A 112040-nucleotide genomic window follows, 5' to 3' on the forward strand; every position below is an offset into this window, starting at 1 on the left:
CGTTCATGTGGATGTCCTCCAGCGCGCGCTGGAAGGTGAAATCGCCCGCTTCGATCTCTGACAGGATCGTGTCTAGACCCGCCGCGATCTTTTCGGCATCAGCCTTGTCGATGATCCCCTGGGCCGCCAGCATCGAGGCATGCGCCTTCGAACCCGCGATATCCTGCGCGTACAGGCGCTGGTCGAAACCGATGGAGGCGTTTATCTCCTCCATGATCGCGTCGGGTCCGGTCTCGAACCGGCCGCCCCACATCTTGTTGCTCATGCTCACTTTTCTCCGCGAGGACGGCCATGACCGAACGACCTGAGGACGCAGCCGCACCGGCGGGCGGGGTTCCGCCGCGCCGCACGGGCCGCTTCGCCCTCATGCTGGCGGCCGCGCTGGTGCTGGGCGCCATTGTCGGGCTGGCAGGCGTATACGGGATTGGGGGCGGGGCGCGCAACGCCGTTGCCACCGGGCCCGCCGCACCGGCGCCGATCGCGGTGGCCGATGAGGCCGGTGAGGTGGACAGTGAGTGCAGTGTGGCCAGTGCGGCCGGCAAAAGGCTGGCCACGTTTGCCACCGGCGAACTCGCCGCCTTCGCCCCGACGGAAAAGCCGACCCGCATCCCCGATCTCGCCTTCCTCGACCCCGAGGGCAAGCCGACCCGGCTGTCGCAGATCGGCGGCGACGGGTTGAAGCTCGTCAATATCTGGGCCACCTGGTGCGTGCCCTGCCGCAAGGAAATGCCGGCGCTCGACCAGCTGCAGGGCGAACTCGGCACCAAGGGCACGGACGGCAAGCCCGGCTTCGAGGTCATCACCGTGAACATCGACACCCGCGACGCCGCCAAGCCGAAGGCCTTCTTCGACGAGACGGGGCTGAAGCACCTCGCCCTCTATACCGATCCCAAGGCGCAGGCCTTCCAGGATCTGCGCGTGGTCGGCCGCGGCTTCGGCCTGCCCACCACCATGCTGATCGATGCTGAGGGCTGCGAACTCGGCCACATCGCCGGCCCGGCGGAATGGGCGAGCCCGGACGCGGTGGCGCTGGTGAAGGCGGCGCTGGCGGAGACGGCGAAGGCGCCAACGCCGTAAGGCCCGAACAGCGGGCCTAACGGCCGGCCATCTTCGCGTCGAAACCGGGTGGCGCGCGGTCCGGGGAAGCGCTAAAAGGCCGCATCCCCTTGCAGGAGCGTGCCATGTCCGCGTCGAGCCCCGTCCACCGCACCGGGCTCGCCACGGCCGTTGCCGGCCCGCTGCCGATGGCGCCTTCCGACTGGGCGGCGCTGGCGCTGCTCGGCGTCATCTGGGGCGGTTCCTTCTTCTTCGGCAAGGTGGCGATCGCCGAGATTCCCCCGCTGACCATGGTGCTGACGCGGGTGGCCATCGGCGCGCTGGCGCTGTGGGTGATCGCCCGGGCGCGCGGCATCCACATGCCGATGAACCGGCGGCTGGCGGGCGAGTTCCTGCTGCTGGCTGTCATCGCCAACATCATTCCCTTCGGGCTGATCGCCTGGTCGCAGCAGCATCTGCCGAGCGGGCTGTCCTCCATCCTCAACGCGGCGACGCCGCTGTTCACCGTGCTGGTGGCGCAGGCCTTCACCCATGACGAGAAGTTCACCGTCGGCAAGCTGATGGGGGTGAGCCTCGGCTTTGTCGGCGTCGCGGTCATGATGGGGCCGGCGCTGCTCGGCCAGCTTGGCGGGCACGAACTGCCGGCGCAGCTCGCCGCCATCGGTGCGACGGTGTCCTATGGTTTCGCGGCGGTGTATTCCCGGCGCTTCCGGCATCTGCCGCCGCTCGGCATCGCCATGGCGCAGCTGGCGACCTCCAGCCTGCTGCTGCTGCCGGCGGTGGCGCTGATCGACCAGCCGTGGAACCTGCCGGCGCCCTCAGCGCCTGTTATCGGCGCGCTGCTCGGCCTCGGCGTGCTCTCCACCGGCCTCGCCTATATCCTGTATTTCCGCATCGTCGGCCGCAATGGGGCGACCAATATCTCGCTGGTGACGTTCCTGGTGCCGGTGAGCGCCATATTGCTCGGCGCGCTGGTGCTGGGCGAGGCGCTGGAGCCGCGCGAATTCGCCGGCTTCGCCATCATCGCGCTGGGGCTGGCGGCCATTGACGGGCGCCCAGCGCGGTGGGTGCGGGGGCGATTCTAGCGTCGGCACCGAGTGGCCAAGGGCAGGAGAAGGCGGTGAGCGTCTTCAGTTTCAGCAAGACGGGCAAAGTCTGGGGGCCGAACAACGTCACCACCTACGGCATGATCACATGGTGGATCGGTCAGGTGGGCCCCAAGCCCTACCTGATCAAGCTCAAGCAGAGCTATGATCATGGGTATAATCATGGCGACCTGAGCGAGGTCGCTGATGCCGACAAGGCGGAATTGCGCAGTCTGGTGCGCCTGATGCTTGAAACCGGCTATGCCCGCCAATTCACTCAGGACGCGAAGAGCGCTGCGTACCTGCAGGGCAGCCTCGCCGAATTTGAGAGACTGCTCGACGATGATCTGGAAGGCACGGCCTTCCATCGACCGGCGGGAAGATAGGCGCCCCGCCCCCGTCACGGGCTTCCGTCAGCGTATCGGCGTGCCCCGCCTCTACCGTGTCGGCACCGGCTTTTCGCCGCGATAGTCGTAGAAGCCGCGCTGGGTCTTGCGGCCCAGCCAGCCGGCCTCGACATATTTCACCAGCAGCGGGCAGGGGCGGTATTTGGAATCGGCCAGCCCCTCATGCAGCACCTGCATGATGGAGAGGCACGTATCCAGCCCGATGAAATCGGCCAGCTGCAGCGGGCCCATCGGGTGGTTGGCGCCCAGCCGCATGGCGGTGTCGATGGCGTCCACCGAGCCGACGCCCTCATAGAGCGTGTAGATCGCCTCGTTGATCATCGGCAGCAGGATGCGGTTGACCATGAAGGCGGGGAAATCCTCCGCCACCGCATAGGTCTTGCCCAGCCGGGTGATGAAGGCCTTGGAGAGTTCGAAGGTCTCGTCCTCGGTGGCGATGCCGCGCACCAGCTCCACCAGCTGCATCAGCGGCACCGGATTCATGAAGTGAATGCCGATGAAGCGCTCCGGCCGGTCGGTGGAGGCGGCCAGCCGGGTGATGGAGATGGAGGAGGTGTTGGTGGCGAGGATCGCCTCCGGCTTCAGGAACGGGCAGATGGAGGAGAAGATGCGGCGCTTGATCTCTTCCTTCTCCACCGCCGCCTCGATGACGAGGTCGACCTCGGCGAGGTCGGCCGCCTGGTCGGTGCCGTGGATGCGGTTGAGTGCCGCCTTCTTCTCGTCCTCGCCATAGAGGCCCTTGGCCACCTGGCGCGACATGTTGCCATTGATGGTGGCGAGGCCGGACTTGATGCGGTCGGCCTCAAGGTCGTTCAGCACGACATCATAGCCGGCGAGCGCGCACACATGCGCGATGCCGTTGCCCATCTGGCCGGCGCCGATAATGCCGATACGCTTGATCTCGAAAGCCATTGCTGCGTCCGTTCTGCCCCTGCGGAGGCGGCAGTATAGTGTCCCGTCAGGCTTTTGCCTTAGCTATTTCGGCCTTGAGCTGCGGCACGATCTCGAACAGATCGCCCACCAGCCCGTAATCCGCCACCTGGAAGATCGGCGCGTCCTCGTCCTTGTTGACGGCGACGATGACCTTGGAATCCTTCATGCCGGCGAGATGCTGGATGGCGCCCGATATGCCGAGCGCGACATAGAGATCGGGCGCCACCACCTTGCCGGTCTGGCCGACCTGCCAGTCATTCGGGGCGTAGCCGGCATCCACCGCCGCGCGCGAGGCGCCGACCGCCGCGCCGAGCTCGTCGGCCAGCGGCTCGACAATGGCGTGGAACTGCTCGGCCGAACCGAGCGCGCGGCCGCCGGAGACGATGATGCGCGCGGCGGAAAGGTCCGGGCGGGCGCTGGCGGCGATTTCCTCGCCGAGGAAGCTGGAACCGGCGGCGCCTTCGACCGCCCCGAGGGTGCGGATCGGCGCGGCGTTGCCCTCGCCGGCCGCAGTGAAGGAGGCGGTGCGGATGGTGAGCACCTTGGTGGCGTCCGTGGCGCGCACGCGCTGGATGGCGTTGCCGGCGTAGATCGGCCGGTCGAACGTGTCGGGCGACACGACGGCGATCACGTCCGAGACCTGCATCACGTCGATCAGCGCGGCGACGCGCGGCAGCACGCTCTTGCCGAAGGCGGTGGAGGGGGCGACCAGCGCGCCATAGTCCTTGGCGAGGCTGACACCCAGCGCCGCCACCGGCTCGGCCAGGCGGTGGGCATAGGCGGCATCGTCCGCCAGCAGCACCTCGGCGACGCCGGCGAGTTTCGCGGCCGCCTCGGCGGCGGGGCGGGCATTGGCGCCGGCCACCAGCACATGCACCGGGGCGCCGAGCGCCAGCGCGGCGGTGAGCGCGCGCGCGGTGACGGGATTCAGGCTGGCATCGTCATGTTCGGCAAAGAGCAGGGTGGCCATGGTCAGAGTACTCCGGCCTGCTTGAGATGGCCGACCAGCTCGGCCGCAGAGGCCACCTTGATGCCGCCGGTGCGGCCGGCGGGCTCGGTGGTGGCGAGGATTTCCAGCCGGGGGGCGAGATCGACGCCAAGCTCGGCGGCACTCTTCTCCTCGATCGGCTTCTTCTTCGCCTTCATGATGTTGGGCAGCGAGGCGTAGCGCGGCTCGTTGAGGCGCAGATCGGTGGTCAGCACCGCCGGCAGAGCGAGGCGCAGCGTCTGCAGGCCGCCATCGATCTCGCGGGTGACATCGACCGTGCCGTCGCCAACGACGACCTTGGAGGCGAAGGTCGCCTGCGGCCAGCCGAGCAAGGCGGCGAGCATCTGGCCGGTCTGGTTGCAGTCGTCGTCGATGGCCTGCTTGCCGAGGATGACGAGGGACGGGCCCTCGCTCGCGACGATGGCTTTCAGCAGCTTGGCGACGGTGAGCGGCTCGATTCCGGCTTCCTCGGTCTTCACCCAGATGCCGCGATCCGCGCCCATGGCCAGCGCGGTGCGGATGGTCTCGTCGGTCTTCACCGGGCCGATAGAGACGGCGACCACCTCGGTCGCCTTGCCCGCCTCCTTGAGGCGCAGCGCCTCCTCGACGGCGATCTCGTCGAACGGGTTCATCGACATCTTGATATTGGTCAGTTCGACGCCGGAACCGTCGGCCTTGACGCGGATCTTGACGTTGTAGTCGACCACCCGCTTCACGGGCACGAGGATCTTCATCACCTGTCTCCCCCGGCAGGGCAGCGACCCCGCCTCTGGCAGCCATCGGCGCCGGCGGCGCCGCCTGCCAGGGCCGCGCGGAAAGCCGGAAGAGGGGGCTTGGGGGCGGGAATCTGGGGGAGCGGGAGCAGCCGGCGAAAAGCGCCGGCAAACTAGGATTCGGCCCCGGCACTGTCAACGCCGCGCGCGGTGTGCGCCGGCCGCGATTACACCGGCGGGCGCCCGTCCGGCGTGCCGTCGCGCGTCATCACCCAGAGCGGCACGCCCGGGCGGCGCAGGAAGACGATGAGCACCGCGCCGGCGACGAGCCCGGCAATATGCGCCCACCACGCGGTTTCCTCGTCGCCGGACTGGAACAGGCTCCACAGCTGGAAGACGATCCAGGCGCCGAGCGGCCAGATGGCCGGCACGCGAAGCGGCACGCGCAGGAACATCAGCACCCAGATCCGCACATTGGGGTGCAGCATGAGATAGGCGCCGACCAGCCCCGATATCCCCGCCGAGGCGCCGACCAGCGGCGAGGCCGAATCAGGCACGGCGAGGGAATGGGCGAGGCCGCCGGCGACGCCGCACAGCACATAGAACAGCAGGAAGCGGGCATGGCCGAGCGCGTCCTCGACATTGTCGCCGAACACCCAGAGGAAGGCCATGTTGCCGGCGAGATGCAGCCAGCCGCCATGCAGGAACATGTAGGTGACGAGGGTGAGCTCGGCGGGCAGGCGGACATATTCCTCCGGCAGCACCGCCGCATGTGTCACCACGGCGGGAATGGCGCCGAAGCCGAAGGCGGAAGCGATGTCGAGCTCGGCCCGGTAGCCATGCTGCACCAGCACGAACACCAGCACATTCACCGCGATCAGCGCCCAGGTGACATAAGCGTGGGTGATGCCTTCCAGCGGGTTGTCGTCGTTGAACGGGATGAGCATGGCGCGGGCACAGCGAATCGCGGAAAGCGGCGCGGGCGCGACGCGGCACAAGAATGCCGCTTCGCGGGTGAAAACGCCATCGGGCGCTCTCAGCCGGCGGAAAGGCCGAGCTGCTGCAGCGAGGGGCGCGCGCTCATGCGCGCCCACCACTGCGCAAGACCGGGATGGCCGGCGAGCAGCGCCGCGCCTTCGGGCGCCTGCCTGACATAGAAGACCATCGGCGCGAGATGGAGATCGGCAAGGCTTAGCCGGGGGCCGGTGAGAAACGGCGCGCCATTCATGAGGGCCGCAAGGGACGCGAGACAGACATCCGCCTCGGCGAGCGCGGCGGCAAGGCGGGCCTCATCGGTCGGCTCGCCCTGCGCGGGCTTTTCCACCCGCTCGACATAGATCCCCCAGACCAGCGGACGGTAGGCATAGGCATCGGCGAGGCTGATGATCTGGTTGGCGCGGGCCCGCGCCCTCACCTCGCTGGGCAGGAGGCCAGGGCCCTCGAAGGCCTCATTGACATAGCGGGTGATGGCGCCGGTCTCGAAGAGGCGGAACCCGTCATGCTCGAAGGCGGGAATCCGGCCGAAAGGGTGGCGCGCGCGATAGGAGGGCGGCACGCCTTCCGGCGCGAAGGGATCGACCGGCACCAGCTCGTGGTCGACGCCCTTCTCGATCAGCGTCAGGCGGACGATGCGGACATAGACGCTGTCCGCCGTGCCGAACACGCGGGGGAGCTCGGCCGGTGCGTCGTCCGGGCCGGTCACTCCCGCCCCGCCGCCGGCACCCAGAGCACGTCACCGGCCTCGCCTTCGCCGGCGGCTCGGGCATTGGCGAGGCGGCTCATGACGAAAAGCAGGTCGGATAGCCGGTTGAGATATTTCACCGCTTCCGGCCCGACGAACTCGCCGAGCGTGGCGGACAGCTCCACCGCCATGCGCTCCGCCCGGCGGCAGACGGTGCGGGCGACATGCAGATGCGCGGCCGCCGGGGTGCCGGCCGGCAGCACGAAGGAGCGCAGCGGCTTGAGGTTGGCATTCAGCGTGTCGATGTCGCGCTCCAGCTTGTCCACCTGCGCGGCGACGATGCGCAGCGGGGTATAGCCGAGGTCTTCGCCGGTTTCCGGCGTGGCGAGATCGGCGCCGAGGTCGAACAGGTCGTTCTGGATGCGGGCCAGCACCGCGTCGATGTCGGCCAGCGCCGGGTCCGCGCCGGTGTGCAGCCGGGCGACGCCGATCACCGCATTGGTCTCGTCCACCGTGCCATAGGCGGCGACGCGCAGATCATATTTCGGCCGCCGCTCGCCGGTGCCGAGCGCGGTGCTGCCATCGTCGCCGGTGCGGGTGTAGATGCGGTTGAGAACGACCATGAAAACCCTCTCAGCCCTGATGCATCAGGAGAATGGTGATGAGCACGAAGCACAGCGCCACCGCCTGCAAGAGCACGCGCCACTGCATGAGCTTCTGCGAGCGCTGCGGCGAGCCGCCACGCGCCATATTGGCGAGGCCGAGCAGCAGCACCACCGCCACCGCGCCGAGGGCGATGGGCAGGACGATGAATTTGGCGATGGTGACGAGATCCATCGAAAGTCTCCGCTAGCGCCCGCCGGCGGGGCGTTCAGTTCAGGGCCACGATGGCCGCGTTCAGCGTGGTGGCATAGGACACCCAGGCGAGATAGGGAACCAGCAGCGCGGCGGCGATGCGGTCGATCCGCAGGCAGGCCCAGATCGTCGCGACGATGGCGAGCCACAGCGCCACCACCACGATGAGCGCCGCCCCCGGCGCCTCCAGCCCGAAGAAGATCGGCGACCAGATGGCGTTGAGCGCCAGCTGCGCGAGCCATAGGCCGATGGCGCGGCGGCGCTCCGGGGAGGGTGCGTGCAGCTGCCACAGCCGCCACAGCGCCACCGCCATCAGCACATAGAGCGTCGTCCAGGCGATGGGGAAGGCCCAATCCGGCGGGGTCCAGGACGGCTTCACCAGCCCGGCATACCAGGTGGGGATTTTCGGCGTGGTGGTGAGCGAGCCGAGCGCGCCGACGCCGAGGCACAGGCCGACGGCGAGGACGAGGCGGAAGAAGGAGAGGGTTTTCATCGCGATTCCTGCAAGGCTCGGGCACGCCGCCGCCGGTGCGTGCGGAGGCACTACGGATGAGGCGGGCGCCGGGTTCACTTGGAGCCGTTCCGGCGAACTCACCGGAACGGCTCTAACTGTCCGATTAGACGCAATTCCTATCGCAAAACCGCTATGCACTTTTGCGGGAATGGCTCTAGCCGTGAGCCCCGGACGCAGAACCCCGCCGCCGGAGGCCGGCGACGGGGCAATGTTAATCCTCTTCGGGGCTTCGGCGAAACCGCCGGCCTCAGGCGGCCAGATGCTTCTCGATCTCGTAGACGGGAAGCTTCACCATGTCGCGGTCGACCTCGGCGGCAATGATGTCACTGACCGCCTTGGTGAGATGCGGGCGCAGCGCGCCAAGCGCGCGCGGAGCGGCGACGATGATGAGCGATTTCACCTCGCCCGCCGTCACCGCCGCATCGAGCCGGCCGGCGACCGCGCGCATGAAGGCGCGCTCGCCCTCTTCCTGCCAGTCGGTGGGCTCCACCGAGGAGCGGGCCGAGCCGACCGACTGGTGCACGCGGCCGGGCTGGTCGGTGCCCTGTTCGCGGGTCGGCGGGTTTTCCTGCTCATGCACCTCATGGGTGCGCAGATTGGGGAAGGTGGCGTCGCCCTTGTTGCACAGGATCAGCGCCTTGCGCCCGTCGCAGACGACGACCCACGCGCCTTGCTCGATCCTGATTTTGTCGTAGCTGGTGCTCATTCGAGCCTCCTTCCCTTCGCAACTCACCGCGCCATTGGGCACCCGGGCGGGGCCGGGAGCCTTGACCTTGGTCAAGCGGCGGGAGGGCAGGGAGGTTCCGCCGTTCGTGTTAGAGCACGCGCCGATCAGCCTGCATCGCAAGCTGATCGGATAACGCGTTCTCTATCTTAGAGTTAGAGGGCGATTTACCGATCAGATTGATTCAATCTGATCGGATCGCACTCTAGAGCCGGCCTTCGCGGGCGCGGCGGATGGCGGCGTTGAGTTCGCCGCCATACACGAAGATGGAGGCGGTGGTGTAGAGGAAGACCAGCGCGATCATGACCGAGGCGAGGCCGGCATAGGTGGTGACGTAATTGCCGGCGAATTCGGCGAGATAGCGCCCGAAGGCGGCACCGGCGGCGAGCCACAAGGCCAGCGTCACCAATATGCCCGGCAGCACCTGCGACAGGGTGCGCCGCCCCGCCGGCAGCCACATATGCGCCACGACCAGCGCCACGATCAGGATCACCGAGGTGGCGGCGTAGCGCAGGAAGGTGATGACCCAGCCGAAGGGTTCCAGCGCCGGCACATAGCGCACCGCCGCCAGCCACAGCACCGGGCCGAGCACCACGAGGAAGGACAGCGCCAGCAGCCCGGCGGCGCCAACCACGACATAGCCGATGGATTCGAGGCGCAGCCAGTACCAGGCGCGGGCCTCGCGCATGCCATAGGCACGGTTGAGCCCGATGCGCAGGCTCTCGATGCCGTTGGACGAGAAGTAGATCGCCAGCACCACACCGATGGTCAGCACGTCGGTGCGGACCTGGGTGAGCACGTTGCGGATCTCGCGGCCGATCGGGTCCGCCACCTGCGAAGGCCAGGCTTCCAGCATCAATTGCACCGTCTCGTCGGCGAGGTTCTTGAAATCGAAGAACGCCGCCAGCGCGGTGACGAAGATGAGGAACGGGAACAGCGACATCAGCGCCGACAGCGCGATGTGGCTGGCGATCGCCCAGCCATCATCCTCGACGAAGCGCCAGAAGGCGTCCCAGGCAATGTCGAAGGCGCGAAACAAGAGTGGCGGTCTCCTCGCGGATCGCCTCGAGGGGCGGGCTTTGTGCCGTGACATCGGATGCCGGCGCGCAAATGGCAAGCCTCGCGGGCCCGATATGGTAAAGAGCCGCGGCGATGGCCATTTGCTTTTGGCGCCCGGCCGCCGCTTCATGGTAGAGAGGGCGCCCGCTTTTAGCGCCCCTTGAACTCGAACGAGTGACATCATGACCGCCTCCTCCGCCCTGCGCCCCGCCACCGTCTCCGCGTCCGTTGCCGGCGCGCCGGCGCCGCGCGGGCCGGAGGGTGAGGATGTGCATGCGGTGATGGCCGGGATCGGCGCCCGCGCCCGCGCCGCCGCCCGCACGCTGGCGCTGGCCCCGGCGGCGGTGAAGGAGGCGGGGCTGCGCGCCGCCGCGCAGGCGATCCGCGACCGGGCGCCCGCCATTCTCGCCGCCAATGGCGAGGACCTCGCCGCCGCCCGCGCCGCGGGCATGAGCGCGGCGCTGCAGGACCGGCTGGTGCTGAACGAGGCACGCCTTGAGGCCATCGCCCGGGCGGTGGAGGAGATCGCCGCGCTGCCCGACCCGGTGGGGCAGGTGACCGAGAGCTGGGAGCGGCCGAACGGCCTGCGGCTGGAGCGCGTGCGCACCCCGCTCGGCGTCATCGGCGTGATCTATGAGAGCCGGCCCAATGTGACGGCGGATGCCGGCAGCCTGTGCCTGAAGGCCGGCAATGCGGTGATCCTGCGCGGCGGCTCGGACAGCTTCCATTCCTCCCGCGCCATTCATGAAGCGCTGGTGGAAGGGCTCACCAGCGCCGGCCTGCCGGCGGACGCGATCCAGCTGGTGCCGACCCGCGACCGCGCGGCGGTGGGCGAGATGCTGGCCGGGCTTGGCGGCAATCTCGACGTGATCGTGCCGCGCGGCGGCAAGAGCCTCGTCGCCCGCGTGCAGGCGGAGGCACGGGTGCCGGTGTTCGCCCATCTCGAAGGGCTGGTGCATGTCTATGTCGACAAGGCCGCCGATCTCGAAAAATCGCTCGCCATCGTGAAGAACGCCAAGCTGCGCCGCACCAGTGTGTGCGGGGCGGCGGAGACGCTGCTGGTCGACCGTGCGGATGCCTCCCGCCTGCTCGCCCCGCTCGTCACCATGCTGCTCGATGAGGGCTGCGCGGTGCGTGGCGACGAAGCCGCACGGGCGGTGGACCCGCGCGTGACCGAGGCCAGCGATGAGGACTGGCGCACGGAGTATCTCGACGCCGTCATCTCGGTGAAGCTGGTCGACGGGGTGGATGAGGCCATCGACCATATCGAGACCTATGGCTCGCATCACACCGACGCTATCCTCACCGAGGACGCCGCCACCGCCGAGCGCTTCCTCGGCGAGGTCGATTCCGCCATTGTGGTGCATAACGCCTCCACCCAGTTCGCCGATGGCGGCGAGTTCGGCTTCGGCGGCGAGATCGGCATCGCCACGGGGCGCATGCATGCGCGCGGGCCGGTGGGTGCCGAGCAACTGACCTCGTTCAAATACCGCGTGCGCGGCACCGGCCAGATCCGGCCGTGAGCGAGAGCGACGACGCTCCCCCTCTCCCCGTGGGGGAGAGGGTTGGGGTGAGGGGCCTTGACGCCGCCCCGCCGGCGCCCTTCGCCCGCATCCCCCCGCTCGCGCCGGGCATGCGGATCGGGCTCTATGGCGGCAGCTTCAACCCCGCGCATGAGGCGCACCGCGCCGCCAGCCTGCTGGCGCTGAAGCGGCTGCGGCTCGACCGCGTGTGGTGGCTGGTCACGCCCGGCAACCCCTTGAAGGACAACCGCGCGCTGCCCCCGCTCGACGCCCGGCTGGCGCAGGCGCGGGCGGTGGCGGATCATCCCGCGCTGCTGCCGACCGGGCTGGAGGCCGGGCTCGGCACCCGCTTCAGCTTCGACACGGTGGCGGCGCTGGTGCGGCGCTTTCCCGGCGTGCATTTCGTCTGGCTGATGGGGGCGGACAATCTCGCCGCCTTCCATCGCTGGCAGCACTGGCGGGAGATCGCGGCACTGGTGCCCATCGCCATCATCGACCGGCCCGGCTGCACCTTTGCCGCCATGGCGAGCCCGGCGGCGCAGGCGCTGGCGCGCTGGCGCGTGCCGGAGAGCGAGGCCGCCGTCCTGCCGCTGCTGCGCCCGCCGGCCTGGGTGTTCCTGCACGGGTTGAAATCGCCGCTGTCCTCGACCCAGTTGCGCGCGCAGGGGTAGGCCCGGGCGGGGCTCTGGCGAGGCACGGCGGGCCGTGCCAGACTGGTGCTTGGTTCCTCCCCCGGCAATGCCTCCCCCAACCATGCCTCTCGGTGCCTGATGGTGTTCTCCCCGAACCGGCTTCTCCAGGAGCCGGCGCCTCTCGCGTGGCTGGAGCGCCAGAGCTGGCATCGCTGGCTCATTGTCGGCCTCGTCTCCATCGGCGCCTTTGTCGGCCAGCTCGACGCCACCATCGTGCAACTGGCGCTGCCGGCGCTGGGGCGGGCCTTCAATGTGCCGCTGCAGCAGGTGAGCTGGGTGGCTTTGTCCTATCTCCTCGCCTTCGCCTCCTTCCTGCCGATTTTCGGCCGGCTGTGCGAAATCCATGGCCGCAAGACGCTTTATATTGCCGGCTATGCACTTTTCATCGCCGCCAGTGCGCTCTGCGCTCTGGCCGAGACCTTCGGCCAGCTCGTCGCCTTCCGCTTCCTGCAGGGCGTGGGCGGGGCGCTGCTCGGCGCCAACAGCATCGCGATTCTGGTGCAGGCGGTGCCGGAAGCGGCGCGCGGCCGGGCGCTCGGCTATTTCGCGGCGGCGCAGGCGGTGGGCATGAGCGCCGGCCCGGCGCTGGGCGGCTTCATCGTCGAGGCGCTGGGCTGGCGCTGGATCTTCGGCCTTACCGTGCCGTTTGGCGCTGTCGCCATTCTCGCGGGCTGGCTCGCTCTGCCGCGTGGGCCGGCGATTGGCCACAAGCCGGCCTTCGACTGGGGCGGGGCGCTGCTGATCGGACCGGCGCTGATCCTTCTGGTGGCGACGCTCAACCATGTGTCCAGCTGGCGGCTCGCCTCGCCGCTGACGCTGGCGAGCCTCCTCGTCGCCGCGCTGCTGCTGTGGGCCCTGCGCCGGCGCGAAGCGCGCACCGCCGCGCCGCTGATCGACCCGCGCCTGTTCACCGCGAGCGCCTTCCGCTGGGGGGCGCTGGCGGTGGTTCTGGGCTATGGGCTGCTCTATGGCGTGTTCTTCCTCATGTCCTTCGGCCTTGCCCATGGCTATGGCGAAAGCGCGGGGGCGGCGGGGCTGCGGCTGGCGCTGGTGCCGGTGGCGCTCGGCCTCACCGCGCCGCTCAGCCATGATCTGAGCCGCCTTCTCGGCGCCCGCTGGATCGGCCCCGCCGGCATGGGGAGCGTGCTGGCCGGGCTGGCCATTCTCGGCGCGACCTTCGGCCTCTCGCCCTATCACCATGTGCTGGACACGGTGTCCTTCGTGCTCATCGGCATCGGGCTCGGCCTGTTCGTGGCGCCTAACAGCCACGCCACCCTCGCCGCCGCGCCGGCCGGCCTCGCCGGGGCCGCGGGGTCGCTGCTCAATCTGATGCGGGTGCTCGGCACCAGCCTCGGCGTGGCCGCCGGGGCGAGCATGCTGGCCTGGCGGCTGAGGGTGGAAACGGGAAGCGGCGCCGGGACCGCCGATATGGCGGCCCTCGCCGCCGACGGCCCCGGCCTGCTCGCCGCCGTGCGCACCAGCCTGCCTCTGCTCGCCCTGATGGCGCTCGTCGCCGCCGTCGCCGCGCGAAAGGCGGCGGCGGGAGGGGGCGCTGAGGCGCGGAAGGGGTGAGTTGCGAAGGGGAGTTCTCCTCCCCCGCCCCTAGCCTTCCGCAGCGTCATGCCCTAAATACCCTCCTGGGTGTCGTCGGCTGCATCCCGCAGCTGGGGCAGGTATGCGCTGGTCGGGCCGCCGCGCGGGACCTGTTTGCATGGCCGGACGCCTTTACCGTCGCACCAGCGCGCGTGCGCGCCTCGCCACCGAGCGCGCTTTCCACGCCGCCGAACGTTTCCTGCATATCGAAGCCGTCAGCGGCCTGGTGCTGCTGGCCGCTGCCGCGATCGCGCTGATCTGGGCGAATTCGCCCTATGCGCAGAGCTATCACGACCTCTGGCACGCGCCGCTGAGCATCGGCATTGGCGGCTTCGTCGTGTCGCACTCGCTGCATTTCTGGGTCAATGACGCGCTCATGACCCTGTTCTTCCTCGTGGTGGGGATGGAGATAAGGCGGGAAATCCATGAAGGCGCGCTCTCCAAATTGCGCGCGGCGGTGCTGCCGATGGCGGCGGCGGCGGGCGGCGTCGCCCTTCCCGCGCTGATCTATGTCGCGCTGAACCCGGCGCCCGGCCAGATCGAGGGATGGGCGGTGCCGACGGCGACCGACATCGCCTTCGCGGTCGGCGTGCTGGCGCTGCTGGGGCGCTCCATCCCGCCCAATCTGCGGGTGTTCCTGCTGGCGCTGGCGATCATCGACGACATCGCGGCGATCCTCATCATCGCCCTGTTCTATTCCGGCGGCATCGACCCGGCGGGGCTGCTGGTCGGGCTCGCCGGCCTCGCTTTGGTGGTGGCGCTGCAAATGGCCGGCATCGGCTCGGCCTGGGCCTATGTACTGCCCGGCGCGGTGCTGTGGATCGGCCTGTTGCAGGCGGGCGCGCACCCCACCCTCGCCGGGGTGATGCTCGGCATGCTGACCCCGGTGCTGCCGGCGCGCGGGCGCGAGCCGGCGCTGAATGCGGCGATGCGGGCGCTGGACGAGATCCGCGCCAAGGCCGCCCGTTCGCCGGAGGCGGCCGCCAGCCTGCTGCCGCCGCTGCGCCGCCTCGCCCTCGCCCAGCGCGAGATGACCCCGCCGGTGACGCGGGTGCAGATGCTGCTGCACCCCTATGTCGCCTATGGCGTGATGCCGGTCTTCGCCCTCGCCAATGCCGGGGTGAGCCTCGACGGGGTCGATCTCGGCCGGGCGGATGCCTTCGCCGTGATGGCGGGCGTGGTGCTGGCGCTGGTGGTGGGCAAGCCGCTCGGCGTGTTCGCCGCCAGCTGGCTGGTGGTGCGCGCCGGCTGGGGCAGCCTGCCGCCGGGCGTCACCTGGGGCGGGGTGCTGCTGGTGGGGCTGCTGGCCGGCATCGGCTTCACCATGTCGATCTTCATCGCGACGCTCGCCTTCGCCGACCCGGCGCTGCTCGGTGCCGCCAAGCTCGGCGTACTCGTCGCCTCGCTCACCGCCGTCGGCCTCGGCCTCGGCTGGGGCCTGGTGCAGGCGCGGCGGGCGCGGGCGGTGGCGCCGGTTTCCGCCTCGGCCTGAGGCGGGGCAGGGGGCGGGCGGGCCGAAGGGGCGCTTTCCCCGTGGTGCCTGTCGTCTGGCGGATGGGGCGTACAACCTCGCCTGCCTCTACCGTTGGCAGCACTGGCGCGAGATTGCCGCGCTGGTGCCGATGACGATCATCGACCGCCCCGGATGCACCTTCCCCGCCATGGCCAGCCCGGCGGCGCAGGCGCTCGCCCGCGGGTGTCGGAGTTCGAGGCGGCGGCGCTGCCGCTGCTGCGCCCGCCGGCCTGGGTTTTCCTGCACGGGCTGAAATCGCTGGTGTCGTCGATGCGGATACGGGGGGAGGGGTGGGGGCGCGCCGTTGGTAAGGGGGTGGAACGGCTTTCCCTATTACGGCCGGGTGCGACCTCATTTTGGACATTCAAGTAGATTCATTTGGCTCGTTCGACAGAAACTGCATTTCTCGGATGTAGGTTCCAAAGTCACCGAACCCCAGTGGATGCTCTCTTTTCTCTAGGTCCCGCAACACTCGCTCGTAGTCATCTTTTACAAGCGCGCGCTCCTCTGGCCCCGCATCTTTGAAGGCGTACGTTTCAAGGATATCGAAGGGACCGGCTGTGATGATCCGCTTGCCTCCATCTATGACGTCCTGTAGCACTGTCCGGCGGATCAGATGTCCAAACGTCCACCCTGCTAGCTCCGAGAGGGAGTAGTGCAGAAACGAGGTGACGCCCGGCGCCAAAGGCGTGGTTGCATCGCATTGAAAGCGAACCAAGGGAGCGCAACCCTCTGACAGGTAGCCTAAGTCTGTGATGTGCGCGTTGATGTCTGCGAGGGAGAAAGAAAGGTCACGAATATTCCGGTCGTTGGCAATGGTCCGTATCGCCTCTGCCAAACTGTAGAGCTTCTCCCAATCCAGATTCTGGCCCGTTTGTCTATCGATAATGATTGACGAATCGATCTTGCGACTACCTAGCCATAGTTCGACCCGCAGCGGCCCTTTCATCGACCACAGCTTGAGCCGGGAATAGGTGTGCCAGTGATCAAGAGGCGCAGGTTCATTAAACCTCATGACCATATTCATGGCCACCTGCTGCGGACTGAACAGAATTTCTACCGGAGGTGCGGACACTCGAATGGGTGCCTCTGGCGCGAATGGCATCGCATACATCATTCCCGTCATATGGAAGGCGGCGTCCGTCAGCGAAGAGCGGAACCGAACGTCGCAAGTGCCTTGTGGCTGCGGAGTGATGTAAACTGTGCCGCCGGTCTCTGACACTTTTCGCGAATAGTCGGGGACAGAGAAGCGCTCCGGGACGTACTCGAAGCTCGATATTTTCAATCCGTTTCCGATACCGAGAAATTCTTTGAATATCTCGTCGTTTGTGTGCTCGGCGAAGAGGAGCTTTGCGGTGCCATACCCTTTCTCGTGTCCAATTTCGGTGTAGAGTCTACGCTTCTCAATGATGTAGTCACCCTGCGTATCAATGCATTCCTGCATCCACTTTATGAAATCTCCAGAGATAATGTCGCCCTCAGTGAACGATATCGACATGGATCTCTTGTTGATCTTGACGCCATTTACATCGGCTGCGCGGATCATTTTCAAGCTACGCGCTATAAGGTCCGTCCAGAAGTGCTTGATGTACAGTACAGGCTCGCCGTGTCGCTTCTTGATGAGTACGACAAACCAGGGGCTTGGGTCCTGGGCGGATTTGCGCAGATTGGAGAGCGTGATGGGAACGGATGTCTTGAGGCCCTCGATAGATTTCACCTGGACGAAAGCTCGCTGGCGAGGAGGCTGGCTGTCAGCAGGGCCATCGTAGTCCCGATGCGGCAGCTCAACGACATAATCCCAGCCGCCTTCGTCCTCATCGACCCGATGACATAGGCCGTCGAATTCAGACACTTTAGCGGCAAAGAAACGTTCCGCATATGCGGGGAGACGCGTCATTGAGAAGTTCGCCTTACACTTTAGAAGCCAATTGGGCGCGCCATTCAGGTTTTGACGGCTATATTATGATGATTATGTTCTCTCGCAAGTAGCTCATATAAGCCCGCACTCGCTTGATTCTATTTGTCTTTCCTAAGGGCAGAAACACTGCATGCGACACCAAAGTTGCATACCAACGACGCCCACTTTGTCCGAAGGCCAACTGAAAACGGGCAGCCCCACCTCCCCACCCCCCGGTTGAAGATCGGCCGCATCCGCATTATCCTAAGGGGGCAGGCACGGTGCGGAAGGGCCGTCCGTGGCTTGCGGTAAAGACGAGAGGATCAGGACCCCTGTCCATCATGGCGCTTGCAGCGGCCGACACCAGCCCGGCGACTGCACCTGTCTCCGACGCGCGCTTCGACGCCGAGGAGATTCTTGCCCTCGTTCTCGCCCGTCTAGATGATGACCAGGCCGAGGACGTCGTCTCCATCGAACTGCGCGGCAAGACGACCATTGCCGATTACATGGTCGTCGCCTCCGGCCGCAACCAGCGTCATGTCGGCGCCATTGCCGAGCACCTCGTCGAGGCGCTCAAGGGCCTTGGCGTCAAGGGCGTGCGCGTCGAGGGCCAGCCGGCCTGCGACTGGGTGCTGATCGATGCGAGCGACGTGATCGTCCACATCTTCCAGCCGGAAGTGCGCGGGTTCTACAATATCGAGAAGATGTGGTCGGCCGCCATTCCCGGCGGGCCGTCGACGCTGACGCGCGGCTGAGCGCGTCTTGCGGCTCATTATTCTCGCGGTCGGCCGGCTGAAGGCCGGGCCCGAAAGGGAGTTGTGCGCCCGCTATCTCGACCGCTCGGCCAAGGGCGGGCGGGCGCTCGGCCTGTCCGGCCCTGACGTGACCGAGATCGCGGAAAGCGCCGCGCGCCGCCCCGAAGACCGCATGGCCGAGGAGGGTGCCGCCCTTCTCGCCGCGCTGCCCGAGGCCGGGGCGGTGCTGGCGCTCGACCCGCGTGGGCTGGAGATGACCAGCGAGCAGATCGCCGCCGACCTCGCCGCCCTGCGCGACCGGGGTTCGCGCAGCCTCACCTTCGTCATTGGCGGAGCGGACGGGCTGAGCGAGGCGGTACGCGGGCGGGCGGACCGGCTGATCGCCTTCGGCCGCGCCACCTTTCCCCACCAGCTCGTCCGCGTCATGATGGCCGAACAGATCTACCGCGCGACGACGATCCTCGCAGGCCATCCCTACCATAAGGCCTGAGCGGGCGGCGGCGCTAACCCGTTCTTAACCACGCCGGCCCCTCCTATTCCGATGCCCGCGCGCCGCTCCTCTTCGCCCCCCGTAGCTCGCCCGCCCTTGCGCGCGGCGGTCGCAGGGGTGTGCGCGCTGGCGCTGCTGGCCGGGCCGTGGGCAAGGCCGGCCGCCGCGCAGGGCGACACCACGCAGGCAGGCGCCACGCCCGCTGCGGCTGCGCCCGCCACCGCGCCGCAGGACAAGCAGCAGGAACAGCAGCAGCGCATCGAGCGGCTCGATGCCGAGATGAAGGATTCCTCCGCCGTGCAGAAGCGGCTCGCCGCCGAGGTGGCGGCGCTGGAGGGCGACCGGGCCAAGCTGAACGAGGCGCTGCTCGACACCGCGATCCGGGTGCGCGAGACCGAGGGCAAGCTCGACGCCAGCGAACAGCGCCTGCTGCTGCTCAGCCGCGAAGCCGCCGACATCAAGGAATCGCTGGAGGCCCGCCGCGCCGTGCTGGCGGAAGTGCTGGGCGGGCTGGTGCGGCTCGGCCGCCGGCCGCCGCCGGCGCTGATGGTGCGCCCGGACGATGCGCTGGAATCGATCCGCTCCGCCATGATGCTCGGCGCCGTGCTGCCGGAACTCAAGGCGGAGACGGACCTGCTCGCCAGCGAACTCGCCGCGCAGGAGCGGGTGCGCCAGGATACCGCCCGCGAGCGCGACGCTCTCGCAGAATTGAAACGCTCCCTCGCCGATGAGCGCGCCCGAACCGCGGCGCTGATCGAGGAGAAGAAGAACTCGCTGCAGCAGGGCGAGGCGGCCCTCGCCGAGGAGAAGACCCGCGCCGCCGCGCTCGCCGCCGAGGCCGGCAATGTGCGCGAGCTGATGGAGCGCATGGAGACGGAGATTTCCGCCACCCGCAAGGCGGCGCAGGAAGCCGCGCAAAGCGAGGCGGCGCAAGGCGCGGGGGGCAGTGCGACGGACCGGCTGGCGGCGCTGCAGAACCCCGGCCGGCTGAGCCCCGGCGTGCCGTTCGAGGATGCCAAGGGCCTGCTGAAGCTGCCGGTCGGCGGCGCGGTGCTCAAGGCCTTCGGCGCCGATGACGGCTATGGCGGGCAGGAAAAGGGCATGTCGCTGGGCACGCGGATCGAGGCCCAGGTGGCCTCCCCCAGCGATGGCTGGGTGGTCTATGCCGGGCCTTTCCGCTCATATGGACAACTGTTAATTATCAATGCCGGCAATGGTTATCATATCCTGCTCGCCGGAATGGATAAGATCACGGTGGAGTTGGGCCAGTTCGTGCTGTCGGGCGAGCCGGTCGGGATCATGGGGCGCGGTCCCCAACTGGTCTCGTCGGCCGGCCTTGGAACTGCCCAACCCATTCTTTACGTCGAGTTCCGCAAGGATGGTAACTCGATCGATCCAACGCCATGGTGGGCGACGAGCGAAAGCGAGAAGGTACGCGGATGATGCGTAGGACGTCTGTATTTCTCTTCGGTGCGGCGGCCGGCGCCCTGATCGCGGTCGGTGCCACCCAGCCGCGGCTGCTGCTTGAGCCGACGGCGGCCATGGCGGCCGCCTCCGACACGTACCGCCAGCTGAACCTGTTCGGCGACGTGTTCGAGCGCGTGCGCGCCGACTATGTCGAGAAGCCGGAGGATTCGAAGCTGGTCGAGGCTGCCATCAACGGCATGCTGTCCTCGCTCGACCCGCACTCCACCTATATGGACGCGAAGGATTTCCGCGACATGCAGGTGCAGACCCGCGGCCAGTTCGGCGGTCTCGGCATCGAGGTGACGATGGAGGACGGCCTCGTCAAGGTCGTCGCCCCGATCGACGACACCCCGGCGGCCAAGGCCGGCGTGCAGGCCGGCGACCTGATCGCCAAGCTCGACGGCGAAGAGGTGAAGGGCATGACCCTGAACCAGGCGGTCGACAAGATGCGCGGCGCCGTCAACACGCCGATCAAGCTCACCATCATCCGCAAGGGCCAGGACAAGCCGATCGAGCTGTCGATCACCCGCGACATCATCAACATCAAGTCGGTGCGCGCCCGGGTCGAGCATGACGATATCGGCTATATCCGCATCACCTCCTTCAGCGAGCAGACCGGCGAGGGCCTGAAGAAGGCGGTGGCCGACCTGACCAAGCAGATCGGCGAGGACAAGCTCAAGGGCTTCATCATCGACCTGCGCAACAATCCGGGCGGTCTGCTCGACCAGGCGATCGACGTGTCCGACACCTTCCTCGACCGTGGCGAGATCGTCTCCACCCGCGGCCGCGACCCCGAGCAGACCGAGCGCCGCAACGCCCGGCCGGGCGACCTCGCCAAGGGCAAGCCGATCATCGTGCTCGTCAATGGCGGCTCGGCCTCGGCGTCGGAAATCGTCGCCGGCGCGCTGCAGGACCACAAGCGCGCCACGGTGCTGGGCTCGCTCTCCTTCGGCAAGGGCTCGGTGCAGACGGTGATCCCGGTCTCCGGCAATGCCGCGATCAAGCTGACCACGGCACGCTACTACACGCCGTCGGGCCGCTCGATCCAGGCCAAGGGCATCCAGCCCGACATCGAGCTGGTGCAGGACGTGCCGCAGGATGTGAAGGCGAAGGCCGAGGCGGCCGGCGTCGAGACCACGCGCGGCGAGGCCTCGCTCAAGGGCCATCTGAAGAATGGCGAGGACGAGCAGACCGGCTCCCCGGCCTATGTGCCGCCGGACCCGAAGGACGACACCCAGCTCAAGCTGGCGATCGACCTGATCGAGGGCGTGCAGAAGAACGCCGCCTATCCCGCCGATCCCAAGGCGGCCGTGCCGAACTGATCGCACATGAAATGGCGCCGCCGGCCCCGTGCCGGTGGCGACGTGAGATAAGCAAGGCCCGCTTCGCCAAGCGGGCCTTTCGCGTGACTGGGGGCTGGCGCTTTTTTGCGCTGCCGCGGCGAATGCCCGATTCTGCCCCGATCCTGCCTTGGTCGCGGGCGACAAAGACGGCATGAACAGCGCGACTCCCCTCCGCCTGCCGCCCCGCCCGCTGGACACGCTGCCCGCCGGCGACAGCCTGCCAGGCCGCGACGCCAGCCGCGACCATGCGCGGCACTATGCGGCGGTGGGCGTGTTCGGCCTCGCCGCCCTGTCGGTGATCAGCGTCGCGGTGGCGGCCTATGTGCTGCGGCCCGGAGTCGGCGCCGCGCCGCAGGGCCTGCCGCTGACGCTGGAGGAGAGCGGTTTCCCGACCATGGGCGTCGCCGCCGACATGCCGGCGCTGCGGCCGAGCCAGGGCGGCGATGAGGGCGCGAGCATCACCGTGTTCGACGGCGCGACCGGCCGCAGCGAAGTGCTGGCCGGGCCCGGGCCGCTCGCCGGCGGCGTTGGCGACACCACGTTAACCCCGTGACCATGCGGCACGGCGTGGCCTCTGGTGTCCCGCCGCCGCTTGCCTATGATCCCGGCCGGCGCGTGTTTCCAGCTTGTGCGGTGGCTCCATGATCCCTTTCGACCAGCTTCCCTATCGCCCCTGCGTCGGGGTCGTGCTCGTCAATCGCGACGGGCTCGTCTTTCTCGGCGAGCGCCGGGGCGGGCCCGAGCAGGTGGACGCGCAGCATTCCTGGCAGATGCCGCAGGGCGGCATTGACGAGGGCGAGAGCCCGGAAGAGGCGGCGCGGCGCGAGCTTTACGAGGAAACCAATGTCTCCTCCGTCGAGCCCCTCGCCGTCGCGCCGGACTGGTTCACCTACGACCTGCCGGAGCCGCTGGCCCGGCAGGCCTGGAAGGGCCGGTATCGCGGCCAGACGCAGAAATGGATCGCGCTGCGCTTCACCGGCACGGATGACGAGATCGACGTGCTCAATCCCGGCGGCGGGCACCATAAGCCGGAATTCGTCGCCTGGCGCTGGGAGAAGCTGGAGCGCACGCCGGGGCTGATCGTGCCGTTCAAGCGGCCGGTCTATGAGCAGGTGGTCAGCGCCTTCCAGCCGGTGGTGGCGGCGGGATAAGCCGTCGCCTGCATCCATTCTCGCCCGCGCCGCGTATTCCCGCCAAGGGCGCGGCTGGGCATTTCCCGGCGTTGCAAAATGCGAACGAACGTTCGTTCTTGACTCAGGGCATGGGCCTGTCTAAATGCGAATGAACGTTCGCTCCAACCCGGATCGGTGCATGAACACCCTTGCTTCCCGCGCGACCGCCGCCCCTGCGGCCCGTACGCCGGATGGAAAGTCGGCGGCCGCACGCCCGGAAAAGGAGCGGCGGGACCCGCGTCGCCGGGTGCTGGAGGCGGCCATCGCCTGTTTCGGCCGCTCCGGCTTCCACGGCACCTCGATGCAGCAGATCTGCGCCGAGGCCGGCATGAGCCCGGGCGCGCTCTACCGTTATTTCCCGTCCAAGGAATCGATCATCGTCGCCATTGTCGACGAGGAGCGGGCGCTGCGGATGAGCTGCGTCGACATGCTGGAGAGCGCCCCCAGCTTCGTCGAGGGCCTCGCCCGCATGGGCGCGGCGCTGTTCTCCGGAGAGACGCGCATGGTGTCGCTGGAACTCGGCCCGGAAATCTACGCCGAGGCGGCGCGCAACCCGGCGCTGAAACCGACCTTCGACGCCGCCGAGGATGAGATGAACGCCGCGATCCGCGCCTGCTTCGTCGACGCGCAGGCCCGCGGCGAGATCGATCCCGCCATCGACCCCGACCTTGCCATGGTGATGATCAACGCCATTGGCGACGGGCTGGTGCTGCGCCACGGCTTCGAGCCGAAGCTGCCGCTCGACAAGATGATGCCGGCCCTTTCCGGCCTCGTCGCCCGCATGCTGGCGCCCGCTCCGGCGCCGACCCTTTCACCGGACCGCACATCATGACCGTGAAGCCGCCATCCCTGCGCGGGCGTATCGCCCTTGCCCTCACCATGACCGCCGTGGTGGTGGGTGTCGCCGGCTACGCCTTCCGCGACCGCATCGCCACCGGGCTCGGCCTGTTCGAGCCGGCGCAGGCCGAGGTCGCCGCGCCGGAGCCGAACGAGGTGAAGGGCATCACCATTTCCGTCGTGCCGGCCAAGCGGCGCGAGGTGGTGGAGAAGCTGCCCGTCACCGGCACGCTGGTGGCGCGCGAGGAGGTGATGGTCGGGCCGGAGATCGACGGCTACCAGATCAACGAGATCCTGGTGGAGGAAGGCGACCGGGTGGAAATGGGCCAGGTCCTTGCCCGGCTGTCGCGCGACATGCTGGAGACGCTGCTCGCCCAGAACACCGCCAATGCCGCCAAGGCGCAAGCCGCCATCGCCCAGCAGCGGGCGCAGCTGGAGCAGGCGCAGGCGCAGCTGATCGAGGCCAATGCCGCCGTGGAGCGCGCCCGCACCCTGATCAAGACCGGCGCCACCTCGCAGGAAGTGCTGGACCAGCGCGAGCGTGCGGCCAAGGTCGCGGCGGCGCAGGTGACGGCGGCTGACGAGATGGTGACGGCGGCGCTGGCCGAGGCCGACCAGATCAAGGCCAATCGCGACGAAATCCAGGTGCGGCTCGCCCGCACCGAAATCAAGGCGCCGCTCGCCGGCATCGTCTCGTCGCGCTCCGCCCGTATCGGCGCCATCGTGCTTTCCGCCAATAGCGAGCCGCTGTTCCGCATCGTCAAGGACGGCGCCATCGACCTCGATGCCGAAGTGCCGGAATCCGCCCTGCCGCGGGTGACGCCCGGCCTGAAGGTGGCGGTGACGCCGGCCGGCTTCGACACGCCGCTGGAGGGAACCGTGCGGCTGGTCGGCGCCAAGGTCGATCCGGCCACCCGCCTCGCCCGCGTCGCGGTGGCGCTGCCGGACGATGCGCGCCTGCGCCCCGGCGCCTATGCGCGCGGCGTGATCGAGATCGCCCGCCATGACGGGGTCGCCTTGCCGCAATCGGCGGTGCAGTTCGCCCCGGAAGGCGCCTTCGTGCTGGTGGTGGAGGGCGACACGGTGCGCCGGCGCCCGGTGACGATCGGGCTCAAGGGCGACGGCTATATCGAAATCACCGACGGGGTGCGCGAGGGCGAGAGCGTCGTCGCCCGCGCCGCCGGCTTCCTGCGCGACGGCGACCGGGTGAGCCCGGTGCCGCTGGCCGATGCTCCCGCGAAGGGCGGTGTGTAATGGCTCTCAACGTTTCCGCCTGGGCAATCCGCAAGCCGGTGCCCTCCATCGTGCTGTTCGTGGTGCTGACCGCGATCGGCCTCTACACGTTCGACCGGCTGCCGATCACCCGCATGCCGAATATCGACGTGCCGATCGTCTCCGTCACCATCACCCAGCCCGGCGCTGCGCCCAGCGAACTGGAAACGCAGGTGACCAAGGTGGTCGAGACCTCGATCGCCGGCGTGCAGGGGGTGAAGCACATCTCCTCCACCATCACCGAGGGCACCTCACTCACCGTCGTCGAGTTCCAGCTGGAAACGCAGGTCGACCGTGCGGTGAACGATGTGCGCGACGCGGTGACCAAGGTACGCACGGAACTGCCGCAGGACATCGAGGAGCCGCTGGTTCAGCGCGTCGATGTCGAAGGCATGGCCATCGTCACCTATGCCGCCTCCGCCCCGGCGATGACGCCGGAGGAACTGTCCTGGTTCGTCGACGACACGCTGGTGCGCGCGCTGCAGGGCGTGCGCGGCGTGGCGCAGGTGAAGCGCGAGGGCGGCGTGGAGCGCGAAATCCGCATCTCGCTCGACCCCGACAAGCTGGCCGCGCTCGGCGTGACGGCGGCGGATGTGAACCGCGAGCTTGCCGCCACCAATGTCGACCTCGCCGGCGGGCGCGGCGAGATCGGCACGCAGGAGCAGTCCGTGCGCACACTGGGCGGCGCCAGCACGGTTGAGGATCTCGCCGAGACCCGCATTTCGCTGCCCGCCACCGGCGGCGGCGGCACGCGCTATGTGCGCCTCGCCGACCTCGCCACCGTGACCGACGGTGCCGCCGAACCGCGCATCTTCGCCCGGCTCGACGGCAAGCCGGTGGTCGCCTTCGGCATCTACCGGGCCAAGGGCTTCTCCGACGTGGTGGTGGCCGAGAGCGCGGAAAAGGCGCTGCAGGACCTCGAAAAGCGCCATCCGGAAGTCGACATCACCCTCATCGATTCCACGGTGAAATACACCGAGGCCGACTACACCTCGGCCATGCACACGCTGATGGAAGGCGCGGTGCTGGCGGTGATCGTGGTCATGGTGTTCCTGCGCGACTGGCGCGCCACCATCATCACCGCGACGGCGATCCCGCTCTCCATCCTGCCCACCTTCTGGGTGATGGACCTGCTCGGATTCTCGCTCAACGGCGTGAGCCTGCTCGCCGTCACGCTGGTGACCGGCATTCTCGTCGACGACGCCATCGTCGAGATCGAGAACATCGTGCGCCATATGCGCATGGGCAAATCCGCCTATCGCGCGGCGATCGACGCCGCCGACGAGATCGGCCTCGCCGTGGTGGCGACCACGCTCACCATCGTCGCGGTGTTCCTGCCCGTCAGCTTCATGGGCGGCATTGCCGGCCAGTATTTCCGCCAGTTCGGCATCACGGTGGCGGTGGCGGTGCTGTTCTCGCTCCTGGTGGCGCGCCTGCTCACCCCCATGCTCGCGGCCTATTTCATGCGCGACCACGGCCACCGGGAAACGCCGGACAGCTGGCTGATGCGCGCCTATGTCGGGCTGCTGCACCGCTCCATCCGCCACCGTTTCCTCACGGTGACGGCGGGCATCCTGCTGTTCATCGGCTCGATGTGGCTCTCCACCCTGCTGCCCTCGGGCTTCATCCCCAATTCCGACGTGTCCCGCTCCGTTCTGGCGCTGGAACTGCCGCCGGGCGCGACGCTGGAAGCGACGCGGCGCGTGGTGGACGAGGTGACCGACACGCTGAAGGCGCAGCCGGAAGTGGCGAGCGTGTTCGCCACCGCCGGCTCCGGCTCCACCGACGGGCCGGCCAGCGGCGGCGGCGAGGTGCGCAAGGCGACGATCATCGTCAATCTGGTGCCGCGCGCCGAACGCACGGCGACGCAGAAGCAGTTCGAGATGCGCCTGCGCGACGACATCGCCCGCATTCCCGACCTGCGCTTCAATTTCGGCGCCTCCGGCGGCGCCGGCCCTGGCGGGCGCGAATTCACCATCATCCTCTCCGGCTCGGACGGGGCCGAGGTGGAGGCGAAGGCGCTGGAGCTGGAACGCGAGATTCGCGAGAAGGTGAAGGGCCTGTCCAATGTGCAGACCTCGGCGGCGCTGGAGCGGCCGGAACTGCGCGTGGTGCCCAAGCTGGCCGAGGCGGCGGCGCTCGGCGTCTCGGTGTCGGACATCGCCCAGACCGTGCGCATTGCCACGCTGGGCGACGTGTCGCAGAACCTCGCCAAATTCTCCGCCGGCGACCGCCAGGTGCCGATCCGGGTGCAGCTCGACGAGCGGGCGCGCGGCGACCTCTCCACCTTCGAGACGCTGAAGGTGCGCACCGCCGCCGGCGCCTCGGTGCCGCTGCTCTCGGTCGCCGACATCTCCTTCGGCACCGGCCCGTCCAGCCTCGACCGGTATGACCGCGCGCGGCGCGTGGCGATCGAGGCCGACCTCGCCGGCAATACCCAGCTCGGCGAGGCGCTGGCGGAGGTCTATGCGCTGCCGGCGGCCAGGAACATGCCGTCCAGCATCGTGCTGAAGGAATCCGGTGACGCCGAGATCATGGGCGAAGTGTTCGGCGGCTTCGCCACCGCGATGATGGCGGGCGTGATGATGGTGCTGGCGGTGCTGGTGCTGCTGTTCGCCAATGTGCTGCAGCCGATCACCATCCTGATCGCGCTGCCGCTGTCGGTAGGCGGCGCCTTCATCGCCCTCCTGCTCACCAACAACGCGATGACGCTGCCGGTGGTGATCGGCTTCCTGATGCTGATGGGCATCGTTACCAAGAACGCGATCCTGCTGGTGGATTTCGCCATCGAATCCGTGCATGCGGGCGCCGACCGGACCACGGCGCTGATCGAGGCCGGGCGCAAGCGCGCGCAGCCCATCATCATGACCACCATCGCCATGGCGGCGGGCATGATGCCCTCGGCGCTCGGGCTGGGCGAGGGCGGCGATTTCCGCTCGCCCATGGCGATCGCGGTCATTGGCGGCCTGCTGGCCTCGACCCTGCTGTCGCTGATCTTCGTGCCGGCCGTGTTCACGCTGATGGACGATCTCGGCCACCTGATGGCGCGCATCTTCGGCCGCTTCATCGGCGCCCGCGACGAGCCGGACGAGCACGCCGGCGTGCCCGTGGTGCGCGCCGGGCTGCACGCCGTGGACGCCGGTCCGCACTCCACGCCCCGGCCGCCGCTGGCGGCGGAGTAGGGGGTGTCCGATTGTCCTGATCCCCGGGCTTGACCCGGGGAGCCAGCCGTATCTCTGCGGCCGCGCGTGAACGTCTGGGTGGCCGGGTCAAGCCCGGCCATGAGGTAACCGACGAGGGTGCGGGTACAGACGAGAGCGCGCGTGAGGAGAAGGCGCCCGCCGCTATTGCAGCGTGCCGTCGCCTTCGCCGCCGGTGCGGGCCATGGTCATCTGGGTGACGGCGATCAGCATCTCGGCGCGGGAGGCGAGGGTGGGGGCTTCCAGCAGCGCCTGTTTCTCGCGCGGGCCGAACGGGGCCATCATGGCGAGCGCATTGACCAGCGCCTCATTCGGCGCGTCCTTGATGCTCTTCCAGTCCGCTTCCAGCTGGTTGGCGTCGAGATAATCCGCCAGCGTGCGCAGCAGCGTGGCGCGGTCCACCGCCTCGGCCCCAGCATTGGGGGTGAAGTCGTCGCCATAGGGCGCATAATCGACCTTGGCCTGGCGGAACGGCGTGCCGGAATCGACCTCCGCCACCACCTTGAACCGGGCAATGCCGCTCAGATTCAGCAGGTAGCGGCCATCGCCGCTCTCGGCGATCTCGGTGATGCGGCCGACGCAGCCCACCCCGACAATATCCGGTGCGCCCGGCACGGTGAGGGCCGGCTGCTGCGGCGCGGTCTGGATGATGCCGATCAGCCGGTGGCTGGCCAGCGCCGAATCGATCATCGCGACATAGCGCGGTTCGAACACGTTGAGCGGCAGCTGGCAGCGCGGCAGCAGCAGCGCCCCTTCCAGCGGGAAGAGCGGGATGATGGGCGCCAGCTCGGAGGGGCCGGCATAGGGCTTGTTGATCGCCATGGCGTTCCTTGCGCGATGTGTCGGCCCGGTTCCGGTGCCGCGTGCCGGCCGCGACGGGGGACCGCCGCCGGCCGGTCTCAGGCGAAGAGCAGCGATGACAGGCGGCGGCGGCCGGCGAGCGTGTGCTCGTCCGTCGGCCCCCAGGCCTCGAAGAACTGCACCAGCTGCTTGCGGGCGCCGTCCTCGTTCCAGGCGCGGTCCTTGCGGACGATGGCGAGCAGATGGTCCACCGCCTCCTCGCGCCGGCCGCGCGCGCTCAGCGCCACGGCAAGGTCGAAGCGGGCCTGATGGTCCAGCGGGTTGGCGGCGACCTTCGCCTCCAGCTCCTTCACATCGCCCAGCGCGCTCGCGGCTTCTTCCAGCTCGATGGCGGCGCGCACGGCGGTGAGCGCGGCGTCGCTGGCGGCGCTGGCGGGCGCGAGGGCGAGCGTCGCCTTGGCCTGTTCGAGATTGCCGGCGGCAAGCTCGGTGCGGGCGAGGCCGGCGATGGCGGCGAGATTTTCCGGCTCCTCGCCCAGAATTGCGGCGAAGATTTCCGCCGCGCCGGCGAGATCGCCCTCGGTGAGCGCCGCCTCGCCGCTGGCGAGAATGTCGGCGATGTCGTTGCCGCCACCCGAGGCCGCGATCAGCTTGTCGACGATCGCCTTGATCTGCGCCTCGGGCTGCGCGCCCATGAAGCCGTCGACCGGCTGGCCGTTGACGAAGGCATAGACGGTGGGCAGCGACTGGATGCCGAGCTGCTGGGCGACGGCGGGGTGCTCGTCCGTGTTCATCTTGGCGAGGCGTACCTTGCCCTTGGCGGCGCGCACCACTTTCTCGATGATCGGGGTGAGCTGGCGGCAGGGGCCGCACCAAGGGGCCCAGAAATCCACCAGCACCGGGCGGCGGCGGGATTCCTCGACCACGTCCTTCATGAAGGTCTTGGTGGTGACGTCGATCACCACATCGTCGCCGGCCGGCGCGCCGCCCGGAGCGGCGGGAGAGGAGGGCTGGTTCAGCAACATGGGTCGTCCTCGCAATAGGGCAGGTGCCTGCGGATCTCGTGCTCGGCGTCTAAAATGGTCTGCCGCGCCGCGAATGCAACGGGGTGGTCAGCTCTCGGTGGTGGCGGGCTGCTCCGCCTCGCTGCGCCGGGGCACCGCCAGCACGCGCGGCTCATGGCCGGTGGCGCGCAGGAAGCGGACAAGGTCGGCGCTGGCGATGGTGGTGGTGGCGGTGTTCACCAGCGGGTGGCAATTCACCGTCTCATGCGCCATCAGCTCGGCGTCGAGCACCACGGCGACGCGGCCCTCGACATCGTTGACCGGGCCGAAGGCGGTGACGGCGCCGGGCTTCACCCCCAGCACCTCTTCCAGAAGCTCGGCGCTGCCGAAGGAGAGCTTGCTCGCCGCGCCGAGCGGAACGTGCAGGTTCTTGAGATCGACCCGCGTCTCCTCCTCCACCACGACGAGGAACAGGTTCCCCTTCTTGTCCTTGAGGAACAGGTTCTTGGTGTGGCCGCCGGGAATGTCGCCGCGGAGCGCCTGCGAATCCTCCACCGTGAACAGCGGCGGGTGTTCGACCGTGGTGGTGGGAATCCCGAGCTCGGCGAGCCGGGCGAGGAGATCGTCGCGGGAAAGGGGCATGGGGCGGATCCGGCGGAGAGAGACGGGGGCCTTTTAGGGCGGCGCGGGGCGGTGGAGCAAGGCGGAGGCAGGCGGAGAAGCAAGGCTTGGGCGGGGGCTCAGCCGCCGCCTTCCGGCAGGGGCGTCCGGCTCCAGTTCTTGCAGGTGAGGAAGCGCTCCGTCGGCGCGTAGATCAGGATGTCCGGCGTGAAGCGGTCGATGACGCCGCGGTCGAACTCGCAGGCGTTGTGGTGGATCCAGACCACCGCCGAGGCGCGGTAGGCCAGCGGGTTGGACCAGAAGCCCTGGGTGAAGGAATCGCCGATCACCATGACGCGCGGGCCGGCATGGCCGGTGGCGTAGGCGTTGAAGCCGTAATTCTCGGTTCCGGGCGGCGGCGGGCCGACGATGCCGGTGAGCGGCGTGGTGTCGTGCGGCCCGCCGACCGGCGGTTTCCACACATACTCCACATCCGCCGGCTCGCGGTCGGCGACGCCGGCGACCCGCAGGAGGTCGCCCCCCGCGCGCCGCCGCGTGCCGCTGAACGCCAGCGACGGTGCGATGGCAAGTTCCGGGCGGCCCGCCGCGTCCATGACCGCGTTGAAGGCCAGCAGCGCCGCCAGCGCGTTCCAATGCGTATCGTAGCGATAATAGAGCGGGCCGCTCGCCGCGCTTTCATCGACGATGGGGCGCAGATCGACGAAGGTGATGCCGTCGCGCTTCATCCGCGCGGCGACGAGGTCATATTCGTTCGGCTGGTGGCGCTGCGCGCGGATATATTCCGGCAGCTTGTCGAAGCGGGCGGTGGCGGCGTTGGGCGGCAGCGTCAGCACGAAGGTGCCGCCGCTGGCTGCCATTTTCTGCTGCAGTTCCTCGGCCAGGATGGCGAGCCTCTCCACTCCCTGCAGCCGCACCAGCTGGCCGATGGACTGTTCCAGCGCGTTCTCGTCGCGCAGGAACAGGCTGCCATCCGTGCCGTCGACCACCCGAATGCCGGGCGGGGAGCCGATGAAGCGCAGATAGCGGCGATGGGCGGTGAGCACCGGGCCGCGAAAGCCGAAAGCGTTGTTGATATAGGGGTCGAGCCGCGCCGAGGCGTGTTCCCACCAGCGCGCCTCCGGCGCCAGCACGGTGCGCATCGGGCCGGGCATGGCGGGGAACAGCAGGCCGATGGTCGGCAGCGACAGCAGCGCCACGAAGATCAGCGCCCACCAGCGGCGGAAGGCCATGAGCAAGGGCATGGTCGCGCTCCCCTCAGAACCGGAAATACAGGAAGGGCGAATAGGTCGCCGCCCCCACCGACAGGATGCACAGGACGAACAGCGCCGCCACCACGACGCTGTCGGCCAGTCCGTACAGGGCGCGGCGCAGATGCGGCGGCAGCCGCTTCGCGCCGGGCGGCGGCAGGCCGAACATGGCGAGCGGCCAGGCCAGCACCAGGATGACGATCGTCACCGGCTCCAGATCGGCCAGCAGATTGATCGACAGCGGGCCCACCCCGTTCAGCCCGGCGAGGCCGGCGAACAGCTCCATCGCCTGCGGCAGGCTCTCCGCCCGGAACCAGACCCAGCCGGTGAGCACGACGAGGAGCACATAGGCATGCCCGACCACGCGCGGCGCGGCGCGCAGGGCGGCGCCGAGGCGGGTGCGCTCCAGCACCAGGAAAGTGCCGTGATGCACGCCCCATATGACGAACGTCCAGCTCGCCCCGTGCCACAGGCCGCAGAGCAGGAACACGGTCCACAGATTCAGCGCCGTGTGCACATGGCCGTGCCGGTTGCCGCCGAGCGGGATATAGACATAGTCCCGGAACCAGCTCGACAGGCTCATATGCCAGCGGCGCCAGAAATCGGTGATCGACAGCGCGCCATAGGGTAGATTGAAATTGCGCGGGAATTTCAGCCCCATGGCCAGCGCGAGGCCGATCGCCATGTTGGAATAGCCGCCGAAGTCGAAATAGATCTGCAGCGCATAGGCGCAGACGCCGATCCACGCCTCGCCGAGATTGGGGGCGGTGGTGTTGTCGAACACCACGCTGACCAGCGGCGCCACCTCGTCGGCGATCAGCACTTTCCACGACAGGCCGATGACGAAGATGCGCAGCCCCGCCGACACCCGTCCGAGCGTGGTGCGCCGCGCCCTGATGCGGTGGGCGATGGTGGAGTAGCGCACGATCGGGCCAGCCACCAGCTGCGGGAACATGGTGATGTAGACCGCGATCTCCTCGAAGCGGCCATTGGCCCGCGCCTTCCCGCGATAGATGTCGACGAGATAGGAGATGGCGTGGAAGGTGAAGAAGGAGATGCCGAGCGGCAGCGGCGGATGCACCACCGGCAGCTGGGCGGCGTCGGGCAGCAGGTGGTTGAGGTTCTCGGCGAGGAAGCCGGCATATTTGAAGGCGATGAGGCCGGCGAGATTGAGCGCCACCGCCAGCCCCAGCATGCGCAGCCGCCACGGGCCCGTACGGGTGTCGATCAGCAGGGCGAGGCTGTAATTGGCGACGATGGACACCGCCAGCACCACCACATTGGCGAGCCCGCCCCAGGCGTAGAACACCAGCGAGAAGGCCAGCAGCACGAGATTGCGGGCGCGCAGCCCCGGCGTCGCGAAATAGCAGATCAGGAACGCCGGCAGGAAATAGAACAGAAAGGTGACGGACGAAAAAACCATGGGCTTCCGGCGGCGCCTGCGGACGAGAGGTGGCCCTTCATACACGAAGATCCTTCGCCGGAAACATTTGGGTACGGAGGGCGGCGCGGCGGCGGCGATCGGGCGCAAGCGGCAGGGTCGCGCGCCGTGCGGGGCGGGGCTGCACGCGCCCGCCGTTGACAGCCGCCGGGCGCGCGCGCCACATCAGCGGCAGAGAGCGCAGGAGATGTTATGCGTCCGGTTATCGGTGTGATCAGCGATGTGAAGGCCAGGGACGGGCATGTCGTCCATGGCGTCACCGAGAAGTATATTTACGCGGTGGCGCGCGGCGCCCAGGCGATGCCGGTGCTCATTCCCGGCACCATCTCGGCGGTGGATTCCGCCATGGCGCCGGAGCGGATCGTCGTCGACGAGATCCTCGCCGCCGTCGACGCGCTGTTCCTGCCCGGCAGCCCGTCCAATGTCGGCCCGCATCATTATGGCGACCTGCCGCACGACCCGCCGCTGCCGGCCGACCCGCACCGCGACGACATCTCGCTGCCGCTGATCCGCGCGGCGCTGGAACGCGGCGTGCCGCTGTTCGGCGTATGCCGCGGCTTCCAGGAAATGAACGTCGCGCTTGGCGGCACGCTGTTCCAGAAGCTCTATGAGCAGCCCGGCCGCTTCGACCATCGCGAGGATTCCGGCCTCGACATCGAGGGCCAGTACGCGACGGTGCACGACGTGGCGCTGGCGGCCGACGGGCTGCTGGCCAGCCTCGCCGGGGACACGACGTGGCGGGTGAACTCGCTGCACGGCCAGGGCGTGGCGATGCTGGCGCCGGGCGTGGCGGTGGAAGCGACGGCCGAGGACGGCACCATCGAGGCCTTCCGCGTGCCGGATTCGCCGGGCTTCAACATGGCGATCCAGTGGCACCCGGAATGGCGCTTCTGGGAGGACAAGCTCTCCAGCGGCATCTTCACCGCCTTCGGCGCCGCCGCACGCCTCGCCGCCGAGCGCCGGCGCGGCGGCGGCCGGATGAAGGCGGCGGGCTGAGCAGCGCCCGGGCGCTTGCTCTACCCCAGCTGCGCCAGCAGATGGCCGATTCCGTCGCGAATATCGGCCTCGATGGCGCGGCGCAGCGCCGCCTCGTCGCGGGCGCGCAGCGCGGCCAGCGCCTCGGCGTGGCGGTCCACGGGGTAATGGGTTTCGAGGTCCGCCAGCGCCATGCGCATGAACGGGCCGATCTGCAGCCACACCGATTCGATCAGCGGCAGCAGCACATTATCCGCCCGCCCGCCATAGAGCGCGCCGTGGAAGGCAAGATTGGTCTCGATCATCGCCTCGGTATCGGCGGCGGCCACCGCCGCGTCGGAATCGGCGTTGAGCGCGTCGAGCCGGGCGATGAAGGCGCTGTCCGCGACCGCGAGCGCGCGGGCCGCCGCCTCGGTCTCCAGCAGCGTGCGCGCCATCATCAGCTCCTCGAAGCGGCGCGCCGTCATTTCCGGCACGCGCACGCGGCGATTGTCGAGCAGCACCAGCGCGCGCTCGGCCACCAGCCGCCGCAGCGCCTCGCGCACCGGCATGGAGGAGACGCCGAGTTCGTCCGCCAGCCCGCGGATCGTCACCGCCTTGCCGGGCGGGAAGCGGCCGGCCATGACCGAGCGGCGCAGGCGGCGAAACACCCATTGCTGCAGCGTATCGCCGTCGAGACGGGGTTCCAGGGCGAGATCGAGCGGGGGAGATTCCATCGGTCCGTGGCACTTCGGGGAAGGTGGCGACGTGAGAATGTCAGCTTGCTGCGTTATATAGCCGGAATACGTTCGTGATCCTGCCGAAGATCGGGAGATTCCTGCCCATGGCCGCGCAATCCAACAATCCTGCCCCCGTTTCCCCGCGCGCGGGCTACGAGATCGACCCGAAGCTGCTGGAACTGCTGGTCTGCCCGGTCACCAAGGGGCCGCTGGACTATGACCGCGCGGCGCAGGAACTGGTGTCGCGCGCCGCGCGTCTCGCCTACCCGATTCGCGACGGCATCCCGATCCTGCTGGCCGACGAGGCGCGGCAGCTGACCGAGGAAGAGGCGGCGCGCTGATACCTGGATCACTTCACTGTTTCACGGCAACAGTGAAGTGATCTCATTCTTTGTTTTGTCGCGTTTTCTTCACGCGAACCGGTAGTCCCTTCGCTCGAAAACGCTCTACAGCGCTTCCCCGCGCAGCAGGCGCGGGGCGCGCCCGCCAATGCCGGCGGCGTCGCGGATGAAGAAGCCCTTCAGCGCCGGCAGGCGCTCCACCAGCCCGAGGCCGACATCGCGCGCGAGGCGCACCGCGTCCGAGCGCAGGCCGAACAGACGGTTCAGCCCGTCGGTCGCCACGCCCATGGCCAGCGTGTCGAAGCGCCGCCAGCGCTGGTAGCGCTCCAGAACGTCCGGCCCGCCGATGTCGAGGCCGAGCCGGGCGGCGTCGGTGGCGGCCTCCGCCAGCGCCGCCACATCGCGCAACCCCATATTGATGCCCTGCCCGGCAATGGGGTGGATGGTGTGGGCGGCATCGCCCACCAGAGCGAGGCGCTCGCCGATGAAGGAACGCGCCATCTGGAAGCCGAGCGGGAACGCCTTCGGCTCGTCGAGGATTTCGATCCCTCCCAGTTCCAGCCCGAAGCGCTGTTCCAGCTCGTCCAGCAGCAGCACGCGCGGCAGCTTCAGCAGGCGCGCGGCGGTGTCGGTCGCCTCGGTCCAGACGATGGAGCAGCGATTGCCGGTGAGGGGCAGCATGGCGAAGGGGCCGGCGGGCAGGAAATGCTCGATCGCCTTGCCCGCGTGCGGGCGCTCATGGCCGACCGTCATCACGATGGCGGACTGGTGATAGGACCAGCCGGTGACGCCGATGCCGGCCAGCGCCCGCAGCTTGGAGCGGCCGCCATCGCAGGCGGCGAGCACGGAACTGGTGGCCTCCGCGCCATCGCCGAGCCGCAGCGCAATGCGGGCCGGGCCGGGGGTGAAGCCGGCGATGCGGGTGGGCAGCAGCGCGACGCCGCGTTCGCGGGCGAGGTCCGTCATCGCGTCCTGCAGCACTGCATTGGGCAGCATATGGGCGAAAGGCTCGCCCGGCTCCACCTCGCCGTCGAAGGAGAGGAACACCGGCCGGGCGGCGTCGCCGAGCTTGGAATCGGTGATCTCCATGGCGAGAATCGGCTGGGCCTCCGCTTCCACCCGCTCCCACACGCCGAGCGCTTCGAACAGGCGGCGGGCGCCGGCGGCGATGGCGGAGGCGCGCAGATCCGTGCTGGCGGGCTGCGGCGCGGCGAAGGCCGGGTCGGCCACGGCGAGGCGGGCACTGTCTCCCAGCCCCTGCCGCAGCGCGAGCGCGAGGGTAAGCCCGGCGAGCCCGCCGCCGGCCATCACGGCATCATATCGCTGGTCCTGTTGCATGGCGCGCCGCCTCCGCTCTCGACCATCCGCGCATTGTGCGCCCTCCCTCCTATGCCTTAGCTAGGCACCCCGGACAATGCGCCGGGGTGCCGCCCCCGTCTTGACCCATTCCGTCTTGACCCATTCCGCCTTGCCTGCCGTTCCGTCGCGATGAGGAGAAGCCCGCCCATGACCCAAAGCGCCGCCGAACTCGTCGCCCTGCTCGATCTGGAGCGGCTGGAGGACAATCTCTTCCGTGGTCTCAACCCGCCGGAATCCTGGCCGTTCCGCACCCGCGTCTTCGGCGGGCAGGTGCTGGCGCAGGCGCTGGTGGCGGCGCAGCGCACGGTGGAAGGGCTTGCCGCCCATTCCATGCACGCCTATTTCCTGCTCGCCGGCGATCCGAAGGTGCCGATCATTTACGATGTCGAGCGGGTGCGCGACGGGCGCAGCTTCGCCACGCGCCGGGCGGTGGCGATCCAGCACGGGCGGCCGATTTTCATCATGTCGGTCTCGTTCCATCGCCAGGAGCCGGGGCTGGAACACCAGCTCGACCTCGACATGGCGGTGCCGCCGCCGGAGGAGGTGCCGGGCATCGGCGAACTGCCGGCCGAGGTGGTCGCCGCCCTGCCGGCGCCGGTGCTGGCCTATTGGCGCCGCCCGCGCCCGATCGAACTGAAGCCGGTGGGGCTCGGGGAAAAGCGCGTCGAGCCGCGCCGGGCGGTGTGGTTCCGCACCACGGGCCCGCTGCCCGACGCGGAAGGGCTGCACCAGGCCGTGCTCGCCTATGCTTCCGACATGACGCTCCTGGAAGCGACGACGACGCTGCACGGCACCAGCGTGCTCGGCGAGAACCTGCAGGTCGCCAGCCTCGATCACGCGCTGTGGCTGCACCGTCCCTTCCGCGCCGATGACTGGCTGCTCTATGCCCAGGACAGCCCGAGCGCCGCCGGCGCGCGCGGCCTGGCGCGCGGGCTGATCTATGACCGCGCCGGGCGGCTGGTCGCCTCGGTGGCGCAGGAAGGGCTGATCCGGCCGGTGCGGGCGCCTGCCGCACAGGCATCTGCCTAAAATTTAGACGACTGATGGCGAATGTGGGGCGGTGACTCGGGAAGGGTCAGCGGCCCGATCAAGAATTGAGCAATCCGGCGGCGTCGCGTGCGTGCAGGGCGGTGGCCGCCGACGGTGCATCGGCCCGCGCTTCCCTGCGGCATTTCCACCGGAAGCGTTGATCCGCAACGGTTGGCACGCGAATTGATTCTCTCTCCCCGGCTGGATCGGCAGGTTGCGTAAAACAACCTCGACGAGTCCGACATGAAACGCCCAGAACCCCGCCAGCGGTTCGGGGCCAAGCGGGGACAGAACCCATGAAGATCGTCATGGCTATCATCAAGCCCTTCAAGCTTGAGGAAGTCCGGGATGCGCTCACTGGCATTGGTGTGCACGGACTGACCGTTACGGAGGTCAAGGGATATGGCCGTCAAAAGGGCCACACCGAGATCTATCGCGGCGCGGAATACGCAGTGAGCTTCCTGCCCAAGCTCAAGATCGAGGTCGCCGTGGCTTCCGATCATGTTTCCAAGGTCATCGACGCGATTACCACCTCGGCCAAGACCGGCCAGATCGGCGACGGCAAGATCTTCGTCTACGCGATCGATCAGGCCGTGCGCATCCGCACCGGCGAAACCGACGCCGACGCCCTCTGAGCCTGCGTCACCGATCCCGATATTTTCCGATTGCGACGGAGCATTGAACCCATGACGACCAAGAATTGGATACGCGCGGGCCTGCCTGCGCTGGCGACGACGGCGCTGTTTGCGGCCGCCGCTTTCGCCCAGGACAACCCGGCCGCCGGCGCGGAAGCCACCGCCGAGGTCGCCGCCGCGGTCACCGTGGACAAGGGCGACATCACCTGGATGATGGTCTCCTCCATCCTCGTTCTGTTCATGACCGTGCCGGGCCTCGCCCTTTTCTATGGCGGCCTCGTGCGCGCCAAGAACATGCTCTCGGTCCTCATGCAGGTCACCGTCATCGCCGCCGTGATGATGCTGCTCTGGGTGTTCTACGGCTACTCGCTCGCCTTCACCTCCGGCAACGCCTTCATCGGCGGCTTCGAGAAGGCCTTCCTCGCCGGCGTGACCACGGAAAGCCTGGCCGACACCTTCTCCAAGGGCGTGAAGATTCCGGAATACATCTTCATCGTGTTCCAGATGACCTTCTCGGCCATCACCCCCGCGCTGATCATCGGCGCCTTCGCCGAGCGCATGAAGTTCTCGGCCATCGTGCTGTTCAGCATCCTGTGGGTGACGTTCGTCTACTACCCGATCGCCCACATGGTGTGGTTCTCGGAAGGCTACCTGTTCGCCATGGGCGCGCTCGACTTCGCCGGCGGCACCGTGGTGCACATCAATGCCGGTATTGCCGGCCTCGTCGGCTGCATCATCATCGGCAAGCGCACCGGCTACGGCAAGGAACTGATGCCTCCCCACTCGCTGCCCTTCGCCATGGTCGGCGCCAGCGTCCTGTGGGTGGGCTGGTTCGGCTTCAACGCCGGCTCCAACCTTGAAGCCAATGCCGGCACCACGCTCGCCGTCATGAACACCTTCGTCGCCACCGCCGGCGCGATCGTCGGCTGGACGCTCATCGAGTGGCTGGCCAAGGGCAAGCCCTCCATGCTCGGTGCCATCTCCGGCATGGTTGCGGGCCTCGTCGCCATCACCCCGGCCGCCGGCCTCTCCGGCCCGCTCGGCGCGATCGTGCTCGGCTTCATCGCCGCCATCATCTGCTTCTTCTTCTGCACCACGGTGAAGAACGCGCTCGGCTATGATGACAGCCTTGACGTGTTCGGCGTCCATGGCGTGGGCGGCATCGTCGGCGCCATCGGCACCGGCATCGTCGTCGCCCCGGCGCTCGGCGGCCCCGGCATCGCCGATTACGCGATGGGCCACCAGGTGTGGGTGCAGTTCCAGGCGGTGGCGGTGACCCTCGTGTGGGGCGGCATCGTCTCGGCGATCCTCTACTACGTGGTCAACGTCCTCATCGGGCTGCGTCCGTCGGTGGAGAAGGAGCGCGAGGGCCTCGACATCGTCGAGCATGGCGAGCGCGCCTATCACAGCTGATCGGAGCTACCGGCTCCGCCGGGCGGCGCGTTCCGCGCGCCGTTTCCCGGTCTCTTTGCTGCGCAAGGCCCCGGCACTGCCGGGGCCTTTTCTTTGCCGGCGGCCCGGCGCTTTGCGCGCGCATGGTTAAGAACGCCTTTACCGCAGCCGGGCTATTGTGCCGGCAGAGGCCGCATTCCGTGGCCGAGGCGAGACCGAACCCGTGCCTGATGCCCTTTCCCCCGCTGCCGCCGCGACACCGGCCACTGTCCCCGATCCGGGGCCGGCGGCGCGCTCGCCTTTCGTGCGGCTGACCGAGCTGCTCGCCGATCTCGCCCCGGGAAAGCCGGCGCTGAGCCTGGCGGTCGGGGAGCCGCGCCACGCCATGCCCGGTTTCGTCGGCGAGGTGCTGGCTGGTCATCTCGACGGCTTCGGCCGCTATCCCGCCGGCAAGGGGCTGCCCGAGTTCCGCCGCGCCGCCGGCGACTGGTTCGCCCGCCGCTACGCGCTGGCCCGCGCGCCCGATCCGGAGCGCGAAGTCTTGGTGCTCAACGGCTCGCGCGAGGGGCTGTTCTTCGCCGCGCTGATGGCGCGCCGGCTGCTCTCGCCGCAAAAGCGCGCCCGCATCGGCGCGGCCGAGCCCGCCGTGCTGCTGCCCAACCCGTTCTACGCCGCCTATGGCGCCGGAGCGGAAGCCGCCGGCTGCGCCAGCGTCGACCTGCCTTTGCCGGCGGCTGGCGGCTGGCTGCCGGACCTCGACGCTCTGACCCCGGAACTGCTCGACCGTTCGGTCGCGCTCTATTTCGCCTCCCCGGCCAATCCGCAGGGCACCATCGCGCCGCGCGCCTATCTTGAGCGGCTGGTGGCGCTGTGCCGGGCGCATGAGGTAATGATCTTCGCCGACGAGTGCTATTCCGAGATCTGGCTGGGCGAGGCACCGCCGACCGGCATTCTGGAGGTGGCGGGGCCGGATTTCGCCGGCGTCGTCGCCTTCAATTCGCTGTCGAAGCGCTCCAGCCTGCCGGGGCTGCGCTGCGGCTTCTGCGCCGGCGAGGCACGCTTCATCGAGGCCTTCGCCGATTTCCGCAATGTCGCCGCGCCGCAGGTGCCCGAGCCGCTGCAATGGGTCGGCATCGCGGCGCTGTCCGACGAGGCGCATGTGGCGGCGAGCCGCGACCTCTACAGGGCGAAGTTCGACATCGCCGACGAGGTGCTGACCGGGCATTTCGACTATCAGCGGCCGGATGGCGGCTTTTTCCTGTGGCTGAACGTCGCCGGGCTGCGCACCGGGCGGCACAGCGCCGGCGAGGAAGCGGCGCGGCGTCTGTGGCAGCGTGAGGGGCTGCGCACCGTGCCGGGCGGCTATCTTTGCCGCGGCGACGCGCAGGGGCGCAATCCCGGCGCCGACTATCTGCGTATCGCGCTGGTGCAGGACCTTGAGACGACGCGGGAGGCGCTGCCGCGCCTTCTGGCCGGTCTGTCCTGAGCGGGGCGAGGCGTTTGGCGAGGCGGGGCAAGGAGACGGGGCGGGACATGGGGACGCAGACGACGATGCGGACGCCTCGGCTGGAGGCCGCTCCGTCCCGTGCCGCCCGGCCGCGACCCCGGCCGGAGGGAACTGGCAAGGGCGGCGCTGGCCCACGGCCGCACCGGGCCGGGCAGAGCGCGCCGGGCGGCTTCCTGCCCGAGGAGGTGCGCGGCGCCCTTTCCCGCCGCACGGCAGAGCTGGTCGGCCTTGCCTGGCTGAGCCTGTGCGCGCTGATGCTGCTGGCGCTGGCGACCTGGTCGGCCGACGATCCCAGTCTCAGCCGTTCCAGCGCCGCCGCGCCGTCCAATCTGCTGAGCCTTCCCGGCGCGATCTTCGCCGATGTGATGATGCAGCTTTTCGGCGTCGCCGCCCTGGCGGTGGTGCTGCCCATGGGCATATGGGGCTGGCTGCTGCTGACCCATCGCCATCCCGGCCGGCTGCGGGCGCGGCTGATCGCCTTGGTGGCGGGCATCGTCTTCGCCTCCGGCTTCGCCGCCTGCCTGCCGCGTTTCGGCGGCTGGCCGCTGCCGAGCGGGCTCGGCGGCGTGCTGGGCGAATTCGTGCTTGCCGTGCCGGCGGCGTTGCGCGCAAGCTGGCTGACCAGCGCCGACTACGCCGTGGTCGGCATTGTCTGCCTCATCGGCGCCGCGCTCACCCTGCCGCTGGCGGTCGGGTTCGGGCTGCGAGCCGAGCCGGAGGAAGCGCTGGACGACCCGCGCCGCGCGCCCGCCAGCTTCGAGGATGACGAACCGGGCTGGCTCGCCTTCCTGCTCGGCATGATGACCCATGGCGTGCTGTCGCTGAAGGCGCGCTTCGCGCCCGGCGCCGCCCGCCGCCCGCGCCCCGCGCGCGGCCTCGCCGAACGACTGCGCGAAAGCGTCGGCTTCGGCGGCGCGGAGGAGGACGATCTCGCAGCCCTGCGCGCCGGCCGGCACGAGCCGAGCTTCGGCCGGCGCGAGACGTTCGACGAGGAGGAGGACGTCGCCGGCTTCGAGAGCGCCGATGACGACCTGCCCGACGCGCTGGACGAGGCCTTTGCCGCGCCCCCGCCGCCGCCGGTGCCGCGCGTCGCCAAGCGCCCGCCGCCGCTGCGCTCGATCCGGGGCGGGCGTGCCGCGCTGGAGGAGCAGCGCCGGCGCTACGCCATGCCGGGGCTCGACCTGCTGTCGCCGCCGCCGCCGCGCGGCGGCCCTGCCCTGTCACGCGAGGCGCTGGATCAGAACGCGCGCGATCTCGAAGGCGTGCTCGACGATTTCGGCGTGCGCGGCGCCATCGTCAATGCCCGTCCCGGCCCGGTGGTGACGCTGTACGAGCTGGAGCCGGCGCCGGGGATCAAATCGAGCCGCGTCATCGGCCTTGCTGACGACATTGCCCGCTCGATGAGCGCGATCTCCGCGCGTGTGGCGGTCATTCCCGGCAAGAACGCCATCGGCATCGAACTGCCCAACCCCAAGCGCGACAAGGTGCTGCTGCGCGAGATCCTCGTCGCCCGCGATTTCGGCGAGGCCGCGCACAAGCTCGCCATCGCGCTCGGCAAGACCATTGGCGGCGAGCCGGTCATCGTCGATCTCGCCCGCATGCCGCATCTCCTGGTGGCCGGCACCACCGGTTCGGGCAAGTCGGTGGCGATCAACACGATGATCCTCAGCCTGCTCTTCCGCATGCGGCCGGAGCAGTGCCGGCTGATCATGATCGACCCGAAGATGCTGGAGCTGTCGATCTATGACGGCATTCCCCATCTGCTGACCCCCGTGGTCACCGACCCGAAAAAGGCGGTGGTGGCGCTGAAATGGGCGGTGCGCGAGATGGAGGAGCGCTACCGCAAGATGTCGAAGGTCGGCGTGCGCAGCATTGACGGTTTCAATGCCCGCATCGCCGAGGCGCAGGCAAAGGGCGAGCAGATCGTGCGCACGGTGCAGACCGGCTTCGACAAGGAGACGGGCGAAGCCATCTATGAGCGCGAGGAGATGGACCTCTCGCCCATCCCCTATATCGTCGTCGTCGTCGACGAGATGGCCGATTTGATGATGGTGGCCGGCAAGGAGATCGAAGGCGCCATCCAGCGCCTCGCCCAGATGGCGCGCGCCGCCGGCATCCATCTCATCATGGCGACGCAGCGCCCCTCCGTGGATGTCATCACCGGCACCATCAAGGCCAATTTCCCGACCCGCATTTCCTTCCAGGTCACCTCGAAGATCGACTCACGCACCATTCTCGGCGAGATGGGCGCCGAACAGCTGCTCGGCCAGGGCGACATGCTCTACATGGCCGGCGGCGGGCGCATTTCCCGCGTCCACGGCCCCTTCGTCTCCGACCAGGAGGTGGAGCGCGTGGTCGAGCACCTGAAGGCGCAAGGCTCGCCCGACTATCTCGACGAGGTGACGATCGACCTCGATGGCGAGGGCGAGGACGGCGCCGTGTTCGACAAGAGCGGCATGGGCGCGGAGGAAGGGGGCGATCTCTATTCCCAGGCGGTGGCGGTGGTGATGCGCGACAAGAAGTGCTCCACCTCCTATATCCAGCGCCGGCTGCAGATCGGCTATAACCGCGCCGCCTCGCTGGTCGAGCGCATGGAGCGCGAGGGGCTGGTCGGCCCGGCCAACCATGCCGGCAAGCGCGAAATCCTCACCGAGGGCGGCGGAGAGGGCTATTGAGCCGATGACGGCCGCCGCTCCCGCACCTGTGTTTCCGCCCGTCGCTGACGCAGCGTCCGGGCCACAGGATCGCCACAGCGGCGCGCTACCCGCAGCCCCGACACCGACATGCGCACGAGGCCCGCGCGTCCCGTGCCGCGCCCGACGTGCTCCAGCGAGATGTGCCCCATGCGCTCCATGATCCGTATCTGCGCCGCCGCCCTGCTGCTCCTGCCGGCGGGCCTCGCCCTGGCGCAGGTGCCGCCGCCGCCCTTCGCGCCGGTGCCGCCGAAGAAGCCGGCGTCGATGCGCACCGCCCAGGCGGGTCCGGACGCGGCGGCGGGCGCAGATTCCGGCATCCAGGTCGCGGCGGTGGCCAACCAGCGCGCGGCGACGGAGACGGTCCAGCGCATCAACGACTATTTCAACAGTTTCAAGACGATGATCGGCGACTTCGTGCAGGTCGATCCCGACGGCACGCGTCAGCAGGGCCAGTTCTACATCCTCAAGCCCGGCCGGGTGCTGTTCGAATATGAGGCGCCGAGCCGGATCGAGCTGGTGGCGGACGGACGCTCGGTGGCGGTGCGCGACAAAAGGTTGAAGACGCAGGACATCACCCCGCTCTCGGCGACGCCGCTGCGCTTCCTGCTGTCGGAGAACTTCAACCTCGCCCGCAACGCCAATGTCACCGGCGTCTATCAGGACGACATCTTCGCCACGGTCGTGATCGAGGAAAAGCAGCCCATGGTCGGCACCTACCGGCTGATGATCATGTTCGACGCCAAGACCATGCAGCTCAAGCAGTGGACCGTCACCGACCCGCAGGGCTACGACACCACGGTCGCGGTGTCCAACCTCGACACCTCCCAGCGCCCGGACCCGATGATGTTCGTCATCAACCGGAATTGACGGGAGGCGAGGCAGGGAGGCGGGGATAGCCGCACGCGCCTCCCTCATGCCCGGGCTTGACCCGGGCACCCAGGTGACTGAAGGCCGGGGCATCTATTCGCGATCAACGGCGCGCGGCAAGGCTGGGTCCCCGGGTCAAGCCCGGGGATGAGGGGCGTGGAGGATGAGGAGGCGTGGGATAAGGGCGCGCGGCGGCGATGACGGTGCGGCGCCGTTCACCTTCGGCGGAACATGCTCTAGTGTCGCGCCGATTCCCGCCCCTCGACAGGTCTCCTCGCTTTGACGCTCTCCATCGCCACCTGGAACATCAATTCGGTGCGCCTGCGCATCGGGCTCGTCGCCAAGCTCGCCGAGGAACACCAGCCGGACGTCATCTGCCTGCAGGAGACCAAGACGCCGGATGACCGCTTCCCGCTGAAGGAGGCGGCAAAGTTCGGCTATCCCCACGCCGCCATCCATGGCCAGAAGGGCTATCATGGCGTCGCCATCCTCTCGAAGCGGCCCTTCGAAGATGTGAGCCGGCAAGGCTTCTGCGACATGGGCGATGCGCGGCATATTTCGGTGGTCCTCGGTCGCGAGGCCGGTCTTTCCGCGCCGCTGACCATCCATAATTTCTACATCCCCGCCGGCGGCGACATTCCCGACCCTGATGTGAACGAGAAGTTCCGCCACAAGCTCGCCTTCCTCGACGAGGCCACCGCCTGGGAGCACCTGCACCCGCAGGACCCCGCCGCGCGCTCGGTGCTGGTCGGCGATCTCAACATCGCGCCGCTGGAAGCGGATGTGTGGAGCCACAAGCAGCTCATCGACGTGGTCAGCCACACGCCGATCGAGGTGGAGAAGCTGGAAAGGCTGCAGGCGGCGGGAAACTGGGTGGATGTGATGCGCAACTTCATCCCGCCGCAGGAGAAGCTCTTCACCTGGTGGAGCTACCGCGCCGCCGACTGGGCGGCTTCCAATCGCGGCCGCCGGCTCGACCATGTGTGGGCGACCCCGGCGCTGGCGCCGACCGCCCGCGCGCTCACCGTGCTGCGCGAGGCGCGCGGCTGGGAGCGGCCTTCCGACCATGTGCCGGTGATCGCCACTTTTGACGCCTGACGGCGGCGACGAGCCTGCGCCGCGGGCCTCGCCTTTCCGCAAGCGGCGTTATAGGTTGCGCCTGAACCCGATCCGACCCAGCCGAGGAAGCCTCCTTGTCCCGCGCTCTCTCCCGCCTGTGCCGCACCTTCGCTCTTACGCTCGCGCTCGGTGGCGCGCTGGCGCTGGGCGGCTGCGGCGTGAAAGGCCCGCTGGAGCCGCCGCCCGGTTCGCCGCAGGCGCAGCCCGGCCCGGACGGCAAGGTGCCGAAAGATACCGGCCCGGTGAAGCCGAAACAGCCTTTCATCCTCGACGGCCTGCTCTGACCACCGAAGCGCCATGCACCATTTCGCCTATCGTGACGGCATCCTCCATGCGGAGGATGTGAGCCTTGTCGATATCGCCCGCGCGGTCGGCACGCCGTTCTATGCCTATTCCTCGGCGACGCTGGAACGGCACCACCGCGTGTTCACCGATGCCTTCGCCGATATGCGCACCACGCTGTGCTACGCGGTCAAGGCCAATTCCAACCAGGCGGTGATCCGCACCTTCGCCAAGCTCGGCGCGGGGGCGGACATCGTCTCGGGTGGTGAATTGAAGCGCGCGCTGGCGGCCGGGGTGGAGCCGCACAAGATCGTGTTCTCCGGCGTCGGCAAGACCCGCGAGGAAATGGCGGCGGCGCTCGATGCCGGGATCATGTGCTTCAATGTCGAGAGCGAGCCGGAACTGCTGACATTGTCCGAGGTGGCGGTGAGCCACGGGGTGGCGGCGCCGATCTCGATCCGCGTCAACCCGGATGTGGATGCCAAGACCCACCACAAGATCTCCACCGGCAAGTCCGACAACAAGTTCGGCATTCCGGTGTCGCGGGCGCGCGAGGTCTATCGCCATGCGGCCGCCCTGCCGGGGCTGCGCATCACCGGCGTCGACATGCATATCGGCAGCCAGATCACCGATCTCGGCCCGTTCGACAACGCCACCGCGCTCCTGGTGGAACTCGCCCGCGACCTGATGGCCGAGGGGCATCCGCTCACCCATCTCGATCTCGGCGGCGGGCTCGGCGTGCCCTATGTCGCCGGCGAGGCGGAGCCGCCGCTGCCGTCGGCCTATGCGGCGCTGGTGAAGCGGCACACACATAATCTCGGGCTCGGCCTCGTCTTCGAGGTCGGGCGCATGCTGGTGGCCAATGCCGGCATCCTCGTCGCCCGCGTGCTCTATGTGAAGGAAGGCGAGGGCAAGCACTTCGTCATCGTCGACGCGGCGATGAACGATCTCATCCGCCCGACGCTCTACGACGCCCATCACGAGATCTTGCCCGTGCGCGAGGCAAGGTCCGACGCGGGGCAGATGGTCGCGGATGTCGTGGGCCCCGTGTGCGAATCCGGCGATTTCCTGGCGCTGGGGCGGCACCTGCCGGGGCTGAAGGCGGGCGATCTCATCGCCGTCATGACCGCCGGCGCCTATGGCGCGGTGCAGGCCTCCACCTACAACACCCGCGCGCTGGTGCCGGAAGTGCTGGCGCGGGGCGGGGAATTCGCGATCGTGCGCCCGCGGGTCGAGGTGGACGAACTGATCGCGCTCGACCGGATTCCCGGCTGGCTGGCCTGAAGGCGGCGGGCCTCCCGTCCATCGTGCCGCCGCTCCCGCTCACAAGGTGATGATGGGCTGAGCCTGCCCGTTCCGGCGGCAGGACTGGCGCGCCCGCCTCGCCATGTTAAGGTGACGCTGGGGCTGGTGTGGACCTGAGAGCGTCGGAGGTCGGCCGCGTGACGGCAACACCGGATGGAACGGAAGGCGAGGGCCGCCCGGCGGCGGAGGTGAACCCGCGTGCCGACAGGGCGCGGGCGGACGCCCGGCTGCAGGAATTTCGCGGGACCGAGCTCGGCGCTGCCGAGGCGCGCATGGGCGCGGCGCTGCGGCGGGCGCGCGGCGTGCTGCTGTGGGAGCGGGTCTGGCCGGCCATCGTCGCCTTTGCGGCGGCGCTCGGCGTGTTCCTCATCGCTTCCTGGCTCGGCCTGTGGCTCGCACTGCCGCCGCTCGGCCGCATCATCGGGCTCGGTCTCTTCGCCGCCCTGTTCGCCCTGGCGCTGGTGCCGGCGTTCCGCATTCGCCCGCCCTCTGCCGGCGAGGCGCTGTCGCGGCTCGACCGCGAGAGCCATCTGCCGCACCGACCGGCCACCGCACTGTCCGACCATCTCGCCTCCAAGCCCGACGACCCCGTCGGTGCCGCGCTGTGGCGGGCGCATCTGGCGCGGATGGCGGCGCAGATCGGCAGCCTGCGCGTCGGCATGCCCGCGCCGGGCGTCGCCGCCCGTGATGGGCGGGCGCTGCGGGCGCTGGTGCTGCTGGGCGTGATCGCCACCTTCTTCATGGTGCCGGGCGAGCATCTGCGCCGCATCGCCTCCGCCTTCGACTGGGCCGAGCTGGTGCCGCCCAAACCCTATCGCGTCGATGCCTGGGTGACGCCGCCCGGCTATACCGGCCGCGCGCCGATCCTGCTGCCGGGCTTGCGCTCGCAGGAGGTGGCGCAGGGTACGGCGGCCGCACTGCCGGATGCCGGCGCCACCTTTGAAGCGAGCGCGATGACCGTGCCGGCCGGCAGCGAGCTGGTGGTACGCATCATCGGCCTCGCCGATGCAAAGCTGGTGACGCAGGGCGGCCTCGCCGCCGCCGCGCCGAAGGAGGGCGAGGCGCCGGTGCCGACGACGGGCGCGGCACCTTCGGCCTCCGCTCCTCCTTCCTCTGCCACCCCGACGGCGGCGGCTTCCGGCGACGAGCGGCGCTTCGTCATCGCCGCCGATGGCAGCGCCCGCATCGAGGCGCCGGACGGGCGCTTCGTCTCCTGGCATTTCCGCGCCCAGCCGGATGCGCCGCCGACCATCGAACTGACCAAGGAGCCGCAGGCCTCCGGCAACAACGCGCTGTCGCTGAGCTACAAGGCCGAGGATGATTACGGCATCGCCAGCGCCGAGGCGCGCTTCACCGCCCTGCCGCCGGCCCCGCCGCTGCACGGGCTGAAGAATGCGCCTGCGCCCGCGGCGCCACGCCCGCTGGTGGACGCGCCGAATTTCCCGCTGCCGCTGGTCGGCGGCCGCTCCCGCGCGGCGACCGGGCAGACCACCAAGGACTTCACCGAGAATCCCTGGGCCGGCACGAAGGTGGAAATGGTGCTGGTGGCGCGCGACCAGGCCGGCAATGTCGGCCAGTCCAAGCCGCGCAGCTTCATCCTGCCGCAGCGCGGCTTCTCCAACCCGCTGGCGCGGGCGCTGATCGAGGAACGGCGGCTGCTGGCGCTCGACGCCAATGAGCGCGAGCGGGTGCAGGCGGCGCTCGACGCGCTTGCCATCGCGCCGGAAGTGTTCACGCCGGAACCCTCGCATTATATGGGCCTGCGCACCGCCTATTTCCGTCTCGCCAATGCCCGCAGCGACGAGGATCTGCGTGGCGTGGTCGACTATCTCTGGGAAGTCGCGGTCCGCATCGAGGATGGCGACCTCTCCGATGTCGAGAAGCGGCTGCGCGACGCGCAGCAGGCCTTGCAGAACGCGCTGGAGAACAACGCCTCCGACGAGGAGATCGCGCGGCTGACGCAGGAACTGCGCGATGCCATGAACGAGTTCATGAAGGCGCTCGCCGAGGAGGCGCAGCGCAACCCGAACCGCGCCGACAACCAGCCGATGGACCCCAACACCCGCACGGTCCGTCCGCAGGATCTGCAGAAGATGCTCGACCGCATCGAGGACATGGCGAAGAACGGCGCCCGCGACGCGGCCAAGCAGATGCTTAGCGAGTTGCAGAACATGCTGAACGGCCTGCAAGCCGGGCGGCAGCAGCAGCGCCAGCAGCAGGGGCAGAGCCAGATGTCCCAGTCCATGGATCAGCTCGGCGACATGATCCGCCGCCAGCAGCAGCTGCGCGACCGCACCTTCAAGGAAGGGCGCGACGGCCAGCAGGACCAGGCGTTCAACGAGTTGAAGCAGAACCAGGAGCAGTTGCGCGAGCAGCTGCGCCAGCTGCGCGAGAAGATGCAGCAGGCCATGCGCGACCGGGGCCAGCAGGGCCAGCAAGGGGAAGGCCAGCAGGGTCAGGGCCAGCAAGGTCCGCAGCAGGGCCAGGACGGCGAAGGCCAGCCGGGGCAGGGTCAACAGGGCCAGCAAGGCCAGCAGGGACGCGGCCAGGGTCAAGGGCAGGGCATGCCGGGCGAGAGCGGCCTCGGCCAGGCCGAACAGGCGATGCGCGAGGCCGAACAGGCGCTGGGCGAGGGTGACGGCACCGGCGCGGTGGACGCCCAGAGCGAGGCGCTACAGGCGCTGCGCCGAGGCGCCCAGCAGATGGCCGAGGCGATGCAGCAACAGCAGGGCGGTCCCGGCGGCGAGGGGCCGGGCGGCCCCTCCGGCCAGACCGCCGAGCGCACCGACCCGCTCGGCCGGCCGATGCGCTCGCGCGACTATGGCGACGACAACACGGTGAAGGTGCCGGAAGAGATCGACATGCAGCGCGCCCGCCGCGTGCTGGAGGAACTGCGCCGTCGCTTCGGCGAGCCCGACCGCCCGCGCCTCGAACTCGACTATCTCGAAAGGCTCCTGCGCGACTTCTGAGGTCCGTCCGTCATCCCGGAACGGCCGCAGGCCGTATCCGGGAGCGGCTGCCGATGCTGGTAAGCTGGCTCGGCAGGCGATCCCGGCTCTCCGCTTCGCTGCGGCCGGGATGACGTCGGGAAATGCGTGCCGCCGCCGCCGCTATTTCTCCGCCTCGGGGATGTAGCCGATGAAAGGCAGCTGGCGGAAGGCGTGAGAGACATCCATGCCATAGCCGACGACGAAATAATCCGGGCATTTGAAGCCGACGAAATCGGCCTCGATCTGCACCGCGCGCTTGTGCGGCTTTTCCAGCAGCACGCAAACCATCACCCGGCGCGCGCCGCGCGCCGCCAGCAGGTCCTTGGCGAAGGCCAGCGTGCGGCCGGATTCGAGGATGTCGTCGATCAGCAGCACGTCGCGCCCGCGCACATCGGTCTCGATGTCGCGGAGCACGGTGACATGGCCGGAGGAGATGCGGGCGTCGCGGTAGCTCGACAGGGTGATGAATTCCACCTCCGGCGCCAGCCCGGCATGGTGCATGGAGCGGATGAGATCGGCGGCGAAGACGAAGCTGCCCTTGAGCACCGCGATCACCACCAGCTTCTCCGGCGCCGCCCCGACGATCTCCTCGACCAGCTCGCGGTTGCGCTCGGCAATGGTCGCGGCGTCGAACAGCACCTCGATCCGGGCATCGTGATAGGGATGTCCGGCCTCGGTGGCGGTCGCGGCGGTATTTTCTTCGGTCATCGGCTTCCTCTTGCGCGGCAAGTGACACACCCTGTGCTTTGCCGGCAGGATGAACGGGCCGTCCTCGCGCGTCCAGCCGGGTTTCCCATTACCGGCTCGCGAGGCCTGTCTTTTGCGACGCCGCGCACACGCTATGTTAGAGGTCGCGCCATCAGAATCAGCGGGCGGCATGTCCCGTCGAAGGATTGAGTCTTGGTTCGCTTCGAAAATGTCGGCCTGCGCTACGGCATGGGCCCGGAGGTTCTGCGGGATGTCACCTTCGGCATTCCCCCGCATTCCTTCCAGTTTCTCACCGGGCCGTCCGGCGCCGGCAAGACGACGCTGCTGCGCCTGCTGTTCCTGTCGCTGCGGCCGACGCGGGGGCTGATCACCATTTTCGGGCGCGATGCCGCCAAGCTGGCGGCGGACGAGACGGCGGCGCTGCGCCAGCGCATCGGCATCGTCTTCCAGGATTTCCGCCTGCTCGACCACCTCAGCACCTATGAGAATGTCGCGCTGCCGCTGCGTGTGCAGGGGCGCGAGGAGGCGAGCTATCGCGCGGAAGTGACCGAGCTGCTGCACTGGGTGGGGCTGGGCGAGCGCATGCATGTGCTGCCCCCGGTGCTCTCGGGCGGCGAGAAGCAGCGCGCCGCCATTGCCCGCGCGCTGATCAGCCGCCCGGAAATCCTGCTGGCGGACGAGCCGACGGGCAATGTCGATCCCAGCCTGGCGCGCCGTCTGCTGCGCCTGTTCCTCGAACTGCACAAGAGCGGCACCTCGGTCCTGATCGCGACCCATGACATCGGGTTGATGGACCAGTTCGACGCGCGCCGCCTCGTTATCAATCAGGGGCGCCTGACCGTCTATGACTGACAAACGACCCACGTCATCCGGACGGCTGGCAGCGATGACCGGGCGCCTGCGCGCGCCGGCGGCGGCGCCCGAGGCCGAGCGGGCGACCCGGCCCGGCCCCAGCGCCCCCGCGGCGAAATCGGCGGCGCAGCGTCCCATCGTGCCCAGCACGACGGTGACGACGCGGGCGCTGATTGCGGTCATCGCCATCATGACCTTTCTCGCCGGCATCACCATCGGCGCGGTCTCGGCGGTGAGCAATGTCGCGGCCGAATGGACGGCCGACATTGCCCGCGAAGCGACGATCGAGATCAAGCCGGGCGACGGGCTCGATCTCGACGCCGCGCTGGCCAAGGCGGTGGAACTCGCCAAGGCGACGCCGGGAATCGCCGAGGCGAAGGCGCTCGATCCCGCCGCCACCGCCCGTCTGCTGGAGCCCTGGCTCGGCGCCGGGCTGGACCTTGCCAATCTGCCGGTGCCGCGGCTGGTCACGGTGACGCTGGCTGCCTCGGCGGATGCGCAGACCCTGCCCGCCTTGCGCGAGGCGCTGACGCGGCAGGTGCCTTCCGCCAGTCTCGACGACCACCGGCTCTGGGCCGAGCGGCTCGCCGCCACCACGCGCACCGCGATGACGATCGGCCTTGCCGTGCTGGCGCTGGTCGCCACCGCCACCGTGCTGTGCGTCACCGTGGCCACCCGCGCGGCGGTGGAGGCGGCGCGCTTCGTGGTGGAAGTGCTGCATTTCGTCGGCGCGCGCGACACCTTTATCGTGTCGGAATTCCAGCGCCACTTCCTCACCGTCGGCCTCAAGGGCGCGGCGGTCGGCGGCGGCGCGGCGGTGGCGCTGTTCTTCCTCGGTTCCACCGTGCCGTCCTGGCTGCGTGTCGACCAGCAGGTCGACACCTTTGTCGGCGCGATGACCATCGACGCGCGCGGCTATGGCGGCATTGTCGGTGTGGCGGTGCTGGTGGCGCTGGTGACGACGCTGACCTCGCGGCTGACCGTCTACCGCACGTTGCGCGGCATCAGCTAGGGCGCGCCGTGTCCATGCTCTCCCCTACCGATCCCGCCCGCGCGCCGATGCCCGGCCGCTCCCGCCGCTGGCCTTGGCTGTGGATCATCGCCGCCGTGCCGCTGGCGGCGCTCCTCGCCTTGCTCGTCGGCTTCGCCGTCTTCGTCGCCGGGATCGAGGGTCGCGAGGCGCAGGCGGGGCGCGCGGCGGACGGCATCGTGGTGCTGACCGGCGGATCCGAGCGCATCGCGGAAGCCACCAATCTCCTGCTGGAAGGGCGGGGCAAGCGCCTGCTCATCACCGGCGTGCATCCCGACACCACGCTCAATGAGATCGTGCGCACCGTGCCGGCGACGCGCGAGGCGCTGGAATGCTGCGTCGAACTCGGCCGCTCGGCGCTGAACACGCAGGGCAACGCCATCGAGGCCGGCGAATGGGCCAAGGCGCAGCATTTCCGCTCGCTGCTGGTGGTCACCTCGGCCTGGCACATGCCGCGCGCGCTGGTGGAACTGCGCCGCACCACGCCGGGCATCACGCTGGTGCCCTACCCCGTCGTGCCCCGCCGCGCGGAGGAGAACAGCGGGCCGAGCTTGGCCGGCCTGCGGCTGCTGGCGGTGGAATATGTGAAGTTCCTCGCCGCCTCGCTCGGGGTGCGCGCCTGGCCGGCGGTGACATCGCAAATGCGTGAAACAGGGCGGTTACCGCCGCCTTAACGGGGCTTGTCAAGGGAACCTTCAGCATCTTCGCGGATTCCTCCACAGACAGTGTTGACGCCGCAAACAGATGTTCTAGATTTGTTCCCATGATGACACGCGACACCACCCGCTTTGATTCGCTTGAGGACGCCGGCCCGCTCAGCGCCAGCGGTTTGCTGGCGCGTCGCTTCCGCCTCTGGCGCGGCACCGATGGCCGCCGTCAGGTCTATTCCGTCTATGCCGCGGAGGAGGCGCCGGACTACCCCGCCGCCGTCGCCATCGCGGTACGGATGGAAGGCACGCGCCGCATTCCGGTATGGGCCGGCCCGGCCGGGGCCAAGGCCCGCAGCGCCGCCATGGCCACCGGCGCGCAGGAAATCCATCTGCGCGTGCTGCCCGACGCCGAAAGCGGCACGCTGGCGCCGATGTGACCGGCGCGTCCGGACCTAGATCATCTCGCCGTTTCACGGAAACAGTGAAATGATCTAATTCTTTGTTTTGTCGCGTTTTCTTCACGCGAACCGGTATCCACTTCGCTCGAAAACGCTCTAGAGCCGGGCGACCAGCCAGTTGATCTCCTCGTCGCGAATGCCGAGTTCGGCCAGGTGCCGGGCGGTGGCGGTGACATAATCCGCATTCGGCCCGCCCACGCCGTGCCCCTGGCGGATGAGATGCAGCCGCTCCTCCGCCGTGATCTGCCCGGCATATTGCGCGTGGCCGCGATCGACCAGGAACACCACCGCTGGCACGGCGCGGGTGCTTCCATCCTTCAGCCACACCCGCCGCACGGCTTCACGATAGATGTTCGTCACCTGCTCGCGCTCGCGCAGATAGGCGAGCGTCGCCTCCGCCTGTTCCGGCGCGACGCGGAAGGCGATGCCGACGCAGGCGCCGCCACGGTCCAGCCCGAGCACCAGGCCGGGCCTTTCCGGCGTTCCCCGCCAATGCACCGATTTCACGCAGAAAGACCGATGCGCGCCGATGAGCTTGCCGGGCACACGTTCTTCATAGGCGAAGCCCGGATTCCACATCAGCGAGCCATAGCCGAAGACCCAGAGCGGTTCGCCGGGTGCGAAGGCATGGAGGACATGGCCGGCGGCGGGCATGGCGGGCACCTGCGAGGCTCTGACGATGGACGGCGAGCGGGGGGAATCGGCGCCGCCGCCGCTCGCCGCTTCTGCTTGCCCGGCTCCGCGTTCTGGTGCAAGCGCCGCGCATGACCTAAACCCACACCTGGCCGGTGCGGGGAACCCCTGGCGCCCCTCGCGCCTTAAGCCTGCCGTATCGGCGTCCGAGCCTGCGCCCGCCCGCCACTGGAGTCCGCCCATGACCTCATCCGATGTCCGCCCCGCTCCGGCCGCCCCCCGCCGCCGGTGGCTGATCGCGCTGCCCTTCGCCGCGCTGGTGCTGCTGGGCATTGGCTGGTCCTTCGTCTGGCAATGGAGCGCCGGGAGGGCGGAAGCGGAAATCGACGCGTGGATCGCCCGCGAGGCGGCGGAAGGGCGGAACTGGGCCTGCGCCAGCCGCGAATTCGGCGGCTTTCCCTTTCGCTTCGAGCTGATCTGCAACGCGCCCACCGTCACCTTCACCGGCCCCGAGCCGTGGACCGCGCGCATGACCCGCGCCCATGCGGTGGCGCAGGTGTGGAACCCCCAGCACATCATCGCCGAATTCGAGGGGCCGTCGGTGCTGACGCAGTCGACCAGCGGGCGCGAGATCACCGCCAGCTGGTCGCTTTTGCAGGTGAGCGGGGTCGGTCGCGACGGCCGCGCCGAGCGGGTCTCGGTCTCGGCCAATGATTATTCGCTCGCCGAGGCCGGCACGACGGTGTTCTCCGCCCGCCATGCCGAGCTGCATGTGCGCCACCACCCCGGCGAGGCGGCCGGGACGCTCGACATCGCGCTCGGCTTCACCGGCGCCAGCGGCATGGCGCTGAGCGCCACGCCCCGCACCGCCGGCGTCGCCGCCGCCCAGGCGGCGGCTCAGGCGTCAAAGTCGGTCGATGGCGAGATGCAGGTAAGCGTGACGCAGGTGCCGCCTTTCCGCTCCATGCCCGCCGCCGAGCGCCTGGCGCTGTGGCAGCAGGCCGGCGGCCGCGTGCAACTGCAGCTCGCCCGCATCACCGGCGGTGGCGGGGCGCTCAGCGCGTCCGGTGAACTGGGGCTCGATGCCCAGCGTCGCCCGGATGGGCGGGTCGACCTCGCCGTGGTGAAGGCGCAGCCCTTGTTCGCGGCGATGGCGGCGGCGGGGCTGCTGCCGGATTTCCTCGCCAATCTTGCCCCCGCCATGATGATGGCGGGCATGCCGACCACCGTGGATGGGCAGAAGGCGAGTTCCTTCCCCTTCGTGTTCCGCAACGGGCAGGTGATGCTCGGCGTGCTGCCGCTGGGCAAGATCGGCCCGCTGTACTGAGGCGGGCGTCATCCCGGACGGCCGTAGGCCGATCCGGGATCGCGCGGACGTGCAGCTTCTGCGTTCACACCGCGAAGATGCTCGCCCCCGTATCCGCCGTTCCGACCGAGGCCCGGAAGGCGGCGAACAATTCGCGTCCGACGCCGACATGGGAGGGGGCGAGATTGGCCGGGGCCGGAGCGCGCTCCGCCCATGTTTCCGGCTCGACCAGCACGGTGAGCGTGCCGGCCACCGCGTCGAGGCGGATCAGGTCGCCATTGCGGATCAGGGCGATGGCGCCGCCATCGGCGGCTTCCGGCGTGACATGGATCGCCGCCGGCACCTTGCCGGAGGCGCCGGAAAGGCGCCCGTCGGTGACGAGCGCGACGTTGTGTCCGCGATCCTGCAGCACGCCGAGCGGCGGCATCAGCTTGTGCAGCTCCGGCATGCCATTGGCCTTCGGTCCCTGGAAACGCACCACGGCGATGAAATCGCCGGTGAGTGATCCTGCCTTGAAGGCGGCCTGAAGCTCCTCCTGGCTGTGGAAGACGCGGGCCGGCGCTTCGATGATGTGGCGTTCCGGCGCGATGGCGGAGGTCTTGATTACCGCCCGGCCGAGCTCGCCGGACAGCAGCTTGAGCCCGCCCGTGGGCTGGAACGGCTCCCCGGCCCCGCGCAGCACCGCCGTGTCGCCGCTCGCCTCGGCGCCCTCGCGCCAGCCGAGCGTGCCGTCCTCGCGCAGCACCGGCTCCTGCGTATAGGCAGCGAGCCCGCCGCCCCACACGGTTTCCACATCCGCATGCAGCTTGCCGTCGGCGAGCAGTTCGCGGATGACGAAGCCCATGCCGCCGGCGGCGTGGAAATGGTTCACATCCGCCTTGCCGTTGGGATAGACACGGCACAGCAGCGGCGTCACCTCGGCGAGGTCGGAGAAGTCGTCCCAGGTCAGGGTGATGCCGCCCGCCGCCGCCATGGCGACGATGTGCAGCGTGTGATTGGTCGAGCCGCCGGTGGCGTGCAGGCCGACAATGCCGTTGACGAAGGCCTTCTCGTCCAGCATGCGGCCGACCGGCACATAATCATTGCCGAGCGCGGTCATTGCCATGGCCCGCTCCGCCGCCGCCGTGGTCAGCGCCTCGCGCAGCGGCGTGTTGGGGTTGACGAAGGAGGCGCCGGGCAGATGCAGGCCCATGATCTCCATCATCATCTGGTTGGTATTGGCGGTGCCGTAGAAGGTGCAGGTGCCCGGCCCGTGATAGGACTGGCTCTCCGCCTCCATCAGCGCCTCGCGCCCGACCTTTCCTTCGGCGAAGAGCTGGCGGATCTTCGCCTTCTCGTCATTGGGCAGGCCCGAGGTCATCGGCCCGGCGGGGATGAAGACTGCGGGCAGATGGCCGAAGGCCAGCGCGCCGATGACGAGGCCCGGCACGATCTTGTCGCAGATGCCGAGGAACACGGCGGCGTCGAAGGTCTGGTGCGACAGGGCGACGGCGGTGGAGAGCGCGATCACGTCGCGCGAGAACAGCGACAATTCCATGCCGGCCTCGCCCTGGGTGACGCCGTCGCACATGGCGGGCACGCCGCCGGCCACCTGCGCCGTGCCGCCGGCGCGCCGGGCGGCGGCGCGGATCAGCGCCGGATAGGTCTCATAGGGCTGGTGGGCGGAAAGCATGTCGTTATAGGCGGTGACGATGCCGAGATTGGCGCCGGCGCCTTCGCGCAGCATCGCCTTGTCCGAGGGGCCGCAGGCAGCGAAGCCATGCGCCTGGTTGGCGCAGCCGAGCCTGGCCCGGCTCGGCCCGCGTTCGGCGGCCTCAGCGATCCGTTCGAGATAGCGCGCACGGGCGTCGCGCGAGCGCGTGGCGATGCGCGCGGTGACCTCGCCGATGCGGGCATTCACATGGGACGGAATGGCAGTGGCCATGCGGCTCTCCTCAGGGTCGTCGGCGGCCGGCAGGTCCGGCCGGTCTTCGGTGGCGGCGGCCCGGGCGGGCCGCCGAAGCAGGTACCGGCCTTCTTATGGGCACCAGAAGATGTCGAGCGCGGGCTTCGCCCGCAGCACGGCGCGGATCGGCATCTCGGTCGCCGGACCCTCGCCCAGCGCCTTTTCCAGCACCGGCTTCTTCGCCTCGCCCTCGATATGCAGCGCCAGCGCGTCGGCGGCGAGCAGGACGGGCAAGGTGAGGGTGATGCGCGGCTCGCCGGCATCGGGCGCGCGCATCGGGATGAGGCCGAGCGGCGCGTCGGGGTCTATGGCGTCGTTCAGATGGTCGCCGCCGGGGAAGAAGGAGGCGGTGTGGCCATCGTCACCCATGCCGAGAATGGCGCAGGCAAGCGGCCAGGAGATGTCTTCCAGCGCCTCGTTGACGGCGAACAGGCCGTCTTCCGGGGTGGGGGCGTCATTGGCGAGCGGCACGAATTTCGCGCCCGCCGCCCTGTTCTGGAGCAGATGCTGGCGCACCAGCCGGGCGTTGGAACGCTCCGAGGTCTCGCGTACCCAGCGCTCATCGACCAGGGTGACGGCGATCTTGTCCCAGGGCAGGTCGCGGGTGGAGAGCTCTTCGAAGAAGCGGGTGGGGGTGCGCCCGCCGGAGACGGCGAGGCTGGCCATGCCGCTGCGGGCGACGCGGGCGGCGAGCGCCGCGCTGGCGAAATCGGCGACCGCGCGCGCCACCTCAGTGCTGTCCTTCAACTCGTGCAGTTCCGGCATGCCCGGCAGTCTCCCTCTCGTGCCGGCCCCAGGCCGGCGCCTCTACGGATCGCGGCGCCTGAGGCGCCAGCGGTCAGTATAGGGCAGTTGTGCGACGACCGGAGACCGGCCGCCGCACGTCTGGTTGAGCGCCCACGGGTCCCGGCGGGGCGCGGTGGTCACGGCCGGCGCCGGTCAGGCGCCGTCTTCGAGCCCCAAGGCGCCGGTCAGGCGCTGTCTTGGAGCCAAAGGCGCCGGTCAGGCGCCGTCTTCCAACCACGTGCGGCCGTCGCGTTCGATGAGGGCGATGGCGGCCGAGGGGCCCCAGGTGCCGGCGGTGTAGGGGCGCGGCGGCTCCTTGGCGTTGCGCCAGGCTTCCAGGATCGGATCGACCCATTTCCACGCCGCCTCGACCTCGTCGCGGCGCATGAACAGGGTCTGGTTGCCGCGCACCACATCGAGGATCAGCCGCTCATAGGCGTCCGGGTTGCGCACCTTGAACGCCTTGGCGAAGCTCATGTCGAGCGGCACATGGGTGAGGCGGATGCCGCCGGGGCCGGGATCCTTGATCATCAGCCACAGCTTCACGCCCTCATCCGGCTGCAGGCGGATGACGAGGCGGTTGGACTCGATCGGGCCGACATTGGCATCGAACACCGAGTGCGGCACCGGCTTGAAGCCGACCACGATCTCCGAGACGCGCGAAGCGAGGCGCTTGCCGGTGCGCAGATAGAACGGCACGCCGGCCCAGCGCCAGTTCTCCACCTCCGCCTTGACCGCGACGAAGGTCTCTGTGCTGCTGGTGGAGGAGCCGAGCTCGTCGAGATAGCCGGGCACCGCACCGCCCGCCGAGGCCCCGGCGCGGTACTGGCCACGCACGGTGACGGCGGCCATGTTCTGGTCGTCGATAGGTTTGAGCGCGCGCAGAACCTTCAGCTTCTCGTCGCGCACCGCGTCGGCGTCGAGCGAGGCGGGCGGTTCCATGGCGACGAGGCAGAGCAGCTGCAGGATGTGGTTCTGCACCATGTCGCGCATGGCGCCGGCGGTGTCGTAATAGCCCGCGCGCTCCTCCACACCCAGCGCTTCGGCGACCGTGATCTGTACATGGTCGATATGCGCGTTGTTCCACAGCGGCTCGAACAAGGCGTTGGCGAAGCGCAGCGCCATCAGGTTCTGCACTGTCTCTTTCCCGAGATAGTGGTCGATGCGGTAGACGCGGTCTTCCGGGAAGATGCGGCCGATCTGCTGGTTGAGCGCCACGGCCGATTTCAGATCCTTGCCGATCGGCTTCTCGATGACGACGCGGCCGTTCTCGGCGAGGCCATATTTCCCCAGCCGCTCGCAGATCGGGCCGAAGAGATGCGGGGCGGTGGCGAGATAATAGACCGGGATATGCTCGGGGAAGGCCTCGACGCGCTGGGCCAGCTCCGACCAGCCCCCGTCGGCGTCGGCATCGGCGGCGACATAGGAGAGGCGGGCGAGGAAGCGGTCCACCTCCGGCCCTTCCAGCTCGTTGCCGGGAATGTGGTCGGTCAGCGCCTGCCGGGCGAAGGCGCGGAACTGCTCGTCGCTGAGCGCGCGTCGGGAGACGCCGATAATGGTCGCGTCGTCGGGAAGCTGCCCGTCGAGATCGCGATGAAACAGGGCGGGAATCAGCTTGCGGCGCGCAAGGTCGCCCGTCGCCCCGAAGACGGTGAGGGTGAAGGGCGCCACCGGAATTACGCGGCTGGTCATAGGGACTGTGTCTCCATGGCGTCCCGCTGTGGGACGGGAGGTGGGTCGGTCCGTCTCGTGCCCCTGGGGGCGGGGAGTCGTTTCACGCGACTCCTAGCAAAAACGATTCCGCGCCGCGACCGGCGCGGGTGGCCTGTGGCGGTCGTGGCGCGGGGGCGGGGGAGGAGCCGTTTCAGCGGCGGCTCTGCCTTCCGGCCCGTGCGGAAAATGTGTTGCAACGCAACAATATGGCGAGAAAGTGGGCGAGTTCGGGGCGAAATCGGGCGGAAGGCGGCTGTGCAAGTATTCGCGCGCCCGGTCATCAAGGCGATGGCTCGATGCCGGCCTTTGCGGCGAGCGCCGGGCGACTTAAGGGAAGTGGGCCGGCATGGTGCTCAAGTGCCGATAAAAAAGGCTGCTCGGCCAATGGCTTGAGTAATAACGTATTCGCACGCACATTATAAAGTATGCTGTATGCCAGTTTTGGCATGCCAAATACATAATAATCGTAATACGTAATACCAGCTGACCTTGCGATGCAACATTGAACTTTAGAATTATCGCTTGGCTTCGGCTTATTCTTGGTACAAGTTATTCCACAGAATATCCGGCGGAGAGACACAACAACGCCCCCGGCTATCGAGGTCCCGCCCTGCCAGACGGTGTGAGGCGAGACCCAAACTAAAGAGCCGACCAGCCAATGAGTCGGCCGTTCGCCAAAACCCTTTGGGAAGGAAACGCCAAATGAAACATCTGCATGCTCTCGGCCTCGGTGCCGTGACCGCTCTTGGCATGACGGCCCTGTCCATGCTGCCCGCCGCGGCTGCCTGGGAGCCCACCAAGCCGGTGGAGTTCATCGTTCCCGCCGGCACCGGCGGCGGCGCCGACCAGATGGCCCGCACGCTGCAGGGCATCATCGCCAAGCACGACCTGATGTCGACCCAGCTCGTCGTCATCAACAAGTCCGGCGGCGCCGGCGGCGAGGGCTTCCTGGACGTGAAGAGCAACAAGGGCAATCCGCACAAGATTGTCATCACGCTCTCCAACCTGTTCACCACCCCGCTCGCGACGGGCATTCCCTTCAACTGGAAGGACCTGACCCCGGTCGCGATGCTGGCGCTCGACGAATTCGTGCTGTGGGTGAATGCCCAGGAGCCCTACAAGACCGCCCAGGAATATGAGGCGGCGATCAAGGCGGCGCCGGACAACACCTTCAAGATGGGTGGCACCGGCTCCAAGCAGGAAGACCAGATCATCACCGTCGCCATCGAGAAGGCGCTCGGCAAGAAGATGACCTACATCCCCTATAAGGGCGGTGGCGAGGTCGCGGTGCAGCTGGTCGGCGGCCACATCAATTCGAGCGTGAACAACCCGATCGAGGCCGTCTCCCAGTGGCGCGGCGACAAGGTGCGTCCGCTCTGCGTGTTCGACTCCAAGCCGCTCCCCTACACCGACAAGATCCTCGGCGATCTGTCCTGGTCCTCGGTCCCGACCTGCAAGTCGGCCGGCCTTGACGTCGAATATCTCATGCTGCGCGGCATCTTCATGCCCCCGGGCGTGACCCAGGAGCAGGTGGCCTACTTCGTCGACCTGTTCAAGAAGGTGCGCGAGACCCCCGAGTGGAAGCAGCTGATGAAGGATGGTGCGTTCAACCAGACCTTCATGGCCGGCGACGAGTTCAAGGCGTGGCTCGACCAGTCCGAGAAGACGCACAAGGACCTGATGCAGGCGGCCGGCTTCATCGCCGGCAACTGATACGCCTTCTGATGGCGTAGCCCCGAGCACGGCCGACCCCCCAAGGGCGATCCCTAAGAGCGATCCTCACGGGCCGGCCGCGCGATCCTCGACCGGATCGCGGCATGCGCGGCGGGAAGGCGGAGACGGCTCCTCGTCTCCGCCGGGCCGCATTCCGGCCGGGACATAACAACAATCATTCAGCGGGCTGGCGCCATTGTGCCGTCGACGGGCCTTGTCCCGCCGGCCCGGCTTTTGCGCGGATTTTCGGAGACATCTCGATGGAACAGTCTCACCACGGAGCCGAGTCGGGGCCCAAGCAACGCGCCGTAGAAGTCGGCACGGCGCTGCTGACCCTGGTCTTCGGCCTCATCGTTCTCTACGGCAGCGTCCTCGTCGGCTTCGGGTGGGGCTCGGACGGTCCGCAGGCCGGCTTCTTCCCCTTCTATGTCGGCCTCATCATCTGCGTGTGCAGCGTCATCAATGTGGTGTCGGGCCTGCGCGAAGACCCGGACGAGATCTTCGCCGAGAACCAGCAGCTGGTTCAGGTGCTCAAGGTTCTCATCCCCGCCTGCATCTATGTGGCGCTGGTGCCCTTCCTCGGAATCTACATTCCCTCGGTGGCGCTCATCGTCCTCTTCATGGTCTGGCTCGGCCATTATGGCTGGCCGCTCTCCCTGGCCGTCGCCTTCGGCGTCCCGGCCTTCTTCTACATCACGCTCGAACGGTGGTTCCTGATCCCGCTCCCGAAAGGGCCGGTCGAGGCCATGCTCGGTCTCTGATCCGGACAGACAAGAAGGCCACCCAAGGGGATAGCGCCCATGAACATGATTGCTGAGAATTTCACCTTTCTCTACCACGGGTTCGGCATCGCCTCCGATCCGTTCAACATCCTGCTGATGGCCATCGGCATTCTGCTGGGTGTCATCATCGGCGTGCTGCCGGGCCTCGGTGGCGCCAATGGCGTCGCCATCCTGCTGCCGCTCACCTTCTCCATGTCGCCGACCTCGGCGATCATCCTGTTGACCTGCATCTACTGGGGCGCGCTGTTCGGCGGCGCCATCACTTCCGTGCTGTTCAACATTCCGGGCGAGCCCTGGTCGGTGGCCACAACCTTCGACGGCCATCCGATGGCGCGTTCGGGGCGGGCCGGCGAAGCGCTGACGGCGGCGTTCACCTCCTCCTTCGTCGGTGCGTTCTTCGCGATCGTCATGATCACGCTGATCGCCCCGCTGGTCGCGCAATTCGCGCTCCAGTTCGGACCCGCCGAGAAGTTCGCGGTCTACTTCCTCGCCTTCGCCTCCTTCGTCGGCATGAGTAAGGAACCGCCGGCCAAGACCATCGTCTCCATGATGATCGGCTTCGCCCTGGCGGCGGTCGGCCTCGACATGGTGACCGGCCAGCTGCGCCTGACCTTTGGCATCACCGAGCTGCTCAACGGCTTCGACTTCCTCATCGCGGTCATCGGTCTCTTCGGCATCGGCGAAATCCTGCTGACGATGGAAGAAGGCCTGGAGTTCCGCGGCAAGGCGGCGAAGATCGACCCGAAGGTGGTGTGGAAGACCTGGAAGACGCTTCCGCGCTACTGGATGACGTCTCTGCGCTCCTGCATCATCGGCTGCTGGATGGGCATCACCCCGGCGGGCGCCACCCCGGCCTCCTTCATGGCCTATGGCATCGCCAAGCGCGTGTCGAAGAACGGCAAGAACTTCGGCAATGGCGAGATCGAGGGCGTCGTCGCTCCCGAAACCGCCGCCCACGCTGCCGGTACCGCCGCCATGCTGCCGATGCTGGCGCTGGGCGTTCCCGGTTCGCCGACCGCCGCGGTTCTGCTCGGCGGCCTGCTGATCTGGGGTCTGCAGCCCGGCCCGATGCTCTTCGTCGAGCAGGCCGAATTCGTGTGGGGCCTCATCGCCTCCATGTATCTCGGCAACATCGTCGGCCTGATCCTCGTGCTGACCACGGTGCCGCTGTTCGCCTCGATCCTGCGCATTCCCTTCTCGATCATCGCCCCGGTGATCCTGGTGATCTGCGCCATCGGTGCCTACACGGTGAACAACAACGTGTTCGACGTGATCATGATGATGGTGTTCGGTGTCCTCGGTTACCTCTTGAAGAAGACGAACTACCCGCTGGCGCCGCTGGTGCTGGCCATCGTGCTCGGCGACAGCGCCGAGGAAGCCTTCCGCCAGGCCCTGCTGTCTTCCGGCGGCGCCGTCTCGGTGTTCTGGTCGAACGGGCTGGTGTCCTCGATCATGGGTCTCGGCCTCATCGCCGGCCTGTGGCCGCTGATCGGCCTGGCGTTCAGCAAGCTGCGCGGCACCTCCGCCCAGCCGGCCTGAGCCCGGTAAGCAACGGACCCGCCGCGCGGCAGCGTGCGGCGGGTTCAGCCGCGAGAAGATGATGCAACGTCATCTGCCTCGGGCGCCCAGGCGAAGGGCGGGGCCAATCGCTCTTCCGCCGAATCCCTCGCCCCCGGAGAGGGAAATCGGGCCATCAACGGTCGCGGGATATTCCGGCGCCCGAGCCACGCAGCAGAAGGTGGCCGGCGGATGGAAGCGCGAACCGACGTTTCGGGGGGACGGGAGGCAACGCCAATGATCTACGCCGATACGGAGCTTCATCGCCGATGCCCAGGGCCGACGCCCGGGCGCAGGCAGGGGATGGAAGCCTCATGATGAGCGTCGAGAGCACGATCCGCCGGGTCAATGGAGGAGCGGCCAAGCTCTCCGTGGCGCCGCTCGAAGACACCTCCACCTTCAAGAACCGCGCCTATACCGCGCTGAAGGAGGTGATCGTCTCGCTCAACATCTACGACCAGGCCGGCGAGGTGCGCCTCGACGAGCGCCAGCTGGCGCAGAGCCTCGGGGTCAGCCGCACCCCGGTGCGCGAGGCGATGGCCCAGCTGGAACGCGAGGGCTTCGTGCATTCCGTGCCCCGGCGCGGCATCTATGTGGTGCGAAAGACGCGCCGCGAAGTCATCGAGATGATCCAGGTCTGGGCGGCGCTGGAAAGCCTCGCCGCCCGGCTGATCACGGTCCATGCCAGCGATGAGGAGATCGGCCGGCTGCGGCAGATGTTCGCCTCCTTCGACGAGGCCGGCGGCCCGCACGCCAAGCTGGACGAATATTCGGAGGTGAACATCCAGTTTCACCAGACGATCATCGCCATGGGCGGAAACGGCATTCTGGTCAATCTGGCGGAAAACCTGTTCACCCATATGCGGATGATCCGTCGCAAGACCATCGGCGAGGAGAACCGGGCCGACCGCTCGATCCAGGACCATCTCGCCATCATCCAGGCGCTGGAAGCGCGCGACACCGATGCGGCCGAGGTGCTGGTGCGCAACCACGCCCTCGGCCTCGCCGATCACGTCGCGCGCTACGCCGACTATCTCGAATAGGCGGTGGCCCAATAGGGCGTCCAGCGGGGCCGACGCCCCATTCGATACTGCGACCCGGCGGGCTCCTCGACCCCGCCGGGCTTTTTTGCATCGGGGCCGGCGAGGTGTGGCGCGGCTGCACCGGCGCCGTGCCTTCGGTCGTGCGCGGCAGACCGGCCGTTGCGCCCTTGCGGCGATTGGGTTACCCACGCTTCAGGTCCACCACAGGGCCCCATCCCATCGACGAACCGACCGACCCGCTGCGGAGGAGCCGTCCGGCATGCTGCGCTCGCTGACCGATTTCATCGCCGAGATTGCCGGGGGCGGTCGCGAGACCTCCGCCTTTGCCGAGAATGACTACCGGCTGGCGGCGGCCGCGCTGCTGGTGCATGTCGTCACCATTGACGGCGTGATCGGCGCCGACGAGATGGACAAGCTGCGCCGCCTGCTCGCCGCCCGCTTCACCCTCTCCGAGGACGAAGCGGAAAAGCTGCTGGAGGCCGCCATCGCCCGCGATGCCGAGGCGGTGGACCTCTACGCCTTCACCAGCGTGCTCAACCGCGCCATGGACGAAGAGGGCCGCCGGCGGGTGGTGGAGATGATGTTCGAGGTCGCCTATGCCGATGGCGGGCTGACCGAGTTCGAGGACAATCTGGTCTGGCGGGCGGCGGAGCTGCTCAACGTCACCTCCCGCGACCGGGTGGACATCCGCAAGCGCGTGCGCGACGCCTTCGAGGGCTGAGGCCGGCATAGGCTTCCTCGCGGCGTGCTAGGCGAGGGCGGGGTTGAGGCGCGGCGCGAATCGTGGCGTCATCCTTGCTTGCGGGGATTCTCAGCACTCTCCGTCCCGTTCGTGCCGCACGAGATCATGGCTGTCGCAGAAACCCCGCTTCCCATCCTCATCGTGCTCCATCAGGAGCATTCCTCGCCCGGCCGCGTCGGGCGCCTTCTGGCCGAGCGCGGTCACAGGCTCGACATAAGACGGCCCTGCCTCGGCGATGAACTCCCCGTCACGCTCGCCGGTCATGCCGGGGCGGTGGTGTTCGGCGGGCCGCAAAGCGCCAATGACTGCCATGATTATGTGCGGGCCGAGATCGACTGGATCGGCGTGCCGCTGCGCGAGGGCAAGCCCTATCTCGGCATCTGTCTCGGCGCGCAGATGCTGGCGCGGCAGCTCGGGGCGCGGGTTGCCCCGCACCCGGACGGGCTGGTCGAGATCGGCTATTACCCGATCCGCGCCACCGAGGCGGGAGCGCGGATGCTGCACGCGCCGGCCGCGTCAACCTTGCCCGGTCCGGCCTGGCCCGACCATGTCTATCACTGGCACAGCGAAGGTTTTGAACTTCCCAGCGGGGCGGAACTGCTGGCGAAGGGCCCGACCTTTCCCAATCAGGCGTTCCGCTACGGCCCCCGCGCCTTCGGCATCCAGTTTCACCCTGAGGTGACGCATCACATGATGTGCCGCTGGACGGTGCGGGGCGGCGAGCGGCTGGACCTGCCGGGCGCCCGCCCGCGCCGGGCGCATTTCACCGACCGCCTGCAGCATGATGCGCGGATCCGGCTCTGGCTGGAGGCGTTTCTCGGCCGCTGGCTGGGCGATGAGGACGCGCCGCCCGCTTCTGGCCATTAGGCCGCCGCCCGCCGGCGGGCGGCATCGCCGAGGAGCCAGGCGAAAAAGGCCGCACGGTTGCGCGCGCGGCCTTTTCTCATTCGCTCTTACAACCTTGCGCAAACCGCCAGCGGACCGTTGACGGTGCGTCTCAGGCCCACACTCGCCTGCCGGAGCGACAGGCTCCGGCGCGTGCGCGTCTCAGGCCACCTTCTTGGCGCGACCGCGCGGCTTGGCCGCCGGGGCCGGCGCAGGCTTCTTGCGCTGCTGGCCGAGGCCCATCTTCTTGGCCAGGTTCGAGCGCGCCTCGGCATAGCTGGGGGCGACCATGGGATAGTCGTTCGGCAGGCCCCATTTGGCGCGGTATTCTTCCGGCGTCATGTTGTACTTCGTGCGCAGATGACGCTTCAGCGACTTGAACTTCAGCCCGTCTTCCAGGCAGATGATATATTCCGGCGTCACAGACTTCTTCACCGGCACCGCAGGCTTCAGCACCTCTTCGACGACAGCCGGAGCGGGAGCGGAGAGGCGAAGCAGGGCGCCGTGGACCTTGGCGATCAGATCCGGAAGTTCGGCGGCGGGCACCGAGTTGTTGCCGACAAATGCCGCAACGACATCCGCAGTGAGGCCGAGATAATCAGCCGACACGCTTTCCTGCTCAGACATCTATTTTCTCCATTGAGACTGAGATGGATTTAACATCAAACGGGCAAACGTCAATAAGCATTTGACAAGCAAAGCGGCGTCCATGTGGCAGCTTTCTCCGCTCTAAATGGAAAATACCACGGCGAACGTTCTGTTCCGGAGGCTTCCACTGACTCACGGCTTCGGCGCGGTGGCTTCTGACCAAGTCGAACGAAGTGACGCGCCGGAAAAGGTTTTTCGCCCGCGCCGGCCACGCGCGCCGCCAAGACTAAAAGGGTGCCCTTGTACTGCCGCAACGTCACGGGGTGACGTCAGCAATGACCGAATGTGGCTAAAAATAAACGGATCGACATGCGCAATTTCTTGATGAGGCCGGTCGCTAAGTACAATCTCTGAGCGGCCGGGGTGCAGCCCACACTTACTCGAATCACTCATAGATGTGATCAAAGAAAGCCCGTTCCAGCGTCACCGCGCGGCGGAAAAAGGCGGCGGCATCGGCGCGCCCGGCGTCGTCGATGACCGCGCCAACCCGGTCGAGCTCGCCGCGCAGCCAGGTGACGAAGCCACGGAAGCCATCATTATTGTGCAGGGTGATCCACTCCGCATGCACGAAGTCCGGTGGCAGTGCCTCTCCCGGGCGGTCGGCCCAGCTCAAATAGAGCCATTCGGCAACGGTGAGTACGGCGAGGCAGTTGGCATAGCCGCGGCTGGCGGCGGCATCCTTCATCAGGGTCTGGAAGCCGGCAGTGGGCGCGGTGAGCACGGGATGCGCCCGCTCCGCCTCCGGCACGCCGAGCGCGACGAAGGCGCGCTGGAAATAGGTGTTCTCGTCGCTGGTGATCATGGCCGCGAACTGGGCGAAGCGGATGCGCGAGTCGAAGCGATCGGCGGTGGCGATGGCCATGCCAAGCAGAGCGACGAAACCGTCGATGAACTGATAGTCCTGCGCGAGGTAGCGGCGCATGACATCGGGCGCAACGGTGCCGGCGAAGATCTCGCGGACGAAACGGTGCTCGACACAGGCCTGCCAGTCCTGTGCGTTCACCTGCCGAAGTTCATTGCTGAAGCTCATCGTTTCCTCTCCGCCGTGTGCCCGTCGTCGGGAGTTTATCTAGAGCCCTTTGCAGACAAGTGAAATCATGAACTCCAGAAGAGCGACGCTATCCTTAACGCGAGCCGGCCCGTCACGCCGGCAAGGTAATAAATCAGCCGCTGGCGGCGCCGCTCACATGCGGATCGACTGCCCGCCATCGACGACGAGCACATGCCCGTTGACGAAGGAGGCCTCATTCGAAGCCAGGAACACCGCCGCGGCGCCGATTTCCGGCGGATGGCCCCAGCGGCCGATGGGCACGCGGGTGTCCACGAAGGCGGAAAAGGCGGCGTCGGCGACCAGGCCGGCATTGGTTTCGGTGGCGAACATGCCGGGCGCGATGGCGTTGCTGGTGATGCCGGCCCGGGCATAGTCCACCGCCAGCGCCCGCATCAGCCCGGAGAGCCCGGCCTTGGCGGCGGTGTAGACCGGGTCGTGCCGATTGGCGATGTGGGCGGCGATGGAGGTGACGGTGATCAGCCGGCCATGGCGGTGGGCCGCCATGTGCTCGGCCGCCTCGCGCGCCAACAGCATCGGGCCGACGAGGTCGGTGGCGATCAGCGCCTCGGCCTCTCCGGCGGTGAAGTCCTTCAGCGGCCGGCGGTCGCGAGCGCCGACATTGTTGACCAAAATGTCGAGCCGGCCGTGTTCCGCCGCGATGGCGGCGATGGCCGCGCGACCGGCAGCGGTGTCGGCGACATCGAACGGAGCGATGCCGACGGGACGGCCCGTGGCCGCCGCCAGCGCCGTCGCCGCCGCCTCCAGCCGCCCCATATGCCGGCCATTGATGATGACCTGCGCGCCGGCGGCGGCGAGCGCCTTCGCCATTTCGAAGCCGAGCCCGCGCCCGGCTCCGGTCACCAGCGCGATCCGCCCATCGAGGCGGAAGGGGCGCGGCAGGGGGGCGGGTACAGAGGAGGCGGAAGGCGGTAAAATAGTCATGATGAACTCGGCGTGGGCAGGGGCGCGCAGTTTCGCCTGCCCGGCGGGCGGGCGCCACCCGCTTCCGCGGCATGTGCGCCGCTTGCGTTCGGTCCGGACGTTCCGGGTGACTTCCGCGCCGCGCGCCGCGGTGCCAGACTGGCATCGGTTTCGCATAAGTGATCGTTCCGAACGACCGATCCGCAGCCGGGGGACAGTGCCGATGCCGCTCATTTCCAACAGCTACGGCAAGGGCCGCGTGCGCATCATGCGCGTTGAGCGCGACAGCCCCCGCCATGAGGTGCGCGAGCTTTCCGTGCAGGCGATGCTGACCGGCGACTTCGCCGCCGCCTATACGCAGGGCGACAACCGGCAGGTCATCGCCACCGATTCGATCAAGAACATCATCAACATCGTTGCCCGCGACCATGTCGGGGCGGAGAACGAAGTGTTCGCCGGCGTGCTGGCGCAGTATTTCCTCGATCGCTACCCCCATGTCGCCGGCGTCGCCATCACTGCCCATGAGACGAAATGGCGGCGGATCGAGGTCGAGGGCGCCCCGCACGACCACGCCTTCGTGCTCGACGGCAATGGCCGGCCCGTCGTCCGGCTGGAGGCGACGCGCGAGGACAGCCGCCTCGCCTCCGGCGTCGAGGGCTTCACCTTCCTCAAGACCACGCAGTCGGGCTGGGAGGATTACTGGTTCGACGAGGCGACGACGCTGAAGCCGACCGCCGACCGGCTGTTCGCCACCGCGATGGAGGCGCAGTGGCGCTGGAGCGGGGTGCCTGAGAGTTACGCCGCCGCCAATGCGGCGGTGCTCGACGCGGCGCTGAAAGTGTTCGCCACCACCTACAGCCCGGGTGTGCAGGCGACGCTGTACCAGATGGGCGAGGCGGTGCTGGCCGCCGTGCCCGAGGTGGCCGAGATCTCCATGGCCTGCCCGAACAAGCATTACCTCCCCATCGACCTCTCGCCCTTCGGCCGTGCCTTTGACGGGCAGGTCTTCACCCCGACCGACGAGCCGCACGGCCAGATCGTCTGCACCGTCGGGCGGGGCTGAGCAGCGGGAAGGGCGACGGGGATCGGCCGATGGACCTCAACACGGTTTCCGAGGTGCTGCGTCCGCGCGCACGGGCGGAGCTTCCCGCCGCCGGTGCGGGCGACGCGGTGCTCGGCGGCGGCACCTGGCTGTTCTCCGAGCCGCAGCCTTCGGTACGGCGGCTGGTCGATCTCTCCGGCTTCGGGTGGGAGCCTGTCCGCGCCGGAGCGGGCGGGCTGAGCGTTGCCGCGACCTGCACCATTGCCGAACTCGCCGGCTTCGAGCCGCCGGTGGAGTGGCGGGCGGCCTTTCTCATCCGCGAATGCTGCCGCTCTTTCCTCGCCTCGTTCAAGATATGGAACATGGCGACGGTGGGCGGGAATATCTGCCTCGGCCTGCCGGCCGGGCCGATGATCTCCCTCGCCGTGGCGCTGGAAGGCGAGGGCGTGCTGTGGGGGCCGGACGGGGCCGAACGGCGGGTCCGCATCGCCGATCTCGTGCGCGGCCCGCGCGAGGTGGCGCTTGCGCCGGGGGAGGTGCTGCGCACGGTGGAGCTGCCGGCACGGGCGCTGCGCCGCCGCGCCGCCTTCCGTCGCGCCTCGCTGACCCCGCTCGGCCGCTCCGGCGTGCTGCTGATCGGCACGCGCGCGCCAGACGGCGCCTTCGCGCTCACGGTGACGGCCGCCACAAGGCGGCCGGTGGAAATCGCCTTTCCCGCTTTGCCGGGCCCGGCCGACCTCGCCGCGCGGCTCGCGGCGGCGATCCCGGAGACGCTCTATTATGACGACATGCACGGGCGGCCGCACTGGCGCCGCCACATGACGCATCTTCTGGCGCAGGACATCCGCGACGAACTGAACGAACCGGGTGAGGGGCGCGCGTGAGGCTCACCGTCAATGGCCGGTCCGTCGAGACCGAGGCCCGGCCGGGCCAGTGCCTGCGCACCCTGTTGCGCGAACTGGGCTGGTTCGGGGTGAAGAAGGGTTGCGATGCCGGCGATTGCGGTGCCTGCACGGTGCATCTCGACGGCCGGCCGGTGCATAGCTGCGTCACTCCCGCGTTCCGCGCCGAGGGGCGGGCGGTCACCACCATTGAGGGGCTGGCGGACACGGCCGAGGGCGGCGGCCTGCACCCGATGCAGGAGGCGTTCCTTGCGGCGCAAGGCTTTCAGTGCGGCTTCTGCACCGCCGGCATGGTGATGACGTCAGCCGCGCTCGACCAGGGCCAGAGGGCGGATCTGCCGGACGCGCTCAAGGGCAATCTGTGCCGCTGCACCGGCTATGCCGCCATCGCCGATGCGGTGGCCGGGATCGCGACGGTGGAGGGCGATCCGACCGAGGCGCGCGTCGGCCGCAGCGTGGCGGCGCCGGCCGGGCCGGCGATCGTCACCGGCGCGGCGCGCTACACGATGGATGTGGCGCCGGAGGGCGACCTGGCGGGGCTTCTGCATATGAAGCTGCTGCGCTCGCCGCACCCGCACGCGCGCATCCGCGCCATCGACACGGCGGCGGCGCTGGCGCTGCCGGGGGTGGTGGCGGTGCTGACGCATGAGGACGCGCCTTCCCGCCTGTTCTCATCCGCCCGGCACCACCACGCCACCGACGATGCCGACGACACCCGCGTGCTCGACGATGTGGTGCGCCATATCGGCCAGCGCGTGGCCGCGGTGGTGGCGGTGAGCGAACAGGCGGCGGAGGCCGGTTGCGCAACGCTGTGCGTGGATTATGAGCCGCTGCCGGCGGTGTTCGACCCGGAGGAGGCGATGCGCCCCGGCGCGCCGCTGGTACATGGCGACAAGGGGCCGGACAGCCGCATCGCGGACGCCTCCCGCAACATTGCCGCCGCGCTGGCAGGCGGGGTCGGGGATATCACCGCCGGCTTGGCTGCCGCCGATGTGATCCATGAGGCGACCTATGAGAGCCAGCGCGTCCAGCACGCGCATCTGGAAACCCATGGCTGCATTGGCTGGCGCGACGCGGATGGCCGGCTGGTGATCCGCAGCTCCACTCAGACGCCCTTCCTTACCCGCGACGCGCTGGCGGCGCTCTATGACCTGCCGCGCGAGAGCGTGCGCGTCTTCGCCGCGCGGGTGGGTGGCGGCTTTGGCGGCAAGCAGGAAATGCTCACCGAGGACATCGTGGCGCTGGCGGTGCTGAAGACCGGGCGGCCGGTGAAGCTGGAATATACCCGCGCCGAGCAGTTCGCCGCCTCCACCAGCCGCCACCCGATGAAGGTGACGGTGACGCTCGGCGCGACGCGGGAGGGGCGGCTCACCGCCTTGTCGATGCGGATGCTGCTGAACACCGGCGCTTATGGCAACCATGCGGCGGGCGTGTTGTTTCACGGCTCGGGCGAGAGCGTCGCGCTGTATAATTGCCCGAACAAGCGGGTGGAGGGTTGGTCGGTCTACACAAATTCCCTGCCCAGCGGCGCCTTTCGCGGCTATGGGCTGAGCCAGACCATCTTCGCGGTGGAATCGGCCATGGACGAGCTGGCGCATAAGCTTGGCATGGACCCCATGACGCTGCGGCGGCTGAACATGGTGCGGCCGGGCGATGCGATGGTCTCCTCCGGTCCGCCGCACCACGATGTCGAGATGGGCAGCTACGGGCTCGACCAGTGCCTAGACCGGGTGGAGGCGGAACTGGCCAAGCCCTTGCCGGCGCGGCTGGGTCCGGACTGGCACGTTGGGCGCGGCGTCGCGGCGGCAATGATCGACACCATTCCCCCGCGCGGCCATGTCGCGCAGACCCGGCTGACGCTGACCACCGACGGAACCTACGAACTGCGCATCGGCACGGCGGAGTTCGGCAACGGCACCACCACCGTGCATGTGCAGATCGCCGCCACGCTGCTCGGCGCGCGGCCGGAGCAGATAAGCGTGCGCCAGTCCGACACCGCCCATGTCGACCACGACACCGGCGCCTATGGCTCGACCGGCACGGTGGTGGCCGGCAGCGCGACGCAGGCGGCGGCGGAAAGGCTGGCGGAAACGATCCGCGCGGCGGCCGCCGCCCGGCTGGGCGTGCCGGCCGAGGCTTGCCGGATCGAGGGCGAGGCGGTGGTGGCGGGGGAGAGGCGCATTGCCCTCGCCGCGCTGGCGCCGTTGGAGGCGGTGGGCGATGCGGGCGGTAGCCCGCGCTCGGTGGCGTTCAATGTGCAGGGTTTCGAGGTCGCGGTGCATGGGCGCAGCGGCGAAATCCGTATCCTGCGCTCCGTCCATGCGGCGGATGCCGGCACGGTGGTCAACCCCATGCAGTGCCGGGGCCAGGTGGAGGGTGGCGTCGCCCAGGCGATCGGCGCCGCGCTCTATGAACGGCTGATGATGGATGAGGTGGGCGCGGTGACCAATGCCAGCTTTCGCGGCTACCATATACCGGCCTTTGCCGATGTGCCGCGCACGCAGGTGTTCTTCGCCGAGACGTTTGATTCCATCGGCCCGCTGGGAGCGAAATCGATGAGCGAGAGCCCGTTCAATCCGGTGGCGGCGGCGCTCGCCAATGCGATCTTCGACGCCACCGGCGTGCGGCTGCGCGCCACGCCTTTCGTGGCCGATGAACTCTATGCGCTTCTGCCCGCCCAGGCGGCGAAGGAGGCCGCGTCATGAGCGGGAGCCTTCAATCGCGGGTGCTGCGCGGGCCGGCGGCCACGCTGGCGGGCAATCCGTTCGAGCAGCCCTCGCGCGGCTGCCTCATCACCCATGATGACGCGCTCATCATCATCGAGGACGGGCGGATCGCCGCCTTCGGCCCCTATGCGGAGCTCAACGACACGCTGCCTGAGGGCGTCGCGGTGGAGCATTATCCCGGCCATCTTCTCGTGCCCGGTTTCATCGACGCGCATGTGCATTATCCGCAGATGCAGGTGATCGGCGCCTTCGGCACGCAATTGCTGGAATGGCTGGAGACCTACACCTTTCCCGCCGAGATGAGTTTTGCCGATGCCGGCCATGCCGGGCGGGTGGCGCATCTGTTCCTGCGCGAATTGCTGCGCGCCGGCACCACCACGGCGATGGTGTATTGCACCATGCATCCGCAATCGGTGGACGCTTTCTTCACCGAGGCGGCACGGTTCGATGCGCGGATGATAGCCGGCAAAGTACTGATGGACCGACACGCGCCGGCGGGCCTGCTCGACACGGCCCAGCGCGGCTATGATGAAAGCCTCGCGCTGATCGAGCGCTGGCATGGGCGGGGCCGGGCGCTCTACTGCGTCACGCCGCGCTTCGCGCCGACCTCGACCGACGCCCAGCTCGACGCCGCCGGGGCACTGCTCAAGACACGGGACGGCCTCTTCCTGCAGACGCATCTGTGCGAGAACCTGGCCGAAATCGAATGGGTGCGCGACCTCTTCCCCGCCCGCGCCTCCTATCTCGATGTCTATGCCCATGCCGGGCTGGTGGGCCCGCGCTCCATGTTCGGCCATGGCATCCATCTGCATGAAGGGGATTTCTGCACCTGCCACCAGGCGGGGGCGGCGCTGGCGCATTGCCCGACCTCCAACCTCTTTCTCGGCAGCGGCCTTTTCCGGCTGTTCGAGGCGGTGGACCCGCGCCGGCCGGTGAAAGTGGCGCTGGGCACCGATGTCGGCGGGGGCACGTCGCTGTCGCAGCTGCAGACGCTGAACGAGGCCTACAAGGTGGCGGCCATGGTCGGTCACAAGCTTGACGCGGTGCAGGGCTTTTATCTCGCCACTCTGGGCGGGGCGCGGGCGCTGGGGCTCGAGGATCGCATCGGCCGGCTGGCGCCGGGAATGGAGGCCGATATCTGCGTGCTCGACCCGAAGGCGACCCCGTTGATGGCGTTCCGCGCCGGCTATTGCGCCTCGATGGAGGAATTGCTGTTTCTCCTGATGACCTTGGGCGACGACCGGGCGGTGCGCGCCACCTATGTCGCCGGCCGCCCCGTCTATGACCGCGACCGGTCGGGCGATCCGTTCCGGCCCGCGCATGGTGAGGAACAACCGTGACGCATCCCGTCTCCCTCGACACGCTCAACACGCTCGACCGCGAAGGTTTCATCGCCGCGCTGGACGGCATTTTCGAGCACGCGCCCTGGGTGGCGGAGGCTGCCTTCGCCCATGCGCCCTTCGCCACCGTCTCGGCACTGCACGAGGCGCTGATGGCTTGCGTGTGGGCGCGGCCGGAGGCGGAGCGTATCGCCTTCGTCGCGGCGCATCCCGACCTCGCCGGCAAGGCGGCGCGGGCCGGCGACATCGCCCCCGCCTCAGTGTCGGAACAGGCGGGGCTGGGGCTCGACCGGCTGTCGGATGCCGAGTTCGCCCGCTTCGAGCGGCTCAACGCCGCCTATCGCGCCCGCTTCGGCTTTCCCTTCGTCATCTGCGTGCGGCGGCAGACCCGCGACGCGCTGCTCGACGCCTTCGAGGCGCGCCTCTTGCACAAGCGTGACGAGGAACTTGCCGCCGCCTTGGTCGAAATCGGCCACATCACCGCGCTGCGGCTGGTGGAGCGGGTGACGGGCCCCGGCCTGCCGAACGTGCATGGCCGGCTGTCCACCCATGTGCTCGACACCCATAGAGGCGGGCCGGCGCAGGGCGTGCGGGTGGAGCTCTACGAGGTGGGGGCGAGCGCGCGGGCGCTTCTCACCGAGGCGGTGACCAATGCGGACGGGCGCACCGACGCGCCGCTGATCTCCGGCGCGCCGCTGCGGGCGGGCCGCTATGAGCTGCTGTTTCATGTCGGCGCCTATTTCGCGGCGCGCGGGCTCGATGTGCCCGGCCCGGCCTTCCTCGACACGGTGCCGCTCCGCTTCGGCATCGCCGAGCCGGAGGGGCACTATCATGTGCCGCTGGTGGTGACGCCGTGGAGCTATTCCACCTATCGCGGCAGTTGAGGGGCGGGCCAGAGCCCGCTTCAATCGTCGGTGGGGCCGGAGAGGGTGTGGTAGCGGCGGCTGTAATAGATGAGGCTCTCATTCGAGCCGCCCTCGGCGACGCCGACCACCTCGCAGAACAGCACGTCATGGGTGCCGACCTCCACGGTGCGAACGATGCGGCAGTCGAAGGCAACGACCGCGCCGTCCAGCATCGGCGCGCCGGTGACGGCCGGCCGCCAGTTGCCGCTGGCGAAGCGCTCCTCCGGCGGGGTGCGGCCGCCGAACAGATTGGACAGCGGCTCGTGCCCGGCCGCCAGCGTGTTGATGCAGACGACGCCATTGGCATGGACGGGAGCGGCGGCGGAGGAACCCTTGTTGAGGCACACCAACAGGGTCGGCGGGCTGTCGGTGACCGAGCACACCGCCGAGGCGGTGAAGCCGTGGCGCCCACCCGGTCCATCTGTCGTGACGATATTCACCGCCGCGCCGAGGCGGGCCATGGCGTTGCGGAAGCCCTGCCGGGTTACCGGCGGCGGGCCATTATCGGGAGCGCCGTCGAGCGGCGAGCACGGGGGGGACATGCCCTTCTCCTTCCTGCCGGACCAGCGCCGGCGCCGGCGGGCGCGGGGAATCCGCGCCCGATGGTTCGCGCGGGTCAGAACTCGCGCAGATTGTCGCGCAGCAGCTGGTGCTTGTATTCGGTGCGTACGAGGCCGCGCGCCTGCAGCTCCGGCACCAGCCCGTCGCAGATCTCGGCGATGTAGCGGCGGGAGACGCGCAGCACCGGGGTGGTGATGAGGAAGCCGTCGCCGCCCACTTCCGCCATCGCCTCGCCCATCTTGTCGGCGACCTGCGCCGGGGTGCCGATCAGTTCCATGGAGGAGACGAGGCCGCCGCCGCCCGAGGCCGCGAGCTCGCGCAGCGTCTTGCCCGAGCCCCATTGCTGGAACTTGTCGAGCGTGCCGGATTCGCCGTTGGTGACGAGCTTTTCCGGCAGCGGCTTGTCGAGGTCGTATTTGGAAAAGTCGATCTCGGTGATGGCGGAGATCGAGATCAGCACGTCGGTGACGAAATTGTCCGACATGGTGACGTTCTCATAGCGGGCGCGCGCCTCCGCTTCGGTCTCGCCGAGGCTGGGGCAGATGCAGAAGAAGACCTTGATGTCGTCCGGGTTGCGGCCGATGGCTTCAGCGCGGGCGCGGATGTCGGCGCGGAACGCCTTCATTCCCTCGACCCCATTGGCGACCGAGACGATGGCGTCGGCATAGCGGGCGGCGAAATCCCGCCCGCGCGGGGAGGCGCCGGCCTGCAGATAGACCGGGCGGCGCTGCGGCGAGGGCACGGTGTTGAGCGGGCCGCGCACCTGGTAATATTTGCCCTTGTGGTCGATGGTGTGGACCTTGGAGCCATCGGCATAAATGCCGTTCTTGCGGTCGAGCACCACGGCGTCCGGCTCCCAGCTGTTGAACAGCTTGTCGCAGACTTCCATGTATTCCTCGGCCATGGCGTAGCGGTCCTCGCGCGGAGGCAGCTTGTCCATGCCGAAATTCTTCGCCATGAGGTCCTCGGCCGAGGTGACGACGTTCCAGCCGAAGCGGCCCTTGGTGAGGCTGTCGATGGTGGAAGACAGCCGCGCCAGCATGAAGGGCGGGTAGGCCATGGTGGACATGGTGGCGACGACGCCGAGATGCTGGGTCGCCATGCCCATGGCCACCGCCAGCGGGGCGGGGTCGGCCTTCGGCACCATCATGGCGTGCTTGAGCGAGAGGTCGCGCGATCCGCCATAGGTCTCCGGCACCATCAGCTTGTCCTCGATCATGATCAGATCGAAGCAGGCGCGCTCCATCGCCTGGGCCATCTCGATATAGAAACGGCCATCCCACGGGTTGCCGCCCTGGCCGAAGGGTTCGCGCCATTCGTCGGGCGTGAAGTTCATGAACCAGGCGAGGTGGAAGCGCTTGTCGGCCATTGTGTCAGTCCTTCACTAAAGCGGTCTCGAATGCCGGGACGGTCGGGTCATCCCCGGTGGCGGGCGCGGCGGCGAGGAGGGCGAGGCGCACACGCGCGCGCTCCGCCTCGAACAGGCGGGATTCGCGCACGCTGCGGCACTTGGCTTCGAAATCGGAGACGATGCTGGCGCCGAAGCGCTCCGGCGCCTGCGGGTCGTTGCGCCGCTTGTCGACGGCGATGACGCGGGTGCCGAGCAGGAAGGCTTCGGGAAGATCATGCGTGACCATGACGATGGTCATGCGGTTCTCTTCCCAGAGTTCGCCCACCAGCTCGTGCATGGATTTGCGGGTGCCGGGATCGAGCGCGCCGAAGGGCTCGTCGAGCAGCAGCACCTTCGGCTTCATGATCAGCGCCTGCGCCAAAGCGAGACGCTGCTGCATGCCGCCCGATAGCTGGGCGGGGTATTTGTGCGCGTGCTCGCCGAGCCCGACGCGGGTGAGCAGCGCCATCGCCTTTTCTTCCAGCGCCTTGCGGCGGGCGCCGAAGAAGCGGCCGAGGATCGGTGCGCCGGCCCATTGCGGGCCCATCATCACATTGCCCAGCACGGTGCGGTGCGGGAACACCGAATAGCGCTGGAACACCACGCCGCGATCGGCGGTCGGCTCGCTGGCGATGGGTTCGCCGTCGATCAGGATGCGCCCGCGCGTCGGCTGTTCCTGTGAGAGCAGCATGCGCAGCAGCGTGGTCTTGCCGACGCCGGACGGGCCGATGATGACGAGGAATTCATGGTCGTCGAGCGACAGGTTGACCTGTTCGAGCACGACCCGCTCGTCATATTCCTTCCAGACGTTCTCGAAGGTGATGGTGGTCATTCAGGCCGCCTTTATCTGGTCCCAGGGATAGGCGGCGACGGCGAGGCGGCGCAGCGCGTAATCCATGAGGAAGGCGAGGAGGGTGATCCAGATGACGTAGGGAAGGATCACATCCATGGCGAGGTAGCGCCGCACCAGGAAGATGCGGTAGCCGAGGCCGCCCTCGGAGGTGATGGCTTCCGCCGCGATGACGAACAGCCAGGCGGCGCCGAGGGAGAGCCGCACCGAGTCGATGAGGCGCGGCATCACCTGCGGCAGCACCACGCCGGAGATCATCTGCCAGGTCGAGGCGCCGAGCGTCTGCGCCTTTATGATCTGTTCGGTCGGCAGGGCGGAGACCCGCAGCATCACGTCGCGGATGATGAAGGGGGCGATGCCGAAGACGATCAGCACGATCTTCGAGGCTTCGCCAAGGCCGAACAGGATGAACAGGATGGGCAGCACCGCCAGCGGCGGGATGAGCGAGAAGGCGGCGAAGAACGGCTCGAAAGTGGCGCGCAGATAGGGCACGAAGCCGACGATGATGCCGAGCACCAGGCCGAGCACGGCGGAAATGCCGAGGCCGAGGAAAAGGCGCTGCAGGCTGAGCCAGGTGTCCCACCACAGGAGATACTGGTTCGTCGCCTTGTCCACCGTGGTCGCCATGCGCACCATGGTGTTCCAGAAGCTGGCGAAGCTCGGCATCAGCTTGTCGGCCGGCTCCACCGCGAGGCGGGCATTCGAGCCCAGCATATAGATCGCCAGCACCACGACGAAGGGCAGGATGGCGAGGATGAGCCGGACGCCGGGCCGGGGGGCGTAGTTGATGATGCGGCGCATGCAGGGCCTTTCGGTTGCAATCGTCATCCCCGGGCTGAACCGCGTCCCGCGATGACCGTCATCCTGACGGGCCCGCGCGGATGCCGGCCTCGGTGGATGTTCAGGCACGTGAGAACCCAGCCTTTGAGGCTTGCTTCGCCCGTGCCTCGGAATGACCGCGCGTCGGGACAGTCTCTAAGGCGTTGCCGGCGTGTCCCCGGGCGCGCGGATCGGTGCCGCGGGTCCGGGGACGGGGATAGGGCACCAAGGGCCGTGTCCCCGGCGGAAGGTCTTCCTGAGGCGCCCATCCGCAGGGCGGGGCCCGAAGGAATGGTGGTGATGGCGCTGATGGAGCCCATCCTTCGAGGCTCGCGGCGCTCGCACCTCAGGATGACGGTGCTTTGAACGGTCTCTCAGGCGTCGCCGGGAGCTTGCGCAGAAGCCTGCCGCTCACAGCTTCCCGTCGGCCGCGTCCTTGGTGAAGCTGGCATTGACCCGCATCTTGATGTTGGCCTTGTCACCCAGGACGGTGCCGTCGGCGACTTCGATGCCGATGGAATCGACGCTGGTGGCGCCCTGGCCGAACAGGCCCTGCTGGAAGCAGAAAGTGCGGATATTGTCCCAGATCTTGGCGTTGTCGGGCGAGAGCAGGAAGCTGGCGGCCTCCTGGGGAGTGTAGAAGAAATGGGTGGTGTCGAGCTGGGCCTGCAGGCCGCCGGCATCCGTGCCCATGGCGCTGGTCATCACCGCGCGCATTTCCTCGCCTGCCGCGCCGCCGGCCTTGAGGATGCCGAGCGCCTCGTACCAAGCGCCGACCACCGCCTTGGCGAAGTCCGGATTGTCCTTGAGCGTGGCGGTGTTGCCGATGAACACATCCATGATCTCGCCGGGGATCTTGGACGAGTCGAACAGGTTGGTGGTGCCGGAGACCTTGAGCATATCCTCGGTGAGCGGCTTCCACGACACCGCGTGCTTCATGTCGGCCTGCGAGATGAAGGCGGCGGAGATTTCCGAATCCGAGATGTTCACCGTCTTGGTGGCGGTGGGATCGTCGATGCCGGCGAGCTGAAGGCCGCGGTTGAGCAGATAGTGCGAGACGCTGTACTGCAGCAGGTACACGTCCTGCCCGGCCAGTTCCTTCACGTTCTTCGCGGTCTTGGAAAGAACGATGTCGTTGCCGTTGGAATAGTCGGTGATCAGCAGGATGGAGGTGTCGACGCCGCCGGCCGCCGGCATGGTGAGGCCGTCCATCGAAGCCACGCCCACCGCGTCGATCTCGCCGGCAATGAACTGGTTGATCGAACCGACATAATCGTTGGCCTGGATGATCTCGACATCGATGCCGTATTTGTCGGCCCATTTCTTCATGATGCCGGAAGACTTCATGTAAGCGAAGGGCATGAACCCGATATAGACGGTGTAGGCGACCTTGAAACTCTTCTTCGGGGCGGCATGCGCCGCAGGCGCCCCCGCAAGGGCTGCGGCGGCGAGGCTGGCGAAGACGGCTGCAGCCCTGATTATGCGCTTCATGAGGGGTGGCTCCGGTCGCTGAAATGGCTGGACCGGGTTATTAAACGGTGACTTAATATGACGTGCAAGCCCAACAAATGGGCACGCTTAGCATATGAGCAAGGCAGAAAATTCCGTACAAATACGGAGGAATCGCATGACCGCACGCAGCGCGCGCAAGCGCCTTCAGCCCGCCGAGCGGCGGGTTCTGATCCTGGAAGAAGCGTTGCGGCTGTTCGCGTCGCGCCATTTCTCCGTCGTCACGGTGCGCGACATCGCGCTGGTCTGCGACATCAATGTCGGGCTGCTCTACCACTATTTCGAGAACAAGGACGATCTGGTGCGCCGCGCGCTTGGGCACGCCATCGAGCAGCTCGTGGCCGGCTATGAGGAGCGGCGCGCCGCCGGGGCGGAACCACTGGCGGAAATCCTCGCCTGGCTCGACATCCATATGGAACTGGCGCCGACCCTCGCCCTGATGGTCAAGTTGATGAGCGACTATGCCTCCTCCGGCCTGCGCGATGCGGAACTCGACGTGCTGATTGCCGGCTTCTACGGCCGCGAGCAGCAACTGCTGGAGGGCGCGCTGGCGCGCGGGGTGGCGAGCGGCGCCTTTGCCCCGGTCGACATCGCCCGCACCGCCCGGCGGATCGGGCTGATGCTCGACGGCATCTTCCACGCCTCCGCCAGCCGCGGCGATGACCGTATCGTCGCCGACATCGCCGATCTCGCCGATTTCGTGCGCGAATTGCTGGCGGTGCGCAGCGTGTCGGGGGGCTGAGCGGCCCTCCCTTCACGTAAGGGTGATTAGATGACGCTCATCATGAAGCGGTAGCCTCCCGCCGGGAGCGCAGACACCCCGTCCAGCCGTTGCTGTTGCGGTGGACAGGGTGCCGTTGCGCGTCCTCATCCCCGGGAAGGAGAGGGCGTTCTGATGAAATTCACACTCAATGGTCGCGAGCAGGCGCTGGAGGCTGACGGCGATATGCCGCTGCTCTGGGCGATCCGCGACCTGGCCGGGCTGACCGGCACCAAGTTCGGCTGCGGCGCCGCCCTGTGCGGCGCCTGCACCGTGCATGTGGATGGAGCGCCGGTGCGTTCCTGCCAGACCTCCCTGTCCGATGTCGAGGGCAAGAGCGTCACCACCATCGAGGGCGTCGCCGCCAGCAAGGTGGGCGCGGCGGTGGTTGACGCCTGGCGCAAGCTCGACGTGGTGCAGTGCGGCTATTGCCAGTCCGGGCAGATCATGTCGGCGGTCGGCCTGCTGAGCGAAAACCGCGCGCCGACCGACGCCGACATCGACGCCGCCATGGACGGCAATGTCTGCCGCTGCGCCACTTATCAGCGCATCCGCGCCGCCATCCACGAAGCCGCCTCCAACCTCGGGTGATCGCCATGCACCTCCTCACACCCGACCAGTACCGGCAGATGCTCGCGGGCATGGGCGCCCCGGGGGCGGCTACGCGCCGCAGCTTCCTCAAGGGGCTCGCCGCCGCCGGCGGCGCGCTCGTCATCGGCGTGCATCTCGGCCCGCGCCTCGCGCAGGCGGAGGAAGCCGCTGCCGCCCCGCCTGCTCCGCCGATGCCCAATGCCTTTGTGCGCATCGCGCCCGACAACACGGTGACGGTGCTCATCAAGCATGTCGACATGGGGCAGGGAGTCACCACCGGCCTGCCAACCATCGTGGCGGAAGAGCTTGGTGCCGACTGGAGCCAGATGCGCACCGCCTTTGCCCCGGCCGATGCCAGACTCTACAACAACCTCGCCTTCGGACCGGTCCAGGGCACGGGCGGCTCCACCTCCATCGCCAATAGCTGGGAGCAGCTGCGCCGGGCCGGCGCGGCGGCGCGCGCCATGCTGGTCGAGGCGGCTGCCAGGCAGTGGGGCGTGCCGGCCGACAGCATCACAGTCGAGAAGGGGGTGCTGAAAAGCGGCACGCATTCCGGCAGCTTTGGCGACTTCGCGGAAGCCGCCGCCCGGCTGCCGGTGCCGGCCGATGTCAAGCTGAAAGACCCCAGGGATTTCACGCTGATCGGCACGAAGCTGCCCCGGCTTGATTCCGCCACCAAAACCGACGGCAGCGCGACCTATGCGCTGGACATGCGCCGGCCGGGCATGCTCACCGCCGTGGTCCGCCGGCCGGACCGCTTCGGCGCGACGGTAAAGAGCTTCGACGCCACCGCCGCGACGAAAGTGCCGGGTGTGGTCGAGGTGGTGGCAGTGCCTTCCGGCATCGCGGTGCTCGCGACCAACACCTGGGCGGCGATCCAGGGCCGCGACGCGCTCGCCGGCCTTGTCTGGGACGAGGCCAAGGCCGAGATGCGCGGCTCCGCCGAGCTTTTCGACGAATACGCCAAGCTGGCGAAGACGCCGGGCCTCCCCGCCGCCCGCCGGGGCGACGCGGCCAAGGGGCTGGAGAAGGCCTCGAAGATCATCGAGGCCGAGTTCAGCTTCCCCTATCTCGCCCATGCGCCGATGGAGCCGCTGAACTGCGTGATCGAGAAGACCGGCGAGGGCGTCACCATCTGGACCGGTTCGCAGTTCCAGACCATCGAGCAGGCGGTCACCGCCGGCATTCTCGGTGTGAAGCCCGAGCAGGTGAAGATCGAGTCGCTCTATGCCGGCGGCTCCTTCGGCCGCCGCGCCAACCCGCCGGCGGATTATGTCGCGGAAGCCGCCACCATCCTCAAGGCGATCGACGGGCGCGCGCCGGTCCATCTCGTCTGGACCCGCGAGGACGACATCAAGGGCGGCTATTACCGGCCCATGTTCTACCACTCGGTGCGCGCCGGCCTGACGGCGGACGGCAAGATTGCCGGCTGGGACCAGCGCATCGTCGGCCAGTCCTTCATCGTCGGCACCCCGTTCGAGGCCTTCATCATCAAGGAGGGCGTCGACGGCACATCGGTGGAGGGGGCCTCCGATACCAATTACGCCATCAACGATTTCCGGGTCGACCTGCACACGGCCAAGGTGGGCGTGCCCACGCTATGGTGGCGCTCGGTCGGTCACACCCACACCGCCCATGTGGTGGAGGTGATGATCGACGAGCTCGCCCATGCGGCGGGGCGTGATCCGGTCGCGTTCCGGCTGGAACTGCTGCAGGACAAGCCGCGCCACGCCGCCGTGCTGAAGCTGCTGGCGGAGAAGGCGGAATGGGGCGGGAAGCCCGGCGCCGGCAAGGGGCGCGGCGTGGCGCTGCATGAGAGCTTCAACACCGTGGTCGGCAGCGTCATCGACGTGTCGGTGGTCGAGGGGCGGATCAAGGTCGAGCGCGTCGTCTGCGCGGTGGATTGCGGCATCGCCATCAATCCGGACGTGATCGCGGCGCAGATCGAGGGGGGCGTCGGCTTCGGCCTCGGCGCGGCACTGCATGACGAGATCACGCTGGACGGCGGCGTGGTCGAGCAGGCCAATTTCGACACCTATGTGCCGCTGCGCATGTCGGAAATGCCCAAGGTCGAGGTGCATATCCTCCCCTCGGCCAATCCGCCGACGGGAATCGGCGAGCCGGGGGTGCCGGGGGTGGCGCCCGCCCTCTCCAACGCCATCTTCGCCGCCACCGGCCAGAGGCTGCGCTCGCTCCCCTTCCGCTTGGAGGACTTCAAGGTCTGACGGCGCGTCCGGCGCAACGCTCCGTAAAATGAAAAGGCCGGTCGCGAGACCGGCCTTTTGCCTCACGCGTATTTTGCCGGCTTACAGGCCGCCAATGCACACATATTTCACATCGAGATATTCCTCGATGCCGTATTTCGAACCTTCGCGGCCGACGCCGGATTCCTTCACCCCGCCGAAGGGCGCGACTTCCGTGGTGATGACGCCGGCATTGATGCCGACCTGGCCGTAGCGCAGATTTTCCGAGACGCGGAAGGCACGGGCGAGATCGCGCGTGTAGAAATAGCAGGCAAGGCCGAACTCGGTGTCGTTGGCGAGGCGCACCGCTTCTTCCTCGGTCTCGAAGCGGAACACCGGGGCGACCGGGCCGAAGATTTCCTCGCGGGCGAAATTCATCTCCGCCGTCGCATCGGCGATGACGGTGGGCTGGAAGAACTGGCCGCCGAGCGCATGCCGCCCGCCGCCGGTGACGACCTTGCCGCCCTTGGCGAGCGCGTCGGCGACGAAGCTCTCGGTCTTGGCCACCGCCTTGTCGTCGATCAGCGGGCCCTGAACGACGCCTTCCTCGAGGCCGGAGCCGACCTTCAGCTTGGCCGAGGCGGCGGCGAGCTTTTCCACGAACGCGTCATAGATCCCGGCCTGGGCATAGAAACGATTGGCGCAGACGCAGGTCTGGCCGGAGTTGCGGTATTTGGAGGCGATGGCGCCTTCCACCGCCTTGTCGAGATCGGCGTCGTCAAAAATGACGAAGGGCGCGTTGCCACCGAGTTCCATCGACACGCGCTTCACCGTGTCGGCGGCCTGCTTCATCAAGAGCTTGCCGATGGGGGTGGAGCCGGTGAAGGTGATCTTGCGCACGATCGGGTTCGTGGTCATCTCGCCGCCAATGGCCGAGGCCGAGCCGGTGAGGATGTTGACCACGCCCTTGGGATAGCCGGCCTGTTCGCACAGCACGCCCCAGGCGAGGCCGGAATAGGGGGTCTGGGTCGCCGGCTTCATCACCGAGGTGCAGCCGGTGGCGAGCGCCGGGCCGATCTTGCGCGCCGCCATGGAGGAGGGGAAGTTCCACGGCGTGATGGCGGCGACCACGCCGACAGGCTGCTTGGTCGCGAGGATGCGCCGCTCAGCCCAGGGCGAGGGAATCACGTCGCCATAGACGCGGCGGGCTTCTTCCGAAAACCACAGCACATAGGCGGCGCTGGCGCCGACCTCGCCCATGGATTCGGTGAGCGGCTTGCCCTGCTCGATGGTCAGCAGCTCGGCGAGTGCGCGCTGATTGTCCATGATGGCGGTGTAGAGGCGGCGCAGCAGTTTGGCGCGTTCATCCGCCGTGGTGCGCGAGAAGCTCTCGAAGGCACGCTCGGCGGCGGCGATGGCGCGGCGGGTCTCATCCGTGCCGGCATTGGGCACGGTGCCGATCACTTCGCCCGTGGCCGGGTTGGTGACCTCGATCGTGCCGCCGCTGTCGGCGCCGACCCACTGCCCGTCGATGAGATTCGCGTCGCGCTTGAAATCCGCCCAGTTCATGGGTTCCGCCTCTCCGTCAGGGGGAGGCTGGAGAACCCGTCAGGCGGTACGCCCTGACCGGCTCAGCCTCCCGGGGCGCGGCTCTTCTGGCCGGCGCCGGCCAAGGCTATGTAGCGCCCGGCCGGCATGGCGACAATCACTCGCTGGTCACATCCGTTGTGAAGGCGTGGGGCAAGGCCTCAGCCCGGCCGCATGTCGACCAGCGGGGTGAAGCCGCCAAAGATCATGCGGGCGCCATCGAAGGGCATGTCGGTGAATTCCTTGAGGCGCGGGTCGTCCATGAACGCCTTCATGCCGGCGTCGCGCGCCTCGCGCGAGGGCCATTCGATCCAGGAAAACACCACGGCTTCCTCGGCCGTCGCCTGCACCGCCCGATGGAAATCGGTCAGCTTGCCGTGCGGCACGTCGTCTTCCCAGGTCTCCATCAGTCGCAGGGCGCCGTGATCGAAGAAGATCGGCGCCGTCTTCTCCGCCATGGTGCGGTAGGCCTCCTTGTTGGCTGTCGGCACGGCGATGACGAAACCGTCGACATAGCTCATGGCGTCCTCCTTCCTTACCGAGTTGGGCGGGATAGTAGGGCCATTCCCCAGGGCGAGAGCGGTAGGCCGGGCGGGAGGCCCAACGAAAAAGCCCCGGCACGGGCCGGGGCTTTTCCTCTGCTTGATGTCGTCAGAGCGCTCAGTTGTTCCGGTTGCCGAACAGCTGCAGCAGCATGATGAACATGTTGATGAAGTCGAGATAGAGCGTCAGCGCGCCCATGATCGCCTTGCGGCCGGCCACCACGTCGTCGTCGCCGGCGAAGTACATCTCCTTGATGCGCTGGGTGTCGTAGGCGGTGAGGCCCGCGAACACCAGCACGCCCACCACCGAGATGATGAACTGCAGCATCGAGGAGACGAGGAAGATGTTCACCACCATGGCGACCAGAATGCCGATCAGGCCCATGACGAGGAACGAGCCGAGGCCCGACAGGCTGCGCGAGGTGGTGTAGCCGTAGAGGCTGAGGCCACCGAACGCCGCCGCAGTGATGAAGAACACCCGGACGATGCTCTCATGCGTGTAGACCAGGAAGATGCTGGCCAGCGACACGCCGACGAGCGCGGCATAGACCCAGAAGATGGTCTGCGCGGTGGCAACGCTCAGCCGGTCGACCCGGAAGCTGAGGAACAGCACGGCGGCCAGCGGGGCAAACATCACGACATAGCGCAGCGGGCTGCCGAACAGGGTCGCGCCGAACTCGGTGAGGTAGATGCCGGCGAACTGGTAGGGCGTCGCCACGTCAGAGACGGCGAGCATATAGATACCGAGCGCCGCCGCGCCCGTGATGGCGAGGCCGAGCGTCATGTAGTTGTAGACGCGCAGCATATAGGCGCGCAGGCCCTGGTCGATCTCGGCCTGCGTCCGGGCCGCCGTCGCCCCGAAGCGCGGCACGGAGACGTTGCGGTTAAAGTCGGACATGGTCGGATCCTCTCCCGATAATCCCGTGGCCCACCGATCCCGGCGACATGCCGGGAAGCGTGGGAATTCACCGTGAATATGAGGGTGCGCCCTTCCTGCCGCAAGTGAAGTTTGCGACAGGTTTGACGCTACGGCACGGGGCGCGCGGCCCCGGCCTGGTGCCCGGCGCGCTACAGATTGCGCAGGATGCGCGCCGGTTTCTGCCCCAGCGCCCGCCAGGTGCCGATGAGGCCGAAGCCGACGGTGAGCACCAGCGCCACCGCGACGGCGCCGAGCGCCGCGCCGGTGGACCAGGCAAAGTCCAGCTTCATCACATAGACCACCACCACATAGGCCGCCGCCGTGCCGGCGCCGACCGCCACCACTGATGTGACGAGGCCGAGCGCGGCATATTCGAGCCCATAGGCGGCGACGAGCCGCGCCCTTGTGGCGCCGAGCGTCTTCAGGATCACCGCGTCATACACCCGGTGGTGCTGGCCAGCCGCCAGCGCGCCGGCAAGCACCAGCACGCTGGAAAGCAAGGTGACGAGGCTGGCGCCGCGTATGGCGATCAGCAGATTGCCGACGATCTCGCCGATCTGGGTCAGCGCTTCCTTCACCCGCACGGCGGTGACGGCGGGGAAATCCGCCGCCACGGCGCGGCCGAGGCTGCGTTCGGTGGCGAGATCGCCGCCTTCCGGCAGAGTCAGCGTCGCCAGCGAGGTGTGCGGCGCGCCGGCGAAGGTGTTGGGCGAGAACACCATGACGAAGTTGATGGCGAGCCGCTCCCACTCCACATCGCGCAGATTGGCGATGGTGGCGGTGATGGAACGGCCGAGCACGTTCACTGTCACCTCGTCGCCGATCTTGAGGCCGAAGGCGTCGGCGATCTCGCGCTCGAAGGAGACCAGCGGCGGCCCGGCATAATCGGCCGGCCACCACTCCCCACCGGCAAGAACCGAGCCTTCCGGCAGCGTCTGTGCATAGGTGATGCCGCGGTCGGAGGACAGCACCCAGGCAAATTCCGGCGGCGGGTCAAGGCTTTCCGCCGCCCGCCCGCCCAAAGTGAGGATGCGGCCGCGCAGCATCGGCACCACCTCCACCTCGCCCTCCGGCGCCTTCTGCTTGAGGAAGCGGGTGAAGGCCTCGGTCTCTGTGTTCTGGATGTCGAGAAAGAAGAAGCTCGGTGCTTCCGTCGGCAGGCGCGAGGTGAGCTCGCGCGTCAGGCTGCGGTCGATCAGCGCCAGCGTCACCAGCAGCGTGAGGCCGAGGCCGAGCGAAAGCACGATGGTGGGGGTGAGCGCCGCCGGGCGGTGGATATTGGCGAGGGCGAGCCGCAGTGCCGTGGAGCGCGGGCGCGGCAGCCGGCGGGCGATGGCCATGATGCCGGCGCCGACCAGCCGCAGCACCACGAGCACGCTTGCCGCCGCTGCTAGATAGATCATCGCGATGTTGCGCTGTTCCGAGGCGTAGACGGCGAGTGCCGCCAGCGCCAGCACGGCGAGCGAGGTGAGGGCGATGTAGACGAGGCGCGGCCGGCGGCGGCCACCTTCCACATGCTCGCGGAACAGCGCCGAAACCGGCACGTCATGGGCGAGGCCCAGCGGCCAGAGCGCGAAGGCCAGGGCGATGAGCGCACCATAGGCCAGCGCCAGCAGAATCGCGCCCGGCTGCAGGCTCGGCTCGATGGCCACCGGCAGCAGGTGGCCGACGGCGGCATTGGCGAGGAAGGGCAGGGACGAGCCCACCGCGATGCCGATGCCGATGCCGATGGCCGCGATAAGCCCGACTTCCGCTAGGTAGATCGCAAACACCGTCCGCCCCGGCGCGCCGAGGCTCTTGAAAGTGGCGATGACGCCGCGTTTGGCGTCGAGATGGCTCTTCACCGCATTGGCAACGCCGACGCCGCCGACGAGGAGGGCGGTGAGGCCGACCAGGGTGAGATATTCGGTGAAGCGGCGGACATTATTCTCCAGCCGGGGAGCGGCGGCGTCGCGGGTGCGCGCCTCGAAGCCGGCCTCCGGCGCGCCCTTCTGTACCTCGTCGACAAAGGCGGAGAGTTCGGCGGGCCGGTCCATCCGCACGCGGTAATGCCAGCGTACCAGGCTGCCGGGCTGCAGCAGATCGCTGGCGCGCAGCGCGTCGATCCCGATTAGCACGCGCGGGCCGAAGCCGATGCCGGTGGAGAGCAGGTCCGGCTCGCGCTCCAAGGTGCCGCGCAGGATGAGCGTCGCGGCGCCGAGCTGGAAGCGATCGCCAATCTTCAGCTGCAGCCGGTCGGCGAGGGCGGGGTCGACCAGCGCGCCATAGGCGTCGCCGTCACGGGCCAGTGCCGCGGCGAGCGGCTGCTGCGGCACGATGTCGAGCGTGCCGACCATGGGGTAGACGCCGTCCACCGCCTTCACCTCCGCCAGCGTGGCGTCGAGCGCCTCGCCGCTGCCGGCACGCGCCATGGCGCGCAGGGTGGCGACGGTGGAGACACGCCCGCCCGCCTCAATGAGCCGGTATTCCTCCGGGCTCGCCTCGCGCTGCACGAGGGTAAAGGCGGCATCGCCGCCGAGCAGCGTCGTGCCCTCGCGCGCCAGACCGTCGGTCAGCGCCCGCGAGAAGGCGCCGACACCGGCAATGGCGGCGACACCGAGCGCGAGGCAGGCGAGGAAGACGGCGAAACCGCGCAGGCCGCCGCGCAATTCCCGAAGGGCGAAGCGCAGCGGCAGGGTACGGCGGCTCGGCGCGCGCGTCGGCACGGCATGGCCGGCGGCAGCCGCCGGTGTCGAAATCTGGTCGGTGCTCATGCCGGGATTCCGGCGCCGGCCAAGGCGTCCGCCGTCTCGACGGCACCGGAGCGCAGCCGCACCATGCGGTCGCAGCGGCGGGCCAGCGTCGGGTCATGGGTGACGATGACGAGAGTGGCGCCACGCCGCGTCTGCGCCTCGAACAGAAGGTCCATGATCTGCTTGCCGGTCGCCTCGTCGAGATTGCCGGTCGGCTCGTCGGCGACGAGGATGCGCGGTTCCGGCGCCAGGGCGCGGGCCACCGCCACGCGCTGCTGCTCGCCGCCGGAGAGCTGGGAAGGGTAGTGATCGAGCCGGTGGCCGAGGCCGACGGCGGTGAGTTCGGCGGCGGCGCGGGCGAAGGCGTCGGCTCGGCCGGCCAGTTCCAGCGGCACGGCCACGTTTTCCAGCGCGGTCATGGTCGGGATGAGGTGGAAGGCCTGAAAGACGATGCCGACATGCCGGCCGCGAAACCGCGCCAGCGCGTCCTCGTCGAGTCCGGTGAGTTCCTGTCCCGCCACCTCGACCCGGCCGGAATCCGCCCGCTCCAAGCCGGCCAGCACCATGAGCAGGCTCGACTTGCCCGAGCCGGACGACCCGACGAGGCCGACCGCCTCGCCCTGGCGAATGGCGAGCGAAACGCCCTTGAGGATATGCACGCGCGCCGCGCCGCTGCCGAGGGAGAGTTCGACGCCATCGAGGCGGATGGCGGTGGCCTTTGTCGTGTCAGAAGGCATGGGGCTCTTTTCGCGTCTGTTGCGGGCCGGCTGGGGCTTGTCCTCTGGAGGCCGGCATCCCGTGCACCATATGTTGCGCTGCACCGCTTCCGAAAGGGTAGGCTCTTGTCACGATTGCTCCATCGGCTCTTTGCGTTCTGCGGCCTTGTGCTGCTTGGCGCGACGACCACCGCCACTGCCACCACCGCCGAACCCGTGCGCCTGGTGGCGTTTGGCGACAGCCTCACCGCCGGCTACGGCCTCGCCGCCAGCCAGGCCTTTCCGGTACGGCTGCAGGAGGCGCTGCGGGCCAAGGGACACGAGGTTGTGATCGCGAATGCCGGCGTCTCCGGCGACACCACCAGCGCCGGCCTCGCCCGGCTGGACTGGTCGATCCCCGAGGGGACGGACGGCGTGATCCTTGAACTCGGCGCCAATGACGCGCTGCGCGGCCTCGATCCGGCGATCCCCGAGCGGTCGCTCGACGCCATTCTGGCGCGGCTGAAGGCGCGTGGCATTCCGGTGCTGATGGCCGGCATGCGCGCGCCGCCCAATCTCGGCAGTGCCTATCAGGCGCGTTTCGATGGCATCTATGAAAAGCTGGCGCGGAAATACAATGTGCCGCTCTACCCGTTCTTTCTCGATGGCGTGGCCGGTACCCCCGCACTGAACCTGCCCGATGGCGTGCATCCCACGGCGGCGGGGGTGGACATCATCGTCGCGCGCATGCTGCCGGTGGTGGAGGCGTTTCTGGCGACGCTGAAACCCCGGGCCCCTGCCGGCACTGCGACTCCTGACTGACGTACCTCCGCTACCCCTGCGGCTGATGGCAGGATTGTGACGTTGTGTGTCCTGTGGGTTCTCGACGGGGGCGGCGGGGCGGGCTAACACCCGGTCCGGGGCGTATCGTGCGTAGTCAGCCTGTGCGGGGGCACATGAAGTACCGAAGTGAGATCGACGGCCTTCGGGCCGTCGCCGTCGTTCCTGTGATCCTGTTCCATGCCGGATTTGGAGCTTTCTCCGGGGGTTATGTCGGGGTCGACGTCTTCTTCGTCATCAGCGGCTATCTGATTACGATCATCCTGCTCAACGAGATTGAGGCTGGGACGTTTTCCATCGCGCGTTTCTATGAGCGGCGGGCGCGGCGCATCGTGCCGGCGCTCAGCGTGGTAATGCTGGCCTGCCTGCCCTTCGCCTGGCTGTGGATGATCCCCGAGCAGCTGAAAGAGTTCGGCCAGAGCCTCACCGCCGTGGTGTTATCCGTCTCCAACTTCCTGTTCTGGAAACAGGAGACAAGCTATTTCGCTGCCGCCGCCGAACTCAAGCCGCTGCTCCACACCTGGAGCCTGGCGGTGGAGGAGCAATATTACCTGTTCGCACCGCTGACCTTGGTGCTGCTGTGGCGGTTCGGCCGGCGCCGGCTGTTCTGGATCGTGGTCGCGGCGGCGGTGCTGGGTCTGCTCGCCACCGAGTGGGGCTGGCGCTACGCGCCGCGCGCCAATTTCTATCTGTCACAGTTCCGTATATGGGAGCTTCAGGTCGGATCGATCTGCGGCTTTCTCGCGACGAGTCACCCGCCAGGCGGCAAAAATCTGCCGCGCGCCAGCAATGGGCTGAGTGCGCTGGGGCTGGGAATGATCCTGTTCGCCATTTTCGCCTTTGACAAAAACACGCCGTTCCCGAGCCTCTATACGCTGGTGCCGGTGGGCGGGACGGCGCTGGTGGTGCTGTTCGCGCACAAGGGCACGGTGGTGGCGCGGGTGCTGTCGGCCCGGGTGCTGGTGGGCATCGGGTTGATCAGCTACAGCGCCTATCTCTGGCACCAGCCGCTTTTCGCCTTCGCCCGCATCCGCTCGCTGGTGGAGCCTGAGCCGGCGCTGATGATGGCGCTGGCGGTGCTCTCGATGGGTCTTGCCTATCTCAGCTGGCGCTTTGTCGAGCAGCCCTTCCGCCGCCGTCCCGTGCCGCTGCTGCCGTCCCGTCGCGCTGTTTTCACGGCGACCGTGCTGGTCGGGGTCGTGTTCGCGACCATTGGGCTTTATGCCAACCTTTCCGGTGGCGTTCCTAGCCGGCTCGACCGCGTTGCGCCTGGCAGCTATGCCGAAACGCTTCTGGCTTCGCTCCGCCGCCCTTCGGCCAAACTCGACTGCGCCCCGGTGCCGCCGGGCGAAAACCGGGCGCCCCTTTGCGCGGCGTTCACGCCTGAGAATCCGAAGCTGCGCATTCTGCTAATCGGCGACAGCCATGCCGGTTCGATCCTGCGGGCCTTCGCCGGGGTCGGTCGCGACAATGCGGTCTACCAGATGGCACTACCGGGCTGCCCGCCGATCAACCGCACCGCCCTGCACCGGGGCGCCTTTGATATGAGAGAATGCCAGCAGGCCACGCGCGATCAGTTGCAGGCGGTGCGCGAGGGCGGTTTTGACGTGGTGGTGCTGGCCGCACGATGGTCACTCTATGCCGGTCGTGAGGATCGCCGCTTCTTCGCGCTTGGCCCTGAAGGTGACCCGAGCTCCCCTTCGCTCGAGACGTCGCGCGCCACCTTCTCCAGCCATCTCGCGGCGACGGTGCAGGATTATCGCGCTCTCGGCGCCGCTGTGGTGCTGATCGACCAGGTGCCGGAACATCCGGTGATGCCGCGCAAGGTGATCGAGCAGGCCGTCTTGCTCGGCCTCGACCATGGCAGCGGTCCGGCGCAGTTCGAGCAGGCGGTGGAGGAGAGTTCCACCACCTTGGAGGCTAATGGCAAGGTGCAGGGCTTCGCCGAGGCGGAGTTGGACAAGCTGCGCGGGGAGAAGGTGTGGGTTCTCTCCTTTGACGAACTGTTCGCCCATGGCGGGCGCTATCTCTGGGGCGATCGCAACGGGGCCTACTATATCGACGGCGACCACCTCTCCCCCTATGGCGCGGCGCTGATTGAGCCCGCGATGACGGCGGCGTTCACCAAGATCGCGGAGGAGCTGAAGGCCGGCGGGAGCGCGCCGCCGCCGCCCTGACAGCCGTGGCGTGAGGGGACCGAAGGCGAGCAGGATGGCGGCCGCGCGCTTGCCGGCCGGCCGGGGGCTACCTATCTTGTCCGCACATTCCCCCGTCTTTGCGAAAAGCTCCCCACATGCACTATCGCCCGCTCGGCCGCACCGGCCTCGAGGTCTCCACGATCTGTCTCGGCACCATGACCTATGGCGAACAGAACACAGAGGCCGAAGGCCACGCGCAGATGGACTACGCGCTCGACCACGGCATCAATTTCTTCGACACCGCCGAGCTTTATTCGATTCCGCCCAAGCCCGAGACGCAGGGCTCGACCGAGCGCATCATCGGCAGCTGGTTCAAGGCGCGCGGCAACCGCGACAAGGTGATCCTCGCCACCAAGGTGTGCGGCCTCTCGCAGATGGACTGGTTCCGCGACGACGGCCTGCCGGCACGCCCCACGCGCGGCCAGATTCGCGAGGCGGTGGAAAAGAGCCTCGCGCGGCTGCAGACCGACTATATCGACCTTTATCAGCTGCACTGGCCGGGCCGGCCGGTGGCGCTGTTCGGCGCCAATCCGACCCGCTGGGAGAGTGCGCCCGGCCCGGAGACCCCCATCGCCGAGACGCTCGATGCCTTCGCCGAACTGGTGAAGGAGGGCAAGATCCGCCATTTCGGGCTCTCCAATGAGAGCGCCTGGGGCACGATGAGATTCCTCGCCGAGGCGGAGCGGACCGGCGCACCGCGCGTCGCCTCGCTGCAGAACGCCTATAATCTCCTGAACCGCACCTATGAGACCGCGCTTGCCGAAGTGAGTCTGCGCGAGGATGTGGCGCTTCTCGCCTATTCCCCGCTCGGCCAGGGCTATCTCACCGGCAAGTATCAGAAGGGCGCGCTCCCCGAGGGTTCTCGCACCGCGCTGTTCCAGCGCGCGACACGTTACCAGGTGCCGGGGGCGGAGGAGGCGATCGACGACTATCTCGCCATCGCCCGCGAGGCCGGGCTCGATCCCTCGCAGATGGCGATCGCCTTCTGCCTGACGCGGGATTTCATGACCTCTGTCATCATCGGCGCGACGACGATGGAGCAGCTCGTCACCGATATCGGCGCGGTCGATGTGACACTGACGCCGGAGGTGCTGGCGCGCATCGATGCGGTGCACCAGCTTCGCGGCAATCCCTGCCCCTGAGCGGGCGCGGGCGGCGGGACAACCCGCCGCCTATTCTTCGCCCTTGCTCTCGGGCGGAGCGTGGCGGGTCATCAGCGGCACCTGCGCCATGGCGAAGACGAGGGTGATGGGCAGATAGCCGAAGGTCTTGAACGCCACCCAGGTGTCGGTGGAGACGCTGCGCCAGACGATTTCGTTCAGCACCGCCATGACGAGGAAGAACGCCCCCCAGCGTATGGTCAGTTCGCGCCAGCCCTGGTCGGTGAGCACGAAGACATCGCCCAGCACATAGGGCAGCAGCGGCTTGCGCAGCCAAAGCCCGCCGAGCAAAGCGACGCCGAACAGCGCGTTCACCAGCGTCGGCTTCATCTTGATGAAATGGTCGTCCTGCAGCACCAAGGTGAGGGTGCCGAACACCAGCACCACGCCGGCCGAGACCAGCGGCATGACCGCGATCTTGCGGGCGATGATCCACATGACAGCCAGAGCGGCGAAGGTGGCGACCATGAAGGCGCCGGTGGCGACATAAATGCCGCCCCTCCCATTGGCGATGAAGAACACCACCAGCGGGCCCATTTCCAGCGCGAATTTCAGCAGCGGGTGCATGGTGCGCAGGCGGGTGCCGGTGGCGGGGCCGGACGGTGCATCGCTCATGGGTCAGTCCTCCAGTCCGACGATGGCGCGGGCGAAATCGCGCGCCGCGAAGGGTTGCAGGTCGTCAATACCCTCGCCGACGCCGATGAGATGGATCGGCAGGCCGTGCTTGGCGGCGATGGCGACCAGGATGCCGCCGCGCGCCGTGCCGTCCAGCTTGGTCATGACGAGGCCGGTGACGCCCGCCACCCGCTTGAACGCGTCCACCTGCTGCAGGGCGTTCTGGCCCACCGTGGCATCGAGCGTCAGCACCACGGCATGGGGCGCGGTAGGGTCCTGCTTCTTGATCACGCGGACGATCTTTTCCAGCTCGGCCATCAGCTCGACGCGGTTTTGCAGCCGGCCGGCCGTGTCGATGATGAGCACGTCGGCGCCCTCCGCGCGGGCCTGCTGCAGCCCGTCAAAGGCGACGCCGGCGGCGTCGGCACCGGGGGCGCGGGAAACGAGGCTGGCGCCGGTGCGCTCCGCCCAGACCTTCAACTGCTCGATGGCCGCCGCGCGAAACGTGTCGCCGGCGGCGAGCACCACCTTCTTGCCCTGCGCCTTCAGGGTGGAGGCGAGCTTGCCGATGGTCGTGGTCTTGCCCGAGCCGTTGACGCCGACCATCAGCAGGATGAACGGCTTGGTCTCGCCGGCGAAGGCGAGCGGCTGCGCCACCGGCTTTAGCACCGCCTCGATCTCGGCAGCGACGAGGGCGCGCACCTCCGCCGGCTCGATGGTCTTGTCGTAGCGGCCCTTACCGACAGCGGCGGCGATGCGGGCGGCGGTTTCCATGCCGAGATCGGCGCGGATCAGCACGTCCTCCAGATCCTCCAGCGTATCGGCATCGAGCTTGCGCTTGGTGAACAGGTCGGTGATGCCGGTGGACAGACCGGTGGCGGTCCGGGTCAGCCCCTGGGTCAGGCGCTTCCAGAATCCGGGGCGGGCCTTCGTCGTCTCGTCATTCATGTCGGTCATGCCGCGATCAGCCGAACGCCGTCATGGCCGGCGATGCGGATATGGGTCAGCGTTCCGGGCGCCAGCGCCGAGGCCAGGCGCACCGGGGTGAAGCTCTTGGTGCGTGCGAGGCCGCCGCGCTCGGCCAGCACTTCGCGCCGCGCTCCGACCTCGGCGGCGAGGTGGCGCAGCAGCGCATGCGCCCCCTTTTCCCGCAGGCGGCGGGCGCGCTCCTTCACGAGGGCGGGGTCCACCGCCGGCATGCGCGCCGCCGGGGTGCCGGGGCGCGGGGAGAAGGGGAAGACGTGCAGATGCGTCAGCCCGCAGGCGTCCACCAGATCGAGCGAGGCACGGAAGGCCGTCTCCGATTCCGTGGGGAAGCCGGCGATGAGATCGGCGCCGAACACCACATCCGGCCGCGCCTGGCGCAGGGCGCGGCAGAAGCCGATGGCGTCCTGGCGCGAATGCCGGCGCTTCATCCGCTTGAGGATCAGATCGTCGCCCGCCTGCAGCGAGAGGTGGAGATGCGGCATCAGCCGCTCTTCTTCCGCCAGCGCGCGCCTTAGCTCGTCGTCGACCTCCACTGAATCGAGCGAGGAGAGTCGCAGCCGGGGCAGTTCCGGCACATGGCGCAGCAAGGTGCGCACCAGCGTGCCGAGCCGTGGCGCGCCGGGAAGGCCGGCGCCGTAGGAGGTGAGGTCGACCCCGGTGAGCACGATTTCGCGCGTGCCCTGTTCCACCAGCTCGCGCACCCGCGCGACGACCGCGCCCATCGGCACGGAGCGGGAATTGCCCCGCCCATAGGGGATGACGCAGAAGGTGCAGCGATGGTCGCAGCCATCCTGCACCTGCACGAAGGCGCGTGTGTGTCCCTCGATCGTGTCGGCCGGCCCGTCCAGCAGATGCGGCGCGGTCTCGCGTACCGCCATGATGTCGCCGACGACGATCTTCGCCTCGCTGCCGAGGCCGAAATCGAGCGCGGCGCGGGTGGCCTGCCACGCCTCCGGCGCGGTCTTCTCGGCATTGCCGAGCACGCGGTCGACTTCTCCCATCGCCGCGAAGCGGGCGGGCTCGGTCTGCGCGGCGCAGCCGGTGACGATGATGCGGCGGGTGGGCGCCTCGCGCTTGAGCCGGCGGATGGTCTGGCGCGCCTGCTTCACCGCCTCGGCGGTGACGGCACAGGTATTGACGATCACCGCGTTCTCCAGTCCCGCCGCGCCTGCCATCGCCTTTGCGCTGGCGGAATCGAGCGCGTTCAGTCGGCAGCCGAAACTGACGACCTCAACGGGGGACGCAGGGGCCGGGGCGGCGAGGGGCATCGTCACGCGGTGGCTTCGCCGGACGCAGCGGCAGGGCGCTCGGCTTCGCCGAGCATGACGGCGGTGAGCCGGCCGCCGAACTCGAATTCGGCAGGGCCGGTCATCAACATATGGTCGTCGCTCTCGCGCCAGTCGATGACCAGATCGCCGCCGGGCAGGCTGATGGTGACGCGCCGGCCGGTGAGGCCGAGGCGCGCCGCGCAGACGGCGGTGGCGCAGGCGGCGGTGCCGCAGGCACGGGTGAGGCCGACGCCACGCTCCCACACCTTCAGCACGATGTGGTCGGGCGAGACCACCTGCGCGGCGGAGATGTTGGCCCGCTCCGGGAAGATCGGATGGTGTTCCAGCTCCGGCCCCAGAAGGGCGAGGTCGATGGCGTCGATGTCCTCCACCCAGAAAATGGCGTGCGGGTTGCCGACATTGACCACCGCCGGCGCGCGCAGCACCGGCGCCTCCGCCGGGCCGGCCTGCAATTCGATGGCGCGGGTATCGCTGACCGGGCCGGCGAGCGGGATGTCGTGCCAGCCGAAACGCGGCACGCCCATATCGACGGTGATGCCCTCGGGGGCGAGGGTGCATTCCAGCGGGCCGGCGACGCTCTCGAACAGCATATGCTGCGCGCCGGTGCGGCCGGATTCATAAAGCGCGATGCAGCGTGTGCCGTTGCCGCAGGCACCGGACTCGGAGCCGTCGGAATTGATGATGCGCACGAAAGCGCGCGTGCCCTCGGTCTGTGGCGGATAGAGCGCCATGATCTGATCGAAGGGCAGCACCTCCCGCCGGGCGAGGGCGCGCGCCTCTTCCGGCGGCACGTCGAGCGGGGCGTCGCGCAGATCGAGCACGACGATCTCGTTGCCGAGGCCGTTCATCTTGACGAAGGGTCGGTTTTCCAGCGCGGCCATGAACCCGGTTTCGCGGCAGCGGCGGACGGGCCGCCGGTGGGTTGACGAGGATGCGGTCCTTATATGGTGAAGCGCCGAGGCTTGGCCAGACTTATCGCCGGCCGGCCCGTCTGGGCGCGAGTGTCGCGGCGCGGCGACAGGGGCCGGCGAAGCGGCGCGGTGGGCCGCGCGGGCCGTCGCGGGCGCGCCTGCGTAATGCTAGGAGTCGCGTTCATGTCTTGTTTCCGGCGCCGCGCCCCTTTCCGGTGAATCGACCATGATGGTGAACGTCTCCGCCCGCCCGCTGCCGCGCCGGCTTCTCCTCGTGCTGGCGCTGCTGGCCGTGCCGGCGCTGCCCGCCACGCTGCGGGCGCAAGACGTCGCTCCGCCCGCCGCCGCCCCGCCCGCCGCCGCTCCGCCCGCCGCCGCCGCGCCCGCGAACCCCGCGCCTGCCGGCCCTGATGCGCCGCCGCTTGACGATGACGACATGATCGCCCCGCCGATGATCGACCCGCGCGCGGTGGAAACGCAGAATGTCGCTCCCGCGCCGGACCCGCTGAAGCGGCCCGACGGGTTCGGCGAGGAATCGGTGATGAAGCCGGTGCCGGTGCTGATGAAGCCCGGCCATGCGAACTGGGACGACGCCTTCAAGACCATCGTGGCGGCGCTGAAGGAGATCGACGCCGAGATGGCGCGGCTGAAGCTGAAGCCCAACGGCGCCTCCTTCATCATCTACACCGCGACGGACGATCTCGGCTTCGATTTCGAGGCGGCGGTACCGTTCGAGGGCGCGACGGCGGACAAGCCGCAGAACGGCATGATGTTTTCCGCTTCGCCCGCCGGCCGGGCGCTGCGCTTCACCCATCGTGGGCCCTATGATTCCATGGACCCGACCTATGAGCAGATCGCCAACCTGCTCGACGCCAAGGATCTGGAAGCCCAGGACCTCTATGTCGAGGAATACCGCTCCGACCCACGCACCACGCCGGAGGACGACCTCGTTATCGACATCTGGGTGCCGCTGAAGTGATTATCGGCGGCACCCCCCGCACGGGTGCCTGGCGCCCCGCCCATTCGCCTCCCCCGCCGCTCTGTGCTATGAGGCGCGCAAACGGACATCTTCGATAGCGACATGAACCTCATCGATACCACAGCGGCCTCCGCCGCCGGGGCGCGTCTCCCCGTCGAGGGCGCGCCCGCCGAAATGCCTCGGGCGGATGCGAAGCGCTCCCTTGCCGGGCTCGACCGCGCCGGGCTGGCCGAGGCGCTGGCCGAGATCGGTCTGCCTGAGCGCGAGCGCCGCATGCGCGTCGCCCAGCTCTGGCACTGGATCTATCTGCGCGGGGCGTTGTCCTTCGACGAGATGACCAATGTCGGCAAGGGGCTGCGCGAGAAGCTCAGTGCCGCCTTCTCGCTGGATCGTCCCGAGGTGGTGGTGGAGCAGGTGTCGAATGACGGCACCCGCAAATGGCTGCTGCGCCTGCCGCCCGACATTGCCGGCGACAAGCCGCACGATGTCGAGATGGTCTACATCCCCGAGAGCGACCGCGGCACGCTGTGCGTCTCCTCCCAGGTCGGCTGCACGCTCAACTGCTCCTTCTGCCACACCGGCACCCAGCGCCTGGTGCGCAACCTCACGGCGGCCGAAATCGTGGCGCAGGTGATGGTGGCGCGGGACCGGCTCGGCGACTCTCCCGGCCGCGAGCGGGCGACGGGTCCCGGCCTTCCCACCGAAGGCGACCGGCTGGTGACCAATATCGTGTTCATGGGCATGGGCGAGCCGCTCTACGCCTATGATTCCGTCGCCAAGGCGATCGAGGTGCTGGCCGATGGCGAAGGCCTCGGCATCGGCAAGAGGCGCATCACCGTGTCCACCTCCGGCGTGGTGCCGGAGATCGAGAAGCTTGGCCGCGAGGTCGGGCCGATGCTCGCCATCTCGCTGCACGCGGTGCGCGACGAACTGCGCGACGTGCTGGTGCCGATCAACAAGAAATACCCGCTGAAGGATCTGCTGGAGGCGTGCCGCACCTATCCGGCCGCGTCCAACGCCAAACGCATCACGTTCGAATATGTGATGCTCAAGGGGGTGAACGACAGCCCGGCCGACGCCAAGGCGCTGGTGCGGCTTCTGGCCGGCATTCCCGCCAAGATCAACCTGATCCCCTTCAACCCCTGGCCGGGCACGAAATATGAATGCTCGGACTGGGAGACGATCGAGCAGTTCTCCGACATCGTCTTTCGCGCCGGCTATTCCAGCCCGGTGCGCACGCCGCGCGGGCGCGACATCCTCGCCGCCTGCGGCCAGCTGAAAAGCGAGACGGAGAAGCTCTCCGCCCGCGAGCGCCTCGCCCTGCGGGCGATGGCCGCGGCGGCGGAATAGGGGCGCGCGACATGGACAATCTGCTGCGGCTGCTGCTGCGTCTCCTCATCGTGCCGCTCGGCGGCGTGGCGGGAATGATCGCCGCGCTGGCCATTATCCTTGTCGGCTACTGGCAGCTGGGGGACCTGATCTCCGGCGTTACCGAGATCGAGGCGGTGGCGCTGGCGGATGCGCTGACCACAGCGGCCTTCGCGATGATGGCCATCGTCGTTCTGATGGGCGGTATCGCGCTGATCGGCGTACTCTTCGCCGAGGCATTCGCGGTGCGCTCCTGGGTGTTCCATGTCGCCAATGGCGCGGTCTCGGCCATGATCGCGGCACAGATTTTCCCGCCCTATCCGGATGCACCCGTGCCGTTCAACGGCATGCTCTACATTCTCGGCGCCGGCCTCGCCGGGGGGCTGGTCTATTGGGCGGTGGCGGGATGGAGCGCCGGTTTCTGGAAGCCGCTGGGGCCCGCAGGGCCCGCCGCGCCGCTGCCGCCGGCCCAGCCCGCTCCCCCCACGGCGCCCTGAGCACTGCTGCAACGCTTGCACCGGCGCGCGCCATGCCTATAGTCCGCGCGCCCTTCCGGGCTCGGCTCCTTTCCTGCGGAACGTGATATGGCGAACGATGTGAAGAAGGTGGTGCTCGCCTATTCGGGCGGTCTCGACACCTCGGTGATCCTCAAATGGCTGCAGACCACCTATGGCTGCGAGGTGGTGACCTTCACCGCCGATCTCGGCCAGGGTGAGGAACTGGAGCCGGCGCGCAAGAAGGCCGAGCTGCTCGGCATCAAGCCGGAAAACATCTTCATCGAGGATGTGCGCGAGGAATTCGTCTCCGAATACGTGTTCCCGATGTTCCGCGCCAATGCGCTGTATGAGGGGCTGTACCTGCTCGGCACCTCCATCGCCCGGCCGCTGATCTCGAAGAAGCAGATCGAGATCGCCCGCAAGGTCGGCGCCGACGCCGTGGCGCATGGTGCCACCGGCAAGGGCAACGACCAGGTGCGCTTCGAGCTCTCCTATTACGCGCTGGAGCCGGAGATCAAGGTGATCGCGCCGTGGCGCGAATGGGACCTGACCTCGCGCACCCGCCTGCTCGAATTCGCCGAAACCCACCAGATCCCGATCGCCAAGGACAAGCGCGGCGAGGCGCCGTTCTCGGTCGACGCCAACCTGCTGCACTCCTCCTCCGAGGGCAAGGTGCTGGAAGACCCGGCCGAGGAAGCGCCGGAATATGTCTACCAACGCACCATTTCGCCCGAGGCGGCGCCTGATAAGGCGACCTACATCTCCATCGGCTTCGAGAAGGGCGACGCGGTCTCGATCGACGGCGAGAAGCTCTCTCCCGCCACGCTGCTGACTCGGCTGAATGAGCTCGGCAAGGCCAATGGCATCGGCCGGCTGGACCTCGTCGAGAACCGCTTCGTCGGCATGAAGTCGCGCGGCGTCTACGAGACCCCCGGCGGCACGATCCTTCTGCAGGCGCATCGCGGCATTGAAAGCATCACGCTCGACCGTGGCGCGGCGCATCTGAAGGACGACATCATGCCCCGCTATGCGGAGCTGATCTATTACGGCTTCTGGTTCTCGCCCGAGCGCGAGATGCTGCAGGCGCTGATCGACAAGAGCCAGGAATTCGTCACCGGCGAGGTTCGGCTCAAGCTCTACAAGGGCAATGTCGAGGTGGTCGGCCGCTCCTCGCCCTATTCGCTGTACAATCAGGACCTCGTGACCTTCGAGGAAGGCGCGGTGGCCTATGACCACCGCGACGCCGCCGGCTTCATCAAGCTGAACGCGCTGCGCCTGCGCACGCTGGCCAATCGCGACCGCAAGGTCCGGGGCTGAGGCGCCCTCGCACCTGCCTCATCCCCGGGCTTGACCCGGGGACCCAGAGTTTGCGGCGCGCGCTGTCGCTGGGTGCCCGGGTCAAGCCCGGGCATGAGGGGTTGTGGGAAGACGTCCTCAGATCGCCTGACCGCCCGACACCTCGATGCGCTGGGCGGTGACCCAGCGATTGTCGGGCGACAAGAGGCTCGCCACCATCGGGCCGATATCGTCCGGCACGCCGACGCGGCCGAGCGCGGTGATGCCCGCAAGCTGCTTGTTGATCTCCGCATTGTCGCGCACCGCGCCACCGCCGAAATCGGTCTCGATCGCTCCCGGCGCCACCGTGTTGACGGCAATGCCGCGCGGGCCGAGTTCCTTCGCCATGTAGCGCGTCAGCACCTCCACCGCGCCCTTCATCGCCGCATAGGCGGCATAGCCGGGATAGGCGAAGCGGGTGAGGCCGGAGGAGAAATTGACGATGCGCCCGCCATCAGTGATCAGCGGCAGCAGCGTCTGGGTGAGGAAGAACACGCCCTTGAAATGGACATCGACCAGCCGGTCGAACTGCGCCTCACTGGTGTCGGCGATGGGCGCGTAATCGCCATGGCCGGCATTGTTGACGAGGTGGTCGAAGCTCTCGCGGCCCCAGACTTCGGAAAGGGCGGCGCGCAGCTTCTCCGCGAAGGCGGGGAAGTCGGCGATCGTGCCGGTGTCGAGCTGCAGCGCCACAGCCTTGCGGCCCAGCGCCTCGATCTCGGCCACAACGGCCTGCGCGTCTTCGGCGCGGCTGTGATAGGTCAAGACGACATCGCCGCCCCGACGAGCGACGCTGAGGGCGGTGTTGCGGCCAAGCCCGCGGCTGCCGCCGGTGATGAGGGTAATGGTCATGGGTCCGTCTCCTGTTGCGGTGAGACAGATATGACGCGCGGCGCGCGGCCGTGGTTGCCGGATCGGCGGAGCCTCTTGCCTATTTCTCCGAAGGTGCTTTCCTTTCTCGGCCGCCGGGCTAGCATGCCGGCATGACAACCCTGCTCGACATCATGGACCGCCACGGCCGGCTTCACGCCGATGCCAACGGCATCGCCACGACGCCGATCCCTGGCGTCATGTTTTTCCGCGTCACCTCCCCGTCGGGCGTCAGCCACGCCATCGCCCGGCCGCTGGTCTGCCTGGTCGTGCAGGGCGCCAAGCAGGTGACGATGGGCGGGCGCGATTTTCCGCTCCGCGCCGGCGAGTCGCTGCTGATCACCGCCGATGTGCCGATCGTCAGCCAGATCACCAGGGCAAGCCACGCCGCGCCCTATGTCTCCCTGGTGCTGGAACTCGACCTGGCCATCGTCGCCGAACTGGCGCGGGAAATGGAGCCGGCCCTGGCCGGTGCGGCGGACCCTGTGCGGGTCGACCCGACCGATGGCGAGGTGGCGGGCGCGGCGCTGCGGCTGCTGCACTTGCTCGATCGTCCCGGCGCGCTGCCGGTACTGCAGGCGGCACTGATCCGCGAAATGCACTACTGGCTGCTGGCCGGGCGGCACGGCGCCGCCATTCGCCGGCTCGGCTGGCCGGATAGTCACGCCCAGCGCATCGGCCGAGCCGTGGCGCTGCTGCGTGCGGAGTTCGCCAAGCCCTTGCCGGTGAACCGCCTCGCGGAGGTGGCGGGAATGAGCGTGTCCACCTTCCACCAGCATTTCCGCGCCGTCACCTCGCTATCCCCGCTGCAGTTTCAGAAGCAGCTGCGGCTGATCGAGGCGCGGCGGCTGATGGCGGCGGAAGGGGTGTCCGCGAGCCTGGCGGCCTTTGCGGTGGGCTATGAAAGCGTGCCGCAATTCACCCGCGAATATGGGCGCCTGTTCGGCGCGCCGCCGGTGCGGGACGTGAAGGCGGCACGGGAGCAGATGCGCGCCGCCTGAGGATCGCGAGGCGCGGCTTCAGTCCAGCGGCACCTTGCGGTTCTCGCCGAGATCAGTGGTCGAGCCGGAGAGACGCGCCGCCATCATCTTGAACATCACGCCGATGGAATTGGACGGGCCGTCCCAATATTCCGCCTGGTCGGGAATGAAGCGCAAAACGCAGATATTCGGGTCGGTCTTGCCCTGCGGCCAGAACGCTTTGTTCATGTCGCTCCAGAGTTCGTCGATCTTGGCGCGGTCGTTGGAGACTTCGGCCTGGCCGGAGACCGAGAGGTAGTTGTTGTCGCCCGGCTTGGCGAAGGTGAGCGCGGCCTGCGGGTCCCGCTCCAACTCGTCATCCTTGTGACCGCGGCGGTCCGAAAGGAACCAGACGCAGCCTTCCTCGCGCGAGGGATGGGCGTCCATCGGCCGGGCGCGCAGCGTCTCGCCCTCGCGGGTGACGAGCATGCAGATGCGGATGTCCTCCATCATCTCCCAGACGCGGTCGATGGCTTCGGCGGTGGTCTTGTCGTCCATGGAAAAGCCTCCTCGGGTTCGAGGGGAGAACCCGGAGGCGCAGCGCTGGTTCCTCGCTTCGTGCGGCGATCGGCCCGCGGCATCCGTGCTGTTCCGCTGTCATGTGGCAGCGCTCTCGCTATGCTAGCGAGCCCACGTAAGGAGACGCTCATGGCCTGGTCGCTCACCGTCGGATATGTCTATGGTACCGCGGTCCGCATTCACGTGACCTTTCTGCTCTTTCTCGCCTGGATCTGGGTCGCCTATTACCAGAGGGGCGGGGCGGGCGCGGCGTGGGACGGCGTCGCCTTCGTGGCGTTGCTTTTCCTTTGCGTGCTGCTGCACGAGTTCGGCCATATCTTCGCGGCGCGGCGCTACGGGGTGAAGACGCCGGAGGTCACGCTCTGGCCGTTCGGCGGCATCGCCCGGCTGGAGCGGATCCCGGAAAAGCCCTCGGAAGAGCTGGTGGTGGCGCTGGCCGGACCGGCGGTGAATGTGGTCATCGCCGCCGTGCTGCTGCTCTTGCTCGGCGGCAATGTCGGGATGGAGCACATTGAGAGCATCGAAAACCCGCAGGTGAGCTTGCTCGCCAAGCTCGCCGCCGCCAACATCTTTCTCGTGGTGTTCAATCTCATTCCCGCCTTTCCCATGGATGGCGGGCGGGTGCTGCGCGCGTTGCTGGCAATGCGTATGAGCCATGCGCAGGCGACGCAGACGGCGGCCTCCATCGGGCAGGGCCTGGCCATCGGCCTCGGCGTGCTTGGCATTTTCGGCAACCCGATGCTGATCATCATCGCCGTCTTCGTCTTCCTTGCCGCGTCCGGCGAGGCCGGGCAGGTGCAGATGAAGCAGGTGGCGCAGGGCCTGCTGGTGGAAGACGCGATGATCACCCAGTTCGAGACGCTGGGCCCGACGGCGAGCGTCGGCGATGCGGCGGAAGCGCTGATCCGCACCACCCAGAAGGAGTTTCCCATTGTCGACGGCGCGGTGCATCTGCGCGGCGTGCTCACCCGCGACGCCATGATCCGCGCGCTGCAGGCGCAGGGGCCCGGCGCGTCGGTGCTGGAAGCGATGGCGGAGGTGCCGACGGTCGGCACCCGCACCCCGCTCGACCGCGCGCTGGCGCTCATCACCCAGCGCGGCGCCCCCGTCGTCGGCGTGGTGGATTCCGGCGGCAGGCTGGTGGGCCTGCTCTCGCCGGAGAATGTCGGCGAGATGATGATGCTGCGCGCCGCCCAGCCGGACGCCCGCTTCGGGCCCTGGGCGAAGCGCAGCCCGCCCGCGCGGCCGGTCGCCTGACGGGAGCCGGTCCGCTTAGCCGGCTTCCTTGACGCCGGTCACGCCGGTGAAGGAGGGCGGGTCGCTGGCGGGAAAGCTCTCGTCCAGCGCCTCGTCGACGTCCGCGTCGCTGGCGTGATGGGCCGGCGGGATGACCTCTGTGCCGCCGGGAACGCCACCATCGGACGGTGGCACGTCGCCGGTGATGCCGCCAAGCGCCGGCGGATCGCTGGCGGGGAAGGTGTCCTCGACGCTCTCGTCGATCTCGGCTTCGGTATATTCCGGATCGCCCGGCTTGCCGTTGTCCTGAACCATGGCCCACTCCTGTGTCTGATAGCTTCAAGGTGGGGCCAAAGCGGGTGGGTTCAAGGGTTTGAGGTGGCCGCGCGCGTCGACCACCCGGCGCGGAACCTTGCGCAGGCCCGCGCGTTGTCGGCAACGTCGCGCCTCGTTCCCGCGCGCGCGGGCGCGGCGGCCTCCGACCCTCTGCGCGCGAGGAGTAGGTTCATGACTCTCGATCACGAGCCCGTCCGGCTGCAATACTGGCCGCCCTCCCACACCGTGGATGCCCCTGACAAATGGCCCGATTCCTACGAATTCGGCTCGGTGGAAGATGCGGTCGCCTTCGCCATGACCCAGTCGCCTTCCCATCGCGAGGTGGCGTGGCTGCGCACGGCCGAGGGCGAAATCCTCAAGCCCGCGCAGATTCGCCGGCTGTGGGAATTGCGGCGCGACCATTGACCGCTTTTTCGCCCGCGAAGGCGTGGCGCGCCGCTTCCGTCGTTGATCTCGCGGGCTTTGTGAGTATAGTGCGCCGCAAAATTCACGCGGGTCCGAAGACTTCGGGCCCGCTTTTTGGTGTTTTCATATGAAGCTGCGCAACATCGCCATCATCGCCCACGTCGACCACGGCAAGACCACGCTGGTGGACGAACTGCTGAAGCAGTCCGGTTCCTACCGTGAGAACCAGCGCGTCGCCGAGCGTGTGATGGATTCGAACGATCTCGAAAAGGAGCGCGGCATCACCATCCTCGCCAAGGCCACCTCGGTGGTCTGGAAGGACACCCGGATCAACATCGTCGACACCCCCGGCCACGCCGATTTCGGTGGCGAGGTGGAGCGCATCCTCAACATGGTGGATGGCGCCATCGTGCTGGTCGACGCCGCCGAGGGCCCGATGCCGCAGACCAAATTCGTGGTCGGCAAGGCGCTGAAGGTCGGCCTGCGCCCCATCGTAGCGATCAACAAGGTCGACCGCTCGGACGCCCGCGCGCAGGAAGTCATCAACGAGGTGTTCGACCTCTTCGCCGCGCTTGACGCCACCGACGACCAGCTCGACTTCCCCATCCTTTACGGGTCGGGCCGCAATGGCTGGATGGCGCATTCGCCGGAAGGCCCGCAGGACGAGGGCATGGCTCCCCTGTTCGATCTCGTGCTCAAGCATGTGCCCGAGCCCACCGTCGATGACGGCCCGTTCCGCATGATCGGCACGCTGCTGGAAGCCAACCCCTTCCTCGGCCGCATGATCACCGGGCGCATCACCTCCGGTTCGATCAAGCCGAACCAGTCGATCAAGGTTCTGGCGCAGGACGGCTCGCTGGTCGAGCAGGGCCGCGTCTCCAAGATTCTCGCCTTCCGTGGTATCGAGCGCCAGCCGATCGAGGAAGGCGTGCAGGGCGACATCATCGCCATTGCCGGCCTTTCCAAGGGCACGGTCGCCGACACCTTCTGCGCGCTCGAAGTGTCCGAGCCGCTCAAGGCGCAGCCGATCGATCCGCCGACCGTCACCATGTCCTTCATCGTCAACGATTCGCCGCTCGCCGGCACCGAGGGCGACAAGGTGACGAGCCGCGTCATTCGCGACCGCCTGCTGCGCGAGGCCGAAGGCAATGTCGCGCTGAAGATCGAAGAATCCTCCGACAAGGATTCGTTCTTCGTCTCCGGTCGCGGCGAACTGCAGCTCTCGGTGCTGATCGAGACCATGCGCCGCGAAGGCTTCGAAATCGCCGTGTCGCGTCCGCGCGTGGTGTTCTCCAAGGACGAGGCGACCGGCGAGATTCTTGAGCCGATCGAGGAAGTGCTCATCGACGTCGATGAGGAATATTCCGGCGTCGTGGTGCAGAAGATGTCCGAGCGCCGGGCCGAGATGGTGGAGATGAAGCCCTCGGGCGGCAGCCGCCAGCGCCTAGTGTTCTACGCCCCCACCCGTGGGCTCATCGGCTATCAGGGCGAGCTGATGACCGACACGCGCGGCACCGCCATCATGAACCGGCTGTTCCACGCCTATCAGCCGCATCGTGGCGAGATCCCCGGCCGCCGCAACGGCGTGCTGATTTCCAACGAGGCGGGCGAGGCGGTGGCCTACGCGCTGTGGAACCTCGAAGATCGCGGCCCGATGATGATCGAGCCCGGCTGGAAGGTGTATCAGGGCATGATCGTGGGTGAGCACAACCGCGAGAACGATCTGGAAGTGAACGTTCTCAAGGGCAAGAAGCTCACCAACATCCGCACCACCTCGAAGGACGAAGCGGTGCGCCTCACCCCGCCGATCCGCATGACGCTGGAGCGCTCGCTGGCCTGGATTCAGGATGACGAGCTGGTCGAGGTGACGCCGAAGTCCATCCGTATCCGCAAGCGCTTCCTCGATCCCAACGAGCGCAAGCGCGAGGAGCGCCGCAAGGAAGCCGAAGGCGTCTGACGCCTGCCTTGGCAACCGATCAAGGGCCTGTCCGCTTGCGCGGGCAGGCCCTTTTTCATGGGGTCGAAGCGTGACCCTGGCGCCACGGTGCGGTGGAACGATCGCCCCGACGCTGCGGAAAGCCCTTGATCCTGCGAAGCGCATTTGCTCCCATCAGCTCATGAGCACGCTTCTCGTCGAGACACGCCGGGCGCGCCTGGCCGATGCAGGCGACATTGCCGATATCCATGATGCGGCATGGCGAGTGGCCTATCGCGGCCTCATCCCCGGTGCCGAGCTGGAGAAGATGATCCAGCGCCGGGGCCCCGCCTGGTGGCACACCGCGCTGAAGCGCGGCTCGCGCGTCATTGTCCTCACCTTTGGCGACGCGGTGGCCGGCTATGCCAATGTCGGGCGCAACCGTGCGCGCGGGCTGCCCTTCGAGGGCGAAATCTACGAGCTTTATCTGCGGCCGGAATATCAGGGGCTCGGCTTCGGTCGCCGCCTGTTCGAGGACGCGCGCAAGGAACTCGTCAGCGCCGGCTTTGACGGGCTGGCGGTGTGGGCGCTGGCGGCCAACGATCCGGCCGTGAGCTTCTACCGCGCCATGGGCGGGATGGGCGTCGCGCGTTCCACCGAGAGCTTCGGCGGCCGCGCACTGGAGAAGCTGGCCTTCGGCTGGAACGCCTGACGCCTCCTAGCGACGCTGGACCCGCTCAATCGGCAGCGGAGGCAATGCTTGCCAGCCGGGCGGCGATTTCCTGCCCGTTGCCGATGAGCCTAAAGCTCTTGGTCCGGCCGGTCGCTCCCGCCAGCAGTTCCACCCGCGAGGGCGCGAGACCGGTCGCCTTGGCCAGCAGTTTCGCCAGCGCGGCATTGGCCTTGCCGTCCTCGGCGGCGACACTGACACGCGCTTTCAGCGCGCGCCGCCCGTCGCCGAGTTCGACGATGCCGTCAATCGCATCGCGCCCGCCGCGCGGGGTGGCGCGCACCGTCACCGTCACGCCTTCGGCCGTCAGCGTCCAGGGCGGCGCCGGAAGGGGCGCGCTCACGAGCCGGCGACGAGCTCGAACACCAGGTTGCGGATGAAATAGAGCAGGATGATCAGGATCACCGGCGAGACGTCGATGCCGCCGAGATTGGGTAGCACACGCCGTAGCGGCGCCAGCACCGGCTCGGTCACCCGCCAGAGGAATTCGCCGATGCTGCGGACGATGGGGTTGTGCGCGTTGACCACGTTGAACACCACCAGCCAGGACAGGATGGCCGAGGCGATCAGGATCCAGACATAAAGCGTGATCAGCGTGTCGAACAGCCAGAGAATCGAATACATCGGCAGCCTCGGAGCAGGGGCGGGAGCACGGCGCGGACGTGTCTCGTCACGCGGGAGATTGGGTCTGCGACCGGGTTTTCCACCGGACCGGACCCGACCCCGAAGCGCCGTCCGCCACGATGCTTAATGCTGCCGCCGCATTGCGGCAACCCTGATTCACAGCCCCGCGCATCAACCGTGCCGAGCCGCCTTGACACAGCCCCGGCGGCGAACGTACAAGGCGCGGCCTGAGGCTTGGGGCCGTAGCTCAGTTGGGAGAGCGCTGCAATCGCACTGCAGAGGTCAGGGGTTCAAATCCCCTCGGCTCCACCAGGCTTCCGGGCATTTCGGCGCTGATCTAAGCGCCCTCCGATTTCCCTCCGACAACATTACCCTCGACGTCGGCCTGCGCCGAGCCGCTGTCTCGCCGCAGGGTCACGCAGCCGTGACGCGAGCTCCGCCGGCGACGTGCCTTTACGTCACATTGCGGGCGTAAAGCCCGGCAAAATAAGCCAAGTTTCTCCACGAAGGTCCCCTGCATGGTATCGGCTCTGCGCGAAGGCGTGTCCGGGCTCGACGTGACCATGCGCCTCACGCTCGCCGTGCTGGCGCTGGCCTCGGGCGTCTATACCTATCTCGGCGTGCGCGAACTG

106 protein-coding genes and 1 tRNA gene (2 of these 107 cut by a window edge) are annotated in these 112040 nt (G+C 68.3%); 61 read left to right on the top strand and 46 right to left on the bottom strand.

Annotation, left to right across the window (positions count from 1 at the left end):
* Window positions 1-265, bottom strand: partial view of an argininosuccinate lyase gene (argH, locus tag J2S75_RS16715; protein WP_307021436.1) — the beginning only. The gene continues 1118 nt to the left of window position 1, outside the view; the window shows 265 of its 1383 coding nt (coding positions 1-265); it begins with the start codon at window positions 263-265; its stop codon lies off the left edge, out of view.
* Between the two features lie 26 nt (window positions 266-291).
* Between argH and tlpA the strand changes: the two genes are divergently transcribed.
* The 3 genes from tlpA to J2S75_RS16730 all read left to right on the top strand — a co-directional run bounded on the left by tlpA (window position 292) and on the right by J2S75_RS16730 (window position 2527).
* A complete protein-coding gene (tlpA, locus tag J2S75_RS16720) occupies window positions 292-1077 on the top strand; it encodes a thiol:disulfide interchange protein TlpA (protein ID WP_307021438.1) in 786 nt (261 codons plus the stop codon).
* A 104-nt stretch (window positions 1078-1181) separates the two neighbouring features.
* Window positions 1182-2141 carry a DMT family transporter gene (locus J2S75_RS16725; protein WP_307021440.1) on the top strand — a complete coding sequence of 320 codons (960 nt, stop codon included), beginning with the start codon at window positions 1182-1184 and terminating at the stop codon, window positions 2139-2141.
* 35 nt (window positions 2142-2176) lie between these two features.
* Window positions 2177-2527 carry a hypothetical protein gene (locus J2S75_RS16730; protein ID WP_307021442.1) on the top strand — a complete coding sequence of 117 codons (351 nt, stop codon included), beginning with the start codon at window positions 2177-2179 and terminating at the stop codon, window positions 2525-2527.
* Between the two features lie 51 nt (window positions 2528-2578).
* On the opposite strand, the gene J2S75_RS16735 is transcribed toward J2S75_RS16730, so the two are convergent.
* From J2S75_RS16735 to J2S75_RS16780, 10 genes are all read right to left on the bottom strand, one after another.
* Window positions 2579-3460 (bottom strand): 3-hydroxybutyryl-CoA dehydrogenase, encoded by an 882-nt coding sequence (locus J2S75_RS16735; protein ID WP_307021444.1) that lies wholly within the window; start codon window positions 3458-3460, stop codon window positions 2579-2581.
* 46 nt (window positions 3461-3506) lie between these two features.
* The gene (locus tag J2S75_RS16740) at window positions 3507-4451 is read right to left on the bottom strand and encodes an electron transfer flavoprotein subunit alpha/FixB family protein (protein ID WP_307021446.1); all 945 of its coding nucleotides are present in this window, start codon (window positions 4449-4451) and stop codon (window positions 3507-3509) included.
* 2 nt (window positions 4452-4453) lie between these two features.
* Window positions 4454-5203 carry an electron transfer flavoprotein subunit beta/FixA family protein gene (locus tag J2S75_RS16745; protein WP_307021448.1) on the bottom strand — a complete coding sequence of 250 codons (750 nt, stop codon included), beginning with the start codon at window positions 5201-5203 and terminating at the stop codon, window positions 4454-4456.
* 206 nt (window positions 5204-5409) lie between these two features.
* A complete protein-coding gene (locus J2S75_RS16750) occupies window positions 5410-6129 on the bottom strand; it encodes a rhomboid family intramembrane serine protease (RefSeq protein WP_307021450.1) in 720 nt (239 codons plus the stop codon).
* 89 nt (window positions 6130-6218) lie between these two features.
* A complete protein-coding gene (locus J2S75_RS16755) occupies window positions 6219-6884 on the bottom strand; it encodes a glutathione S-transferase family protein (RefSeq protein WP_307021452.1) in 666 nt (221 codons plus the stop codon).
* Window positions 6881-7486, bottom strand: coding sequence for a cob(I)yrinic acid a,c-diamide adenosyltransferase (locus J2S75_RS16760; protein WP_307021454.1), 606 nt, complete (start codon window positions 7484-7486; stop codon window positions 6881-6883). The genes J2S75_RS16755 and J2S75_RS16760 overlap by 4 nt, the downstream gene beginning before the upstream one ends.
* Window positions 7487-7496: 10 nt before the next feature.
* Window positions 7497-7700, bottom strand: a complete 204-nt coding sequence (locus J2S75_RS16765) for a twin transmembrane helix small protein (RefSeq protein WP_307021456.1) — start codon at window positions 7698-7700, stop codon at window positions 7497-7499.
* Between the two features lie 34 nt (window positions 7701-7734).
* On the bottom strand, window positions 7735-8211 hold the full coding sequence (locus J2S75_RS16770) for a TspO/MBR family protein (protein WP_307021457.1): 477 nt from the start codon (window positions 8209-8211) through the stop codon (window positions 7735-7737).
* Window positions 8212-8479: 268 nt separating this feature from the next.
* The gene (locus J2S75_RS16775) at window positions 8480-8938 is read right to left on the bottom strand and encodes a baeRF12 domain-containing protein (RefSeq protein WP_307021459.1); all 459 of its coding nucleotides are present in this window, start codon (window positions 8936-8938) and stop codon (window positions 8480-8482) included.
* A gap of 223 nt (window positions 8939-9161) precedes the next feature.
* Window positions 9162-9995 carry a YihY/virulence factor BrkB family protein gene (locus tag J2S75_RS16780; RefSeq protein ID WP_307021461.1) on the bottom strand — a complete coding sequence of 278 codons (834 nt, stop codon included), beginning with the start codon at window positions 9993-9995 and terminating at the stop codon, window positions 9162-9164.
* A 301-nt stretch (window positions 9996-10296) separates the two neighbouring features.
* Between J2S75_RS16780 and J2S75_RS16785 the strand changes: the two genes are divergently transcribed.
* The 4 genes from J2S75_RS16785 to nhaA all read left to right on the top strand — a co-directional run bounded on the left by J2S75_RS16785 (window position 10297) and on the right by nhaA (window position 15315).
* Entirely contained in the window at window positions 10297-11538 is a 1242-nt protein-coding gene (locus J2S75_RS16785) for a glutamate-5-semialdehyde dehydrogenase (protein ID WP_307021716.1), read from the top strand.
* A 47-nt stretch (window positions 11539-11585) separates the two neighbouring features.
* Entirely contained in the window at window positions 11586-12209 is a 624-nt protein-coding gene (locus J2S75_RS16790) for a nicotinate-nucleotide adenylyltransferase (protein WP_307021463.1), read from the top strand.
* A 99-nt stretch (window positions 12210-12308) separates the two neighbouring features.
* Entirely contained in the window at window positions 12309-13802 is a 1494-nt protein-coding gene (locus J2S75_RS16795; protein WP_307021465.1) for an MFS transporter, read from the top strand.
* Window positions 13803-13941: 139 nt separating this feature from the next.
* Entirely contained in the window at window positions 13942-15315 is a 1374-nt protein-coding gene (nhaA, locus tag J2S75_RS16800; protein ID WP_307021467.1) for a Na+/H+ antiporter NhaA, read from the top strand.
* Between the two features lie 385 nt (window positions 15316-15700).
* Here nhaA and J2S75_RS16805 read toward each other — a convergent pair whose 3' ends face one another.
* Window positions 15701-17233: a hypothetical protein gene (locus J2S75_RS16805; protein ID WP_307021469.1), complete on the bottom strand. Its 1533-nt coding sequence runs from the start codon at window positions 17231-17233 to the stop codon at window positions 15701-15703.
* Between the two features lie 341 nt (window positions 17234-17574).
* On the opposite strand from J2S75_RS16805, the gene rsfS reads away from it, so the two are divergent.
* From rsfS to J2S75_RS16850, 9 genes are all read left to right on the top strand, one after another.
* Window positions 17575-17988: a ribosome silencing factor gene (gene rsfS, locus J2S75_RS16810; RefSeq protein WP_244450223.1), complete on the top strand. Its 414-nt coding sequence runs from the start codon at window positions 17575-17577 to the stop codon at window positions 17986-17988.
* Between the two features lie 7 nt (window positions 17989-17995).
* Window positions 17996-18478, top strand: coding sequence for a 23S rRNA (pseudouridine(1915)-N(3))-methyltransferase RlmH (gene rlmH / locus J2S75_RS16815; protein WP_307021471.1), 483 nt, complete (start codon window positions 17996-17998; stop codon window positions 18476-18478).
* 96 nt (window positions 18479-18574) lie between these two features.
* Entirely contained in the window at window positions 18575-19921 is a 1347-nt protein-coding gene (locus J2S75_RS16820) for a murein hydrolase activator EnvC family protein (RefSeq protein WP_307021475.1), read from the top strand.
* Window positions 19918-21267 (top strand): S41 family peptidase, encoded by a 1350-nt coding sequence (locus J2S75_RS16825; RefSeq protein ID WP_244450226.1) that lies wholly within the window; start codon window positions 19918-19920, stop codon window positions 21265-21267. The genes J2S75_RS16820 and J2S75_RS16825 overlap by 4 nt, the downstream gene beginning before the upstream one ends.
* A 172-nt stretch (window positions 21268-21439) precedes the next feature.
* The gene (locus J2S75_RS16830) at window positions 21440-21841 is read left to right on the top strand and encodes a hypothetical protein (protein ID WP_307021478.1); all 402 of its coding nucleotides are present in this window, start codon (window positions 21440-21442) and stop codon (window positions 21839-21841) included.
* Between the two features lie 88 nt (window positions 21842-21929).
* A complete protein-coding gene (locus J2S75_RS16835; protein WP_307021480.1) occupies window positions 21930-22439 on the top strand; it encodes an RNA pyrophosphohydrolase in 510 nt (169 codons plus the stop codon).
* 160 nt (window positions 22440-22599) lie between these two features.
* Window positions 22600-23292 (top strand): TetR/AcrR family transcriptional regulator, encoded by a 693-nt coding sequence (locus J2S75_RS16840; protein ID WP_307021482.1) that lies wholly within the window; start codon window positions 22600-22602, stop codon window positions 23290-23292.
* Window positions 23289-24551, top strand: coding sequence for an efflux RND transporter periplasmic adaptor subunit (locus J2S75_RS16845; RefSeq protein ID WP_307021484.1), 1263 nt, complete (start codon window positions 23289-23291; stop codon window positions 24549-24551). Before J2S75_RS16840 ends, J2S75_RS16845 begins: the two co-directional genes overlap by 4 nt.
* Window positions 24551-27751: an efflux RND transporter permease subunit gene (locus J2S75_RS16850; RefSeq protein ID WP_307021486.1), complete on the top strand. Its 3201-nt coding sequence runs from the start codon at window positions 24551-24553 to the stop codon at window positions 27749-27751. The genes J2S75_RS16845 and J2S75_RS16850 overlap by 1 nt, the downstream gene beginning before the upstream one ends.
* Before the next feature lie 162 nt (window positions 27752-27913).
* Here the strand turns inward: J2S75_RS16850 and J2S75_RS16855 are convergent, their stop codons facing one another.
* From J2S75_RS16855 to J2S75_RS16875, 5 genes are all read right to left on the bottom strand, one after another.
* On the bottom strand, window positions 27914-28591 hold the full coding sequence (locus J2S75_RS16855) for an LON peptidase substrate-binding domain-containing protein (RefSeq protein ID WP_307021488.1): 678 nt from the start codon (window positions 28589-28591) through the stop codon (window positions 27914-27916).
* 77 nt (window positions 28592-28668) lie between these two features.
* Window positions 28669-29595 (bottom strand): thioredoxin, encoded by a 927-nt coding sequence (gene trxA / locus J2S75_RS16860; protein ID WP_307021490.1) that lies wholly within the window; start codon window positions 29593-29595, stop codon window positions 28669-28671.
* 87 nt (window positions 29596-29682) lie between these two features.
* Window positions 29683-30216 (bottom strand): prolyl-tRNA synthetase associated domain-containing protein, encoded by a 534-nt coding sequence (locus tag J2S75_RS16865; protein ID WP_307021492.1) that lies wholly within the window; start codon window positions 30214-30216, stop codon window positions 29683-29685.
* A 98-nt stretch (window positions 30217-30314) separates the two neighbouring features.
* Window positions 30315-31436: an alginate O-acetyltransferase AlgX-related protein gene (locus J2S75_RS16870; RefSeq protein ID WP_307021493.1), complete on the bottom strand. Its 1122-nt coding sequence runs from the start codon at window positions 31434-31436 to the stop codon at window positions 30315-30317.
* A 13-nt stretch (window positions 31437-31449) separates the two neighbouring features.
* Window positions 31450-32865, bottom strand: coding sequence for an MBOAT family O-acyltransferase (locus J2S75_RS16875; RefSeq protein ID WP_307021496.1), 1416 nt, complete (start codon window positions 32863-32865; stop codon window positions 31450-31452).
* Between the two features lie 210 nt (window positions 32866-33075).
* Here J2S75_RS16875 and J2S75_RS16880 point away from each other — a divergent pair, with 210 nt between their 5' ends.
* Window positions 33076-33879 carry a gamma-glutamyl-gamma-aminobutyrate hydrolase family protein gene (locus tag J2S75_RS16880; RefSeq protein WP_307021498.1) on the top strand — a complete coding sequence of 268 codons (804 nt, stop codon included), beginning with the start codon at window positions 33076-33078 and terminating at the stop codon, window positions 33877-33879.
* A 20-nt stretch (window positions 33880-33899) separates the two neighbouring features.
* On the opposite strand, the gene J2S75_RS16885 is transcribed toward J2S75_RS16880, so the two are convergent.
* Complete coding sequence (locus tag J2S75_RS16885; RefSeq protein ID WP_307021500.1) at window positions 33900-34574, bottom strand: GntR family transcriptional regulator; 675 nt, start codon at window positions 34572-34574, stop codon at window positions 33900-33902.
* A gap of 107 nt (window positions 34575-34681) precedes the next feature.
* Between J2S75_RS16885 and J2S75_RS16890 the strand changes: the two genes are divergently transcribed.
* The gene (locus J2S75_RS16890) at window positions 34682-34918 is read left to right on the top strand and encodes a Trm112 family protein (RefSeq protein WP_307021502.1); all 237 of its coding nucleotides are present in this window, start codon (window positions 34682-34684) and stop codon (window positions 34916-34918) included.
* 105 nt (window positions 34919-35023) lie between these two features.
* On the opposite strand, the gene J2S75_RS16895 is transcribed toward J2S75_RS16890, so the two are convergent.
* Entirely contained in the window at window positions 35024-36256 is a 1233-nt protein-coding gene (locus tag J2S75_RS16895) for a ubiquinone biosynthesis hydroxylase (protein ID WP_307021503.1), read from the bottom strand.
* 168 nt (window positions 36257-36424) lie between these two features.
* On the opposite strand from J2S75_RS16895, the gene J2S75_RS16900 reads away from it, so the two are divergent.
* The 10 genes from J2S75_RS16900 (at window position 36425) to J2S75_RS16945 (ending at window position 50078) form a co-directional block, all read left to right on the top strand.
* Entirely contained in the window at window positions 36425-37306 is an 882-nt protein-coding gene (locus tag J2S75_RS16900; RefSeq protein ID WP_307021505.1) for an acyl-CoA thioesterase, read from the top strand.
* 296 nt (window positions 37307-37602) lie between these two features.
* Complete coding sequence (locus J2S75_RS16905) at window positions 37603-37941, top strand: P-II family nitrogen regulator (RefSeq protein WP_244450241.1); 339 nt, start codon at window positions 37603-37605, stop codon at window positions 37939-37941.
* Window positions 37942-37992: 51 nt separating this feature from the next.
* Window positions 37993-39354, top strand: a complete 1362-nt coding sequence (locus J2S75_RS16910) for an ammonium transporter (RefSeq protein WP_307021507.1) — start codon at window positions 37993-37995, stop codon at window positions 39352-39354.
* A gap of 202 nt (window positions 39355-39556) precedes the next feature.
* A complete protein-coding gene (locus J2S75_RS16915) occupies window positions 39557-40819 on the top strand; it encodes an aminotransferase class I/II-fold pyridoxal phosphate-dependent enzyme (protein WP_307021509.1) in 1263 nt (420 codons plus the stop codon).
* A gap of 47 nt (window positions 40820-40866) precedes the next feature.
* Window positions 40867-43515 carry a DNA translocase FtsK gene (locus J2S75_RS16920; protein WP_307021511.1) on the top strand — a complete coding sequence of 883 codons (2649 nt, stop codon included), beginning with the start codon at window positions 40867-40869 and terminating at the stop codon, window positions 43513-43515.
* Between the two features lie 168 nt (window positions 43516-43683).
* A complete protein-coding gene (locus tag J2S75_RS16925) occupies window positions 43684-44403 on the top strand; it encodes a LolA family protein (RefSeq protein WP_307021515.1) in 720 nt (239 codons plus the stop codon).
* Window positions 44404-44682: 279 nt separating this feature from the next.
* Window positions 44683-45501, top strand: coding sequence for an exodeoxyribonuclease III (locus J2S75_RS16930; protein WP_307021517.1), 819 nt, complete (start codon window positions 44683-44685; stop codon window positions 45499-45501).
* A gap of 95 nt (window positions 45502-45596) precedes the next feature.
* Window positions 45597-45806: an LPS translocon maturation chaperone LptM gene (gene lptM, locus J2S75_RS16935; RefSeq protein WP_244450247.1), complete on the top strand. Its 210-nt coding sequence runs from the start codon at window positions 45597-45599 to the stop codon at window positions 45804-45806.
* Between the two features lie 13 nt (window positions 45807-45819).
* Window positions 45820-47088 carry a diaminopimelate decarboxylase gene (lysA, locus tag J2S75_RS16940; protein ID WP_307021519.1) on the top strand — a complete coding sequence of 423 codons (1269 nt, stop codon included), beginning with the start codon at window positions 45820-45822 and terminating at the stop codon, window positions 47086-47088.
* A gap of 158 nt (window positions 47089-47246) precedes the next feature.
* Window positions 47247-50078, top strand: coding sequence for a TIGR02302 family protein (locus J2S75_RS16945; protein ID WP_307021521.1), 2832 nt, complete (start codon window positions 47247-47249; stop codon window positions 50076-50078).
* Window positions 50079-50219: 141 nt separating this feature from the next.
* Here the strand turns inward: J2S75_RS16945 and hpt are convergent, their stop codons facing one another.
* A complete protein-coding gene (gene hpt / locus J2S75_RS16950; RefSeq protein ID WP_244450250.1) occupies window positions 50220-50807 on the bottom strand; it encodes a hypoxanthine phosphoribosyltransferase in 588 nt (195 codons plus the stop codon).
* A 192-nt stretch (window positions 50808-50999) separates the two neighbouring features.
* Here hpt and ftsE point away from each other — a divergent pair, with 192 nt between their 5' ends.
* The 4 genes from ftsE (at window position 51000) to J2S75_RS16970 (ending at window position 53776) form a co-directional block, all read left to right on the top strand.
* Window positions 51000-51659: a cell division ATP-binding protein FtsE gene (gene ftsE / locus J2S75_RS16955; RefSeq protein ID WP_307021523.1), complete on the top strand. Its 660-nt coding sequence runs from the start codon at window positions 51000-51002 to the stop codon at window positions 51657-51659.
* A 34-nt stretch (window positions 51660-51693) separates the two neighbouring features.
* Entirely contained in the window at window positions 51694-52671 is a 978-nt protein-coding gene (locus J2S75_RS16960; RefSeq protein WP_307021525.1) for a cell division protein FtsX, read from the top strand.
* Between the two features lie 14 nt (window positions 52672-52685).
* Window positions 52686-53363, top strand: a complete 678-nt coding sequence (locus J2S75_RS16965; RefSeq protein WP_307021527.1) for a YdcF family protein — start codon at window positions 52686-52688, stop codon at window positions 53361-53363.
* A gap of 89 nt (window positions 53364-53452) precedes the next feature.
* Window positions 53453-53776 carry a hypothetical protein gene (locus tag J2S75_RS16970; RefSeq protein ID WP_244450252.1) on the top strand — a complete coding sequence of 108 codons (324 nt, stop codon included), beginning with the start codon at window positions 53453-53455 and terminating at the stop codon, window positions 53774-53776.
* 117 nt (window positions 53777-53893) lie between these two features.
* Here J2S75_RS16970 and J2S75_RS16975 read toward each other — a convergent pair whose 3' ends face one another.
* On the bottom strand, window positions 53894-54451 hold the full coding sequence (locus J2S75_RS16975) for a gamma-glutamylcyclotransferase (protein ID WP_307021529.1): 558 nt from the start codon (window positions 54449-54451) through the stop codon (window positions 53894-53896).
* 220 nt (window positions 54452-54671) lie between these two features.
* Between J2S75_RS16975 and J2S75_RS16980 the strand changes: the two genes are divergently transcribed.
* A complete protein-coding gene (locus J2S75_RS16980) occupies window positions 54672-55757 on the top strand; it encodes a DUF2125 domain-containing protein (RefSeq protein ID WP_307021531.1) in 1086 nt (361 codons plus the stop codon).
* 64 nt (window positions 55758-55821) lie between these two features.
* Here J2S75_RS16980 and edd read toward each other — a convergent pair whose 3' ends face one another.
* The 3 genes from edd to zwf all read right to left on the bottom strand — a co-directional run bounded on the left by edd (window position 55822) and on the right by zwf (window position 60159).
* Window positions 55822-57660, bottom strand: a complete 1839-nt coding sequence (edd, locus tag J2S75_RS16985) for a phosphogluconate dehydratase (protein WP_307021533.1) — start codon at window positions 57658-57660, stop codon at window positions 55822-55824.
* A gap of 93 nt (window positions 57661-57753) precedes the next feature.
* Complete coding sequence (pgl, locus tag J2S75_RS16990; RefSeq protein WP_307021535.1) at window positions 57754-58446, bottom strand: 6-phosphogluconolactonase; 693 nt, start codon at window positions 58444-58446, stop codon at window positions 57754-57756.
* Window positions 58447-58683: 237 nt separating this feature from the next.
* Window positions 58684-60159, bottom strand: a complete 1476-nt coding sequence (gene zwf / locus J2S75_RS16995) for a glucose-6-phosphate dehydrogenase (protein ID WP_307021537.1) — start codon at window positions 60157-60159, stop codon at window positions 58684-58686.
* Window positions 60160-60882: 723 nt separating this feature from the next.
* Here zwf and J2S75_RS17000 point away from each other — a divergent pair.
* The 6 genes from J2S75_RS17000 to J2S75_RS17025 all read left to right on the top strand — a co-directional run bounded on the left by J2S75_RS17000 (window position 60883) and on the right by J2S75_RS17025 (window position 66884).
* Window positions 60883-61893 (top strand): Bug family tripartite tricarboxylate transporter substrate binding protein, encoded by a 1011-nt coding sequence (locus J2S75_RS17000; RefSeq protein ID WP_307021539.1) that lies wholly within the window; start codon window positions 60883-60885, stop codon window positions 61891-61893.
* A gap of 260 nt (window positions 61894-62153) precedes the next feature.
* Window positions 62154-62654 (top strand): tripartite tricarboxylate transporter TctB family protein, encoded by a 501-nt coding sequence (locus tag J2S75_RS17005; protein ID WP_244450259.1) that lies wholly within the window; start codon window positions 62154-62156, stop codon window positions 62652-62654.
* A 45-nt stretch (window positions 62655-62699) separates the two neighbouring features.
* Entirely contained in the window at window positions 62700-64214 is a 1515-nt protein-coding gene (locus tag J2S75_RS17010) for a tripartite tricarboxylate transporter permease (protein WP_307021717.1), read from the top strand.
* Between the two features lie 332 nt (window positions 64215-64546).
* Window positions 64547-65275: a GntR family transcriptional regulator gene (locus tag J2S75_RS17015; protein ID WP_370874165.1), complete on the top strand. Its 729-nt coding sequence runs from the start codon at window positions 64547-64549 to the stop codon at window positions 65273-65275.
* A gap of 259 nt (window positions 65276-65534) precedes the next feature.
* Window positions 65535-65996, top strand: a complete 462-nt coding sequence (locus J2S75_RS17020; RefSeq protein WP_307021543.1) for a tellurite resistance TerB family protein — start codon at window positions 65535-65537, stop codon at window positions 65994-65996.
* A 126-nt stretch (window positions 65997-66122) separates the two neighbouring features.
* Window positions 66123-66884, top strand: coding sequence for a glutamine amidotransferase (locus tag J2S75_RS17025; RefSeq protein ID WP_307021545.1), 762 nt, complete (start codon window positions 66123-66125; stop codon window positions 66882-66884).
* A 180-nt stretch (window positions 66885-67064) separates the two neighbouring features.
* Here the strand turns inward: J2S75_RS17025 and J2S75_RS17030 are convergent, their stop codons facing one another.
* From J2S75_RS17030 to J2S75_RS17040, 3 genes are all read right to left on the bottom strand, one after another.
* Window positions 67065-67529, bottom strand: coding sequence for a Ros/MucR family transcriptional regulator (locus tag J2S75_RS17030; protein ID WP_244450263.1), 465 nt, complete (start codon window positions 67527-67529; stop codon window positions 67065-67067).
* A 406-nt stretch (window positions 67530-67935) separates the two neighbouring features.
* Window positions 67936-68580, bottom strand: coding sequence for a TenA family protein (locus J2S75_RS17035; protein WP_307021547.1), 645 nt, complete (start codon window positions 68578-68580; stop codon window positions 67936-67938).
* Window positions 68581-68733: 153 nt separating this feature from the next.
* Window positions 68734-69543 (bottom strand): SDR family oxidoreductase, encoded by an 810-nt coding sequence (locus J2S75_RS17040; protein ID WP_307021549.1) that lies wholly within the window; start codon window positions 69541-69543, stop codon window positions 68734-68736.
* A 202-nt stretch (window positions 69544-69745) separates the two neighbouring features.
* On the opposite strand from J2S75_RS17040, the gene pucL reads away from it, so the two are divergent.
* Genes pucL through uraD form a run of 5 tightly spaced genes read left to right on the top strand, consistent with a single transcriptional unit; the run spans window position 69746 to window position 76416 of the window.
* Window positions 69746-70585, top strand: coding sequence for a factor-independent urate hydroxylase (gene pucL / locus J2S75_RS17045; RefSeq protein ID WP_307021551.1), 840 nt, complete (start codon window positions 69746-69748; stop codon window positions 70583-70585).
* A 29-nt stretch (window positions 70586-70614) separates the two neighbouring features.
* On the top strand, window positions 70615-71448 hold the full coding sequence (locus J2S75_RS17050; protein ID WP_307021553.1) for an FAD binding domain-containing protein: 834 nt from the start codon (window positions 70615-70617) through the stop codon (window positions 71446-71448).
* The gene (locus J2S75_RS17055) at window positions 71445-74171 is read left to right on the top strand and encodes a molybdopterin-dependent oxidoreductase (protein WP_307021555.1); all 2727 of its coding nucleotides are present in this window, start codon (window positions 71445-71447) and stop codon (window positions 74169-74171) included. The genes J2S75_RS17050 and J2S75_RS17055 overlap by 4 nt, the downstream gene beginning before the upstream one ends.
* A complete protein-coding gene (guaD, locus tag J2S75_RS17060; RefSeq protein ID WP_307021557.1) occupies window positions 74168-75532 on the top strand; it encodes a guanine deaminase in 1365 nt (454 codons plus the stop codon). Before J2S75_RS17055 ends, guaD begins: the two co-directional genes overlap by 4 nt.
* A complete protein-coding gene (uraD, locus tag J2S75_RS17065; RefSeq protein ID WP_307021559.1) occupies window positions 75529-76416 on the top strand; it encodes a 2-oxo-4-hydroxy-4-carboxy-5-ureidoimidazoline decarboxylase in 888 nt (295 codons plus the stop codon). The genes guaD and uraD overlap by 4 nt, the downstream gene beginning before the upstream one ends.
* 20 nt (window positions 76417-76436) lie before the next feature.
* On the opposite strand, the gene J2S75_RS17070 is transcribed toward uraD, so the two are convergent.
* The 5 genes from J2S75_RS17070 to J2S75_RS17090 form a co-directional block, all read right to left on the bottom strand.
* A complete protein-coding gene (locus tag J2S75_RS17070; protein WP_307021563.1) occupies window positions 76437-76979 on the bottom strand; it encodes a flavin reductase in 543 nt (180 codons plus the stop codon).
* Between the two features lie 74 nt (window positions 76980-77053).
* Window positions 77054-78367, bottom strand: a complete 1314-nt coding sequence (locus J2S75_RS17075; RefSeq protein WP_307021565.1) for an NtaA/DmoA family FMN-dependent monooxygenase — start codon at window positions 78365-78367, stop codon at window positions 77054-77056.
* 4 nt (window positions 78368-78371) lie between these two features.
* A complete protein-coding gene (locus J2S75_RS17080; protein ID WP_307021567.1) occupies window positions 78372-79220 on the bottom strand; it encodes an ABC transporter ATP-binding protein in 849 nt (282 codons plus the stop codon).
* A complete protein-coding gene (locus J2S75_RS17085) occupies window positions 79221-80039 on the bottom strand; it encodes an ABC transporter permease (protein WP_307021569.1) in 819 nt (272 codons plus the stop codon).
* A 429-nt stretch (window positions 80040-80468) separates the two neighbouring features.
* Window positions 80469-81548, bottom strand: coding sequence for a putative urea ABC transporter substrate-binding protein (locus J2S75_RS17090; RefSeq protein ID WP_307021571.1), 1080 nt, complete (start codon window positions 81546-81548; stop codon window positions 80469-80471).
* Between the two features lie 136 nt (window positions 81549-81684).
* Between J2S75_RS17090 and J2S75_RS17095 the strand changes: the two genes are divergently transcribed.
* From J2S75_RS17095 to J2S75_RS17105, 3 genes are all read left to right on the top strand, one after another.
* Entirely contained in the window at window positions 81685-82308 is a 624-nt protein-coding gene (locus tag J2S75_RS17095; protein WP_307021573.1) for a TetR/AcrR family transcriptional regulator, read from the top strand.
* 153 nt (window positions 82309-82461) lie between these two features.
* Complete coding sequence (locus J2S75_RS17100) at window positions 82462-82917, top strand: (2Fe-2S)-binding protein (RefSeq protein WP_307021575.1); 456 nt, start codon at window positions 82462-82464, stop codon at window positions 82915-82917.
* Window positions 82918-82922: 5 nt separating this feature from the next.
* A complete protein-coding gene (locus J2S75_RS17105; protein ID WP_307021577.1) occupies window positions 82923-85142 on the top strand; it encodes a xanthine dehydrogenase family protein molybdopterin-binding subunit in 2220 nt (739 codons plus the stop codon).
* 81 nt (window positions 85143-85223) lie between these two features.
* On the opposite strand, the gene J2S75_RS17110 is transcribed toward J2S75_RS17105, so the two are convergent.
* The 5 genes from J2S75_RS17110 to J2S75_RS17130 all read right to left on the bottom strand — a co-directional run bounded on the left by J2S75_RS17110 (window position 85224) and on the right by J2S75_RS17130 (window position 91617).
* Window positions 85224-86669: an NAD-dependent succinate-semialdehyde dehydrogenase gene (locus J2S75_RS17110; protein ID WP_307021579.1), complete on the bottom strand. Its 1446-nt coding sequence runs from the start codon at window positions 86667-86669 to the stop codon at window positions 85224-85226.
* 179 nt (window positions 86670-86848) lie between these two features.
* The gene (locus J2S75_RS17115) at window positions 86849-87208 is read right to left on the bottom strand and encodes a DUF1428 domain-containing protein (RefSeq protein WP_307021581.1); all 360 of its coding nucleotides are present in this window, start codon (window positions 87206-87208) and stop codon (window positions 86849-86851) included.
* Window positions 87209-87347: 139 nt separating this feature from the next.
* Window positions 87348-88127 (bottom strand): Bax inhibitor-1/YccA family protein, encoded by a 780-nt coding sequence (locus J2S75_RS17120; RefSeq protein WP_307021582.1) that lies wholly within the window; start codon window positions 88125-88127, stop codon window positions 87348-87350.
* Between the two features lie 170 nt (window positions 88128-88297).
* Window positions 88298-90901 carry an ABC transporter permease gene (locus J2S75_RS17125; protein WP_307021583.1) on the bottom strand — a complete coding sequence of 868 codons (2604 nt, stop codon included), beginning with the start codon at window positions 90899-90901 and terminating at the stop codon, window positions 88298-88300.
* Window positions 90898-91617 (bottom strand): ABC transporter ATP-binding protein, encoded by a 720-nt coding sequence (locus tag J2S75_RS17130; RefSeq protein WP_307021585.1) that lies wholly within the window; start codon window positions 91615-91617, stop codon window positions 90898-90900. The genes J2S75_RS17125 and J2S75_RS17130 overlap by 4 nt, the downstream gene beginning before the upstream one ends.
* A 114-nt stretch (window positions 91618-91731) precedes the next feature.
* Here J2S75_RS17130 and J2S75_RS17135 point away from each other — a divergent pair, with 114 nt between their 5' ends.
* The 3 genes from J2S75_RS17135 to J2S75_RS17145 all read left to right on the top strand — a co-directional run bounded on the left by J2S75_RS17135 (window position 91732) and on the right by J2S75_RS17145 (window position 95755).
* Window positions 91732-92397 carry an arylesterase gene (locus tag J2S75_RS17135; protein ID WP_307021718.1) on the top strand — a complete coding sequence of 222 codons (666 nt, stop codon included), beginning with the start codon at window positions 91732-91734 and terminating at the stop codon, window positions 92395-92397.
* Between the two features lie 134 nt (window positions 92398-92531).
* Complete coding sequence (locus J2S75_RS17140) at window positions 92532-94592, top strand: acyltransferase family protein (RefSeq protein WP_307021587.1); 2061 nt, start codon at window positions 92532-92534, stop codon at window positions 94590-94592.
* A gap of 116 nt (window positions 94593-94708) precedes the next feature.
* Entirely contained in the window at window positions 94709-95755 is a 1047-nt protein-coding gene (locus tag J2S75_RS17145) for an aldo/keto reductase (protein WP_307021589.1), read from the top strand.
* Window positions 95756-95785: 30 nt separating this feature from the next.
* Here the strand turns inward: J2S75_RS17145 and J2S75_RS17150 are convergent, their stop codons facing one another.
* The 4 genes from J2S75_RS17150 to dapF are packed head-to-tail and all read right to left on the bottom strand — an operon-like array spanning window position 95786 to window position 99545.
* Window positions 95786-96388, bottom strand: coding sequence for a septation protein A (locus tag J2S75_RS17150; protein WP_307021591.1), 603 nt, complete (start codon window positions 96386-96388; stop codon window positions 95786-95788).
* 3 nt (window positions 96389-96391) lie between these two features.
* Window positions 96392-97345 (bottom strand): signal recognition particle-docking protein FtsY, encoded by a 954-nt coding sequence (gene ftsY / locus J2S75_RS17155; protein ID WP_307021593.1) that lies wholly within the window; start codon window positions 97343-97345, stop codon window positions 96392-96394.
* Window positions 97342-98643 (bottom strand): tRNA (N(6)-L-threonylcarbamoyladenosine(37)-C(2))-methylthiotransferase MtaB, encoded by a 1302-nt coding sequence (gene mtaB, locus J2S75_RS17160; protein ID WP_307021720.1) that lies wholly within the window; start codon window positions 98641-98643, stop codon window positions 97342-97344. Before mtaB ends, ftsY begins: the two co-directional genes overlap by 4 nt.
* A 2-nt stretch (window positions 98644-98645) precedes the next feature.
* The gene (gene dapF / locus J2S75_RS17165; protein ID WP_307021595.1) at window positions 98646-99545 is read right to left on the bottom strand and encodes a diaminopimelate epimerase; all 900 of its coding nucleotides are present in this window, start codon (window positions 99543-99545) and stop codon (window positions 98646-98648) included.
* Between the two features lie 256 nt (window positions 99546-99801).
* Between dapF and J2S75_RS17170 the strand changes: the two genes are divergently transcribed.
* From J2S75_RS17170 to J2S75_RS17185, 4 genes are all read left to right on the top strand, one after another.
* Window positions 99802-100554, top strand: a complete 753-nt coding sequence (locus J2S75_RS17170; protein WP_307021597.1) for a GyrI-like domain-containing protein — start codon at window positions 99802-99804, stop codon at window positions 100552-100554.
* Between the two features lie 102 nt (window positions 100555-100656).
* A complete protein-coding gene (gene rlmN / locus J2S75_RS17175) occupies window positions 100657-101904 on the top strand; it encodes a dual-specificity RNA methyltransferase RlmN (RefSeq protein WP_370874161.1) in 1248 nt (415 codons plus the stop codon).
* 11 nt (window positions 101905-101915) lie between these two features.
* Window positions 101916-102419, top strand: coding sequence for a hypothetical protein (locus J2S75_RS17180; protein WP_307021599.1), 504 nt, complete (start codon window positions 101916-101918; stop codon window positions 102417-102419).
* An 87-nt stretch (window positions 102420-102506) separates the two neighbouring features.
* Window positions 102507-103736, top strand: coding sequence for an argininosuccinate synthase (locus J2S75_RS17185; RefSeq protein ID WP_307021601.1), 1230 nt, complete (start codon window positions 102507-102509; stop codon window positions 103734-103736).
* A 117-nt stretch (window positions 103737-103853) separates the two neighbouring features.
* Here J2S75_RS17185 and J2S75_RS17190 read toward each other — a convergent pair whose 3' ends face one another.
* Window positions 103854-104606: an SDR family NAD(P)-dependent oxidoreductase gene (locus J2S75_RS17190; RefSeq protein WP_307021603.1), complete on the bottom strand. Its 753-nt coding sequence runs from the start codon at window positions 104604-104606 to the stop codon at window positions 103854-103856.
* Between the two features lie 131 nt (window positions 104607-104737).
* Here J2S75_RS17190 and J2S75_RS17195 point away from each other — a divergent pair, with 131 nt between their 5' ends.
* Window positions 104738-105625: an AraC family transcriptional regulator gene (locus tag J2S75_RS17195; protein ID WP_307021604.1), complete on the top strand. Its 888-nt coding sequence runs from the start codon at window positions 104738-104740 to the stop codon at window positions 105623-105625.
* Window positions 105626-105643: 18 nt separating this feature from the next.
* Here J2S75_RS17195 and J2S75_RS17200 read toward each other — a convergent pair whose 3' ends face one another.
* On the bottom strand, window positions 105644-106141 hold the full coding sequence (locus J2S75_RS17200; RefSeq protein ID WP_307021605.1) for a pyridoxamine 5'-phosphate oxidase family protein: 498 nt from the start codon (window positions 106139-106141) through the stop codon (window positions 105644-105646).
* Between the two features lie 150 nt (window positions 106142-106291).
* On the opposite strand from J2S75_RS17200, the gene J2S75_RS17205 reads away from it, so the two are divergent.
* Complete coding sequence (locus J2S75_RS17205; protein WP_307021607.1) at window positions 106292-107419, top strand: site-2 protease family protein; 1128 nt, start codon at window positions 106292-106294, stop codon at window positions 107417-107419.
* A gap of 15 nt (window positions 107420-107434) precedes the next feature.
* Here J2S75_RS17205 and J2S75_RS17210 read toward each other — a convergent pair whose 3' ends face one another.
* A complete protein-coding gene (locus J2S75_RS17210; RefSeq protein ID WP_307021609.1) occupies window positions 107435-107713 on the bottom strand; it encodes a hypothetical protein in 279 nt (92 codons plus the stop codon).
* 192 nt (window positions 107714-107905) lie between these two features.
* Between J2S75_RS17210 and J2S75_RS17215 the strand changes: the two genes are divergently transcribed.
* The 3 genes from J2S75_RS17215 to J2S75_RS17225 all read left to right on the top strand — a co-directional run bounded on the left by J2S75_RS17215 (window position 107906) and on the right by J2S75_RS17225 (window position 110766).
* The gene (locus tag J2S75_RS17215) at window positions 107906-108139 is read left to right on the top strand and encodes a hypothetical protein (protein WP_307021611.1); all 234 of its coding nucleotides are present in this window, start codon (window positions 107906-107908) and stop codon (window positions 108137-108139) included.
* A 127-nt stretch (window positions 108140-108266) separates the two neighbouring features.
* On the top strand, window positions 108267-110096 hold the full coding sequence (gene typA, locus J2S75_RS17220; protein WP_307021613.1) for a translational GTPase TypA: 1830 nt from the start codon (window positions 108267-108269) through the stop codon (window positions 110094-110096).
* Window positions 110097-110256: 160 nt separating this feature from the next.
* Window positions 110257-110766, top strand: coding sequence for a GNAT family N-acetyltransferase (locus J2S75_RS17225; protein WP_307021615.1), 510 nt, complete (start codon window positions 110257-110259; stop codon window positions 110764-110766).
* A gap of 25 nt (window positions 110767-110791) precedes the next feature.
* On the opposite strand, the gene J2S75_RS17230 is transcribed toward J2S75_RS17225, so the two are convergent.
* A complete protein-coding gene (locus J2S75_RS17230) occupies window positions 110792-111127 on the bottom strand; it encodes a DUF167 family protein (protein ID WP_307021616.1) in 336 nt (111 codons plus the stop codon).
* A complete protein-coding gene (locus J2S75_RS17235; protein ID WP_244450303.1) occupies window positions 111124-111408 on the bottom strand; it encodes a YggT family protein in 285 nt (94 codons plus the stop codon). The genes J2S75_RS17230 and J2S75_RS17235 overlap by 4 nt, the downstream gene beginning before the upstream one ends.
* Window positions 111409-111644: 236 nt before the next feature.
* Between J2S75_RS17235 and J2S75_RS17240 the strand changes: the two genes are divergently transcribed.
* Window positions 111645-111720, top strand: a tRNA-Ala gene (locus tag J2S75_RS17240).
* Window positions 111721-111926: 206 nt separating this feature from the next.
* Window positions 111927-112040, top strand: the 5' portion of a protein-coding gene (locus tag J2S75_RS17245; protein ID WP_307021620.1) for a hypothetical protein. The gene runs 1158 nt beyond the window's last position; only the first 114 of its 1272 coding nucleotides appear in the window; its start codon is at window positions 111927-111929; its stop codon lies beyond the right edge, outside the window.

The sequence above is a fragment of the Ancylobacter polymorphus genome, assembly GCF_030813495.1.
In the GTDB taxonomy this organism is placed as follows: Bacteria; Pseudomonadota; Alphaproteobacteria; order Rhizobiales; family Xanthobacteraceae; genus Ancylobacter; species Ancylobacter polymorphus.

Coding starts and splice junctions, on each gene's coding strand:
- tlpA (WP_307021438.1), top strand. CDS start 292: ATGACCGAACGACCTGAGGACGCAGCCGCACCGGCGGGCGGGGTTCCG.
- J2S75_RS16725 (WP_307021440.1), top strand. CDS start 1,182: ATGTCCGCGTCGAGCCCCGTCCACCGCACCGGGCTCGCCACGGCCGTT.
- J2S75_RS16735 (WP_307021444.1), bottom strand. CDS start 3,460: ATGGCTTTCGAGATCAAGCGTATCGGCATTATCGGCGCCGGCCAGATG.
- J2S75_RS16740 (WP_307021446.1), bottom strand. CDS start 4,451: ATGGCCACCCTGCTCTTTGCCGAACATGACGATGCCAGCCTGAATCCC.
- J2S75_RS16745 (WP_307021448.1), bottom strand. CDS start 5,203: ATGAAGATCCTCGTGCCCGTGAAGCGGGTGGTCGACTACAACGTCAAG.
- J2S75_RS16750 (WP_307021450.1), bottom strand. CDS start 6,129: ATGCTCATCCCGTTCAACGACGACAACCCGCTGGAAGGCATCACCCAC.
- J2S75_RS16760 (WP_307021454.1), bottom strand. CDS start 7,486: ATGGTCGTTCTCAACCGCATCTACACCCGCACCGGCGACGATGGCAGC.
- J2S75_RS16765 (WP_307021456.1), bottom strand. CDS start 7,700: ATGGATCTCGTCACCATCGCCAAATTCATCGTCCTGCCCATCGCCCTC.
- J2S75_RS16770 (WP_307021457.1), bottom strand. CDS start 8,211: ATGAAAACCCTCTCCTTCTTCCGCCTCGTCCTCGCCGTCGGCCTGTGC.
- J2S75_RS16775 (WP_307021459.1), bottom strand. CDS start 8,938: ATGAGCACCAGCTACGACAAAATCAGGATCGAGCAAGGCGCGTGGGTC.
- J2S75_RS16785 (WP_307021716.1), top strand. CDS start 10,297: ATGGCCGGGATCGGCGCCCGCGCCCGCGCCGCCGCCCGCACGCTGGCG.
- J2S75_RS16795 (WP_307021465.1), top strand. CDS start 12,309: ATGGTGTTCTCCCCGAACCGGCTTCTCCAGGAGCCGGCGCCTCTCGCG.
- nhaA (WP_307021467.1), top strand. CDS start 13,942: ATGGCCGGACGCCTTTACCGTCGCACCAGCGCGCGTGCGCGCCTCGCC.
- J2S75_RS16805 (WP_307021469.1), bottom strand. CDS start 17,233: ATGACGCGTCTCCCCGCATATGCGGAACGTTTCTTTGCCGCTAAAGTG.
- rsfS (WP_244450223.1), top strand. CDS start 17,575: ATGGCGCTTGCAGCGGCCGACACCAGCCCGGCGACTGCACCTGTCTCC.
- J2S75_RS16825 (WP_244450226.1), top strand. CDS start 19,918: ATGATGCGTAGGACGTCTGTATTTCTCTTCGGTGCGGCGGCCGGCGCC.
- J2S75_RS16830 (WP_307021478.1), top strand. CDS start 21,440: ATGAACAGCGCGACTCCCCTCCGCCTGCCGCCCCGCCCGCTGGACACG.
- J2S75_RS16835 (WP_307021480.1), top strand. CDS start 21,930: ATGATCCCTTTCGACCAGCTTCCCTATCGCCCCTGCGTCGGGGTCGTG.
- J2S75_RS16840 (WP_307021482.1), top strand. CDS start 22,600: ATGAACACCCTTGCTTCCCGCGCGACCGCCGCCCCTGCGGCCCGTACG.
- J2S75_RS16845 (WP_307021484.1), top strand. CDS start 23,289: ATGACCGTGAAGCCGCCATCCCTGCGCGGGCGTATCGCCCTTGCCCTC.
- J2S75_RS16850 (WP_307021486.1), top strand. CDS start 24,551: ATGGCTCTCAACGTTTCCGCCTGGGCAATCCGCAAGCCGGTGCCCTCC.
- J2S75_RS16855 (WP_307021488.1), bottom strand. CDS start 28,591: ATGGCGATCAACAAGCCCTATGCCGGCCCCTCCGAGCTGGCGCCCATC.
- trxA (WP_307021490.1), bottom strand. CDS start 29,595: ATGTTGCTGAACCAGCCCTCCTCTCCCGCCGCTCCGGGCGGCGCGCCG.
- J2S75_RS16865 (WP_307021492.1), bottom strand. CDS start 30,216: ATGCCCCTTTCCCGCGACGATCTCCTCGCCCGGCTCGCCGAGCTCGGG.
- J2S75_RS16870 (WP_307021493.1), bottom strand. CDS start 31,436: ATGCCCTTGCTCATGGCCTTCCGCCGCTGGTGGGCGCTGATCTTCGTG.
- J2S75_RS16875 (WP_307021496.1), bottom strand. CDS start 32,865: ATGGTTTTTTCGTCCGTCACCTTTCTGTTCTATTTCCTGCCGGCGTTC.
- J2S75_RS16880 (WP_307021498.1), top strand. CDS start 33,076: ATGCGTCCGGTTATCGGTGTGATCAGCGATGTGAAGGCCAGGGACGGG.
- J2S75_RS16885 (WP_307021500.1), bottom strand. CDS start 34,574: ATGGAATCTCCCCCGCTCGATCTCGCCCTGGAACCCCGTCTCGACGGC.
- J2S75_RS16890 (WP_307021502.1), top strand. CDS start 34,682: ATGGCCGCGCAATCCAACAATCCTGCCCCCGTTTCCCCGCGCGCGGGC.
- J2S75_RS16895 (WP_307021503.1), bottom strand. CDS start 36,256: ATGCAACAGGACCAGCGATATGATGCCGTGATGGCCGGCGGCGGGCTC.
- J2S75_RS16900 (WP_307021505.1), top strand. CDS start 36,425: ATGACCCAAAGCGCCGCCGAACTCGTCGCCCTGCTCGATCTGGAGCGG.
- J2S75_RS16905 (WP_244450241.1), top strand. CDS start 37,603: ATGAAGATCGTCATGGCTATCATCAAGCCCTTCAAGCTTGAGGAAGTC.
- J2S75_RS16910 (WP_307021507.1), top strand. CDS start 37,993: ATGACGACCAAGAATTGGATACGCGCGGGCCTGCCTGCGCTGGCGACG.
- J2S75_RS16920 (WP_307021511.1), top strand. CDS start 40,867: ATGGGGACGCAGACGACGATGCGGACGCCTCGGCTGGAGGCCGCTCCG.
- J2S75_RS16925 (WP_307021515.1), top strand. CDS start 43,684: ATGCGCTCCATGATCCGTATCTGCGCCGCCGCCCTGCTGCTCCTGCCG.
- lysA (WP_307021519.1), top strand. CDS start 45,820: ATGCACCATTTCGCCTATCGTGACGGCATCCTCCATGCGGAGGATGTG.
- hpt (WP_244450250.1), bottom strand. CDS start 50,807: ATGACCGAAGAAAATACCGCCGCGACCGCCACCGAGGCCGGACATCCC.
- J2S75_RS16960 (WP_307021525.1), top strand. CDS start 51,694: ATGACCGGGCGCCTGCGCGCGCCGGCGGCGGCGCCCGAGGCCGAGCGG.
- J2S75_RS16965 (WP_307021527.1), top strand. CDS start 52,686: ATGCTCTCCCCTACCGATCCCGCCCGCGCGCCGATGCCCGGCCGCTCC.
- J2S75_RS16970 (WP_244450252.1), top strand. CDS start 53,453: ATGATGACACGCGACACCACCCGCTTTGATTCGCTTGAGGACGCCGGC.
- J2S75_RS16975 (WP_307021529.1), bottom strand. CDS start 54,451: ATGCCCGCCGCCGGCCATGTCCTCCATGCCTTCGCACCCGGCGAACCG.
- J2S75_RS16980 (WP_307021531.1), top strand. CDS start 54,672: ATGACCTCATCCGATGTCCGCCCCGCTCCGGCCGCCCCCCGCCGCCGG.
- edd (WP_307021533.1), bottom strand. CDS start 57,660: ATGGCCACTGCCATTCCGTCCCATGTGAATGCCCGCATCGGCGAGGTC.
- pgl (WP_307021535.1), bottom strand. CDS start 58,446: ATGCCGGAACTGCACGAGTTGAAGGACAGCACTGAGGTGGCGCGCGCG.
- zwf (WP_307021537.1), bottom strand. CDS start 60,159: ATGACCAGCCGCGTAATTCCGGTGGCGCCCTTCACCCTCACCGTCTTC.
- J2S75_RS17000 (WP_307021539.1), top strand. CDS start 60,883: ATGAAACATCTGCATGCTCTCGGCCTCGGTGCCGTGACCGCTCTTGGC.
- J2S75_RS17005 (WP_244450259.1), top strand. CDS start 62,154: ATGGAACAGTCTCACCACGGAGCCGAGTCGGGGCCCAAGCAACGCGCC.
- J2S75_RS17010 (WP_307021717.1), top strand. CDS start 62,700: ATGATTGCTGAGAATTTCACCTTTCTCTACCACGGGTTCGGCATCGCC.
- J2S75_RS17015 (WP_370874165.1), top strand. CDS start 64,547: ATGATGAGCGTCGAGAGCACGATCCGCCGGGTCAATGGAGGAGCGGCC.
- J2S75_RS17020 (WP_307021543.1), top strand. CDS start 65,535: ATGCTGCGCTCGCTGACCGATTTCATCGCCGAGATTGCCGGGGGCGGT.
- J2S75_RS17025 (WP_307021545.1), top strand. CDS start 66,123: ATGGCTGTCGCAGAAACCCCGCTTCCCATCCTCATCGTGCTCCATCAG.
- J2S75_RS17030 (WP_244450263.1), bottom strand. CDS start 67,529: ATGTCTGAGCAGGAAAGCGTGTCGGCTGATTATCTCGGCCTCACTGCG.
- J2S75_RS17035 (WP_307021547.1), bottom strand. CDS start 68,580: ATGAGCTTCAGCAATGAACTTCGGCAGGTGAACGCACAGGACTGGCAG.
- J2S75_RS17040 (WP_307021549.1), bottom strand. CDS start 69,543: ATGACTATTTTACCGCCTTCCGCCTCCTCTGTACCCGCCCCCCTGCCG.
- pucL (WP_307021551.1), top strand. CDS start 69,746: ATGCCGCTCATTTCCAACAGCTACGGCAAGGGCCGCGTGCGCATCATG.
- J2S75_RS17050 (WP_307021553.1), top strand. CDS start 70,615: ATGGACCTCAACACGGTTTCCGAGGTGCTGCGTCCGCGCGCACGGGCG.
- guaD (WP_307021557.1), top strand. CDS start 74,168: ATGAGCGGGAGCCTTCAATCGCGGGTGCTGCGCGGGCCGGCGGCCACG.
- J2S75_RS17070 (WP_307021563.1), bottom strand. CDS start 76,979: ATGTCCCCCCCGTGCTCGCCGCTCGACGGCGCTCCCGATAATGGCCCG.
- J2S75_RS17075 (WP_307021565.1), bottom strand. CDS start 78,367: ATGGCCGACAAGCGCTTCCACCTCGCCTGGTTCATGAACTTCACGCCC.
- J2S75_RS17080 (WP_307021567.1), bottom strand. CDS start 79,220: ATGACCACCATCACCTTCGAGAACGTCTGGAAGGAATATGACGAGCGG.
- J2S75_RS17085 (WP_307021569.1), bottom strand. CDS start 80,039: ATGCGCCGCATCATCAACTACGCCCCCCGGCCCGGCGTCCGGCTCATC.
- J2S75_RS17090 (WP_307021571.1), bottom strand. CDS start 81,548: ATGAAGCGCATAATCAGGGCTGCAGCCGTCTTCGCCAGCCTCGCCGCC.
- J2S75_RS17095 (WP_307021573.1), top strand. CDS start 81,685: ATGACCGCACGCAGCGCGCGCAAGCGCCTTCAGCCCGCCGAGCGGCGG.
- J2S75_RS17100 (WP_307021575.1), top strand. CDS start 82,462: ATGAAATTCACACTCAATGGTCGCGAGCAGGCGCTGGAGGCTGACGGC.
- J2S75_RS17105 (WP_307021577.1), top strand. CDS start 82,923: ATGCACCTCCTCACACCCGACCAGTACCGGCAGATGCTCGCGGGCATG.
- J2S75_RS17110 (WP_307021579.1), bottom strand. CDS start 86,669: ATGAACTGGGCGGATTTCAAGCGCGACGCGAATCTCATCGACGGGCAG.
- J2S75_RS17115 (WP_307021581.1), bottom strand. CDS start 87,208: ATGAGCTATGTCGACGGTTTCGTCATCGCCGTGCCGACAGCCAACAAG.
- J2S75_RS17120 (WP_307021582.1), bottom strand. CDS start 88,127: ATGTCCGACTTTAACCGCAACGTCTCCGTGCCGCGCTTCGGGGCGACG.
- J2S75_RS17125 (WP_307021583.1), bottom strand. CDS start 90,901: ATGAGCACCGACCAGATTTCGACACCGGCGGCTGCCGCCGGCCATGCC.
- J2S75_RS17130 (WP_307021585.1), bottom strand. CDS start 91,617: ATGCCTTCTGACACGACAAAGGCCACCGCCATCCGCCTCGATGGCGTC.
- J2S75_RS17140 (WP_307021587.1), top strand. CDS start 92,532: ATGAAGTACCGAAGTGAGATCGACGGCCTTCGGGCCGTCGCCGTCGTT.
- J2S75_RS17145 (WP_307021589.1), top strand. CDS start 94,709: ATGCACTATCGCCCGCTCGGCCGCACCGGCCTCGAGGTCTCCACGATC.
- J2S75_RS17150 (WP_307021591.1), bottom strand. CDS start 96,388: ATGAGCGATGCACCGTCCGGCCCCGCCACCGGCACCCGCCTGCGCACC.
- ftsY (WP_307021593.1), bottom strand. CDS start 97,345: ATGACCGACATGAATGACGAGACGACGAAGGCCCGCCCCGGATTCTGG.
- mtaB (WP_307021720.1), bottom strand. CDS start 98,643: ATGCCCCTCGCCGCCCCGGCCCCTGCGTCCCCCGTTGAGGTCGTCAGT.
- dapF (WP_307021595.1), bottom strand. CDS start 99,545: ATGGCCGCGCTGGAAAACCGACCCTTCGTCAAGATGAACGGCCTCGGC.
- J2S75_RS17170 (WP_307021597.1), top strand. CDS start 99,802: ATGATGGTGAACGTCTCCGCCCGCCCGCTGCCGCGCCGGCTTCTCCTC.
- rlmN (WP_370874161.1), top strand. CDS start 100,657: ATGAACCTCATCGATACCACAGCGGCCTCCGCCGCCGGGGCGCGTCTC.
- J2S75_RS17180 (WP_307021599.1), top strand. CDS start 101,916: ATGGACAATCTGCTGCGGCTGCTGCTGCGTCTCCTCATCGTGCCGCTC.
- J2S75_RS17185 (WP_307021601.1), top strand. CDS start 102,507: ATGGCGAACGATGTGAAGAAGGTGGTGCTCGCCTATTCGGGCGGTCTC.
- J2S75_RS17190 (WP_307021603.1), bottom strand. CDS start 104,606: ATGACCATTACCCTCATCACCGGCGGCAGCCGCGGGCTTGGCCGCAAC.
- J2S75_RS17195 (WP_307021604.1), top strand. CDS start 104,738: ATGACAACCCTGCTCGACATCATGGACCGCCACGGCCGGCTTCACGCC.
- J2S75_RS17200 (WP_307021605.1), bottom strand. CDS start 106,141: ATGGACGACAAGACCACCGCCGAAGCCATCGACCGCGTCTGGGAGATG.
- J2S75_RS17205 (WP_307021607.1), top strand. CDS start 106,292: ATGGCCTGGTCGCTCACCGTCGGATATGTCTATGGTACCGCGGTCCGC.
- J2S75_RS17210 (WP_307021609.1), bottom strand. CDS start 107,713: ATGGTTCAGGACAACGGCAAGCCGGGCGATCCGGAATATACCGAAGCC.
- J2S75_RS17215 (WP_307021611.1), top strand. CDS start 107,906: ATGACTCTCGATCACGAGCCCGTCCGGCTGCAATACTGGCCGCCCTCC.
- typA (WP_307021613.1), top strand. CDS start 108,267: ATGAAGCTGCGCAACATCGCCATCATCGCCCACGTCGACCACGGCAAG.
- J2S75_RS17225 (WP_307021615.1), top strand. CDS start 110,257: ATGAGCACGCTTCTCGTCGAGACACGCCGGGCGCGCCTGGCCGATGCA.
- J2S75_RS17235 (WP_244450303.1), bottom strand. CDS start 111,408: ATGTATTCGATTCTCTGGCTGTTCGACACGCTGATCACGCTTTATGTC.